The 115343-nt window shown below is 65.6% G+C and carries 84 protein-coding genes and 1 other RNA gene (2 of these 85 running past the window's edge); 44 read left to right on the forward strand and 41 right to left on the reverse strand.

Annotated features, from left to right (window positions below):
• Window positions 1-746 carry the 5' portion of a 3-deoxy-manno-octulosonate cytidylyltransferase gene (gene kdsB / locus RJ527_11165; GenBank protein ID WND74599.1) on the reverse strand. Its footprint begins 70 nt before the window's first position, so only the first 746 of its 816 coding nucleotides appear in the window; its start codon is at window positions 744-746; its stop codon lies off the left edge, out of view.
• Window positions 747-971: 225 nt separating this feature from the next.
• Here kdsB and RJ527_11170 point away from each other — a divergent pair, with 225 nt between their 5' ends.
• The 3 genes from RJ527_11170 (at window position 972) to RJ527_11180 (ending at window position 3655) form a co-directional block, all read left to right on the forward strand.
• Window positions 972-1352, forward strand: coding sequence for a hypothetical protein (locus RJ527_11170; protein WND74600.1), 381 nt, complete (start codon window positions 972-974; stop codon window positions 1350-1352).
• Window positions 1353-1522: 170 nt separating this feature from the next.
• A complete protein-coding gene (locus tag RJ527_11175; protein ID WND74601.1) occupies window positions 1523-2227 on the forward strand; it encodes an SDR family NAD(P)-dependent oxidoreductase in 705 nt (234 codons plus the stop codon).
• Window positions 2228-2236: 9 nt separating this feature from the next.
• Window positions 2237-3655 (forward strand): tetratricopeptide repeat-containing glycosyltransferase family protein, encoded by a 1419-nt coding sequence (locus RJ527_11180; GenBank protein WND74602.1) that lies wholly within the window; start codon window positions 2237-2239, stop codon window positions 3653-3655.
• Here RJ527_11180 and RJ527_11185 read toward each other — a convergent pair.
• Genes RJ527_11185 through znuC form a run of 3 tightly spaced genes read right to left on the reverse strand, consistent with a single transcriptional unit; the run spans window position 3652 to window position 5801 of the window.
• Window positions 3652-4077 carry a Fur family transcriptional regulator gene (locus tag RJ527_11185; protein ID WND74603.1) on the reverse strand — a complete coding sequence of 142 codons (426 nt, stop codon included), beginning with the start codon at window positions 4075-4077 and terminating at the stop codon, window positions 3652-3654. The two genes, RJ527_11180 and RJ527_11185, sit on opposite strands and share 4 nt — an antisense overlap.
• On the reverse strand, window positions 4070-4873 hold the full coding sequence (locus tag RJ527_11190) for a metal ABC transporter permease (GenBank protein ID WND74604.1): 804 nt from the start codon (window positions 4871-4873) through the stop codon (window positions 4070-4072). Before RJ527_11190 ends, RJ527_11185 begins: the two co-directional genes overlap by 8 nt.
• Entirely contained in the window at window positions 4863-5801 is a 939-nt protein-coding gene (znuC, locus tag RJ527_11195) for a zinc ABC transporter ATP-binding protein ZnuC (protein ID WND74605.1), read from the reverse strand. The genes RJ527_11190 and znuC overlap by 11 nt, the downstream gene beginning before the upstream one ends.
• Window positions 5802-5906: 105 nt before the next feature.
• Between znuC and RJ527_11200 the strand changes: the two genes are divergently transcribed.
• Window positions 5907-6863, forward strand: coding sequence for a zinc ABC transporter substrate-binding protein (locus RJ527_11200; GenBank protein ID WND74606.1), 957 nt, complete (start codon window positions 5907-5909; stop codon window positions 6861-6863).
• A 156-nt stretch (window positions 6864-7019) separates the two neighbouring features.
• Entirely contained in the window at window positions 7020-8402 is a 1383-nt protein-coding gene (locus RJ527_11205) for a hypothetical protein (protein ID WND74607.1), read from the forward strand.
• Between the two features lie 6 nt (window positions 8403-8408).
• Here the strand turns inward: RJ527_11205 and RJ527_11210 are convergent, their stop codons facing one another.
• On the reverse strand, window positions 8409-9203 hold the full coding sequence (locus RJ527_11210; protein WND74608.1) for an SDR family NAD(P)-dependent oxidoreductase: 795 nt from the start codon (window positions 9201-9203) through the stop codon (window positions 8409-8411).
• A gap of 57 nt (window positions 9204-9260) precedes the next feature.
• Window positions 9261-10076, reverse strand: a complete 816-nt coding sequence (locus RJ527_11215; GenBank protein ID WND74609.1) for a winged helix-turn-helix domain-containing protein — start codon at window positions 10074-10076, stop codon at window positions 9261-9263.
• A 16-nt stretch (window positions 10077-10092) separates the two neighbouring features.
• Between RJ527_11215 and RJ527_11220 the strand changes: the two genes are divergently transcribed.
• From RJ527_11220 to RJ527_11230, 3 genes are all read left to right on the forward strand, one after another.
• Window positions 10093-11034, forward strand: a complete 942-nt coding sequence (locus RJ527_11220; GenBank protein ID WND74610.1) for an EamA family transporter — start codon at window positions 10093-10095, stop codon at window positions 11032-11034.
• Window positions 11035-11125: 91 nt separating this feature from the next.
• A complete protein-coding gene (locus tag RJ527_11225; protein ID WND74611.1) occupies window positions 11126-11344 on the forward strand; it encodes a DUF1127 domain-containing protein in 219 nt (72 codons plus the stop codon).
• Between the two features lie 76 nt (window positions 11345-11420).
• Window positions 11421-11861 (forward strand): hypothetical protein, encoded by a 441-nt coding sequence (locus RJ527_11230; GenBank protein WND74612.1) that lies wholly within the window; start codon window positions 11421-11423, stop codon window positions 11859-11861.
• Window positions 11862-11867: 6 nt separating this feature from the next.
• Here RJ527_11230 and RJ527_11235 read toward each other — a convergent pair whose 3' ends face one another.
• From RJ527_11235 to RJ527_11245, 3 genes are all read right to left on the reverse strand, one after another.
• Entirely contained in the window at window positions 11868-12719 is an 852-nt protein-coding gene (locus tag RJ527_11235) for a CmcJ/NvfI family oxidoreductase (protein ID WND74613.1), read from the reverse strand.
• Between the two features lie 135 nt (window positions 12720-12854).
• Window positions 12855-16001 carry an efflux RND transporter permease subunit gene (locus tag RJ527_11240; protein WND74614.1) on the reverse strand — a complete coding sequence of 1049 codons (3147 nt, stop codon included), beginning with the start codon at window positions 15999-16001 and terminating at the stop codon, window positions 12855-12857.
• A 1-nt stretch (window position 16002) separates the two neighbouring features.
• A complete protein-coding gene (locus tag RJ527_11245) occupies window positions 16003-17133 on the reverse strand; it encodes an efflux RND transporter periplasmic adaptor subunit (protein ID WND74615.1) in 1131 nt (376 codons plus the stop codon).
• Between the two features lie 204 nt (window positions 17134-17337).
• On the opposite strand from RJ527_11245, the gene RJ527_11250 reads away from it, so the two are divergent.
• The gene (locus RJ527_11250; GenBank protein WND74616.1) at window positions 17338-17625 is read left to right on the forward strand and encodes a putative quinol monooxygenase; all 288 of its coding nucleotides are present in this window, start codon (window positions 17338-17340) and stop codon (window positions 17623-17625) included.
• On the opposite strand, the gene RJ527_11255 is transcribed toward RJ527_11250, so the two are convergent.
• A complete protein-coding gene (locus RJ527_11255; protein WND74617.1) occupies window positions 17622-18071 on the reverse strand; it encodes a GNAT family N-acetyltransferase in 450 nt (149 codons plus the stop codon). The genes RJ527_11250 and RJ527_11255 overlap by 4 nt on opposite strands.
• Before the next feature lie 194 nt (window positions 18072-18265).
• Here RJ527_11255 and RJ527_11260 point away from each other — a divergent pair, with 194 nt between their 5' ends.
• From RJ527_11260 to RJ527_11270, 3 genes are all read left to right on the forward strand, one after another.
• Window positions 18266-18769 carry a hypothetical protein gene (locus tag RJ527_11260; protein WND74618.1) on the forward strand — a complete coding sequence of 168 codons (504 nt, stop codon included), beginning with the start codon at window positions 18266-18268 and terminating at the stop codon, window positions 18767-18769.
• Between the two features lie 73 nt (window positions 18770-18842).
• Window positions 18843-20006, forward strand: a complete 1164-nt coding sequence (locus RJ527_11265; GenBank protein ID WND74619.1) for a M20 family metallopeptidase — start codon at window positions 18843-18845, stop codon at window positions 20004-20006.
• Between the two features lie 2 nt (window positions 20007-20008).
• Window positions 20009-20410, forward strand: coding sequence for a c-type cytochrome (locus RJ527_11270; protein WND74620.1), 402 nt, complete (start codon window positions 20009-20011; stop codon window positions 20408-20410).
• A 10-nt stretch (window positions 20411-20420) separates the two neighbouring features.
• On the opposite strand, the gene RJ527_11275 is transcribed toward RJ527_11270, so the two are convergent.
• The 8 genes from RJ527_11275 to RJ527_11310 all read right to left on the reverse strand — a co-directional run bounded on the left by RJ527_11275 (window position 20421) and on the right by RJ527_11310 (window position 27603).
• Window positions 20421-20768: a helix-turn-helix domain-containing protein gene (locus RJ527_11275; protein ID WND74621.1), complete on the reverse strand. Its 348-nt coding sequence runs from the start codon at window positions 20766-20768 to the stop codon at window positions 20421-20423.
• 361 nt (window positions 20769-21129) lie between these two features.
• A complete protein-coding gene (locus tag RJ527_11280; protein ID WND74622.1) occupies window positions 21130-21942 on the reverse strand; it encodes a citryl-CoA lyase in 813 nt (270 codons plus the stop codon).
• Between the two features lie 4 nt (window positions 21943-21946).
• Window positions 21947-23491: an AMP-binding protein gene (locus tag RJ527_11285; GenBank protein ID WND74623.1), complete on the reverse strand. Its 1545-nt coding sequence runs from the start codon at window positions 23489-23491 to the stop codon at window positions 21947-21949.
• 26 nt (window positions 23492-23517) lie between these two features.
• Entirely contained in the window at window positions 23518-24042 is a 525-nt protein-coding gene (locus RJ527_11290) for a gamma carbonic anhydrase family protein (GenBank protein ID WND74624.1), read from the reverse strand.
• 313 nt (window positions 24043-24355) lie between these two features.
• Entirely contained in the window at window positions 24356-25318 is a 963-nt protein-coding gene (locus tag RJ527_11295) for a phytanoyl-CoA dioxygenase family protein (GenBank protein WND74625.1), read from the reverse strand.
• Between the two features lie 30 nt (window positions 25319-25348).
• On the reverse strand, window positions 25349-26461 hold the full coding sequence (locus tag RJ527_11300; protein WND74626.1) for a serine hydrolase: 1113 nt from the start codon (window positions 26459-26461) through the stop codon (window positions 25349-25351).
• Complete coding sequence (locus tag RJ527_11305; protein ID WND74627.1) at window positions 26458-27150, reverse strand: GntR family transcriptional regulator; 693 nt, start codon at window positions 27148-27150, stop codon at window positions 26458-26460. Before RJ527_11305 ends, RJ527_11300 begins: the two co-directional genes overlap by 4 nt.
• Window positions 27151-27603, reverse strand: a complete 453-nt coding sequence (locus tag RJ527_11310; GenBank protein WND74628.1) for a thioesterase family protein — start codon at window positions 27601-27603, stop codon at window positions 27151-27153.
• Between the two features lie 174 nt (window positions 27604-27777).
• On the opposite strand from RJ527_11310, the gene RJ527_11315 reads away from it, so the two are divergent.
• From RJ527_11315 to RJ527_11325, 3 genes are read left to right on the forward strand one after another with little or no spacing between them, the layout of a single operon-like run.
• Window positions 27778-28842, forward strand: a complete 1065-nt coding sequence (locus tag RJ527_11315; protein WND74629.1) for a TAXI family TRAP transporter solute-binding subunit — start codon at window positions 27778-27780, stop codon at window positions 28840-28842.
• A 39-nt stretch (window positions 28843-28881) separates the two neighbouring features.
• Window positions 28882-30198 (forward strand): amidase, encoded by a 1317-nt coding sequence (locus RJ527_11320; protein ID WND74630.1) that lies wholly within the window; start codon window positions 28882-28884, stop codon window positions 30196-30198.
• Window positions 30189-31445 (forward strand): Zn-dependent hydrolase, encoded by a 1257-nt coding sequence (locus RJ527_11325; protein WND74631.1) that lies wholly within the window; start codon window positions 30189-30191, stop codon window positions 31443-31445. Before RJ527_11320 ends, RJ527_11325 begins: the two co-directional genes overlap by 10 nt.
• Before the next feature lie 42 nt (window positions 31446-31487).
• Here RJ527_11325 and RJ527_11330 read toward each other — a convergent pair whose 3' ends face one another.
• On the reverse strand, window positions 31488-31832 hold the full coding sequence (locus RJ527_11330; protein ID WND74632.1) for a helix-turn-helix transcriptional regulator: 345 nt from the start codon (window positions 31830-31832) through the stop codon (window positions 31488-31490).
• Between the two features lie 449 nt (window positions 31833-32281).
• Here RJ527_11330 and RJ527_11335 point away from each other — a divergent pair, with 449 nt between their 5' ends.
• Complete coding sequence (locus RJ527_11335) at window positions 32282-32572, forward strand: hypothetical protein (protein ID WND74633.1); 291 nt, start codon at window positions 32282-32284, stop codon at window positions 32570-32572.
• Window positions 32573-32602: 30 nt separating this feature from the next.
• On the opposite strand, the gene RJ527_11340 is transcribed toward RJ527_11335, so the two are convergent.
• From RJ527_11340 to RJ527_11355, 4 genes are all read right to left on the reverse strand, one after another.
• Window positions 32603-34090, reverse strand: a complete 1488-nt coding sequence (locus RJ527_11340) for an HlyD family type I secretion periplasmic adaptor subunit (protein WND74634.1) — start codon at window positions 34088-34090, stop codon at window positions 32603-32605.
• A gap of 2 nt (window positions 34091-34092) precedes the next feature.
• Window positions 34093-35898, reverse strand: coding sequence for an ATP-binding cassette domain-containing protein (locus tag RJ527_11345; GenBank protein ID WND74635.1), 1806 nt, complete (start codon window positions 35896-35898; stop codon window positions 34093-34095).
• A 163-nt stretch (window positions 35899-36061) separates the two neighbouring features.
• On the reverse strand, window positions 36062-62221 hold the full coding sequence (locus RJ527_11350) for a LamG-like jellyroll fold domain-containing protein (protein WND74636.1): 26160 nt from the start codon (window positions 62219-62221) through the stop codon (window positions 36062-36064).
• Window positions 62222-62538: 317 nt separating this feature from the next.
• Complete coding sequence (locus RJ527_11355) at window positions 62539-63840, reverse strand: TolC family protein (GenBank protein WND74637.1); 1302 nt, start codon at window positions 63838-63840, stop codon at window positions 62539-62541.
• 331 nt (window positions 63841-64171) lie between these two features.
• Here RJ527_11355 and RJ527_11360 point away from each other — a divergent pair, with 331 nt between their 5' ends.
• Window positions 64172-65329 (forward strand): acyl-CoA dehydrogenase family protein, encoded by a 1158-nt coding sequence (locus tag RJ527_11360; protein ID WND74638.1) that lies wholly within the window; start codon window positions 64172-64174, stop codon window positions 65327-65329.
• Window positions 65330-65372: 43 nt separating this feature from the next.
• Here the strand turns inward: RJ527_11360 and RJ527_11365 are convergent, their stop codons facing one another.
• Window positions 65373-66335 (reverse strand): diguanylate cyclase, encoded by a 963-nt coding sequence (locus RJ527_11365; GenBank protein ID WND74639.1) that lies wholly within the window; start codon window positions 66333-66335, stop codon window positions 65373-65375.
• 75 nt (window positions 66336-66410) lie between these two features.
• Window positions 66411-71324 (reverse strand): PAS-domain containing protein, encoded by a 4914-nt coding sequence (locus tag RJ527_11370; GenBank protein WND74640.1) that lies wholly within the window; start codon window positions 71322-71324, stop codon window positions 66411-66413.
• Window positions 71325-71549: 225 nt separating this feature from the next.
• On the opposite strand from RJ527_11370, the gene RJ527_11375 reads away from it, so the two are divergent.
• The gene (locus tag RJ527_11375; GenBank protein ID WND74641.1) at window positions 71550-71933 is read left to right on the forward strand and encodes a response regulator; all 384 of its coding nucleotides are present in this window, start codon (window positions 71550-71552) and stop codon (window positions 71931-71933) included.
• On the opposite strand, the gene RJ527_11380 is transcribed toward RJ527_11375, so the two are convergent.
• Window positions 71930-73069, reverse strand: coding sequence for an aminotransferase class V-fold PLP-dependent enzyme (locus tag RJ527_11380; GenBank protein ID WND74642.1), 1140 nt, complete (start codon window positions 73067-73069; stop codon window positions 71930-71932). The genes RJ527_11375 and RJ527_11380 overlap by 4 nt on opposite strands.
• A gap of 10 nt (window positions 73070-73079) precedes the next feature.
• Window positions 73080-74039, reverse strand: coding sequence for a DMT family transporter (locus RJ527_11385; protein WND74643.1), 960 nt, complete (start codon window positions 74037-74039; stop codon window positions 73080-73082).
• Between the two features lie 260 nt (window positions 74040-74299).
• Here RJ527_11385 and ykgO point away from each other — a divergent pair, with 260 nt between their 5' ends.
• From ykgO to RJ527_11465, 16 genes are all read left to right on the forward strand, one after another.
• Complete coding sequence (gene ykgO, locus RJ527_11390) at window positions 74300-74425, forward strand: type B 50S ribosomal protein L36 (GenBank protein WND74644.1); 126 nt, start codon at window positions 74300-74302, stop codon at window positions 74423-74425.
• 119 nt (window positions 74426-74544) lie between these two features.
• Window positions 74545-75369, forward strand: coding sequence for a methyltransferase domain-containing protein (locus tag RJ527_11395; GenBank protein WND74645.1), 825 nt, complete (start codon window positions 74545-74547; stop codon window positions 75367-75369).
• A 114-nt stretch (window positions 75370-75483) separates the two neighbouring features.
• Window positions 75484-76314 (forward strand): IclR family transcriptional regulator C-terminal domain-containing protein, encoded by an 831-nt coding sequence (locus RJ527_11400; GenBank protein ID WND74646.1) that lies wholly within the window; start codon window positions 75484-75486, stop codon window positions 76312-76314.
• 239 nt (window positions 76315-76553) lie between these two features.
• The gene (gene gcl, locus RJ527_11405; protein WND74647.1) at window positions 76554-78371 is read left to right on the forward strand and encodes a glyoxylate carboligase; all 1818 of its coding nucleotides are present in this window, start codon (window positions 76554-76556) and stop codon (window positions 78369-78371) included.
• Window positions 78372-78487: 116 nt separating this feature from the next.
• Complete coding sequence (gene hyi, locus RJ527_11410; GenBank protein WND74648.1) at window positions 78488-79282, forward strand: hydroxypyruvate isomerase; 795 nt, start codon at window positions 78488-78490, stop codon at window positions 79280-79282.
• A 120-nt stretch (window positions 79283-79402) separates the two neighbouring features.
• On the forward strand, window positions 79403-80287 hold the full coding sequence (locus RJ527_11415) for a 2-hydroxy-3-oxopropionate reductase (GenBank protein WND74649.1): 885 nt from the start codon (window positions 79403-79405) through the stop codon (window positions 80285-80287).
• A gap of 102 nt (window positions 80288-80389) precedes the next feature.
• Window positions 80390-81877, forward strand: coding sequence for an FAD-linked oxidase C-terminal domain-containing protein (locus RJ527_11420; GenBank protein ID WND74650.1), 1488 nt, complete (start codon window positions 80390-80392; stop codon window positions 81875-81877).
• Between the two features lie 10 nt (window positions 81878-81887).
• Window positions 81888-83114 carry a glycolate oxidase subunit GlcE gene (glcE, locus tag RJ527_11425; GenBank protein ID WND74651.1) on the forward strand — a complete coding sequence of 409 codons (1227 nt, stop codon included), beginning with the start codon at window positions 81888-81890 and terminating at the stop codon, window positions 83112-83114.
• Between the two features lie 19 nt (window positions 83115-83133).
• Entirely contained in the window at window positions 83134-84426 is a 1293-nt protein-coding gene (glcF, locus tag RJ527_11430; GenBank protein WND74652.1) for a glycolate oxidase subunit GlcF, read from the forward strand.
• A 211-nt stretch (window positions 84427-84637) separates the two neighbouring features.
• Window positions 84638-85219 (forward strand): hypothetical protein, encoded by a 582-nt coding sequence (locus RJ527_11435; protein WND74653.1) that lies wholly within the window; start codon window positions 84638-84640, stop codon window positions 85217-85219.
• Window positions 85220-85302: 83 nt separating this feature from the next.
• On the forward strand, window positions 85303-85839 hold the full coding sequence (locus RJ527_11440) for a tetratricopeptide repeat protein (protein WND74654.1): 537 nt from the start codon (window positions 85303-85305) through the stop codon (window positions 85837-85839).
• 1 nt (window position 85840) lies between these two features.
• A complete protein-coding gene (locus RJ527_11445) occupies window positions 85841-87256 on the forward strand; it encodes an FAD-linked oxidase C-terminal domain-containing protein (protein WND74655.1) in 1416 nt (471 codons plus the stop codon).
• 100 nt (window positions 87257-87356) lie between these two features.
• Window positions 87357-88628, forward strand: coding sequence for a glycerate kinase (locus RJ527_11450; protein WND74656.1), 1272 nt, complete (start codon window positions 87357-87359; stop codon window positions 88626-88628).
• Window positions 88629-88700: 72 nt separating this feature from the next.
• Complete coding sequence (locus RJ527_11455) at window positions 88701-91424, forward strand: HAD-IC family P-type ATPase (GenBank protein ID WND74657.1); 2724 nt, start codon at window positions 88701-88703, stop codon at window positions 91422-91424.
• A 107-nt stretch (window positions 91425-91531) separates the two neighbouring features.
• Complete coding sequence (locus tag RJ527_11460; protein WND74658.1) at window positions 91532-95059, forward strand: AsmA family protein; 3528 nt, start codon at window positions 91532-91534, stop codon at window positions 95057-95059.
• A gap of 276 nt (window positions 95060-95335) precedes the next feature.
• A complete protein-coding gene (locus RJ527_11465) occupies window positions 95336-96292 on the forward strand; it encodes a hypothetical protein (protein ID WND74659.1) in 957 nt (318 codons plus the stop codon).
• A 187-nt stretch (window positions 96293-96479) separates the two neighbouring features.
• Here RJ527_11465 and RJ527_11470 read toward each other — a convergent pair whose 3' ends face one another.
• Window positions 96480-96722, reverse strand: coding sequence for a ribbon-helix-helix domain-containing protein (locus RJ527_11470; GenBank protein WND74660.1), 243 nt, complete (start codon window positions 96720-96722; stop codon window positions 96480-96482).
• A gap of 94 nt (window positions 96723-96816) precedes the next feature.
• Between RJ527_11470 and RJ527_11475 the strand changes: the two genes are divergently transcribed.
• Window positions 96817-97452, forward strand: coding sequence for a glutathione S-transferase family protein (locus tag RJ527_11475; GenBank protein WND74661.1), 636 nt, complete (start codon window positions 96817-96819; stop codon window positions 97450-97452).
• Window positions 97453-97557: 105 nt separating this feature from the next.
• Window positions 97558-98043: a VOC family protein gene (locus RJ527_11480; GenBank protein WND74662.1), complete on the forward strand. Its 486-nt coding sequence runs from the start codon at window positions 97558-97560 to the stop codon at window positions 98041-98043.
• Here RJ527_11480 and RJ527_11485 read toward each other — a convergent pair.
• The 10 genes from RJ527_11485 to RJ527_11530 all read right to left on the reverse strand — a co-directional run bounded on the left by RJ527_11485 (window position 98040) and on the right by RJ527_11530 (window position 105993).
• Complete coding sequence (locus RJ527_11485; GenBank protein WND74663.1) at window positions 98040-98456, reverse strand: VOC family protein; 417 nt, start codon at window positions 98454-98456, stop codon at window positions 98040-98042. The genes RJ527_11480 and RJ527_11485 overlap by 4 nt on opposite strands.
• Window positions 98457-98469: 13 nt before the next feature.
• Window positions 98470-99099: an alpha/beta fold hydrolase gene (locus RJ527_11490; GenBank protein WND74664.1), complete on the reverse strand. Its 630-nt coding sequence runs from the start codon at window positions 99097-99099 to the stop codon at window positions 98470-98472.
• Window positions 99096-99542, reverse strand: coding sequence for a GNAT family N-acetyltransferase (locus RJ527_11495; GenBank protein ID WND74665.1), 447 nt, complete (start codon window positions 99540-99542; stop codon window positions 99096-99098). The genes RJ527_11490 and RJ527_11495 overlap by 4 nt, the downstream gene beginning before the upstream one ends.
• Window positions 99539-100279 (reverse strand): SDR family oxidoreductase, encoded by a 741-nt coding sequence (locus RJ527_11500; GenBank protein WND74666.1) that lies wholly within the window; start codon window positions 100277-100279, stop codon window positions 99539-99541. Before RJ527_11500 ends, RJ527_11495 begins: the two co-directional genes overlap by 4 nt.
• The gene (locus RJ527_11505; protein ID WND74667.1) at window positions 100276-100650 is read right to left on the reverse strand and encodes a glyoxalase superfamily protein; all 375 of its coding nucleotides are present in this window, start codon (window positions 100648-100650) and stop codon (window positions 100276-100278) included. Before RJ527_11505 ends, RJ527_11500 begins: the two co-directional genes overlap by 4 nt.
• Window positions 100651-100678: 28 nt before the next feature.
• Window positions 100679-102079, reverse strand: a complete 1401-nt coding sequence (gene fumC / locus RJ527_11510; protein ID WND74668.1) for a class II fumarate hydratase — start codon at window positions 102077-102079, stop codon at window positions 100679-100681.
• 31 nt (window positions 102080-102110) lie between these two features.
• Window positions 102111-103736 (reverse strand): fumarate hydratase, encoded by a 1626-nt coding sequence (locus RJ527_11515; protein WND74669.1) that lies wholly within the window; start codon window positions 103734-103736, stop codon window positions 102111-102113.
• 69 nt (window positions 103737-103805) lie between these two features.
• On the reverse strand, window positions 103806-104297 hold the full coding sequence (locus tag RJ527_11520; GenBank protein ID WND74670.1) for a ClpXP protease specificity-enhancing factor SspB: 492 nt from the start codon (window positions 104295-104297) through the stop codon (window positions 103806-103808).
• A gap of 307 nt (window positions 104298-104604) precedes the next feature.
• Window positions 104605-104958, reverse strand: a transfer-messenger RNA (tmRNA) gene (gene ssrA, locus RJ527_11525).
• Complete coding sequence (locus tag RJ527_11530) at window positions 104938-105993, reverse strand: Ldh family oxidoreductase (GenBank protein WND74671.1); 1056 nt, start codon at window positions 105991-105993, stop codon at window positions 104938-104940. Before RJ527_11530 ends, ssrA begins: the two co-directional genes overlap by 21 nt.
• 142 nt (window positions 105994-106135) lie before the next feature.
• Between RJ527_11530 and RJ527_11535 the strand changes: the two genes are divergently transcribed.
• Window positions 106136-106930: a thymidylate synthase gene (locus RJ527_11535; GenBank protein WND74672.1), complete on the forward strand. Its 795-nt coding sequence runs from the start codon at window positions 106136-106138 to the stop codon at window positions 106928-106930.
• A gap of 12 nt (window positions 106931-106942) precedes the next feature.
• Here RJ527_11535 and RJ527_11540 read toward each other — a convergent pair whose 3' ends face one another.
• Window positions 106943-107467 carry a hypothetical protein gene (locus RJ527_11540; GenBank protein ID WND74673.1) on the reverse strand — a complete coding sequence of 175 codons (525 nt, stop codon included), beginning with the start codon at window positions 107465-107467 and terminating at the stop codon, window positions 106943-106945.
• Between the two features lie 306 nt (window positions 107468-107773).
• Between RJ527_11540 and RJ527_11545 the strand changes: the two genes are divergently transcribed.
• Both RJ527_11545 and RJ527_11550 read left to right on the forward strand, forming a co-directional pair.
• Window positions 107774-108313: a dihydrofolate reductase gene (locus RJ527_11545; protein WND74674.1), complete on the forward strand. Its 540-nt coding sequence runs from the start codon at window positions 107774-107776 to the stop codon at window positions 108311-108313.
• The gene (locus RJ527_11550; protein WND74675.1) at window positions 108310-108747 is read left to right on the forward strand and encodes an SRPBCC family protein; all 438 of its coding nucleotides are present in this window, start codon (window positions 108310-108312) and stop codon (window positions 108745-108747) included. Before RJ527_11545 ends, RJ527_11550 begins: the two co-directional genes overlap by 4 nt.
• Window positions 108748-108804: 57 nt before the next feature.
• Here the strand turns inward: RJ527_11550 and apbC are convergent, their stop codons facing one another.
• Window positions 108805-109959: an iron-sulfur cluster carrier protein ApbC gene (gene apbC / locus RJ527_11555; GenBank protein WND74676.1), complete on the reverse strand. Its 1155-nt coding sequence runs from the start codon at window positions 109957-109959 to the stop codon at window positions 108805-108807.
• Between the two features lie 227 nt (window positions 109960-110186).
• Between apbC and hflK the strand changes: the two genes are divergently transcribed.
• The 4 genes from hflK to RJ527_11575 all read left to right on the forward strand — a co-directional run bounded on the left by hflK (window position 110187) and on the right by RJ527_11575 (window position 114158).
• Window positions 110187-111305 (forward strand): FtsH protease activity modulator HflK, encoded by a 1119-nt coding sequence (gene hflK, locus RJ527_11560; GenBank protein WND74677.1) that lies wholly within the window; start codon window positions 110187-110189, stop codon window positions 111303-111305.
• Window positions 111302-112183 carry a protease modulator HflC gene (locus tag RJ527_11565; protein ID WND74678.1) on the forward strand — a complete coding sequence of 294 codons (882 nt, stop codon included), beginning with the start codon at window positions 111302-111304 and terminating at the stop codon, window positions 112181-112183. Before hflK ends, RJ527_11565 begins: the two co-directional genes overlap by 4 nt.
• Window positions 112184-112225: 42 nt before the next feature.
• On the forward strand, window positions 112226-112411 hold the full coding sequence (locus RJ527_11570) for a DUF2065 domain-containing protein (GenBank protein WND74679.1): 186 nt from the start codon (window positions 112226-112228) through the stop codon (window positions 112409-112411).
• 220 nt (window positions 112412-112631) lie between these two features.
• Window positions 112632-114158: a Do family serine endopeptidase gene (locus RJ527_11575; protein WND74680.1), complete on the forward strand. Its 1527-nt coding sequence runs from the start codon at window positions 112632-112634 to the stop codon at window positions 114156-114158.
• Between the two features lie 54 nt (window positions 114159-114212).
• Here the strand turns inward: RJ527_11575 and serB are convergent, their stop codons facing one another.
• The gene (gene serB, locus RJ527_11580; GenBank protein ID WND74681.1) at window positions 114213-115115 is read right to left on the reverse strand and encodes a phosphoserine phosphatase SerB; all 903 of its coding nucleotides are present in this window, start codon (window positions 115113-115115) and stop codon (window positions 114213-114215) included.
• A 44-nt stretch (window positions 115116-115159) separates the two neighbouring features.
• On the opposite strand from serB, the gene miaA reads away from it, so the two are divergent.
• Window positions 115160-115343, forward strand: partial view of a tRNA (adenosine(37)-N6)-dimethylallyltransferase MiaA gene (gene miaA / locus RJ527_11585; GenBank protein ID WND74682.1) — the 5' end (the start) only. The gene runs 782 nt beyond the window's last position; the window shows 184 of its 966 coding nt (coding positions 1-184); the start codon lies at window positions 115160-115162; the stop codon falls past the right edge of the window.

Raw genomic sequence — 115343 nt, forward strand, 5'->3', positions numbered from 1 at the left:
GCGGCGGCCAGGTCGGCGGGGCTATCGACGGACCAATGGGTGCGCCCGGCATAGTCCACGGGCACGACGCGGATGGGGATGCCGTTCTCCAGGGCGCGCAGCTGCTCCAGGCCTTCGGTCTTTTCCAAAGTGCTTTCCGGCAGATCGACCAGCCCGGCCAGGGTCTCGCGCCGGTAGCCGTAGATTCCGACATGACGGTGGACCGGCGCGGCGGCGGTACGGCGAAAGGGGATGATGGCCTTGGAGAAGTAGAGCGCGTTCGAACGGTTATCCAGGACAACCGTGGTGCCGCTGGCCGGGCTGTCCTTTTTGTGGGCTTCGAGGGCGGTGAGCTGCGCGTCGCTCAGCGCTACCGCCGGCGTGGCGATGCGAACCTCCGGATCGGCAAAGGCGCCGGCAACGGCGGCGATCACCCAGGGCGGGGTCAGCACGGCATCGCCTTGCAGGTTGACGATCACATCCGGCGGGCTGTTCATGGCCTGGGCCGCGGCATGGGCCCGCTCCGTGCCGTTGCGGCAGTCGGCGGGCGTCATCACCGCCTCGGCGCCGAATGCGGCGGCGGCCTCAGCGATGCGCGCGTCGTCGGTGGCGATGCAGACGTTGGTCACGCCCTCGGCCGCACAGGCGAGCGCCCAGACGCGCTGCACCATGGGAACCCCGGCCACGGTGGCCAGCGGCTTGCCGGGAAAGCGGGTCGAGCCCCAACGGGCGGGAATGACGACGACGGTCCTGAGACCCTGGGACATGGGGTTTCTCCTCGGCCTCTTTTCTATGTCAGGCCCTCGCCGCAAACAACAGCGGACAGCATTCATTTCAGCCCGAACGCGAGATGGATAAAATTTGAAGGAAATTTTATTCAAGTAAATATGAAATATATTCAAAAATTATAAACAAATAATATAATTGTTTACCACCTAGACTAAAGTAATAATTAAGCAAGTATTGTACGGTTGCGCAGTTGGGGCGGGGCAATGAGTATTCTGAAAAAACTTGTCGCCGACGTGGCTGCGGAAATCCACGGCGTCCTTTCCGGAAACCGGAAGACCGCCCCGGCCGCCCGTGCGGCCAACAGGGATGAAGACAGGAATTTCGCCCCCGTCACCGCCCGTGGTGACGCGGCAGGCGATACGGCGCTCGCTCTTCGCTCATCCAACGAAGAGCCCCGGCCCGGGGACCGCGGTCTGCTCCCCGGCACCGCCCGCCCCGGGCCGGGAACCTATCCAGCCCCAACGGATTCCGGCGCGGCCCAGGGCATTCTGGGCGATGTCGACTGGGACGTGCTGGCCGGCGGCGACGCCGCCGTGCGCATCCTGGGCGACGACGGGCGCCTGATCGAGCGCGGGCGCGACTGACGCGACGCGTCGGGCGCGTCTTCGGGGTCCGCGCGATTCTGAAATCCCATCCACCAGCGAAATTTCCGGTCACGGCGCCGAACGCATGTGTGATCGGCCCCACGCGGGCTGGACGCTGACCGGCGGCGGGGGGTAAAGGTTGAGGGAAACCGGAAGGGAGGACGGCAGAGATGACGGATGGAAAGCGCGCGCTTATCGTCGGCGCCGGCGCGGGGCTCAGCGCCGCCGTGGCGCGGCAACTGGCGGCGGACGGCTGGCGGGTTTTCCTGAGTGCGCGGAACACGGCCAAGCTGGAAAGTCTCTGCGCCGAAATCGGGGCGACGGCCCATGCCTGCGACGCCACGGACCCGGACCAGGTCGCGGCCCTGTTCGCGGCTCTCGACCAATCCGGCGATGCCCCCGCCTTCGTGCTGTACAACGCCTCGCGCCGCGCCCCCGGCGCCGTCACCGATCTGGACCCGGTCGAGGTCAAGACGGCCATTGAGATTTCCGCCTTCGGCGGCTTCCTGGTCGCCCAGCAGGCGGCGCGTCGCATGCTGCCGGCGGGCGAAGGGGCGATCTTCTTCACCGGGGCGTCCGCCAGCGTGAAGGGCTATCCCCGGTCGTCCAGTTTCGCCATGGGCAAGTTCGCCCTGCGCGGCCTGGCGCAGAGTTTGGCCCGTGAACTGCACCCGCAGGGAATCCACATCGCGCATTTCGTGATCGACGGCGGCATCGCCGCCAAGCACCGGGACGGGCGGCAGAACACGGCGGACCAGCCGGACAAGTGGCTGGAACCCGACGCCATCGCCGAAACCTACATGGCGGTCCTGAAGCAGCATCGCTCCGCCTGGACCTGGGAAGTCGAAATCCGGCCCTGGGTCGAGACCTTCTAGGGCCGCCGGGTGGCCGACATCGCAACCCTGTTCAAGCAGGCCGAGGCCGCCTGGCGCGCGGGCCACGGCGCCGAGGCAAAGGCGGCGGCCGAACAAGTCCTGGCCGACGACCCGGCCCATGCCGGGGCCCTGATGATTCTGACCAACCTGTGTTTCGCCGCCGGCGACGTCGCGGGGGCGCGGCCCCATCTGACGCGTCTGGCGGCCCTCATGCCCGACGAGGTGATGATCCGCAACAACCTGGGCCGCGCTTGCCTTGCCGCGGAAGACCTGGGCGCGGCCGCCGAGGCGTTTGCGGCGGTCCTACAGACCGAGCCCGCCAACGCCCGGGCTCTCGACGGGTTGGGCATCGTGCGTCATCGGCAGGGCGATTATGTGGCGGCGGCGGATCTGCACGGCCGCGCCGTGGCGGCGGACCCGGAGTTCGCCGCGGGCTGGTGTAACCTGGGCATCGCCTGCACGGACCTGGGCCGCTACGCGGACGGGGCGGCGGCCCTCGACCGCGCCCTGGTCCTCGATCCAGAAGACGCGCGGACGCGTTTCAACAGGTCTGTCCTGCATCTGATGGCGGGGGAGACCGCCGCCGGCTGGCCGATGTACGAGGCGCGCCTGGCATTCCAGAACATCGCGAAACTGCGGGGGGCGCGCTGGAACGGCGAACCCCTCGCGGGTGAACGCGTGCTGCTGATCCCTGAACAGGGGTTCGGCGACGTCATTCAGTTCGCGCGCTTCGCCTCCCGGGTGCGGGACCGGGGCGGCGTGCCCGTGCTGGCCGTGCCGGGGCCGCTGACGGCCTTGATGGCGGCCCAGGGCTGGGACATCGACATCGTCGATGCCGCCGCCCCGCCGGAAGCACCCCTGTGGTGCCCGCTGATGAGCCTGGGGGCGGTGCTCGACCTGACGGCCGGCGACATTTCCGGCGCGGCCTATCTGTGCGCGCCGTCCATCGATAACGGGCAGAATGCGGGGCCGCGCGTCGGGCTGGCCTGGGCCGGCAACCCGACCCACCGCCGTGACCGGGCGCGCAGCCTGCGCCTTGCCGAGCTCGCCCCCTTGTTCAATGTCCCGGGCATCCGCTTCGTCAACCTGCAGGTCGGGCTCAGGCCCGACGACGCGGCGGAGATGGCCCGGCGACCGGACCTGTTCGCCGAGACGCCGGGGCTCGGGACCTTTGCGGAAACGGCGGCGGTCGTCGCTGGGCTCGACCTTGTGATCAGCGCCGACACGGCGGTCCTGCATCTGGCGGGGGCGATGGGGCGGCCCGTCTGGGGTTTGTTGCCCTTCGTGCCCGACTGGCGCTGGGGTCTGTCCGGCGAGACGACGCCCTGGTACGACAGCCTGTGTCTTTACCGTCAGCCTGCCTTGGGCGACTGGCGGTCCGTCGCCACGCAGGTTGCGGCGGACCTGGGCCGGCTCGGAAAGGGCTAGGGGGCGGCGGCCCGCGCCGCGCAGTCGGGGCAGCGGCCGGTCATTTCCACCCGCACGTTGTCGACGGCGAAGCCCTGGTCCCGCGCGCGCCCGGCAAGATGGGTTTCACAGGATTCCAGGTGAACCTCCAGGGTGCGTCCGCAATCGGTGCAGATGAGAAATCCGGTCGCGTGGTCATGGGGGCCGTGATCGCAATGGATGAAGGCGTTCAGACTTTCGATGCGGTGGACCAGGCCCCGGTCCATCAGTTTGTCGAGTGCGCGGTAAATGGTCAGGGGTGCCTTCATGCCGGCCTTGCGGATGGCCGGCAGGCCCAGGACGTCATAGGCCGTAAGCGGTTTGTCCGCGCCCTTCAGCGCCGTCAGCACGGCCTGCTGATTGCGGGTCAGGGCCGGGCCGTCGAGATGCACATGGTCAACCATGGTCGAGCGCCTTTCCGTGCCAGGGAATCAATCCGATCAGAAACAGGGCCAGGGCCGCGACGACGATGGTCGGACCCGCCGGGGTGTCGGCGGCGACGGCCGCCCCCAGCCCGCCGGCCACGGCCAGGGCGCCGATACCCGCCGCGATCATCGCCATGGATTCCGGTGTATGGGCAAGCCGCCGCGCGGCGGCGGCGGGGATGATGAGAAGGGCGGTGATCAGCAGGATGCCCACGATCTTCATGGCGATGGCGATGACGCCGGCCAGCAGCAGCATGAAGATCAGACGTTGGCGCGCCGGGTTCATGCCCTCGGCCGCGGCCACGTCGGGGGCCACCGTGGCGGCCAGAAGCGGCCGCCAGATGCGCAGCAGAACGGCCAGGATCACGGCGCCGCCGCCCCAGATCAGGATCAGGTCGTTTGTGCCGACGGCCAGGATGTCGCCGAACAGATAGCCGAACAGATCAAGGCGCAGCCCGGTCATGAACCCCATGACCACCAGACCCACGGCCAGGGCCGAATGGGACAGCAGGCCAAGCAAGGTGTCCGTCGCCAGGCCGCCGCGCCGTTCCAGCGCCAACAGGGCGAGGGCGACCAGCACCGAGACGACGAATACGCCCAGCGTCGCGTCGATGTCGAAGGCGATGGCCGCCGCAGCACCCAGCAGCGCCGAATGGGCCATGGTATCGCCGAAGTAGGCCATGCGCCGCCACACCACGAAGCAGCCCAGAGGGGCCGCCACCAGGGCGACGCCGATGCCGGCCAGGGCCGCGCGCAGAATGAACTCACTGACCATCGGTGGCGCTCGCGGGGTCGATGGGATGGATGTCGTCGGCGTCATGGCCGGAACCGTGATGACCGTGATCGTGTTCGTGCTCATGGTCCAGGCGGCACACGGCGCCGTCGCCGTGGCTATGGGCCGCCGGGTCGCGGCTGGCCAGGGGGATGACCTCGCCGTCCGGGCCGTGGGCATGGTCGTGATGATGCTGGTAGACGGCCAGGGCCTCGACCGCGCGGGGGCCGAACAGGCGGCGGTACTCGGGGTCGGCGGCGACGGACTGCGGCGTTCCGGCGCAGCACACGTGATGGTTCAGGCACAGCACCCGGTCGGTTTCCGCCATCACGAAATGCAGGTCGTGGGAGATCAGCAGAATGCCGCAACCCAGTTCGTCGCGGATGTCGCGGATCAGTTCGTACAACGCCACCTCGCCGGCGAAGTCGACGCCCTGGACCGGCTCGTCCAGGACCAGAAGGTCGGGTCGGCGCAGGATCGCGCGGGCCATCAGGGCGCGCTGGAACTCGCCGCCGGACAGGCGCTGCACCGCCGCGTCGGCGAGATGGCCGACCCCGGCGCGGGTCAGCGCCCGGGCGATGGCGTCGTCGTCCGCCGGCCCGGTCATGGTCATCAGGCGCCTGACGGTGAAGGGCAGGGTATCGTCGATGGTCAGGCGCTGTGGGACATAGCCGACACGCAGGGCCGCCGCGCGCTCGATCCTGCCCGCGTCGGGCCGCAGCAGGCCCAGCACGACCTTGGCCGTGGTCGATTTGCCGCTGCCGTTGGGGCCGATCAGGGTGACGATCTCGCCGGGGTTGAGGGTCAGGTCGACACCCTTGACCAGCCACTCGCCGCCGCGCTTGACGCCGATGCCCGTGGCGCGGAACAGCACGCGGCCGGGTGTACCGGGGGTGATGTCGGGGGCGACGGCGCGGGCGGTTCGGGGCATGGCCAGCAGGTTCCTGTTTACTTGCGCGGGCGGGATCGTGTAAGTCACACCCGGCCACGAACGTTACATTATAACATTTCCGGACGAAAGGCGGAACATAGTCCAATGAGCGCCCCTGTCAATGCCGGCCACGCCCGTCCGCGTGCTGCGTTTGTCCCGCTGATCCTGCTGCTTGCGGTGCTGTGTGCGCCGCGCCCCGCCGGGGCCGACCTGCGGGTCACGGCCTCCATCGCACCGCTGCATTCTCTGGCCGCCCAGGTGATGGCGGGCGCCGGCGCGCCGCGGCTGTTGATTCCGGCCGGCACGTCGCCGCATGGTTTCGCGCTATCCCCGTCGCAGGCCGGCATGCTGGCCGAGGCCGAGGTCGTGTTTTGGATCGGCGGCAGGCTGGAATCCGCCCTGGCCAAGCCGATCGCCACAATCGCCAAGGCGGCCCGGGTGGTCGCCCTGTCGCGTGCATCGGGCCTTGTCCGCCTGCCCGTTCGCCATCTTGGCGGCGACGATCACGATCATGGCCATGACCATGGTCAGGGGGCGAATGCGGACGACCCCCATTATTGGCTTGATCCGGAAAACGCCAAGGCGATGCTTGCCGTCATTGCCGATACCCTGATCGCCGCCGATCCGGCGCGGAAGGATATCTACGCCCGCAACGCCGCCGCCGCGCGGGACCGGATCGATGCCCTGACCGCCGATTTTATGGGGCGTTTGGCGCCGCTCAAGGATCGGCCCTTCATCGTCTTTCACGACGCCTATCAGTATCTGGAGTATCGCTTCGGACTGACGGCCCGGGGCATCCTTGCCGTCGATCCGGATCGCCCGGCGGGGGCCCGCCACATCGCCGAACTGCGGGCGCGCATGGTCAAGTTGAACGCCGCCTGTCTGTTCACGGAGCCGCAGTTTCCGTCGCGTCTCGTCACGGCGTTGATCGAGGGGACTCAGGCGCGGATCGGCGTTCTCGACCCCCTGGGTACTGGTTTCGCGCCCGGCCCGGACCTCTACGGGAACATGATGACGGCCAATCTGCGGGCCTTCGAGGGATGTCTGGGCGCCCGGCCCTAAGCATTTTCGGACCGGAAATGGGTTTGGCGCCGTCGCGGCCTGTTCTATGCTCTCTCTCGGCGCCGTCGGCCCATTCGCAACATCGACAAGGCCGGCACCTTGAACCGGCCATCATACGGCGGCGTCCTTGGGGGCAGCATGTAAGGGTGAGCTGCCATGTCGTCTGGGTATTTGACGCGTGCCGAAGGTCTGTTTCGGATACTTCCCGCCGTTTTGCTGATCGCGGGCGGGCTGTCTCTGTTTGCGCCCGCCGCCGCCGCGGAAGAATTCGCGACGGTGCGCATGCGGCCCCAGGCCATGCCCTTCGTGACGCCCGACAACAAGATCGTGAAGCGGATCGTGAATTTCTTCATGACCGTGACCAAGGAGGCCGTGCGCGAGGTCTGCGCCAATCAGGCCGAGGTCAAAAGCATCTTCCTGGTCAATACCTACAACCGCCAGCTCGCCGATGCGAAATGGCAGTACGACATGATGAACCTGGCGAGCGATCTGTACCGTGCCCTGGAGCCCATGTTCGGGCGCGAGAAGCTGGTTGCCGTGCATCTGTCGCTCGGCCGCACGGAAAGCAGCCGCCCGACCAACCAAATTCAAAAACGCCTGGAACAACTGGAAGACTGCACCACCGTGCGGTCCCTGCCGGGCGACGCGGTCACCGCGCGCTACAGCGACGCCATGGCGGCGCCCGTGCGCTCGCTGGCGACCGACGCGTCGAAGGCGACGGCCCCTGACGCGGCGAAGACATCGGCGGCGTCCGCCGAGGACACCGACAAGCCGTTCGAGACGCATCCGCAGATGCGCGCGGCACCCGAGCCCGAGATCGATCTGACCAAGACCGAGATCAAGGCGCCGCCGCCCAAGGGCAAGCCCGGCGCCTGCAATTTCGAGATTTCCGACCTGTGGCAGCCGGCCTGGGTCGAACTCGACAAGGAAAGGTTCCGGTTCGCCCGGGCCTTCACCGTCGATGCGGACGCCAACGGCAGGGTCGATGACGTGTCCTTCGTGCTCAAGCGCGAGGACGACAGCGAGCTGACGACCACCTATTTGAGCCTGCACAGCACCAGGGGCAACGCCGAGATCCGTCACCTGACCCTGGCCGATCCGTTGATGATCTTCCGACTGTGTCCCGGCAGTCACGATTTTCCCATGCCCGGCGCGGTCATGAAGGAGGCGGCGAAGATCGAGCGGCCCGACCTGGCGGCCGAGGTCATGGCCCGGATCAAGGGTGAGGTTCCGCCGCCTGTCGCCGAACCGGATGCCGTCGATTTCTGGCGTTGGGTCGCGGCCGTCGTCGCCATCACGGCGGTGGTTCTGGCGGTCGCGGTGCTGCTTGTCTTCTATCTGATGATGCGCAGCGACCGGCGCCGCAAACGCGACCGCCGCAAGAAAAGAAGGCGCAAAGGCGATCGCCGCCGCAGGGATGACGGCCCCAAGGGCGCCGAACGGCGCAAGGGTGGGGATCGCCGCGAAGACGAAGACCGCCGCGAGGAAGGGCCCCGCCGGAAACAAACCGACCGGCGCGGCACCACCGCCGACGATTGACGCCCCTTATCCGATTCTCGACGAAATCCCGCCGTCCACGGGCAGCAGCACGCCGGTAATGTATTGCGCTTCGTCGGAGGCCAGGAACAGGGCCGCGTTGGCCACGTCCCAAGCCGTGCCCATGCGGCCGTACAGCGGCACCTGGGCGTCGCGTTCCTCGCGCACGACCTTGCGGTCGACGCCGCGTTCCTGGGCCCGGCGTTCGATCGCCATGGGGGTGTCGATCAGGCCCGGAATGATGACGTTGGCGCGGATGCCGTAAGGCGCGTTCTCCATGGCCAGCATGTGGGTCATGGTGTTGATGGCGCCCTTGGACGTCTTGTAGGCGATGGTGCCGCGCGAACACAGGGATGAGGTCGAGGAAATGTTGATGATCGACCCGGATTTCTTTTCCCGCATCACCGGCAGGACGTGCTTGCAGGTCATGAACATGGCCTTCAGGTTGAGCTCGAACAGCTCGTCCCACATCTCGGCTTCAAGCTCGGTCGTCGGCTTGTCGCCGCGCGACCGGCCGACGTTGTTGTGCAGCACGTCGATGCGGCCATAGCGGTCGGCGCAGGTCGTGGCGATGGCGCGGCAGTCGTCCTCGCGGCGGATATCGGCCCGCAGGGTCGATCCCTTGCCGCCGGCGTCGGTGATCATCTTCAGGGTGTCGGCTGCGCTGGCTTCGTCGTAGTCGACGACCAGGACGGTCGCGCCTTCCTGGGCGAAGCGGAGGGCGGTGGCGCGACCGTTGCCGATGGTCTCGCCGGCCTGCTGCCCGCCACCGACGACGATGGCGATCTTGTCTTTCAGTCTCATGCGTGGATGCTCCCGGGGATGCTTTTTTTGTATACAATGCCGGGAGTATAGACAGCCTTATATCGGGTGGTCGATGGCGAAGGTGTCCTTCAATCCGCGCTGTCCCTCGGGCGTGACCTGGATCACCCGGCTGTCGCGGACGCGGACGACCCAGCCCAGTTCGAACAGCCGGTCGGACAAGCCCTTGCCCAGGGCGCCCGCGATATGGTGGCGCCGCTCGCTCCAATCCAGGCAGGGCCTGCAAAAACAGCGCTTCTGCTGGCTGAGTCGATCCAGGTCGATCCCGAACCCGGCCAGCATGTCGCGGCCTGCCGGCGTGACGACGCCGCCGTCGGCGGCAAGGTCGATGGCCCCCCGGTCGGTCAACGCATCGGCCAGGGATACCCCCAGAACGCCGGCCAGATGGTCGTAGCAACTGCGCGCCATGCGCAGGTCCCTGTCCATGCGGCTTTCCGGGCGGATGCGCCGTGGCGTGTCGACGGCACAGACCACCTGCATGCTTTCCAGCATGGCCGCCACGGTGGGCGACGACAGGCGGAAATAGCGATGACGGCCCTGTTTCTCCATGGTCAGCAGGCCCGCGGCCTGAAGCTTCGCCAGGTGGCTGCTCGCCGTTTGCGGCATGATCCCGGCGCACCAGGCAAGCTCGCCCGCCGTCAGCGCTCGTCCGTCAAGCAACGCCGTCAGCATCTGCGCGCGTGTCAGGTCGCCGACCAGATTGCCGATCTCCGCCAAATTCATTGCGTTCACCGTCGTCATGGGACGATTGTAGCCGCCGCCGGGCCTGACCGCACGCAGACATGCTTCGGTCTCGGCCGAAGTGTTCTCCGGCAGGATTGCCCCGGATGCGTGCCAGACTGCGTCGTCCCGCAACCGTTTCGGATCTCCCATGACAACACCCTCTGTCGCGCCCCTTCCCACTCCTCGCGCATCCCTGGATTTGGCCGTGAACCTGGGCCTGCTGGTCCTTCTGGCGTCCCTGTGGGGGGCGTCCTACAGCTTCATCAAGGTCGGGATCGAGACGATCCCGCCGATCACCCTGATCGCCGGGCGCACGGCCATCGCCGGCATGGTGCTGCTGATGGTCATGCGCGCCCTCGGTCTGCGCATGCCGCGCGACGCGGCGTCCTGGCGGTCGTTCATGGTGCAGGCCTGCCTCAACAGCGTGCTGCCGTTCACGGCCATCGCCTGGGCCGAGCAGACCGTGGACGCATCGTTGGCGACGATCCTCAACTCGACCTCGCCGATCTTCATCTTTCTGCTGGCCATGGTCCTACGGCTGGAGGGGGAGCGGACCTTGCGCAAGTTTCTTGGCGTCGCCTTCGGCTTCGCGGGGATCGTGCTGGTGATCGGCACGGACGCCCTTGAGGGCCTCACGCGTGAGCTGATCTCGCAGCTCGTCATCGTCGGCGCCACGGTGTGCTACGCCGGGGCCGCCGTGTTCGGGCGGCGGTTTTCCGGGATGCATGCCATCGTTCCGGCGGCGGGATCGATGATCGCCGGCGGGGCCGTGCTGATCCCGGCCAGCCTTGTGATCGACCGCCCCTGGACGCTTTCGGTGTCAACGGATTCGATGCTGGCGTTGCTGGGCTTGTCCGTGCTGTCGACGGCGCTCGCTTTCGTCATCTATTTTCGCCTGCTCAAGTCCCTGGGGTCCGTCGGCACGGCGGCGCAGGCCTATCTCAGGGTTCCCATCGGGGTTGCCTTGGGCGCGCTGGTGCTGGGCGAAACGCTGCCGCTCAGCGCCTGGGCGGGCATGGCCTGCGTCATTGCCGGGGTCGCCGCCATGACCTTGCCGGGTTGGCGCGGGGGGCGGCCTTTGTCCTCCTGAACCTTCGGTCGCGGACGAAGCGATCGCGCGTGACCCCGCCGCTGCCCGGCGGCACCATCGGCCGATGATTTTTCAACGAAGGAACCGGCCGATGTTCGATGGAATTCCCGATCCTTGTGATCTTGAACAGGCGCGCCGGGCCGTGCGGCGGCGGCCGTGGCGTATCCGGCTGACCGCCTGGCTGCGCCTCTGCCGGGATAAGGCGCGGCAGAGGCGGGCGCTCGCCCGGTTGGACACGCGCTTACTGACGGACATCGGCATCAGCCCTGCCGAGGCCGCCCGGGAGTGCGCCAAACCGTTCTGGCGATGATGGAGACTTGCGCGGTCCGGCCCGCCCGTCCTCTAATGCCGTCGGGGGCAAGACCGGAATTGAGGAAACATCGACCATGACCGACCATAAAGGCGGCTGCCACTGCGGCAACATCTCCGTCACCTTCACCACGGACAAGGACCCGGCCGAGATCGTGCCGCGCGCCTGTCAGTGCTCGTTCTGCCGCAAGCACGCGACCCGCGCCCTGTCCGACAACGCGGGCCATATCCACCTGCAAGTCAAGGACGCCAACCTTCTTGGCCGGTACCGCTTCGGCCTGAAGGTCGGCGACTATGTGTTCTGCAAATCCTGCGGGGTCTACGTCTCGGCCTATATGGCGGACGGCGTCCCCGGAGAAGAAGGGCGGGCCTGGGCCAACGTCATGGCCAACGCCATGGACGACCGTGACATCTGGGCGCCGACCGAACCCATCGAATACGGCGTCGAGACCGAGGGCGGCAAACGCGAACGCCGGCGCCACAAATGGACGCCGGCGTCGATGACGGTCGAAAACTAGGGCGGCCTAGGGCGCGAAGGAGATCATCGTGCGGACCTCGATGCTTTCCCGGGGCGGCGTCGCCGGATCGGCGTCCGGGTTTTCGAAGCCCGTGTGGGATGTGTAACGGGCGCGGCCGTCCGTGGCGGTGTCGAAGCACTTGAGCAGCAGAACCTCGTCCCCGCCCATGCCGGGATACCAGTACCATTTCTGCCCGTCCGAATGGGCGTTCTGGTAGATCTCGCCGACCCGGTCCTTGTAGACGAGGTCCGTGGCCAGAAAGTCCTCGGTCCGCATGGTGCGGGCGTCGGCCACGGCGATCGGCGTGCGGTCGGCGCTGGCGCCGATCGACCGCCACACGTTGACCATGGCGAAGCGATGGCCCAGGTAACGGTCGGCGGCGGCGGCGTCCATCACGTCGCGCACCCGCTTGGGTCCCGATGTTTCCGTGTAGTCGTTATGGGCGATCAGCACCGGCAGACGCTTGGCCGTGGCGGCGCGCTTGCCGTCGTCCTGGACCCGCACCGTGTGGTCGAAGATATGGACGTCGGACGCGCCGGTCACGCGCTTCAGAAACGCGGTGATTTCCGGGTAGTAAACGGCCTCGATGCGGGCGTCGTCGTAGAAATCGGCCATGGTGGTCGGCATGGTCGCCAGCTCGAAGCCCTGAACGTCCAGGCTGGCCGCCGGCGTCAGCGCGCGGGCGTCGTGCATTTCCACCGCCGTTGCCGTGAAGTCGCCCAGGCGTTCGTTGGGCTGGGCATGGTCGGCCGACATGAAGACCCGTGGCTTGTCGGTCTGCGCGTGGGTCATGAAGGTGATCGGGGCCAGGACCGTGCGGCCGGACTGCGGCCGGGCGTTGGCGGCGGCTTGGGACATGGTCGTCTCCTTAACGGTTCGGTCCCGCGAATCTGCGGCCTTCGTCATTGATTGGCAAGGGGGCAGAAGGAAAGACACTTATTCTTTCTGGGAACAGGAAATAAAAAATATCCCGCCATTAATTCCCAATGATGCCTATTCCGCTGCCTGAGGCTTGGATTCGAGATCGGCTTGGGGGGCTTCGGTCGTATCCACATGTTCGGCCTCGCGCAGTTCGCGGTCGAGCCGCACGCCCGCATGGGCCCGGTTGGACGACAGCGGCGCCAGCAGGGAATAGATCACCGGGATCAGGACCAGGGTGAACACGGTGGCGATGCCGAGCCCGCCGAACACGACCCAGCCGATCGCGACCCGTGCTTCCGATCCGGCGCCGGTCGCCAGGATCAGCGGCAGGGCACCCAACACGGTGGACAGCATGGTCATCATCACCGGGCGCAGGCGGATGGTCGCCGCCTGACGGATGGCCTCGGCCACGGACAGGCCGCGGTCGCGCAACTGGTCGGCGAATTCGACGACCAGAATGCCGTTCTTGGCCATCAGTCCGACCAGCATGACCAGGCCGATCTGGCTGTAGATGTTGATGGTACCGCCGGAAAGTTTAAGCGCGAACACGGCCGCCGCCAGCCCGAAGGGCACGGTCAGCACGATGACCAGGGCGCTGACCACGCTTTCGAATTGCGCCGCCAGGACCAGAAGGACGATCAGCACGGCGAAGGCGAAGGTCAGGGCGACCTCGTTGGTGGTGTCCTGCAAGGTCGCGGCTTCGTTGATGAAGCGCAGCCCGATGCCGGGCGGCAGGGTGTCGTCGGCGATGGCCTGGATGCCGTCGATGGCTTCCTGTAGCGACATGTCGGCGGGAAGAACCGCCTCGACCTCGACGGCGCGCTTCTGGCCCGATCGGTCGAGCTCGGCCGCCGTGCCGACCTCTTCCAGGGTGACGAAGGCGGACAGCGGCACCAGGCGCCCGTCGCCCGTCGGCACGAACAGGTTGAACAGATCGGTCGGATCGTTGATGGCGCCGGCCGCGGATTCCAGCATCACCGGGATCGACCGGTCGTTGACGTTCAACTCCGCGACCTCGAACCCGGCGACCATGGCGCGCAGCGTATCGACGATGCCCTCGACCTGGACGCCCAGATCCTCGGCGCGGCGGCGGTCGACCTTGACCGACAATTGCGGCTGGGTCTGCTGGAATTCGACCTCCGGTTCCTCCAGCCTGGGCATGCGCTCGCGCATGGCGCCCAGGAAATCGAAGGCGGCGGCGGCGATGTCTTTGTAGTTGGAGCCGGTCAGGGTGAACTCGATGCTGCCGCCGGCGCGGCGCAGGTTGAGTGAGTTGGGCGTGCGGACGCGCGCGGTCGCGCCCGGGATCGCCTTCAGGTCCTTGTTCAGGGATTTGGCGATTTCCTGCTGCGTGCGCTTGCGTTGGTCCCAGGGCACCAGGGGGGCGATCAGGTAGACCCGGTTAAGGTCCCAGCGCCCGACGATGGCGAACACGTTTTCCGCCTCGCCGCTGTCGACCAAGGGGCGCAGCAGGGCCTCGGCCTGGACCGACTGGCGGTCCATGTAATCCAGCCCGACGCCGTCCGGCCCCTGCATCATGATGATGATGGCGCCGCGGTCCTCGCGCGGCAGCAATTCGGTCTTGATCGTGGGATAGACCAGCAGCGCCGTCGCCGCGAGCATGGCCGTGCCACCCAGGATCAGGAGGCGCGCGTTGAGGGTGAATTCCAGCATCCTGGCATAGGCCGCATTGATGCGCTGTCCGGCGGCGACCAGGATGGCCGGCGGCTTGGTCGGCCCGGCGTCGCCCCGGTCGGGCAGGCGCGACGCCAGCATGGGCACCAGCGACAGCGCCACGAAGGACGAGATGGCGACGGCCACGGCCAGCGTGAAGCCGAATTCGGTGAACAACTTGCCTGCGGTGGAGGGCAGGAAGGCGATGGGCAGAAACACGGAAATCAGGGTCGCCGTGGTCGCCAGCACGGCGAAGAATACCTGACGGGTGCCGTTGACGGCGGCGGCGTAGGATTTCATACCGAGCACGCGGTGACGCTGAATGTTTTCCAGCACCACGATGGCGTCGTCGACGATCATGCCCGTGGCCAGGACCATGGCCAGCAGGGTCAGGATGTTGATCGAGAACCCCATCAGATAGATCGCCCCCACCGTGCCCATGATGGCGACGGGGATGGCGACCGTGGGGATCAGTGTCGGGCGCAGGCCGCCCATGAACATGAAGATCACCGCGATGACCACGGCGACGGCGATCAACAGGCTGTTGATGACCTCGCGCACGGACGACCGGATGAACCGCGCATCGTCGGAAATCTTGACCAGACGCACGTCCTTCAGGCGCTTGTTCAGGCGCTCGATGCTTTTGTTGACGGCGTCCGAAATGGCGATGGTGTTGGATTGGGCGCGGCGCACGATGCCCAGGCCGACCACCTTGGATCCGTTGAGGACCGAATAGCTTTCGGCCTCGGCCGGGCCGTAGAAGGCCTGCGCGACCTCGCCCAGGCGCACGTCCTTACGCAGTTCCAGATCCTCGACCTTGGCCGGCTCCCACACCGAGGCGTCGGCGCGCACCAGCAGCATCTGGTCGTCGGATTTGAAACTGCCGGCCGGCACGTCGAGACGGGTCGAGCGCAACACCTTGGCGACGTCGTCGATGCTGAGGCCGTAGCGTGCAAGCTTCATCGGATCGACGACGATGCGCAGAACCTGTTCCTGATCGCCGAACAGGTCGACCGAGGCGACCCCGTCGATGGAAAGGAACTCGGGCGAGATATCGTCCTCGGCGATGCGGGTCAGGTCTTCCTGGTTCACCTTGTCGGACACCAGGGCCAGGCGGATGATCGGTTGGGAGTCGGCGTCGGCCTTGACGACGGTGATGTCCTCGACGCCCTCGGGCAATTGCCGCTCGACCCCGGCGACCGCCTCGCGGATGTCGTTGGCGGCGACGTCCAGATTGACGTTGGGCGAGAATTCGGCGCGGACGCGGCCGTTGTTTTCCTCGCTCGCGGCCTCGATGCGCTTGACGCCGGACACGCGGGCGACCGCGCCCTCAAGGACGCTGACCACCTCGGCGTCCATGGTTTCCGGCGAGGCGCCGTCGAAGAACGCACGCACGGTGACGATGGGACGGTCGACGTCGGGCAGTTCGCGCACCTCGACGCCCATGACCGCGGCCAGGCCGGCGATCATGATCAACAGGTTCAGGACGACGACCAACGTGGGGCGGCGGACCGACAGGGACGGAAGGTCGCTGAACCGGGACATGTTACGGGGCCGCCTTTTTCTTGCTCTTGGGGGCGGCGTCGCCGGCGGCGAATTTGTCGAAGGGGATGGCCTGGATGCGCTGGCCGGGGCGCAGGCCCTGGACGCCCTCGACGACGATCAGGTCGTCGGCGTTCAGCGGTCCGTCGACCAGGATGCGGCCATGATCGCGGCGGACGATCTTGACGAAGACCTTTTCCGCGGTCTCGGTCTTGCCGTCCTTCTTGGCGACCCGCCACAGGTAGGCGCCGTCGCGGCTCCACAACACGGCGACCTCGCGGACGGTGGGATAGGGTTTGCCGGTGAAGGCAAGTTCGGTTTCGAACGACGTGCCGGGGCGGATCAGGTCGTCCTCGTTGGGGATCGCCGCCTTGACCCGGAGCGTGCGCGTGATCGGGTCGATGCGGCTGCCCAGTTGGGAAACCTTGCCCGTAAGCCGCTGGTCCGGCGCGGTCCAGGGGCGGACCGTGACCGGGTCGTCGACCTTGACGCGCCCGGCGTATTCCTCGGGCAGTTCGAACTCGACCAGGATTTCCGAGCGGTCGTCCAGGGTGGCGATCTGCGTGTCCGTGGTCACCCGGTCGCCGCGGTCGATGTCGGTCAGCCCGATGATGCCGTCGAAGGGGGCGTAGACGATGCGGTCGTCGAGCGCCTGTTCCGCCTGATCCAGGCGCAGGGCCGCGGCTTCCAGGTCGGTCTGCGCCGTTTCCAGGCGGGCCTGGGACGCGGTGCCCGACGGCGCCAGTTTTTCCAGACGCTGCAACTGACGGGTCGCGTCCTTGACCGCAACCTTGGCCAGGCGCACGGCGATCTGCTGGTGGATGTCTTCCAGGCGCAGCAGAATTTGGCCCTTGTGGACCCGGTCCTGGCTGCGGAACGACACGGCGACGACCTCGCCGGCGGTCTTGGGGTAAAGCGCAGCGGATTTGCGCGCCTCGCCGGTGCCGACGGCGCGGACGATGATCTTGTCCGTGGCGGCGGGCGCCTTTTCGACCAGAACCCGCGTGCCGCCGCCGGCCGCGCGCGGCGCGTCCTTGGGCCGGGCGCCGACCTCGTTGCCGTTCATGGCATACCAACCGGCGCCGAGAAGGACGGCCAGGCCGATGAGGACGGCAAGTTGGGTGCGCAGGTTCATGGTCGATGTCTCAAATGCGGTTCCATGGTGTCGGGCCGAAGGATATCGGCCAATTCCACACAAATTCCTAATGCGCGGAGATTAGCCGGGAATTCATGGGAACTTATCAAGTTTCATGGCGTCGGCGGCTGGAATTTTGTAACAAGATGTCGCGCGCCGGCCCTGGGGGCGGCGCGCGCAACCGGAGCAAAAAGGAATTCCCGCATGTTCGTCGTCACCGTCACCTTCGTCGTAAAACCTGAGCATATCGCGGATTTCTCCCCGGCGATGATCGAGAACGCGCGCGCGTCGGAAGACACCGAACCCGGTTGCCGGCAGTTCGACGTTTGCCGCGATGCGAAGGATCCGGCTGTTACATTTCTTTACGAAGTTTACGACGACGCGGCCGCCTTCGAGGCCCATAAGGCGACCGCCCATTTCAAATCCTTCGACGCCCTGGTCCAACCCTGGCTGGTGTCGAAAGAGGTCAAGACCTGGATTCTCGCGGATTAAAGCGGCAGCTTCATCCCGGCGTGGCTGTGCACGAAGCCGAGGGATTCGTAGAACGCCAAGGCATCCGGGCGTTCCCGGTCCGTGGTCAACTGAACCATCCGGCAGCCTTTCTCCCGGGCCAGTCCGATGGCGTGTTCGAACATCGTCCGGCCGAGGCCGCTGCCGCGGGCCTTGGGCGCAACGCGCACGCCTTCGATCAACGCGCGCCAGCCGCCTTGGTGGGAAATGTTGGGCAGCAGGGTGATTTGCAGACAGCCGACGACGCCGTCGCCCGCGTCCGCAACCAGCAGGCGGGTGTTCGGATCGTCCTGAATCGCCTGGAAGGCATCCCGGTAACAGGCGGGCAGCGGCGTTTCCAGGCGTTCACGGCGCCGGCCGATCGGATCGTCGGCCAGCAGGGCGACGATATGGACGAGGTCGTCCGGGGTGGCGTCTCGGAATTTCATGGCGTCACTTTACCAGATTGAGCCCGGGCCGCCCGTCAAAGCCAAGCGGCATCCGCTGCGCGGGATTTGTTTTTCCAAAGTGCAGACAAATTCATCGTAAATCATCGAATTTCGTTGAACATCAAAATATTCATCGTTAAGCCGATAAGGGATCACGCCTGCCACGGCATGGGTATCGAATATGGGGAGAGGGCATGCCGCCTAATGAACTCGGAAGTGCCGGCGATCAGCCGTCTTCCGATCTTGGGGTTATGCAAAGCCCTAAAATTAAACGTGTTTTTGATTTTTGGACCAGCCTGCGCCGCGACCGGCCGTTTCCGGCATGGACCGACGTCAGATTGATGGATCTCTACGACGTGGCGCCCTTCCTGGCCGTGGTTGACGCGGAACATGAGAATGGCGCTCTGCGCTTCCGTTATCGCTTCTGCGGCACGTCGCTGGTCGAGGCGCGAAGCCGCCTGGTCCCCGCGGATCCCACCGGAAAATGCATCGACGAGGTCGTTTGGCCGTTCGATCCGGCGCCGCTGCTTGCCGCATGCGTCAAGGTCGTGGACCAGCGCAGGCCCGCACTGCTGGCCGTCGGCGATGTCAATGAAAGCGCCTATCACCTGCACGAACGGGGGTTTTTTCCTCTCGGATCGACCGATGGCGCGGTGTCACATATCCTCATCTGCGTCGATGAGGTCCGGGACACGTGACGCCGATGTTTCCAACCGGCCGTGTCGAGGGTTAAATAGGGCTCGGACGTTTCAACGAGGATACGATCGCACCATGACCAACCGCCCCACATCGCCGCCTGCCGCCTCCAACGAACCGACCCTGGACGCCGACGAAATTCTTGTCGGCATTCTCGAATGGGTCGCCATCGAAAGCCCGTCCCATGACGGCGTCGCGGTCAACCGCATGGTCGATCTCGTCGAAAAGGGTCATGCGGCGCTGGGTGCGCGGATCGAGCGCACGCCGGGGCGCGACGGGTTCGGCGACATTCTGGTGACGCGCACGCCCTGGGGCGGTGACGGGCCGGGGATTCTCGTGCTGTCGCACCTGGATACGGTGCACGCCATGGGCACCATCGAGAACGAACTGAAGGTGCGGCGCGAGGGCGACAAGGTCTACGGTCCCGGCATCTACGACATGAAATCCGGCGCCTATATCGCCAATCACGCCTACCGCCACCTGGTTCGCGCGGGCAAGGAAACGCCGCTGCCGATCACCTTCATGTACGTTCCGGAAGAGGAAATCGGCAGCCCCACGTCGCGTCAGATGATCGTCGACCTGGCGAAGAAGAACAAATACGTCCTGGTCACCGAACCGGCGCGCGAAGGCGGCAAGATCGTCACGGCGCGCAACGGGCGTCTGAAATACGACATCACCGTGACCGGGCGCCCGTCCCACGCCGGCGTGCGCCACATGGACGGGCGCAGCGCGATCCGGGAAATGGCCCACCAGATCCTGTTTCTCGAGGGACTGACCGATTACGGCCGTTCCATTACCTGTTCCGTCGGCACGATTGCCGGCGGTACCCTGACCAACGTGGTGCCGGCGAAATGCAGCATCACCGTGGACCTGCGCGTGCCGGACATGGCGGCGGCCGAGGAAATCATGGCCAAGGTCGAAGGCATGGCGCCGGTCGATCCGGACTGTGTTCTGGAGATTACCGGCGGGGTCGACCGTCCGCCTTATGAAAAATTCGAAGGCATCGAAAAGTTGTTCCAGCACGCCAAGGGCCTGGCGGCGGAGATCGGTTTCGACCTCCAGGACCTGAAGACCGGCGGCGGGTCCGACGGTAACTTCACCGGCGCCCTCGGAATCCCCACGCTGGACGGTCTGGGCGCCGACGGCCACGGCGCTCATTCCCATGACGAATTCATCTACTACTCGTCCCTGGTTGAGCGCTGCCGCCTGATGATCCGGTTGTTCGAAACCCTGGAGTAGCCATGTTTCGCCCCGTCGTTCCCCTGGCCACGGTTGTCCTGCTGGCATTGCAGGGACCGGCGGCGGGTGCCGATGCCGCCAACGGCAAGGCGCTGGCGGAAAAGCATTGCGCGCGTTGCCACGTGGTCGGCGCGTTCAATCCGCAAGGCGGGATCGGCTCGACCCCGTCCCTGCAGTGGATCAAGAAACTGCCCGACTGGCGCGATCGGTTTCAGACGTTCTACGTCCGCCGCCCCCACCTGGCCTTCATCAAGGTCAAGGGGCTGGAGCCTCTGACCAAGCTGCCGCCTTACGCCACGCCGATTGAGATCACGACCGGCGACGCCGACGATATCTTCGCCTTTGTCGAATCGATGCCCGTGCCCAAGGGCCATTCGGACATCACCCCGATCGACGGTAAATAGCGAAGGCGGTCTATTCCCAATCCGCCTTGGACAGCGACGCGATCAGGTCGTGCACCGCGCGGCGTTTGCGTGGATTGTCGATGCTGTAATAGGCGGTGACCAGTTCGGTGGTTTCGCTGGACCCCATGACGTCCGAGGAATCGCGCGGGTCTTCGGAGAACACGACGTCCAGATCGAAATTGTCCTGGGTCATCTGGATATCCTGCGGCATGCCGTCGAAGAAATAGGCAACGGGAATATCGAGGATTCGGCTGAGCTGGTACAGCCGGCTGGCGCCGATTCGGTTGGCGCCCCGTTCGTATTTCTGGATTTGCTGGAACGTCAGGCCCAAAGAGTCCCCCAACTCCCCCTGACTCATCCCTTTTCGTTTTCGTTGCTCGCGAACCCGCCCGCCGACATGGATGTCCACGGGATGTGCGACCCCGGGCGGCATGCGGTTCGGGTGCGATTTTTTGGATGCTTTAGGCATATACGGTTTCAACCTCCGTTTTTACTATCCGTTGAATTTTTGGATAATTGGTCTGATTTGTGGAGGATTTCAGGGAGAGCAAACCCTTTGAATCCGTGGGCACGCTAACACACTGCATATCCGCATGTTATCTAGACGAAAGGCCTATAAGCATCACAAAATACACGGAATTATCGGTCCGTGGCGCCTGTCGGCGTTACTATAAATTGTATGTCGAAATCATCCCGGTCCGAGGGGCCGGGGCGGAGACCTAGTCGTCACCGCCGTCGTTGCCGCCGTCGTCCTGGATGCCCACGGGGGCATTCCCCGCGTAGGGAATTTCCTCTTCGACCAGATCCCAGATGGCGCGGGCGGTCGGAACGTCGCGTTCCTCGGCGATATGGGCGACAAGTCCCGCGGCGCGGGCGATCACGGCGAAGCCGCGCATGATTTCCGGCGGGATGCCGATCTCCGACAGCACCGCCGCCGTGCCGCCCGTGGCGTTGATGGTCATGTGTTTGCCGAATGAATCGTCGACAGCCTGACTCAGGACTTCGATGGCGCGGATGTAATCGCCTCTGACGCCGTTCGCCCGGGCGATTTCGAACAGCTTGGGCGTGCGCGGATCGTCCGGTTTGTGCAGGTGATGGCCGAACCCGGGCAGGTGTTTGCGCGTGGCCCGGTGTTCGGCGACGATCCGTTTCGCCGCCGTGTCCAGGGGCTCCGTTCCCTCGACCATTTCACGCAGCAGTTTGGAGCAGTTCTCCATGGTGCCGACGAAGGTCGATCCGACGTTCAGAAGCCCCGCCGCGACGGCGGCCTGGAGGGCTTCGGGCGCCGAATGATAGGTTAGGCGCGTGGCGACGGCGCTGGGCGTCAGGCCGTGTTCCATCAGCGCCAGCAGCACCGCGTCAATGATCGCGATGTCGGCGGGTGTCGCCGGGCGGCCCAGGATGTGGCCGATCATGGCTTCGGTGAAGCTCATCTTGCCCATCATGTCCGTCACCAGATTCTGGTCGCGGTAGTACAGATCCGTCAGCGTATGGGTCGCCAGTTTCTGGGTCGGTTTGATCTTGTCTGCCATGGGTCTAGGCCTCCTGGAACTGGGCTTTGGCTTCGCGGCGGAGCACCTTGCCCACGGGACTGCGCGGCAGTTCGTCGACGAAATGCACGCGCTTCGGCGCCTTCACGGAATCCAGCCGCGATTTGACGTACTGGATGATTTCGTCCTCGCCGGGCGTATGGTCGGCGTGGACCTCGACCGCCGCCTGCACGGCTTCGCCCCATTTATCGTCGGGCAGGCCGAACACGACGCATTCCTTGACCGCCGGGTGCTGGCCCAGCACGGCCTCGACATCGGACGGGAACACGTTGAAGCCGCCGGTGACGATCATGTCGCGGATGCGGTCCTTGATGTAGATGAAGCCGTCTTCCTCGATCTCGGCGACGTCGCCGGTGTACAGCCAGCCGTCTTTGATGGTCTCGGCCGTGGCGTCCGGCATGTCGAGGTAGCCCTTCATGACCAGGTCGGACTTGATGACGATTTCGCCCGCCTGGCCGGTCGGCAGGAAATTACCCTCGGGGTCGACCACGCGCAGGTCGCAGCGATCCGTGGCCCGGCCGCAGGACGCCAGACGATGATCGTTCTCAAGCCAATCCCGCGACCGCATGACGGTGACGATCTGCGGCACCTCGGTCTGGCCGTAGCAGGTTTCCAGCGCGTTGTTGAACATCGGCAGGCCGCGCTTGATTTCGTCCGGGCGCATGGCGGCACCCCCGATGATGACGTGCTTGAGGCTTTTGAAGTCGCGTTTCGTCAGGTCTTCCTCGGCCATCATCATGTAGATCACCGTCGGCGGCAGGAATACGGTGGTCACGCGGTCCTTCTCGATGGCCTCGATGATCGCGGCCGGGCGCGCCGGCTGCGGCATGAAGACCTGCATGCCGCCCTGGGCCAGGATCGGCACCAGCAGGGTGCCCGTGCCGTGGGTCATGGGCGCGGCCAGCAGGTTGCGGTCGTCGCCGTCCAGTTCGAACGCGCGGATCATCAGGTCGATGCAGGTGTGCCACACGCGGTAGGTCTGCTGCACGCCCTTGGGCCGGCCCGACGAGCCGCCGGTGAATTTGATGGCCTGCACGTCGTCGGGCGCGAGGTCGTGACGTTTCGGCGTCCGGCCGGCGAAATCGGCCATCAGGGCCGCCAGGTTCAGGTCGCCGCCGCAGGCATGCTGGCTGCCGCCGGTCGGCCGTCCGCGCACCACCGTGGCGGCGCCGGGATCGAAGCGGTCCATGCAGTCGGCGTCGGCGACGATGATCGACGGCGCCGTGACCTCCGCCATGCGGGTCAGCTCCTCCGCCCCGTTGCGGGGGTTGAGCGGCACCCAGGTCTTGCCGGCGGCGAGCGTGCCCAGGAACGCGGTCAGATGTTCGACCGTGTTGTAGCCGCAGATGCCGACCCGGCTTTGCGGCGTCGGGTCGATGTCCTGAAGGGCGGCGGCCATGGCGTTCACGCGGGCGGCCAGATCGCCGTGGGTCAGGGTCAGGTCGCCGTCCTTGATGGCGATGCGGTCCGGCGCCTTGGCGGCGGCGCGGAGGAAATGGTCGATGGGCAGGTCCATGGCGGGAATCTTCATGCTGGTTTGAGGGGGGTGAGGGCGGATCAATCCTGGGGCGTCATGTCGGTCTTGTAGCGCTTCCAGCGTTCCACGTAGTGGGGCGGGATGAAGGCGAGCATCTCCTTCTGCGCGTCGGACACTTCCTTGACCACCTTGCCGGGAATGCCCATGACCAGGGAATTGTCGGGGATTTCCTTGCCCTCGCCGATCAACGCCTTGCCGCCGATGATACAGTTCCTGCCGATCTTGGCCCCGTTCAGGACCACGGCGCCGATACCGATCATGGTGCCGTCACCGATGGTGCAGCCATGCAGCATGGCCATATGGCCGACCGTGCAATGGTCGCCGATGGTCAGGGGGAAACCGGGGTCTGCGTGGAGGACGCTGCCGTCCTGGATCTGCGTGCCTTCGCCGATGGTGATGACGTCGTTGTCACCGCGCACGGTGGCGCCGAACCAGATGCTGGCGTCCTTTTTCAGGACCACGTTGCCGATCACGGCGGCGTTCGGCGCGATCCAGTAATTGTCGCCGTCAGTCTGGACCTTTAGGTCGCCCAAGGCATACTTCATGTTCGTCTCCCACGCGGTTTTCCTTAGGCTATAGCGCCCAAGCCTGCCCAGGGCAATTGCGTTCCGTCCAGGATGGCGTAATCTGGGGTCTTCCCGAACATCGGAGACCACAGAACCATGCCAGGTACAAAACGCCCGAACCGCAAGCCCAAGAAAAAGCGCACATCCGCTGACAACGATAAAGCCGGGCATCAGCACGGCCCCGGCGTCAGCGCCAGCGCCAAATCCTATGGCGTGCCGAAAGGCGGCCGGTCGATTTCCAGTCCGGCCATGACCCGCGGCGCCGCCAGAGGGGGTTGATCCCGCCGGCTGATTACTCCGCCGCCGGCTTGAGCGCGGCCGCGACGGCCGCCGGCGGTCGGTGGCCGGGGTCACGAGGGGTCGGCGTGCCGGCCTCGCCCGCCTGCTGGGCATAGATCGACGTATAACCCGCGGAAAAGTCCGGCGGCGTGGGGCAGGGCTCCGGGTCCATATGCGCCCATTTGGCCGCCTCGCCGCGCACCAATGCCCGGAAATGCTCCGTATAGGTATCCTTCAGGGCCGTGTAGGGAAAGGCGTCCGCCGAGGCGTAGGAATTGATCAGCAACGGCCGCCCGGACAATGTCTGGGTCGTTGCCTCCGTCGCGTGCACGGCGCGGGCGTGATGAACGGTGATCGATCCTTTGGGGGCTGGGCAATAGACCGCCATGTCGGTCGGTAACTTGGCCACGTCGGCATCGGTCAGGCGTCCGGTCCAGATGCCGTTCGCATCGTAGTGTTCATAGACCGGCCCCCGGTGGCTGCCCGGAATGACGCCGAGCGGCCCGTCCCCCGGGTTGACGTCGGCCAGATAGGTGCCGATGGCCAGCACGGAATGGTTGGTATGGGGATAGAAGGCGATGTCCTGATGCCAGGCGACCTCGTCCTTGCCGTCCGACCATTTGAAATTCAGCTTGGAATGATGAAAGCAGACGTCGGGGCCCAACAGGTCGGCGGCGACGTCGGCGATGACGCCGTTGGCGAACCGCCAATAGGCGGGGTCCATGCCGTCGGGCTTCTTCAGGCGCCGCACCACGGGCTTGGCGGCCGTATGGCTGGGGGCGACGTCCAGCACGTCGTTGGGCTTCGTCAGCGCGCGGGACCGCTCGATCCAATCCGCCGTGACCCGGTTGATCTCGTCGACGACGTCGTCCGGAATCAAGCGTTCGGCGACCAGATAGCCGTCGCGGAAATAGGCCTCGCGCTGGGCCTGGGTCAGAACGCGTGCGGGGTGACGCAGGATGTCTTCGGGGGTCATGTTCGGATGCTCCGGCCAACGGTCAGGCGGTCATTCCATCGCCGCCATGAAGCCCGATATTACCGCGTCGACGGATGGTTGGTCGACCCAGCGCAACACGGCCAGAATGTCCAGGTCCTGGTCGATCCAGATCAGGTTGGTGCCGGCCCCCATGGCGAAGAAGCTGGTTTCCGGTGCTGACGGGTACTGCGCCCGGTCGGTGTTCAGCCACCACAGGTAGCCGTAGACCGGATTGAGCGGACAGGGTGTGCGCAGGGCGGTGACCCAGCCCTCGGGCAGGATGCGGTGGCCGTTCCACACGCCGTCTTCCTTGATCAGCAGGCCGAACCGGGCATGGTCGAGGGATGAAATCTGCATGCCGCCGCCCCAATGGGTGCCGCCGGGCACGGAGATCATCTCGACGCCGTCGATGGTGACCCCGGAATTGCGATAGCCCATCCAGCGCCAATCGTCGGACGCCCCGATGGGGGCCATGATGGAATCGCGGAGGACCTCGGGCAGGGGCCGGCGGAACACATGCAGCAGGGCGAGCGCCAAAACGTTGACCCGCACGTCGTTGTATTCCCAATAGGTGCCGGGGGCGCCCAGGTCGCGTTTCTGGCCCTTTTTCGCTTCGCCGCCGCCATGGCCGAGCGTACGGAAATGGTCGACCTGATCGGGTTTGGAAAACAGGGTGCCCTGCCATTCCGAGGTCTGGGTCAAAAGATGGCGCCAGGTGATCGATGCGTTGTGGTCCGAGGCGAACCAATCACCGTCCACATAGCCCGCGACGGTGTCGTCCAGGTCGGAAATCAGACCCTCGCCGATCGCCAGGCCCGCCAGCACGGCGAGGTAGCTTTTGGCGATGGAAAAGGTCATGTCGGCGCGCGCCGGATCGCCCCATTGCGTCACGATTCGTCCGCCCCGGAGGAACAGGCCCGACGGCCCGCCCCGGGCCGCCACCGTGCCGAGAATCTCGTTCCACGGCGGCGGTTCGTGCTGGGTCAGGGTCGGCAGGAATTCGGCGCGGTCCAGGTCGCGCGGCCAGGACGTCTCGGCGTTCTCGGCGAAGGTCACGGCGTCGGCCAGACGTCCCGGATGCAGGCCGGCCTGTTCCACGGGGATGGTTTCCCATCCCTCGCCGGGTGGTGGAAAGTAGGTCATTCCGATTTGTCCTCTGACAGCCTCACGTCGCGCTGGTCGCCCAGCAGCTTGAGCCGCGCCTTCTCGGCCTTGGCGATGTGCTTGCGGGCCAAGCGTTCGGCCTTTTCCGGTTCGCGCGCGCGGATCGCCTCCATCAGGGCGCGGTGCTCCTCATGCGCCGTGTCCGCCCGGTCGGGGAAGGAATAGGTCGTGCCCTTCAGCAGCGCCAGCGCGTCGGACAGCGCCGCCGCCGATTTCAGGAGGTAGCGGTTGTGCGCGGCCTGGAACAGGGCGTCGTGGAATTTCCGGTTGGCTTCGGCCATCTGGGCGGCGTCGCCCTTACCGGGCCCGGCGGCGTTCAGGCAATCTTCCATATAGGCCAGTTCCGGTTCCGACGCGTGCTGCGCCGCCAAGCGCGCGGCCGCCCCGTCGAGCACCCGGCGCATGGCGTAGAATTCGACGATCTGTTGCTGGTCCAACTCGGCGACGACGACGCCGCGCCAGGGTTCGAACACCAGAAGCCCGTCGGCCTGCAGGCGTCGCAGCGCCTCGCGCACGGGCGTGCGGCTGACATTCAGCCAGGCCGCGACCTCGGTCTCGCGGACCCGTGTGCCTGGGGGATACCGCCCCGCGCGGATGGCGTCGCGCAGGCGCGCGTGGACGAATTCACCCCGCGACAGTTGTTCCATGTTGTCGTCCGTGCCGGTCATTTACGCCCCCGCCGCTTCGCTCAATTGACGTTCCAGTTCGGCCCGCACGTCGGCGGGGATGGGACAGGGTTTACGCGTCCCCAGATCGATGAACACGTTGGTGCTTTCCGCGGTGCCGTGCAGGGTGCCGTCCTTGAACAGGCCGGTGCCGATGGTGATCGACGAATTGCCGATCCGCTTGATGCAGGTGCCGACATCGACGGTGCCGGGGTAATGCATTTCGGCGCGGAAATCGATGGTCACGCGGGCCAGCACGAAATCGATGCCGGGATGGGTGTCCGGCTTCAGGTATTGGGTGACGAAGGCATTACGTCCCGCTTCGACGAAGGCGGCATAGGAGACATTATTCACGTGCCCCATGCTGTCCTGGTCGGAAAACCGGAGTGTGACCGGCGTCCAATGGCGGAACGTTTCCGCGAGGGTCGTGTCGATTGTCGGCGAATGGTCGTTCATTGGCGGATTGCTTCCCCCCATCTTATCTCGGCGCGCCCCTGTTTTTTAGGGGGGCTCTTTGTCGGTATATAATACCAATGTATACAATAATTGTCTTGGCCGTCAGGGGAAAACCAGCTTGTTCTGTTGCTTCGGCGGGTGAAATTGAGGACCATGACGGGGGAGAGGGGGCGCATGAACATTGGAAAGACGAAACGCCTGCGGGTGATCCGTTGCTTGTTTGCCGTGGCTGCGCTGGCGGGGGGGCTTGCCTTCTGGCTGCATCCTGGCCCGGCCGGGGCGCAGAAGATGCTGTTCTTCCGGATCGCCAGCGGCGCCGCCGGCGGCACGTATTTTCCCATGGCGGGCCTGTTGGCTCAGGTGATTTCCAATCCACCGGGGTCCCGGAGCTGCACCAAGGGCGGCAACTGCGGCATGGAAGGGCTGGTCGCCTTCGCGCAATCGACCCATGGGTCGGTCGCCAATGTTTCCGCGCTCGATGCGGATCAGGTCGAATCCGCCTTCGTTCAATCCGATGTGACCTTCTGGGCATATACGGGCACGGGGCCGTTTACCGGCAAGAAGGCGTTCAAGAAGCTCTGTGTGCTGTCCAGCCTCTATCCCGAACACGTCCATGTGGTCGCGGGCAGAGACCGGGGCATCAAATCGGTTTACGACCTGAAGGGAAAGCGCGTGTCCATCGGGTTGCCTGAATCGGGGGTTCTGGTCGGCGCGCGCCTGGTGCTGGGCGCCCATGGCTTGGTGGAAAAGCGCGATTTCATGCCGGAATACGTGAAATCCAAGACCGCCACCGAACTGGTTCGCGACGGTCATCTGGACGCCTTCATCGACGTGTCGGGCTATCCCATTGACGGCGTGTCCGAGATGGCGAACACGACGGGACTGACCCTGGTCCCCGTGCAGGGCAAGGAACGTGACGCCCTGATCGCCGGGGCGCCGTTCTATTCCGCCGATGTCATTCCGGGCAATACCTACAAGGGGAATTCGCGGTCCATGGAGACCGTCAGCGTGTCCGCGCTCTGGCTGTCGCGGACAAACCTGCCGGATGATCTTCATTACGGCGTGGTCAAGGGGCTGTACGGCAACATGCAGGCGCGGCATCTGTTGAACAACGGACATGCCAAGGGAAAGAACCTGACACTGGAAAGCCATCACGCCGGGGTTCCCATTCCCTATTGCCCAGGCGCCGCCCGTTTTTACAAGGAAAAGGGCGTCTACAAGGCGCCGGCCGCCCCCTAGGACCCATCGCCTCACCACCGCCTCATAGGAACAACGACCATGGATATCTGCCGCCTCAGCGCCGAAGCCGCGCTCGCCCGCATGGAAACGGGCGATCTGACCGCCCGCGAACTGGTACAGGCCTGCCTGGACCGCATCGCCGAACGCGAGGACGCCGTCGCCGCCTGGGCGTTCCTGGACCCGAATCTGGCCCTGGCTCAGGCGGATGCCGCCGACCGGCGCCGCCGTGACGGTCAGGCGGGGCCCCTCAACGGCATTCCCGTCGGCATCAAGGACATCATCGACACGGCCGACCAGCCGACGGAGAACGGCTCCCGCCTGTGCGCCGGGCGCCGCCCCGACAAGGACGCGACTCTGGTCGCCCTGCTGCGCGAGGCGGGGGCGGTCATCATGGGCAAATGCGTGACCACGGAGTTCGCCCTGTCGGCCCCCGGAAAGACACGCAATCCCCACGATCCGGCGCGCACGCCGGGGGGCTCGTCCTCGGGCTCGGCCGCCGCCGTCGGCGATTTCATGGTGCCGCTCGCGATCGGCTCGCAGACCGGCGGATCGATGCTGCGCCCGGCGTCGTTCAACGGTGCGTACGGGTTGAAACCCACCTTCGGCACGATTTCCCGCGCCGGCATGTCGCCCCTGTCCCGGCGGCTGGATCATCCGGGCATCTTCGCGCGCACGCCCGAGGATGTGGCCTTGGCCGCCCGCGTGCTGATGCGCCGGGATCCGGCGGACAAGGACATGCGCGGTCATGCCGGGCTGGGCGAGGCGGATCCGCTGACCGCGCCGCCGCGTCTGGCGTTCGTGCGCGGACCGGCCTGGAGCCGCGGCGAGGCGGACATGCAGCACGCGATCGAGGATCTGGCCCGCCGCCTGGGCGATGTCGTGCATGAGGCGGAACTGCCGCCCATCTTCGACGCCGCCCTGGCCTGCCATGGAATGGTGATGAACGGCTCGGTCGTGCAGGCCCTCGGCCCCTATTACGACCGCGACCGCGCGGGTCTGGACCCGATCACCGCCGACCGGATCGAACGCGGCATGACCGTGACGGCTCGGGAATACCTGGATGCCCTCTATCAGGCCGAAGCGATGCAGGACGCGCTGGCGGGGTTTTTCGAGGGCGTCGATGCGATCCTGACCCCGGCGGCCCCCGGTCAGGCGCCCCGCGACCTGAGCCGCACGGGCGATGCATCCTTCAACGGTTATTGGACCCTCATGGGCGCGCCGGCGGCCAGCCTTCCCCTGCTGAAGGGGGCCGACGGCATGCCTATCGGCGTGCAGGTCGTCTGTCCCTGGGGCGAGGACGCCAAGCTGTTGCGCATCTGCCGTTGGCTCGCGGACAAGGCCGGGGAATGGCGGTGACCGCCACCGGCATGACGGCGCCGGTGAACGGCGACCGCCTGTGGCGGTCTCTCATGGACATGGGCGAAATCGGCGCGACGGCCGGTGGCGGGGTCGGGCGCATCGCCCTGACCGATCTGGACAAGGCGGGCCGCGACCTGTTCGTCGACTGGTGCAAGGACGCGGGCCTGGCGGTCCGCGTCGACCGCATGGGCAACATCATCGGCCGTCGTGCCGGCGCGGACGACACGGCACCCCCGGTCGTCACGGGCAGTCATCTCGACAGCCAGCCGCTCGGCGGGAAGTTCGACGGGGCTTACGGGGTGCTGGCCGGGCTTGAGGTCGTGCGCGCCTTGAACGATGCCGGCATCGCCACCCGCGCGCCGCTTGAAATCGTCAACTGGACGGACGAGGAAGGCGTGCGTTTCACCGCCGGGGTTGTCGCGTCGGGGGTTTATGCGGGGCAGTTTGACCTGGATTACGGGCTCAATCTGCCCGACCGCGATGGCACGACCACGCTGGGCCGGGAACTGGCGCGCATCGGCTATGACGGCGACGCCCCTTGCGGCGGCTATCCCATTTCGGCGTTTTTCGAGGCCCATATTGAACAAGGCCCGATTCTGGAACGGGAAGGTGCCGTCATCGGCGCCGTGCTCGGTGCCCAGGGGCGGCGCTGCCACACCGTTACCGTAAGCGGTGAGGAAGGCCACGCCGGGACGCTGCCGATGACCCTGCGCCGCGATGCCCTGGTCGGGACGGCCCGCATGATCGACGGACTGAACCGCCTGGCCTTCGATTTCGATCCCCTGCCGGTCATCACCACGGGCTATTTGCAGGTGCGGCCCAATTCACGCAACACGGTGCCGGGGCGGGTTGTCTTTTCCACCGATATCCGCCATCCGGACAACGCCCTGTTGGCTGAAATCTGCGGCCGCGCGGAGGCATTATGCCACCGCCTCGCCGAGGAGGCCGGGGTGGAGGTGGAGGTCGCGGAGATGTTTGGCCGTGATTCGATCACCTTCGATCCCGACTGTGTCGAGACCGTGCGTGCCGCCGCGAAGCGGCTTGACCTGGTTTGCCGCGACATCCATTCGGGCGCCGGACACGACGCCTGCAACCTGGCGCGCGCCGCGCCGACAGGCATGATCTTCGTGCCTTGCAAGGACGGGATCAGCCATAACGAGCGGGAGGCGGCGACGCCCGGCGATTTGGCGGCGGGATGTCAGGTGCTGCTGGAAGCGATGGTCGACCGGGCCGGAATCGCCTGATCGAAAGACCGGATCAACCGACGCCGAAGGTCAAGGGCGCGGTCAGTCTTCCTCGCCGCCGAGCGAGCGGACAAGATCGACGATCCGGCGCCGGACCTTGGGGTTGCCGACGGCGTAATAGGCACGGACCAATTCCAGGGTCTCGCGGCGCGCCATGGGATCACGCTCCAGCGCATCCTGCGGCAAATCGGACAGACCGATCTGCATCTGTCCCTCGTGGGTGCGTATCTGAGACGGCAGTTCCTCGAAGAAATAGGCGACCGGCACGTCGAGAATGCGCGAGAACATGTATAACCGGCTGGCGCCGATGCGGTTGGCGCCGCGTTCGTACTTCTGAATCTGCTGGAAGGTCAGACCAACCGCGTCGCCGAGCTTTTCCTGGCTCATGCCAAGGAGCGTACGGCGCAGACGCAGGCGTTGGCCGACGTGAATATCAACCGGGTTGGAGACACCTGGGGGAAGCCGCTTTTGTCGGTGGCTTTCATTCTTGCTTGAGGCTCTAGGCATTTGTTTTCCTTTTTGCGCCCCTGGGTTGTACCCGTGCGCGTTATCTTTGCTAGCCCTCCCACCTTGCATAAGATTATACCACATCGGGGGATGGGCCGGAGTGAACTTTCAAGGAGAAATTAGTATTGTATGCATATTATTACAACGTATTTTGCAAATGTCATCGATATGGATTGAGGGAAATCCGCCGCGTTTCATGCGCCCGGTTTCCAGGGCTTCGCGTATAAAATTGGGATATTTATCAATTTTCACAACCCTGTTGACCGTCAAGGACCAGCAAACGACAATCAATTATTCCGTGGGGAGCAACGGAGGCGAGGGGGCGTTTCATGGCCGATGAACATTTGGACGAGCATTTTGTCGAACTCGTCTCCAGCGTGTCGCACGCGAACGGGGTTTTCCGCATTACCCTGGCCCAACAGGTCGAGGCCGGCACCTCTCGGCCGATCACCCGTCTGCTGATTCCGGCCAACCAGCTTCAGGCCGTGTTGCGTGGGGTGGCCGACGGCGCCAACGATATCCGTGAAAAGCTGAAAAGCCAGGCTGCGGATGCGGCCGGCAAGGATGCCGCCGCACCGGCCAAGAAAAAGCCCGCTGGCAAAGCCGCCGCGAAAAAATAGATTAATCGCCGAATCCCGGCCGCAAGGCCCTCAGCGCTCGCCCAGGGCGTCGTCCAGGTTGGCCAACAGCGGATCGACCAGATAGCGCAGCACCGTGCGCGTGCCGGTCTGGATGCTCGCCACCACCTGCATACCGGGAAACAGGTTATAGACCAGGGAGCCGCGGCTGAAATGGTCGCTCTCCGTGGCGATGCGGACCTTGTAGTAGGGGTTGCCGTCGGGGGTTTGCAGGGTATCGGGGCTGACGTGGATCACGGTCCCCTTAAGGGCGCCGAAGCGCATGGCGTCGCCCGACGCCAGCTTGACCATGGCCGCCTGTCCCGGCACGACATAGCCGATGTCCTGGGTCTGCAATTTGGCCTCGATGATCAGCTTGTCGCCCGCGGGTACGATGTCGACCACCGGGTCGCCCGGCCGGATCACACCGCCCACGGTGACCACATGCAGGGTCTTGACCGTGCCGTTCACCGGCGAGCGCACGACCGTGCGCTGCAAGTTGTCGCGGAATTTCTGGATGCGCTGGGTCAGTTCGCGGAAATTCAACTGGGCCTCGTCCAGCAGGCGCTGGGTTTCCTTGTTGAATTCGCTGGTCACGCTTTCCAGCACCGCCTGGGCCTCCTTGCGGGCGGCGTCGGCGCGCAGCAGCGACGCCTCGTCCGTTTCGATCCCGCCGCGCAGCTGTTCGGCCTCTTTCAACAGGTTCAGATGGACAAATCGGTTGGTCAGGTCGCGCTTCAACAGGCCTTCGCTGATTTTCACCTGCTCGTCGACCAGTTTCAGGCTCTTGCCCGCGTTGGCGATGCGGGTCTTGATCTCGTGGATTTCCTGGGTCCGCTGCACGATCGCGGCGTTCTGGCGCTTGAGGTCGCCGAGGTGCTTTTCCAAATCCGCCTGAAAACGCTGACGCGCCGAATTGGCCAGGTCGGGGCGGTCGCGCACCAGTTCCGGGTCCAGGGTGAGGGTACGGTCTCCTTGCAGCAGGGATCGCAGGCGCGCCAGATCGAAGCGCAGCGATACCAGGCGTTCGCCCAGTTCGCCCACGTCGGCGTTGCTCGCCGTCGGTTCCAGCACGACCAGTTCCTGGCCCGCCGTCACCTTGCCGCCCTCGACCACCTTGATGGCGCGCACGATGCCGCCTTCCAAATGCTGGATGGTCTTGACCTGGGTCGAGGGAATGACCTCGCCTAAAGCCATGGAAACGATGTCGATCTCGCTGATCGACGACCAGATGCCGAAGCTGACGACCATCGCCGCGCATAGCCCGAACACGGCATGGGTCTTGAACGGGATCATTTCCGACGGCCGGTAGCCCCCGCCGGCGGGGGCGTCGCCGGGCGATTCCGCGCCGCCCGGCCCACCTGCCCCGTCGGGGGCGGGCTCTTGCGGGGGCGGGGCGCCGTCGGCGGATTTCTTCGCCATGTAGGCGGCTGCCGTCGCCGCTGCCGCTTCGGGCACGGCGCGGGCCTTCTCCATCAGTTCCTTGAGCCGTTCCGTGGCGGCGACGGGATTTCCGGCCATGGTCAGTCTCCGCCCCGTTTGCGGGTGCTCAGCGGGTTGGGCAGGGGCGTGACATCGGCCTGGGCCTCCGCCGCCGCGGCGGGGTCGGGGGCTGCCGCCGGGGCCGGTTGCGCCGGGCCCGCCTGCGCGGGGCGCGGGGCGGCCTGCGGGTCCTGAACACCCGGCACGTGACGCACCGTGGGCACGGGCTTTTGGTTGAGGTCCAACAGATAATGGGCGCCGCGCACGATGTTCTTGTCGTGGGACATGATGATGATGGTGCGGCCCTGCTTGACGAGGGACCCCATGATCTTGTGCACGGCGGCGCAGCCGTCGGCGTCCAGGCTTTCCGTTGGCTCGTCGATCACCGCCAGCGCCCCGTTGGTCGCCAGCGCCCGGGCCAGGCCGAGCCGCCGCCGGGTGCCCTCGGACAGCCGCCAGCCGTTGTCGACCACGGGCGTTTCGAAGCTTTGCGGGCTTTCATCCAGGAACCGGCGCAGGCCGACGGCGTCGATGATGCGGTTGAGGTCCGAGGTTTCGACGTTGGGCGCGTTGACCTTCAGGTTTTCCTCGATGGTGGCGTTCAACAGGGCCGGTTCCTGCGGCATGTAGATGACCTGACGGCGCCACCATTCCAGCGCGACCTGCTTCAGGTCCAGGCCGTCGATCAGGATTTGGCCGCGGTCCGGTTCCAACAGGCCCAGGATGATGCGGCCCAGGGTCGTCTTGCCGCTGCCGTTGTCGCCGACCACCAACAGCACGTCGCCGGGCGCCAGTTTCAGGTTCAGGGATTCGAACAGCGGCATGGGCGCTCCCTTGAACCCGAAGGCAAGGTCGCGCAGCTCGATGGCGCCGGAATACTTGGTGACGGCGGATCCCTTTTCCGGTTCCAGCGGCACGCGGGTCAGTTCGGCGAACATGGCCAGCGCCTGGCGCGCCTTGGCGAAGGCGCTGCCCAGCTGCGACAGCTTGGTGACCGGCTGCAACGCCCGCGCCGACAGGATGTTGGCGCCGATCATCGCGCCTACGTCCATGTTGCCGCTGACGACCAGAAGGGCGCCCGTGGTGATGACGGCGACGCTCATCAGGCCGTTGGCGGTCTGCGTGATGGTCTGGATCATGCCCTGGCGCGACGTCACGTCGCGGCGCAGGCGCTGCGACGAATGCACGTGCTTTTCCCAGGCCCGGCGCAGGAACGATCCCGCGTTGAAGGCGCGCACCAGGTCCTGTTCGCGGGTCGCCGTGCCCAAAAGGGCGCTGCCGACGCCGGTGGCGTTCTGCAATTCGGCGGTCTTTTCCTGCATGGATATGGAACCGTAGACGCCGAACGCGAACACCCCGACCAGAAAGGCCAGCACCACCACCGCCATCAAGGGATGCAGCAGGTAGAGCACGAACACGAAAATCAGCGAGAACGGCACGTCCAGGATGGTCGCGATGTTGGACGATGAATAGGCTTGTTCGACCGACGCCATGCCGTTGACCATTTCGCGCCGGGTTTCCGGCGGAATCTGTTCCAGGTCGCCGGCGCGTGCCTGGGTCAGGATGCCGTAACCGGCGATGGCGAGTTTTTCATCCGGTTCCACATTGACGCCGCGGGCGAGGGAGCCGCGCGCCTGTCGGAACAGGTATTCCAGGGTGATGGCCAGCAGCACGCCCGACGTCAGGGTCGCCAGGGTCGCGTCCACGCCCTGGCTGACGTATCGGTTCAGCACCTGCATGACGAACAGGGGGCTCGCCATGGCCAGGATGTTGATGAACAGGGTCGCGACGATCAATTCCGTCGCGATCGCCGGCCTGGCGAAAACCCGTTTCAACAGTTCCTTCATGCTCGCTCACTCGTCTGCCCGCGAAAACCCCCGGATTTCCGCGCTTTGCCGCACCCGGCGACAGAGGCGCCGCCACCATACCATATCGGCGATAATCGCGGCGATCCCGGCAAAATCATAGAAATTTCAGGTGAACGATTGGTGAATGGCGGCAGGGCGGCGCCTAGGCGACCTGACCGCCGGAGACCATGAAGTCGGTGCTGTCCAGATCGCCGCCGTCGACGTTCTGCAATTCGATTTCCATGTCCGCCTGGGCATCGCCATCAGAATCGATTTCCAGAATCTTGGTCTGATTGTTGAACCGGGCCGAGGTATCGCCGTAGCCGACGAAGTCGTTGGTTTCGTCGCCCAGGAACATGAACATGCCTTGGTTGAACCCGGAGATATCGATCTGGTCCTGACCCCCGGCATTGAAGTCCAGGATGACGTCGCGCAGCAGGCTGCCGAGGCCGCTGTCCGCGGCCGCGCCATAGATGAACACGTCCATGCCCTCGCCGCCTTCGAGAATGTCCGCGCCGCCGCCGCCGGCGATCAGGTCGTCGCCGTCGTTGCCCATGAGGAAGTTGCTGAAATCGTCGCCGGTGATGTCGTCGTTGAAGTGACTGCCTTCGACGTTCTCGATGTTGATGAAGTTGACGGGGTTTTCCGAGCCGCCGTGGCCGTCGTTGCCGATGGTGCCGGCGCCCATGTCGATGACCACGGACTGCGTCCCGTCGAAGAAGGAAATGGTGTCGATGCCGTTGCCGCCGTCGTAGTGGTCGACCCCGACGCCGCCGACCAGCAGGTCGTCGCCGTCGCCGCCGATCAGGGTGTCGGCGCCGTTGTTGCCCAGCAGGATGTCGTCGCCCGAACCGCCGATCATGGTTTGCGGCCCGCCGTTGCCGACGATCATCGTGTTCTCGGTGGCGGCGGAGGCATCCGGGCCGGTCGCGACGGCGAAGCGTTCCAGGCCCGGGGTGTCCTCGTCGAATTCGAATTCGATGTAGTCCAGCGGATTGGTCGCGTGATCGACCACGGTGGTCTTGTGGACATAGCCGCTGCCCATGTCTTCATAGAAGAACATCAGGTCACTGCCCGACCATTCCGCGCCCAGCAGCTCCAGCGGGTCGCGGATGATCAGGGTGTCGATGCCCGGCCCACCCGCGCCGAAGGTGATGGTGTCGCCGGTGGTCACGGCGGCGCTGGCGATGTCCGTCGCGAACGTGCTCGTGGTCGAGGCTAGAATCCAGTCGTTGCCCGTACGGCCAACGTAGGCGTCGTCACTGTCGGGTGAATCTGTCGTCGTAATGATGATGAAGTCGTCGATATCCAGCGTGCCGGTTATGCCGGTCAGGTCGATTTCGATGTCCGCGCCGAGATCCAAGACGCCGTTGTAGTCGACATCGATTCCAAGAATGTTATTTGTTCCCAATGCGCTTTTGACAAGATTCGACACGAAGCTACTCAAAAGTCCGTCGCCAAATCCTTCATACTGGAAGTCGTCACCGTCAGCCACGATGCCTTCAAGGACGATAAAGTCACGATCCGGCGAGGCGTTGTCGGCGTTGAAATCGGCAATCGCATCCGGTGTGCCGTCTGGTGAGTCGGCAGTTGCTGTAAATACGAAGTAATTTGATCCCGCGCCGCCGATATGGGTTTCCTGGACGGCGGAGGCGACGATGGTATCCGTGCCGCCGGTGGTGGCGATGAGGGCGGCGCCGCCGGCGCCGATCACGTCCCCGGCCGCGAGCGGCGCGGTGACGCCCTGAAGCTTGATCAGGGTGCCGTCGTAGCTGGTCGTGCCGGTGCCCCGGCCCTTCACGTAAATCCAGCCGTCCGTAAAGTCGGTGAAGAACACGACGCGGTCCTGGACACCGTCATCGAAGATAATGTTGTCGATGGTGGTTTGCAGCGTGGTGTCGAAGCCGTAGTTCACGGTCATCAATTCCAGGCCATCCAGGCCGCCGAAGCTGATGACGTCGTTGCCGGTGCCGAAGCCGTTGATCGTGTCGACGCCGTCGAACTGGTTCGATTCGTAGGTCCCGAGCGTGTATTCGATGCGGTCGTTTCCGCCGTTGGCCGAGCCGCCAAAGCCGGGGTCGTCGCCGATGTTGAAAATGTCGGCTCCGCCCTCGCCGCGGAAGCGGTTGTTGGCGTCGTTGCCGTTGAAAACGTCGTCGAACTGCGAGCCGCGCACCTGTTCGATGGAGATCAGCGTATCGGTGGCGGCCAAGCCGTCGATCACGGTGGCGTCGAAGGTGTTGCCGCTGGCCGTGTAGGTCACGGTGATGCCGCCCACGTCGTTGCGGTAATCAGCGCGGTCCATGCCGCCGCCGCCATCCAGGGTGTCGTTGCCGCCGCGCCCGATCAGCACGTTGTTGTCGTCGTTGCCGGTCAGGACGTCGTCGTAATCGGAGCCGGCGATCTCGTTGACGCCGCCCATGAATTTGTCGAGGCCGGTGCCGTCAGACTGGCCGGTCAGGTTGCCGCTGTTGCTCGTCAGCCTCCCGAAGCCGGTCACGCCGCCGCCGAAGGTGACGGCATCGTCCAAGGTTACGGTCACGCCGCCGAACGCGTCGCCGTAATCGACCCGCGTCTTGGTGTTGCCGATGATGGTGTCGTCGCCGCCGCCGCCGCGGATCGCGTTGTTTTCGCCGATGATGCTGCCGCCGAACACGGTGAACTGGCCGTTGTCCCAGCCGGTCATGTCGAACTCATCGTCGTAGGCGGTGCCGTTGATCTGGTCGATGCTGCCCAGCGTGTCGATGCCGACCGAGGCGTCGCCCGTGACCGTGTCGCCGGCCACCGAGATCCCGCCGGTGGCGTCGGCGTAGCTGGCGATGTTGCGGTCGGTGCCGGCATTGCCCCGCGTGCCGCCGGTCAGATAGTCGTTTCCGCCGCCGCCGATCAGCACGTTCTTGCCCGCCAGGCCGTCGATGATGTCGTCGCCGTCCGTGCCGTACAGGGTGTCGTCCCCGTTGGTGCCGATGATGACGTCGGTCACGGGGGCGATGTCCAGGGTGATGGTCCGCGTGTCCGTGCCGCCGAAGCCGTCGGAAACGGTGACGGTGAAGGAATCGGTGCCGGAATAGTCGGTATAGGGGCTGTATTCGAAGGTGCCGTCCGGGTTGACCGTGACCGTGCCGTTCGCCGCCGGGGCGGTGAGCGAGAAGGTCAGGGTGTCACCGTCCACATCCGTCGCCGCGATCTGGCCGCGCAGGAGGGTGTCCTCCTGGGCGCTGATCGGCGCGTCAATGCCGCCGAAGATGGCGGGGCCGGTAGCCGTGTAGACGAGCGTTCCCGAGGCCGCGCCGACCAATCCGCCGGCAAGATCGGTGACCGAAACGACCGAAACGCCGTCGATCCCGCCGTTCAGGGGGGCGCTCAAGATCAGGCCGGTGCTGTCCTGCGGGACCGAGTGCTCGGCGCCGTCTTCGATCTCCCACTCCGTGCGGGCGACATCCCAGATGCGGACGTCGGCGATCTCGCCGTTGAAGTAGTGGTTTTCGTTGCTGTCGACCATGGCGCCGATGCGCAGGTCGTTGGCGGGATCATACTCGATCATGCCGGTGACCGGCCGGCTTGCGACTTCCTCGCCGTTGACGAAAACGCGGGCCGTCGTGCCGTCATAGGTCGCGGCGACATGGCTCCATTCGTTCAATTGGATCGCGTTGATGTCAGTATCGACGATCTGGATAACGTCGTTCACGACGAAGGCGAAGCGCACCACGTTGCCGGTCGAAAGGTGCAGGCCATAACCGCTGTGCTCGGTCGGGGTGGTATCTCTCAGATTGCCGACGATGCCGTCCCACAGACTGTTGATCGCGGTCGGATTGATCCAGGCTTCCAGCGTGATGCTGCCGGTGATCTCGAAATTGGGGTGCTGACCGAACGAGATGGCGTCGTCGCCGGGAACGCCTTCCACCCCGTTGAAGCTGACCGCGCCGGACAGCACGCCGGGCCCCAGCAGGGTCGGCGTGTTGTCGGCGAAGGTGGCGCCGTTTTCCAGCGTGCCCAGCGGAAGTTCGGCATTGCCCTGATGGATGCCGTTGTCGAGGATGCCGTCGAGCGGAAGATCGTTGACCAGGGACGACGGGGGGGTGCCGTCGAAGTAGGACTGCCCCATGGATTCCTGGATTTCGGTTTCCGACCGGATGCTGTCGTAGATACGCACCTGGGCCATGCCGCCGCCGAACGGGTTGCTCGACGCTGTTCCGCCGTCGCCGGCGACGGTGCCGAGGCCGAGTGTCGTGGCACTGGGGATCGCGACCGGCGTATTGCCAGTGATCAGGCCCTGGCCGACGCCGTCGACGAAGAATTCGACGTCGCCGTTGGTGCTGTTGTAGGTGACCGCCACGTGGGCCCATTCGCCCGCGGTCAACAGCCCGGCGGCGCCGGTCACGTTGAGCTGAGTATTGTTAACCTGGAAGCCGAGGCCGTTGTCGGCAAGCCTGAGCCCCAGGCCTTGATCGTTGATGAAGTGGCCGACATAGGCGATCGACTGGTTGCCGATCAGGTTGTCCGGCCGGACCCAGGCCTCGACCGTGATCAGGCCCGTACCGTTGACGGCATTGATCTGATCGAAGCTGACCAAGTCGTTACTGCCATCGAGGACGAGATAATCGCCGAAGCGGTCTGACGGCGGCCCGCCCGAGGACAGCGCGTGGCCGTTGCCGGACACGTCGATCAGGCCCGGGTCGAGGTCGATGTCGTCCGATTCCGGGTTGTCCAGGGTGTAGCGGGCTTCCAGGCCGGTCTCGTCCGCAAGGTCGGCGCGCTGGTAATTGTCGGCGATCTCCGCCGCCGTGCGGACGTCCGACCAGATGCGGATGTCGTCGGCGGCCCCCTTGAAGAAGGACGCGCCGTCAAGCGAGCGGCCGAGGGTGAGATCACCCGAGGTCAGGTCGAGCGCAGCGGCCGCGGGGGCGCCGCTGGCCGCGCCGTCCACGAACAGCTGCACGTCCGTGCCGTCGTAGGTGACGGCCACATGGTGCCAGGCCCCGTCGTTGACCAGGTCGGTGCCGGTGGCGGCCGCGCCGGTCAGATAGCCGGCGCCGTCGATGCCGAGTTCGACACCCAGTCCGGCGCCCGTCGTCCCGATGCTGAGGATCGGGATGCCGCCCGTGCCTGAAGGAACCTTGATCCAGGCCTCGACGGTGAAGGGATCGCCCGCCAAGTCCGGCAGCAGGTCACCCGGGGTGACGACCTGCACGAAATCGTTGATGCCGTCGAACTGCACCGCGCGCACGTTGGCACGGGCACCCAGTATCACCGGCGTGTCGTTCACGGGCTGCACGTCGATGGAAATCGTTCGCGTGTCGGTGCCGCCGTTGCCGTCGTCCACGGTGACGGTGAAGCTGTCATAACCCGAGAACTCGGCATCGGGCGTGTAAGTGAAGGTGCCGTCGGGGCTGAGCGCAATGGTTCCGTTCCCGGCATCCGCGTCCAGGGTGAAGGTCAGGCCGTCGCCCTCCGCGTCCTTGGCGGCGAGGCGCGCGGTCAACGGCGTGTCCTCGGTGACGGTCAGGTCTTCGTAAACGTCCACGATCAGCGCCGGCGTGTCGGTGGGGGTGGTTTCGACGACCGCCGGTGCAGTGGCGGTTGCGTCGACGAAGGTCGCCGTATTGCCGGTCTGGCCCAGGTCGGTGACGGTTGGTGTCGCCGCCGTCACCGCATCGGTGACAGTCCCGGGGGTTGTGCCGTCCGCGCCGTGCAGCACGAAATTGGCGATCATGTCCGGGTTCTGTCCCGGGTCGAGCAGCGCGTCCTTGTCGGCCGAGATCTCGGCCGGCGTGCGCGCCGTGTCCCATACCCGCAGGTCGCCGATGACGGCATCGGTGCGGAAATTGGTTGCGATTCCCGTGTCGGAACCGACGGTCAGGGTCGTGGTCGCCACGCCCGAGAATACGAGGCCGCTGACCGCCGTTCCGCCGACATCGACGCCGTCGACCAGCAGGCGGGCGTTGGTGCCGTCCCAGGTCAGGGCGATGTGATAATCGACGCCGGTCTGCACGGTGAAGCCGGTGTTGTGGGACGACGGGCTGACCGGGCCGAAGAACATTTCCAACTGGTTCGAGGCATTGACGTAGGAAACCAGGCGCGCACCGCCGGAATCGGCGACTTCGACGATGTTCTGCTGCGCGCCCAGGGTATTGAAGTTGATATTGTATTCGATCGTCAGCGGGCCGTTCACGGCACCCGGGCCCAGGCTTTCCACGATCTGTGTGTCGCCGGCGAGGTCGAGGCCCTGGCGGGTGGGCAGGGCGATATGGTTGCCGTTGCCGGTCTGGTCCGGGATCGTGCCGTCGGGCAGGACTTGGTCGAAGGAATAGTGCGCGACCAGGCTTTGCGACATGTCGAAGATATCGGCGCTCTGGTAGTTGTCGGCGATCTCCTGGGCCGTGCGCGCCGAGTTCCAGATACGCACGTCGTCGATCTTGCCGTCGAAGAATTGATCGACGCCGTTGTCGTAATGGCCGATCTCGATGGGGTTGGCGTTGACCTGGACGGAGCCGCTGAAGGTGCCGGCGGCGACTTCCGTGCCGTTCAGGTATAGGACCGTGTTGCCGACGCTGTCGACAGATACGGCGGCATGATACCAGGTATCGGCGGCAAGGGGAGTGGCTGTTTGCAGGTCCACGCCATAGGCCGAGCCGTTGCCCATGAAGAATCCGAGCTTGCCCAGATTGTCGATCTGCAGGTCGAAGGTCGCGGAGAAATTGTCGCCCGCGGTCGCCTGCTTCGACAGGATCGGTTTCCAGGTGCCGTTCGCCGGGTTGGCGCTCGTCTGGAACCAGGTCTCAAAGGTGAACTCCGTCCCCAGCGTCGTAAGCGGCGTGGCGACGACATCGTCGACGCCGTCGAACTGCAGGGCATTGCCCGCCTGAACCGCGCCCAGGATTTCCGGTGCGTCGTTGACCGGCGTGATGGTGACGGTCTGGTCGACGGCCAGAGAGGTGCCGCCGTCGCCGTCCGACAAGGTGAAGGACACCGTGCGCGGGGTCGTGCCCGGCTCGATGGACGTGTTCTCGAACGTCACGGTGCGGGCCAGCTGTTCGATCAGGGCCGGCGTGGCGCTGTCGGTCAAGTCGACGGTCAGCGTGCCGCCGGTGCCGTCGATATTGATCGTGCCGATGGTCGTGATGCCGCCGTCGAGCGACACCAGGGAGCCGTTGGTCATGCCGGCGGACAGGGTCACCGTGCCGTCGAAGGCCAGCGTGTCGCCCGGCGCGTATCCGGCGCTCACATCGACGGTCAGGGTGCCGCCGTCGAAATCGGCGCTGTCGCCGTCCGCGATCTGGATCGCCGGGTCGACCAGGACGGCCGCGCCGTCTTCGGTGAACACGGCGGCGGCGCTGACCGTGTTGACGGCCGGCGCGTCGTTGACGTTGAGGACGCTGACGGTGATCTGCTTGGTCGACACGGCACCCAGGCTGTCGATGACCTTGAGTTCGAAGGTGTCGGTGCCGAAGAAGTCGGCGTCGGGGGTGTAGGCCCAAGCCCCATTGCTGTCGACTGTGACCGTGCCGTTGGCGCCTTGGGCTGTGACGCCGTAGGTGAACGCTTCGGCGGCGTTATCCAAGTCCGTGCCGATGATTTGGCCGTGCAGGGTGCTTTCCTCGGCCATCGTGAACAGGTTGTTGTCCGCGAAGGCGGGCGTGCCGCCCGTGAAGGTACCCGTGGCCCCGTTGCCGGTCACGTCGCGGAACTGGTCGGTGGTGCCGTTAAGCACGTCGTCCAGGTGCCAGGCGCCGGTCAGGGTCGGGTCCGTGCCGTCCGGCAGAGTGTTCATGTCGCCGTGGATTTCCTGCGCCGAGCGCGCCACGTTATAGGCGCGGACGTCGAAGATTTCGCCTTCGAACGGCTGGTTGCCGGGCGTATATCCGCCGATCGTCACGGATCCCGTGTTGATGCCACTGATCGTGGTCGCGGCCGTCGCTGCGCTGCTGCCGTCTAGGAACAGTTTAAGATTGCCCGCGCCGTCGTAGACCAAGGCGACGTGATGCCAGAGGCCGTCCACAACGCCAAGAGGCTGGTCCACTGCTGCCGTGTTCGTGTCCGGCGTGAGTACCTGAATTCTGCCGTCGTTGACGACGCGAATTTGCACAATTGCCTCGGCGGGATCGCCGACGGTGATGATCGATTGCGGATTTAGAGTGCTGTCCGTGTTGAACCAGGCCTCGTAGGTGAACGCGCCGTCGCCGGTGGCCAGCGGCGAACTGGACGGCTTGTCGATCGTGCCCACGGTGGCCAGGCCGTTGTTGGCCCCCAGGGTGCCGTCTGCGAAGCTGATGGACGACCCGTCGGCGGCCACGGCGGTGACCGTGCCGGTGACGTTGTTGGAGGCGTTGGAGAAGCCGGAAAGCGTCAGCACATCGCCGACCTGAACGCCGCTGAACACGCCAGGGGTGTTGTTGAAATCCCTGATCGTGTCGTCCGTGCCGTCGACGGTCGCGTTGGTGATGACCAAACCCGTCGTCAGGCCGGCGGCATTGACGTTGACCGACGTCGTGTCGGGCACGTTGACGGCGACGGTGCCGTCGAACGACAGGGCTTGGCCGACCAGCGGCACGGCACTGGGGGCGGCCGGGTCGACGGTGATGGTCAATACCGGCGCCGTTCCGTCGGCAAGTCCCGTCATGTCTTCGGCGACCGGGGTCGCGGTGTTGGTGATCGTCGCGGGCGTCGGCGCGGCGGAAGCGGCACCCAGCGTCGCGTCGCCGCCCACCAGCGCACCCAGGTTGGTCAGGGTGGAGCCGGAAATATTCGACGGATCCATGTCGTAATGAATCTGCAGATTGTCGCCCGAGGTCTGGCCCAGGGCGTCGGCGGCGACCTCGATCGCCGTGCGCGCGTCCGAATAGATGCGGAAATCGCCGATCACGCCGTCCAGTTGGACATCGCCCAGGTAGCGCTGCCCGATGAACAGATCGCTGTTGGTCAGCGCCGGGACTGCGCCGCTGATCGACCCGTTGAGCGCGCCGTCGATGTAAAGCTTGTAGTTGCCCGCGCCGTCGTGGGTATAGGCGATGTGGTGCGGCTGGCCGTCGTTGACCGCGACCGTCGAATCGATATACGCGCCGGAAACCAGGGCCGCGCGAATGCCGCCGGACAGCGGGTTGTCCCCAATGTTGAGGAACATCAGTTGGTTGGTGGAAAGTGAATTCCCCACGCCGGCAAGGAAGGCGGCGGTGTCCGTCGTCTCGATTGTGAATTCGACGGAGAACGCGCCGGTGAAATTGATGCCCGTGGTGTCTGCCTGGACGAAATCGTCGGTGCCGTCGAAATCGAGCGCGGGTTGGACCGGAATGCCGGCGGAGGCATCGGCGGTCGATGAACTCAAGCTGCCCAGGTTGCTGACGGTGCCGTCCGGGGAGATGTTGCCGGCCTCGAAATCGTAGGCGACCAGCAGGTTGCCGTCGGCAAGAGCGCCCGCATCCAGCGTACCCACGGCATCGGCGGCGATCTCCGCGTCGGTGCGCACGTCGTTGTAGACGCGGACGTCGTCGAGCAGGCCGTTGAACGGGCTGGCGCCGTCGATCCCCGACCCCAGGGTCAGAACGCCCGGCGTAAGGTTGGCCGTGCCGTTAACGAACGTTCCGACGGAGATCCCGTCGAGGAACATCTCATAGGTCGTGGTGCCGCTGTCATAGGTTATCGCCAAGTGGTGCGGCGTTCCGTCGTTGACGACAGGCGTCGCGGAGACGGTCCCGACATAGGCCACCCCGGCGTCGATCGTGCCGTTGGCCAGCAGGTTGATATTGAGCCCCGCTCCGGTCGTCCAGGTGTCGCCCAGGCTCATGATGATCGACTGCGTCGACGACGTTGTCGAAATGATCGTTTCGATGGTGTAGGACCCGGTGCCGAGAGCAAGCGCCGGATCGGCCGCGACCAGCTTGTCGTCGATGCCGTCGAACCGCATGCCCTGGCTGGTCTGCACGTCGTTGCCGAGTACCGCGTCGCCATTGCCCGGATCGGCCAGGTTGATCAGCGCGCCGCCGGTGATATTCGTCGGATCAGGCTCGTAGTAGGCAGCCAGCGCCGTGTCGCCCAGATCGACCTGGCCGGCTGCATCGGCTGAGATCTCCGTCGTGTTCCTGACGTCTGTGTAGAACCGGACATCAGAAACCTCGCCGTTGAAGTATCGTTGTCCGTCGCCGAGCTGGCCGATGGTCAGCAGGCCCTCGGTAATGTTCTCGAGCGTTGATCCTGGGTTCGTAAACGAACTGACGGAGGTGCCGTCGATGAACAATTCGTAGAAATTCGTGCCATCGAACGTCAACGCCATATGGTGCGGCTGGCCGTCGTTCAGCGGCGTTGCGTATGACAGGCCACCGACACCCGATAAGCCACCGCCGATGATGCCGTTGTTGATATTGACGTTGACCCCGGCTCCCGCGATGGGGCCATTGCCGAGCGAAATCAGGTTCTGGTCGCCACCTCCTGCGGTGGTCGAGAACACGACTTCGATTGTGTATGCGCTTGATCCGACAGCGAACGCGGCACTGGCTGCCTGCATTGTATCGTCGACGCCGTCAAAGGCGAGGGCCGGTCCGGAGAGCCCGTCGCCCAGGATGCCGTCGGCGGCATCCAGAAGCGAGCCTTTGTTGTCGGCCGTGCCGTCGGCGAAATCGTAATGCACCAGGGGCTGCGTGCCGCTGGTGCCGCCGCCGGCGTCGTCGGCCACCTGTAGGGGCGTGCGGGCTTCGTCGTAGATGCGGAACTCGTCAAGCGTGCCCTTGAGCGGGAAAGTCGGGTGGCCGATGGCGACGCCCGCCGTCGTTCCGCCCAGGTTGCCCACCGGGTCGACGCCGCCGGGCGTGCCGTCGACGGCGACGCCGTTAACGTAGATGGCGATCTCGCCGCTTGCATCGTAGGTGAAGGCGACATGGGCCGGCACGTCCGGCAAAAGGACCCCCGGGCCCGTGCTGAAGGTGGACAACTGGCCGGACCCGCCGCCGTTGCCGACTTCGACGATCAGCGTGCCGTCAGTGTACGTGGTGAATGACCAGCCCTTGTAGTCGCCGTCGAAGTTTTCGGCGATCCGCGTCACGCCGGCCGGCGGGCCGGCCAGGGTGACGACGGCCTCCACGGTGATCGAGGTCGCGTTGGCGATGGCCGGGTCGTTGGGAATCCGGATGTAGTCGCCGCCGCCGTCGAACTGCATGCCCTGGCCGTTGGTGACGACGGCGATTTCCGGGTTGCGGTTGACGGTGACCGTGGCGGCCGTGCTGCCGTAGTCGATGGTGACGGTGTATTCGGGCCCCAGGTTGTGCTGGATGGTGTCGAAGATATTGTCGATGCCGGCTTCCAGAACGCCGCCGTCGCCGCCGATTTCCGCCGTATGGCCGGAATAGGTCAGAATCTGGAACGAGTTGCCGTCGACGATGGGGTCGAAACCCGGGGCGAAATTCAGGTTGATGATGTCACCCGCGGCCGTCAGGTCCATGGTGTCCAGGTGAAGGACGTCGCTGCCGCCGCCGCCGATGTCGATGTCGAGGGAGGTCCCGCTGTCGAACACGACCTCGCCGCCGGTGATGTTCAGGGTCCCGATATTGTCGATCCCGGCCACGTCGATGATGCCGTCGCCGGTGATCTCGGCGCCGTTGGCCAGCTGGATCGTGCCTTCGCCGGTGATGATGCCCGTGTTCCCGATATTGGCGCCGTCCAGGATCAGCGTCGCGCCGGTGCCGACGTTGATGATGCCGCCGTCACTGTCGAGATAACCGGGGGCGGTGATCGTCACCGTGGCGCCCGGGGCAACGTTGAACACGCCGTTCGGCGAATGGATGTTGGTCGCGGCGGCGATGACGGTGCCGGTTCCTTCGATGTTCAGGATGCCGTTGACGGACAGGTTGACCGTGTCGGCGACCGTGTCGCCGTCCAGGGTCAGGGTCTGTCCGTCGTCGATATAGAAGGTCGGTGCGCCCTCGCCGACGATACCGCCGATGGTGGTGGCGCCGCTGAACGTCAGGCCGGGTCCGCTACCCGAAAGGGTAAAACTGGAATCCAGGGTCAGGGCGGCTGTTCCGGCGAAGTCCAGGGTGCCCGATCCGAGCAATATGGTGCCGCCGCCGATGGTGGTTTCGCCGCCGTCGATCGTCAGGGTATTGGCGCCGACGTCGATGGTGCCGTTGGCGGTATCGAGCACATGTCCCGTGTTGGCCATCGTCGCGTCGATGTTGACGAGGATGCTGCCGCCAGCGTTATCGACCGAGGCGCCCAGAACGCGTGCGCCGCCCACCATCGAAAGATCGCCAAACACGATGGAGCCGAAGTTGGTGATCGTACCCGCGGCAACGATCAGGGTCGCGTCATGGGCCGCTGGTCCCACGTTGTCCAGAGAAATGGTGCCGTCGTTGACGAAACCTTGAGCGATGGTCAGCGCGGCATCGCCGCCTGCGTCCGATCCGTTGACGGCCAGTTCGCTGCTGGATTGGATATAGAGCCCGCCGTTGACGGCGTTGCCCGTGCCTTCGATCTCGAACTTCCCGCCGATCTCCAGATCGACGGTCGTATCGAACACGTCACCGCCGGACAGGGTCAGGGTCGCGCCCGCGGCGATCTCGAACACGTAGGGTCCGGCATCGACGGTGGTGACCGTGACGGCATCCGACTGTCCGCCGAACAGGATCTTGGGGTCGGTTGCGACAATGCCTGTGTCGCTTTCCAACGCCAGGATCGCGGCGCCCGTGAATTCAATCTGGCCCGCGACGTTGTCCGTCAGTTCGGTGCCGGAGCCGATGATCGTCGTGCCGCCGTTGATGGTCAGGGTGTTGGTGCCGTTGACCGTGATGGTGCCGGTGGCGGTGTCGAAGACATGCCCCGTGTTCTCGATCATGGCGGGGGCGCTGACCGTGATTTCGCCGCCGCTGTTGTCGATGTCGGCGTCGATGGTCCGGTTGCCGCCGCCGCCCGCGCCGTCAACGATGTTGATGACTCCGCTGTTGGCGAGCACGCCGCCGGTGACCGTCAGCGTCGTATCGACCGGGGAGACGTCACTCGTGTCGAGCAGGATGATCCCGCCGTTGGTCAGGCCGGCGGTGAAGGTCACGCCGGTATTGCCGCCGGCCGCCGATCCGATCAGCAGCGCGCCGTCGTAGGCGCCGTCGCTTTCGATGGACACGGCGCCGTTGACCGTGTTGCCCGTGCCGTGGATTTCCAGGGTGGCGCCGTAACCCTGGGCGTTGTCCGCATTCAGTATGGTCTGGGCGATCTCCAGGGTGCTGCCGTCCTCAAGGATCGCCACGCCTCTGACGGCAAGTGTTCCGGCGCCGTCTAGGCTGCCGCCGGTCAGGGTCAGCGTTCCGCTGGTGTCGACATCGGCGATGCCGGCGACGTCCAGGACGCCCGCGCGAAGTTCCAACGCCGACTTGACCAGCAGGGTGGCCACGCTCTCGGCAGGACCGGAGGTGTCGAAGAAGGTGGCCCCCGCCTCGCCGGCGTTGATGACCGCGATGGTCGTTGCGTCGGGAATGCCCGAGGTCCAGTTGGCGGCGTCGAACCAATCGCCGCTGCCGTTCAACTGATCATGGTCGCTGCGCGTCAACCCGCTTTCCAGGACGACCTGCACCGTCGCGTCCTGGGTGGTGGTGCCGCCGTCGCCGGTATCGACCGTGAAGGTCACCGTGCGGTCGACCGTGGCGGGCGTGGCCGTGTCGTTCTCGAAGGCGATGGCGCGGGCCAGGGCCTGCACCGCCGCGGGCGTGGCATCGGAATCCAGGGCGATCAACAGGTCGCCGGCCGACCCGTCATTCGTGCCGTCGATGGCGCCGATCACGACGCCGTTAAACAGAACGTCGGATCCCGACAGCGTGATGCCGCCCGTTTCCTGAACCAACAGGCTGTCGCCGGCATTCAGGTTGCCCGTAACCGCAGCGCGCAGGGAGCCCGTGTCGAAGTTCGCGGTGTCGACATCCGTGATGGTGATGCTTGCATCGACGATGACGGCGGTCCCGCCTTCCTCGAAGGTCGGCGCCGGATCGCCGCCGGCGGTGATGACGGGGTCGTCGTTCACGTTGTTCACGGTGATCGTCACCGTTGCGGTGCTGGATATTCCGGCGGCGTCGGTGACACGGAAGGTGAAGCTGTCCGTGCCGCTGAATTCGGCATTGGGGACATAGCTGAAATTGCCGTTCGACTGGACCGTGACCGTGCCGTTGGCGGCCTGGCCGCCGCCGGCGACGGCAAAGGTCAGCGTATCGCCCAGGTCGGGATCGCTCGCCGTCAGCGTGCCGGTGATGGTCGTGTCCTCGTCCCCGCTCGCCGTGCCGGCGTCGGCGGTGGGGGCATCGTTCGATCCGGTGATGGTGACGGTCAAGGTCGCCACGTCGGTGCCCGCGTTGATCGCCTGGGCCGAGGTCGTGAAGGCCTGGCCTGCCAGGTTGGCGGTGATCACCACTTCGCCGCCGCCGCCGGCCGATGCCGTGACCTTTCCGGCGATCACGCCGTTGGCGTTCAGCTTGGCGACAATGGCGTCGCGGACCGCGTTCGCGGTCGTCTCGTCGGTCACCGTGTGGGAAATGCGGGTGCCGTTGACGGTAATCTCGAACACGTCGCCGCGTTCGACCGTTCCACCGACGGTATAGGTCGAAACCTGATTGACCCCGGTGGCGTTAGGCGTGGGTGTGTCCAGCGTGATGGTCTGATCGTCCGTCCCGGCGTGGCCGTCGGACACGGTATAGGTCAGGGTGCCGGTGGCCGATTGCCCGGCGGCCAACGCTTCGAACTGGCCGTTGGGGTTGACCGTGTAACTGCCGTCGGCGTTGATCGTAACCTGGGCGACCACCGGATCGCCGTTCGGCAGGGTGAAGTTCACGTTCTGCGCGACACCGACGGTGCTACCGTTGACCTTGATGACGGTCAGGCTGTCGCCCGTGTCGATGTCCGTGTCGTTAGCGAGCAGGCCCGCCGCCGCCGTCTTGCTGATCGCCGTGCTGTCGTCGGCGGTGGTGACGAAGTCGTTCTTGGCATCCGGGTTATCATTGGTGGCCGTGATGTCTATGGTCACCGTCGCCGTGTCGAAGGACGGCGGGTTGGCACCGTTCGACACCGTATAGGTAAAGGTGTCGGCGCCGCTGTAATTGGCGTCGGGCGTGTAGGTGATGCGCCCGTTGGGGACGGTGTTGCTGACGTCCGCCGAGAAGTTGACGGTGCTGGTGGCGGCGCTTGACGCGATCGGTGTGCCGGGCACGGCCGAGGTCAGGGTCAGGCCGCCGCGGCTGCCGACGGCGGTGGCGGTTACAATCCCGGACATCGCGGCGTTGCCGTTAATTTGCGTGGCGAACAGCGCCATGTTGGCGTCGACGCTGATGTCAGCGTCCAGGGTGAAGGTGACGCTGGTGCCGTTGACGGTCAGGGTGACCGTGTCGCCGTCGCTGAATCCGGGGCTGACGATCAGTTCGTCCTGCTCCGCCACGATGGCGACCTTACCGTGGGCCGGTTGGCCGACCGCGGCGATGGTCGCGTTGGTCAGATCTCCGCCGTCGGCGCGTTTGTCGTTGCCCAGCACGTCGAAGGTGACGGCCTGGTCTTCCAGCACCTCGTCGTCGCCGGAAACCGGCCCGCCGTTGGCGGCGTCACCGTCGCCGATCACGTCGTCGCCGGCCACGGGGGCGGAATCGCGGGCTTCCTGCTGGATGCGCAGTTCGGCCTCGTTGCGGGCCTTGAGGATCGCCTGTTCGAACTGGGCCAGGCCCGATGCCGCCTGGAACGCGGCCTGTTGGGCGATGGTCGCCTGGGCGTTCGCCGTGGCGGCGCCGGACAGGGCGTCGGGCACATAGCCTTCGGCGATTTCCGCCAGCAACTGGGCGGCGGCCACCACGTCCGCCGGCACCGATGGGTCCAGAGCGGGGGATAAGCTGCCGAGAGTATTGGCCGTGGCGACGATTGTGGCGGCGCTTTCCGCCGTCAGGGCGCCGTTCGCGTCGAATGCCGGTACCAGACCGTCGGCGGCGGCGCGCGCCGTGCCCGCGGCGGTGCCCGCGGTATTGACGGCGGCCTCGATGGTTTCGGCGATGTCCGAGGCCTGTTCCAGGCCGTTCTTCAATGCCCGCAGCGCGGCTTCCGCGCCGGTGCGGGCGGCGCTGATGGTCGGTGCTTCGCCGGCGACGCCGTCCTGGTTGACGGCGCTGACCGTGACGCGGATGAACGACGCGTTGGGATTGTCGGAAATCAGCAGCAATTCGCCGTCCTGTTGCGCGGCGGAAGCGGTCATGCCGCCGGTCGTGCCGATCTCGGCGACCAGGGCGTCGCGCACGGAGGCAAGCGTGGGGTTGGCGCCGACGGTGATGAATTTCGTGACGTCGGCGGTGCCGTCGTTGTCCGTGTCGAAGACGACGGTCAGGGTGTCGCCGGCTTCGACGGTGCCACCGATGGTGACGGATACGGTCTGGCGGGTCGCGGCGATCGCCGCGTCCAACGCCGTGACCGCGTTGTCGAGCGCCGTTGCCGTGGTGTTGCCGTCGCCGCTCTGTATACCGTCGGCCAACAGGCCTTCGATCGTGGTCTTCGCGGCATTGGCGGCGGCAAGGGCGTTGAGAATCTGGGTCGAGGCGCTTTCGGCCCCGGTCGCGTCACCGTTTTCCGTGACCGTCACGCCGATGCTGCTGCCGGATGTGGTTGCGGCAACGACGAAACCGCCGGACCCGCTGGTCGCCGACGCCTGGGCGACGCCCTGAAGGCCGGCGTGGCTGTTGACCGTGTCGACCAGGGCGTCGCGGATGTCGTCGATGGTGTCGCCGTCCTGGGCCGTGACCTCGACCGTCACGGCGTCGCCGTTGCCGGCGTTGCCCGGCGTCGGGTCGATGGTCAGGGTGAAGACATTATCCGCCGCCGGCGTGCCGGTCAGGGTGACCTGATCGAAGCTGGTGGCGAGTTGCAGCATCTCCGCCGCGTCGGTGATCGCGTCTTCCGCCTTCGTCAGGGCGGCGGTGGAACTGGCCGTGGCCTGGGAGAAGGCGGCTTCGGCGGCTTCGGCGGCGGTGTCGGCGTCTTCGTCGGCGGCCCGGATCGCCGCAGTGTTGGCGGCCGTGATCAGGTCGGCGATTGCGTCGCCGTCCGTGCCGGCAAGGTCGGCCTGGGCCTGGGCGCTGGCGGCGGATTGGGCCGCGGCCGCGGCGTCGCGCACGGCCGATGCGACCGAGGAATTGGTCGCCGTGACCTGGGATTGCGTGTTGGTCAGAAATGCTTGGGCGACGCTACCGGCCCCTTCTTGGGCGACGGCTGCCTGGGCTGCGGTCAGGGCGTTCCCGGCGGTGGTGCCGGCCGCGTTGGCGGCGGCAAGCGCGCTTTGGGCGGCGTCGCTGGCGTCGGCGGCGTTCTGTGCGGCGCGGTCGGCGACGGAGCCGTTGGAAATGGCGTCCAGGCTGAGGGTGTCGTCGCTGTCGTTCGGAATGCTGGTCAGGAACGCACCGGCGGCACCGGCCTGGGTCGCGGTCAGAACCAGGGCCCCCGTGCCGCCCGCGGCGACGGTGACGCCGGCAATGCCGGCATTCTGGATCGCCGTGACCAGGGCGTCGCGCACGGCGCCGGCGTCGTCACCGATGCTGATCAGGCCGTTGGCCGTCGATACGGTGACGGACGTTCCCGCGACCGTGATCGAGAAACTGTCGCCGTCGGCGACCACGGTGGCGCCGTCGACGGTGATCGTGTCCTGCTGCGTCACCTGATCGGCGTTGACTTGGCGCTGCACGCGGGCGGCCTGGTCGTTGGTGCCGTCCGCCGTGTTGGTGGCGGATGCCGTGGTGGTGAAGGCCGTGCCCGGGGTGGCGCCGGTCAGGCGGATGGAATCCGGTGTCGCGCCTTGGCTGACGGTGACCAAGCCGTCAAAGGTGTTTTCGTTGATGAGTTTCTGGATGAAGGCGTCGCGGACTTCGGTCGGGGTGGTCTGCCCATCGACCGTGAAAAACGCCTGGGTCGTGCCCACGGTGATGAAGAACGTGTCCCCGGTTTCGACCGCGCCCGACAGGGTGACGCGGGTCACCTGGGTGGTTTCCAACTGCGCTTCGATGGCATCCAGAAAATCGTCGTTATCCAAGGAAACCCGGCTCAGAACCTCGCTGACCGCGTCACCGACGGCCTTGGCCGTGCGTGCGTGAAGCGCGGCGTCGGCGGCGGCCTGTTTGGCCGTCGCGGCCTGGGTCGCGGCGTCGCCGGCGGCAGTGACCGCGTCGTCGTTGGCGCCCTTGGCCGCGATGGAGGCGGCGGCGGTCTTGGCCGCGGCATCCGCCTTGGCGGCTTCCGATTGGGCCGTGGTGGCGGCGGTCTCGGCATCTGTCGCCGCCTGTGCCGCGAGATCGTCCGCGCCGCGCAGATTGGCGGTGGTCGTCACCGCCTGGGCCGCGTTGTCCTGCGTGCCGCCGCCGTCCGTGGCCGTCGCCGTCGCCGTGAAGGCGACGCCCGCGACATCGGCGGTGATGGCCAACGTTTCGCCGGTATCGCCGGGCGAGGCGGTAACGGCGGCGCCGGCGGCGCTGTCGTTGATCAGCGTGATCAGGGCGTCGCGGACTTGGGTCAGGGTCGATATCGCGCCGCCTTCGGGAATTGTCACGGTGACCGGCGTGCCGTTGACGGTGACCGTATAAGTGTCGCCAGCCTGAACCGTGCCCTGCAGGGTGACCGTATCCAGCTGCGCGACCTGCGTGGCGCCGCCCAGGTTCCCGGTAACCGTCGACGCGGTGGCGCTCTGGTCGTCGTTGGCGCCGTTGTTGGTGGCGGACGCCGTCGCCGTGAACCCGATGCCCGGCATGGCCGCGGTCAGGGTAATGGCGCCGTCGCCGTTGCCGGCGGAAGCGGCCACGGAATCGGTCGCGCCGTTGGCCGGGGTGTTGATCTTGGCGACCAGGGCATCGCGCACATCGGCGATGGTGATGCCGGTCGATGCCGCGGCCGTGTCCGTGCCGACGGTGACCGCGACTACGTCGCCGTCAATCGTGACGCGATAGACGTCGCCGTCCTCGATGGTGCCATCCAGGGTTACCGTATCCGTCTGGGCCACGCCCTCGGCGGTGGCGACGGCGGCCTGGGCCTCGTCGGCGGCGGCCTGGGCGGCGGAACGGGCGGCGGCGGCGCGCGGAATACCGGCCAGCGCCGCGGTTGCCAGGCCGGCTTGGGTTTCCGCCGTCGTGGCGGCGGCATCGGCGGCGGCGGCATCGGCGAGGGCAAGATCGGCGGCGGCCTGAATATCCGAAAGCTCGGCACTGACAGCGGTTCGTCCCGCCGCTTCCACCGCTTCGGCTGCCGCCGTATTGGCGGCCGTCTGTGCGGCCGCGGCTGCATTGGTCGCGGTGGTGAGGGCGGCCTGGGCGGCGGCGAGGTTCACGCCGACGATGGTGGCCCCGGTGTTCGGGTGGGTGCCGCCGTCACGGTAGACTTCGGCCAGATCGGCGGCCGCGTCGGCGGCGGTGGCGGCGTCGCTGGCCGAGGCATAGGCGGCCTGTGCGTCGGCGACCGCATCCAAGGCGTCCCGAAGCGCCGCCTGGGCGCGGTCGTTGGCTTGTTTCACGGCCTGATAGGCGGCAGGGTCGATGGTCTGAGCGGCGGCGGAGGCCGTGAAGTCGGCCTGTGCGTCGTCGGCGGCCGAGCGGGCGGCCGTCAGCGCCGTCTGCGCCTGGCTCAGGCTGGCCGACGCATCGGTCGCGGCCTGTTCCGCCGTGGTCGCGGCGGTGCGTGCGGAAGCCGCGGCCGTGGCGATGGCCTGGATGTCCGACACCCGGGTCTGGGCGGCGGCCTGGGCGGACGTGGCCTCGGCGGAATCGGCGGCGGCCTGGTCGGCGGCGGCCTGGGCATCGGCCTGGGCCTGATCCAATGCCGCCTCGGCGGCCTCGATGCGGGCGGCGTTGAGGCCGGCTTCGTCGGCGGCGGCCACGGCGGCTTGTTTCTGCGCCACCAGCAGGGCGGCGTTGGCGGCGGCCACGGCTTGCAGCGCCGATGCGGCGGCGGCCTTGATCGCGGCGACGGCCGCCAGTTGCGTGGCGTCGGCGGCGTCCTGAATGGTGCTGAGATTGTCCGTGGTCAGAACGCCGTCGTCCAGATCGTCGAGCGCGGCGGCCGCGTCGGCGGCGGTGTCGATGGCGTCGATGACCGCCTGCGCCGTTTCGGCGGAAATCGGCAGATCAAGGTCTTCGGCCGCCTGCAACAGGGCGTCGAGAGCGGCCTGGGCGGCCTCGGCCGCGGCCGCGGCGGCGGCTTGGGCGGCATCCGAATCAGGCGTGGCGCTGGCGGCGGCGGTGGTGGCCAGGACCGCCTGCTGGCTGGCCGTGGTCGCCTGGGCCTTGGCGCTGGCCAGGGCCTCGGCGATTTCGTCGGCCAGGGAGTCGAGGAAGTTGTCGACTCGGGTCTGCGCGGCGCCCTGGGCGTTGATTTCGAAGGCGGCGGCGAAGCTGGCCTGTGACGCGGCCTGGGCAGCCTGCGATGCGGCCTCGGCGGCGGCCTGCGAGGCCGCATCGGCGTTCGCCTGGGCGATGGTGACGTTTTCGTTGGCGGCGTCGGCGGCGGCCTGGGCCTGGGCCAGGGCATCCTCGGCATCGCTCAGCGCCTGTTCGGCCTGGGCGACGGCATTGTCCCAGACCAGTTCGATGGCGCTATCGACGTTGTCGTCTCCGTCGTCCGCCTCGTCCCGTTCGGCCCGCACCTGGGCCAGCGAATTGGTGCGCGAGGTGACCGTGGCTTCGGCGGCGGCCAGGGCCACGTTCGGCGCGACGGCGTCGGCGGTGGCCTGCTCGGCGGTCGCATTGGCGGTTTCGGCGGCGGCGGACGCGCGCGCAGCGGCGGCGGCGGCATCGCGGGCGGCAAGGGCGGCGGTGGCGCGGTCGCCGGAGGCATCCCCCGATGTCCAGGCGGTTACGGCGGCATCCGCATTGGCGGCGACCACGGCGGCGGCTTCGGCTTCGCCGGCGTCTTGCGCCGCGCGGGTGGCGGCGGCCTGGGCCAGATCGGCCTGTGCCTGGGCGTCCGGACCCTTGCCGCGGGCGGCATCCTGAGCGGCGTCGGCGGCGGTTTGCGCCTGGTTGGCGGCGTTGCGCGCGGCTTCGGCGGCCTCGGCGGCAAGCTCGGCCGATCCCGGCACGTTGCTGGCGGCCAAGGCCTTGGCCGTGGCCGTGGCCTGGGCGGCATCCAGGGTCGCCGGATCGTCGTCGGTCTCGAAGGCTTCCGCCTGTTCCTTGAACCGGGTCGCTTCCTCGGTCGCCTGCGCCCGTTCGGCGGCGCGCTGGGCGGCGGCGGCATCGGCTTGTTCCTGGGCGGCCTCGGCGGCGGCCTCGGCGGCGGCCAGGGCCTCGGCGGCGGCCGTTTCCGCCAGTTCGGCGGCGCGATCTTCGGCATCCTGAAGCAGGTAGGAATCGCGCGCTTCGACGGCGAAGGCGGCGGCGTTGTCGGAATCCTGCAATGCCGCACCGGCGGCGGCGGCGGCCGTGGCCGCGGCCTGCGCGGCGCGGTCGGCCTGCGTCGAGGCGTTGGTCGAGGTGCCGTTGACGGTCACCGCGCCGGCGCCGGCGGCGACCTGGATTGCCAGGGCGGCGTTCTGCCCGGCCGAGGTCTTGGCGGCGGCGGCGGCGGCCTGGGCGGTGGCGGCGGCCGTGGCGGCGGCCTGGGCGGCCTGTGATGCGGTCAGCGCGGCGGCGGCGTCGTTGGCCGCTTCGGCGGCGGCGGCCTGGGCGGCTGCCTGCTGGGCGAGGGTTTCCTGCGCGGCGGCGATCGCGGCCTGGGCCTGGGCCGTGGCGGCATTGGCGTCAGCGGCGTCGGCGAAGGAGAGGGCGGAATTGTAGGCGGCCAGATCGGCGGCGGTCTTGGCGGCGGCGGCGGCTTCGGCGGCGGCGGCGGCGGCGGCGGATTCCGCCGTGGCGGCGTTGGCTTCGTCGATCGCGGCCTCGGCCTGGCCCTGGACGCCGCCCAGGGTGGGCTCGAAGTTGATGGCTTCGGCCAGGGCGTCGCGGATCGCTTCCAGGGTGTTCTCGGCGGCGGTGACCGTGACCGTTACCTCGCCTTCATAGTATGTGGAATCGCTCAGCGTGGCGGAAATGTTGATGGTGAAGGTGTCGCCGACCTCGGGCGTGCCGGAAAGGGTGATCGTGGTGACCTCGGCGGTGGATGCGGTCGCCGCGGTCGTTTCAACAGCCACGATGGCGTTGTCGGCATTGCCACCGCCGACGTTCACCGTATTCACGGTGACGGTTAGGCCAAGATTCGGAAGGTTGCCGGTGAGGACGATGCTTTCGGGTGCTGCGCCGGCCGTGGCCGTGACGAGGCCCTGGAAGGCGATGAGCGCCTGCTCCGGGTTGTCCGGTTCCGGATTGATGAAGTCGATGTAGTCGGCGGTCGCCGACGCCTCCACCGACTTGGCCTTGGCTAGGTCGAGGGACTGGCTCGCCTGGGCGGCCAGCTTCTGCGCCGACGCGAAGGCCGCGTCACGGGCCGCGATGGCGGCATCCGACTGCGACGCATAGGACAGATCTTTTGCGGCGGTGACGGCGGCAAGTCGCGTGTCGATGAAATCGCTCAGCGACGTGACCAGGGCGTCGCGCACCTCGGCCTCGGCGGCGGCGATAGCGGCGCGGGCCGCCGGATCATTGGTCGCGCCGGTGCCGAAATCCAAAATCTCCGTGCGCGTGTTGAGATTGGTGTCGCCGGCCAGGAAATCGGCGACGTCGAAGCCGGCAAGCTCGACGGCGGCGTTCAGCAGAGCTTCGAAGGCGTCCAGCGCCGCGGCGTTGGCCGGCTCCTTGTGGCCGGGGGCGGCGATGGTATGCGACTGCGCCTCGGCGGCCGCGGCGGCGGTCTGGGTTGCGAGATCGGTCAGGGCATCGGCCAGATTCGTGAGCCGGATGATCGAAGTGTCGAGGGCGGATTGCGCCTGTCCTTCCGCGGCGGTCTGGCCAATGGCAAGGAAGCCCTCGGCATCCGCTTCGGCCGACTGGGCCTCGGCGAGGCTGTTGATGGCCGCGAGCGATTCCGTCAACGCTGTCTGTGCGGCTGAAAGCAGACTCTCCACATTGGTGCGTGCCGCGTCGGCCAGGGCTCCCGATGCGTCGGCCACCTGATCGGCGCCATTGATGTAGCCGATGTTTCCGGTGGTGACATCGTCAAGGGCATCCAGGTCGAGGGTGTCCGTGGTGTCGTCCGGAGCCGTGATGGTGACCGAATTGACAACCTCCAGCACGCCGCCGGTACGGGTTACCGTAACGGTCACGTCGTACAGGTCATAGGTGTCCGCGTTCTTCACGGCGATCTGGAAGGTGTCCGTCGCCGATTGCCCGTTTTCCAGGTCCGCATAGGAATCGGCGTCGGGCGTGTAGACCAGGTTGCCGTCGGCGTCGAAGGTGACCTCGCCCTTGTCGCCGTCACCGGCGCCCCGCGACTGGGCCTGGGCCGTCTGCGCCGCATCCTGGAAAATTTCAAAAAGATCGACCTGGGCGTCGAGGGTGGCCTGGGCGTTCGCCTGGTTCTGTTGGGCGATGAGCAGGTCCGTCCCTGTCAACCCGACAAGATCGTCGTCGGAAATCAGGGCGTCCCGCGCCACGTCCACGGCTTGCTGGGAGCCTTCGGCGCGCAGGGCGGACAGCGAACCGGTGACGGTCGTCTGATTGGCGCCGGCGCCGGTGGTGATCGTCACCTGATCGGAAACGGTCAAGGTGCCGTCCACATTGGTGATGGTCACGGTGATCGTCTGCAGGTCGAAGCCGCCGGAATTATTGGGCACGGCGACCTTGAAGGTGTCCGTCGTGCTCTGCCCCACCGCGAGGCTTATCAGATCCGCGTTGACCTGATACGTCAGCGGTGCCGCGCCGTTGGCATCGACGTCGCCGACCGCCACATCGCCCTTGTCGCCGTCACTGGCGCCTTTCTGGATGGCCTCGGCGCTTTTCGCGGCGTCCTCGTAGGCATTGGCGGTGGCGCGGTCGACGGCCTCGCTGATCAGCTTGATCAACAGGTCGGCACGCGCCGTCTGCACCGCGGCGGCGGCGGTTTCGGCCTCGGCCTTCTCCGTGTTGGCGGCGGTCTGGGCGGTGGCTGTCGCCGCCTGCTTGGCGGTCAGGTCGGCGGCCGCGCTGCCGTCCTTGTAGCCCTCCGCCGCCTCCTGCAACCGCAGCGAGGCGTCGATGCCAGATTGCGAGGATTCGGAATTGCTGGCGGCTGTAGAGGCCCCACTCTTTGCGCCCTGATAGGCCCCGGAAACCGCCGGGTCGATGTTGGCGGCCTGCTCCTGCTCATAGGATAGGAAGGCGTTCTCGGCGTTCTCGCGGAATTGATCGACCAGGGCGGCCTGCGCCTTGGCTTCGGCGCTGGCGTCCAGCAGTTCCTGCCCGGTCCTGGATTCCAGGGTCAGCGCGGCCGCGGCCACGGAAAGCTCGGTCGCCTGGGCGGCCTGAACCGCGTACCCAACGATGTCGAGCAGCGCCTGCGGCACGCCGGGAACAGCGGCGATCGCCGCCTGCAGATCGTCGATCAGCTGGGTCGCCTGGGCCACGGTGGCCGCGATGGTGCTGGCGTCCACGGCGTCGTCGATGAAGGCGGCGGCGGTGTCGAGGGCCTGGGTCAGGTTGCCGTTGATCTTGTAGTGCGCCAGCGCCGCATTGGCCGCGTCCTCGGCGGCGTTGACCGCCTGGGTGATGGTGGTCGCCAGCGTGTTCGCGGCCGACAAAAGGTTCGCGCCCGGCGTACCATCCAGACCGGCGGCGGCGCGCAAGGCGGCGACTATCGTGGGATCGACCGGGCCGCCGGTGCCCGCCGTGACCAGGGCGGCCTGCGCCGCCTGGATCAGGGTGATGATGGTTTCCGAAAGGGCCTGCGCCGCGTTCAAGGCGCCCAGCGGGCTGGTTACGACACTGATCAACGAGCCGCTGACGGCGTTGGTCTGGGCCTCGCTCAGTCCGGCCTGGGCGGCCAGGGTGGGAAAGCCGGTGGAGAAACTGGTGACGGCGTTGGCGGCCGTGAATTCCGCCGCCGAGGCGATGTTCGATGCCGAGATAAGCTGCGTCAGAGCCTGGTTGATGGCGGTGAAGGTCGCGGTATCGAAAACGGCCTGCTGCAGAACGTCGGGCGGCAGCAGGTTGCGGATCGCGGCGCCGATGCCCGGTTGTTGCAGAAGGGCGAATATCTGGTCGGGCGAGCCGCCGCCGAGAAGGGAGCCCTGCGCCTGGGCCAGCGCCAATTTCACCTGGCTAAGGGTGGTGCCGGTCACCGGGTCAAGGACGAATGCGCCGGCGCCGAACTGCTGTTGCAGGGTCTCGAACACCCCTTCGAGCGTTACCTTGGCGTTTTGAAGCTGGATATTGAACTTGATGGCGTCGACGGCGCCCTGGGCGATCGCCTGTTCCAGTTTCTGCAACTTTTCGGCGGCTTCCTCGCCTTGCTGCGAATTGTTGTCCTGGGGCGTGCCGGACTGTCCGGGGACGGCGTTGTCGCCGGAACTGCCGGGCGGCTGGGGCAGGGAGCGCAGAACATCGGCGTAACGGGCCTGGATTTCCGCCGCCGAGATGACGATGGGCGGCGGCGGCGCAACGTTGAAGGAAGCGATGGAGACCGTGGCGCCGACCTGGTTGAGGACGACCGTCCCGGCGTTGTTGGAGATCACCACTTCGCCGACGAACTGGCCTTCGGGCAGGATCGTGAAGTTGCTTTGCTCGCCCTCGGGCGCGGCCTTGCCGGCCAGCGCCGTGCCGCGGATCCCGATGGTCGCCGTCGGCGTGTTGATGAGCATGTTGTCCGGGCCGGTCTTGGCGATCTGGCCCGAGATGAAGGAGAAAGCCCCCTGGACGATCGAGGCCCCGAAGGTGCCGGACTGGGCCTGCGGATCGTAGACCATCTCGTCCAGAACCATGCGGCCGTTGTCGGCGAGGGAGAAGGTCGATTCGTCGGCGAACTCCATGCCGACGGCGCCCAGCGGGCCGGTTTCGATGACGTCGCCCTGATAGACCGGGTCGCCGACCTTGAGGACGGCCTTGGTGCCGTCCGCGTGAGTCGCCTCGACCTTGCCCGAGACGGTGACGATCTTGCCGATCGGCTCGGCCGCACCCGCGGGGCCCGCCTGGGCTTCGACGCCGGGAGCGGCGGGACCGGCCAGTTTGACCGCAAGGGGGCCGTTGATGACGGCCCCGTCGGGGGTCACCAGATCCGGGGGATCGGCGAACTTGAAGAAGCTTTTGATGAGAACCTTGGAGCCGTCCTTGCCGACCAGCAGCAAATCCGGCCCCTGGCGCACGAACTGGGCCTGGAGAATCCAGCCGCCGTCAGGCACGTGAACCTGTTCGGCCCCCGCCGCATCGAGGACGAACGAATTGGCGCCGCTCCAATCCTGCGGGTCTGCGCCTTTATCGCCCGTGCCGGGAACAAACTGGTTTGTGGCCACCCCTTACGTGCTCGCTCTTCTGTGCGCACGACAACGCCCACCGGCCGCCGCCGAAGCAAACCCTCCTGATTCCCTTGGATTGAGCACTGACTGCATGACCCGCCGGTGCGCGATCTTGGTGTCTCGTTCGCCGGGCCCCAGGACTTTAGGCATACAACCTTACACCAACGTGAACGACCCGCCCACGCCGATACTGTATAGTATGTATAAAATTATCTTAAAATCGATGGAAAAAATGTGACCGTTGACCGCACGGCGGATAAATCGGCGTGAATCCGATATGGCTGAGAAAACGGCGATAAACGGGGGGTTGAAGGCTACTTCGCCTCGACCGCCGAAACCTCCAGGCGGCCCATCGCGTTCAGCAGCCGGAAAGTCGCCTGCACGATCGCGACCTCCGTCAGGACGGAATCGCTCTGCGCGTTGATCAGGCGGGTTTCCCCGGACAACACATCAAGCAGTGAGCGGCGGCCCGCCTCGCGTTCTTCGCGGGCCAGTTCAAGAAACTTGGCGGCGATTTCGACCTGCGCGGTGCGCACGTCGTGATTCTGCCGCGCGGTCTCCAGATCCGCCCAGGCGAGGCGGATGTTCTCCTCGATCGTCCGCTGGGTGTCCGCGGCGCGGTCGATCGCGGCCTTGTAGTCGCTGCTGGAGGCGTTGACCGAATCAAGCGCGGTAAATCCCAGGTTGAAGGGAAAGTTGAGCTCGACCTTGGCGGCCTGCGCGTTGCGCTGGCCGATGGTGCCGTCCAGGTTGCGCTCGTGGCTGGTTTCGACGACCGCGTTCAGTTCGGGAAAGAACAGATCCTGACGGGTCCGTGTAACGCTGTCCTTGGCGATGTCGGAGGCGAGCCGCGCATTGCGCAGCTGAAAGTTTTCCTTGAGTCCGATTTCGATGGCTTCCTCAAGGGTCCGGGGCATCAGGACTTCGGGCACGGGGGGAAGCTTGAATTCATTGACCCCCTTGGGCATGTCACGGTACAGCGCATGATAGCGTGACAGGGCGTTGCGCAGGGTGCCCTCGGCGACCACGCGGCGCGACTGGGCTTCGGCCAGTTCGGTCTTGGCCTGCAGGACGTCGGTCGAAAACCCGGCGCCGCCGGCGACCCGGGCGTCTTCAAGTTCCGTCTGTTTCTTGATGTTGTCTTCCGATTGCCGCGACAGGATCAGGCGCCGGTTCGCGCTGTAGACCTGGATGTAGGCGACAATGCCTTCGAGAACCAGGTCCTGGCGCACCTGGTTCAGATTGATCGCCGCCGATTCCCGATTCTTGCGGGAAATCCCGATGTCCGTGTCGGTCTTGCCGAAATCCCACAGCAACTGAGTGATGCTGAGCGACGTTTCGTTGAACTTTTTGGCGGTGTCCTGGGTGCCGGGATTGGCGCGCTTCTGGAAGCCGTTGTTGAAATCGATTTCCAGTTCGGGGAACCAGGCGCCGCGGGTTTCGCGGATGCGGCTGGTCGCGGCGTCCAGCGAATTCTTGGCGGCGTTGATCCGATCATGGTTCTCGATCAGGTCGAGCAGGGCGTCAGGCAATGACTGTGCCCGCGCGCCGGCACTCCATGCCGACACGCCGAAGATCACCGCAAATGTGAACCCCGCCTTGAGAAGGCTGCGCAACGTCTTTCCCCGAGTGCCTTCGCCGTATTCCGGCATAAAATCGCACACTCGGGGAATAATTGGAACATCTTATCGGGCGGGACGAAGTCTGTTTCTGGCACTGAGGTTGTTTTTTTAATTCATCTAAGCTTTTGAAAAATTTCTAGAAATTTAGACGCGTCCCGCGTGACGTTATTCGCCCCGAAGAGGTCTGGGCTGTCCTGCCGCCACCTCTGCCGGACCTGCGGCCAGCAGCGCGCGATTCGCCATCCCAACATCGGCGCCAAGCGGGTAAGGTCGGGGCAAAGGGACCCTGCGCGTGACCGCGCCAAAGACCGCCGAGGGAGGAATCATGAGCCAAGATCTTTCGAAAACAGAGGACGACCTCGTCGCCGCGGCGGCCGCGTTCGCGGCCCGCGACGTGCGGCCCCATGCGGCCGGGTGGGAAAAGGCGCGGGCATTGCCGGCCGAAATGTTCGAGCGGGCCGCCGCCGCCGGGTTGACGTCGGCGATTTTGCCGCGTGAGGTTGGCGGCGCCGGCGTCGGGATGCTGTGCGCCGCGCGCATGGCCGAGGCTCTGGCGGCGGCCGACTTCGGTTTTGCCTTCGCGCTTAAGGTTCACGCCAACGCGGCCAACGCCGTGGCCCGGCGCGGCACCGACGAACAGCGCCATCGTCTGCTGCCCGGCATGATCGACGGGCGTCGTATCGGCGCGTTCTGCCTGACCGAACCGGCGGTCGGCAGCGATGCGACCGCGATCACCTGCGCCGCGCGACAGGAAACAGGCGGCTGGGCCGTGACCGGCGAAAAGGCCTGGGTGACCAACGGCGTCAACGCGGACGTCATGAGCGTCTATGTCCAGACCGACGCGCAAGCAGGATGGCGTGGCATCGCCAATGTCCTGGTCGAAGGCGACTTTCCCGGCCTGTCCCGCGCCGCCCCCTATGACCTTATGGGCGGGCATGCGGCGGGGCTCTGCGGTCTGACCTTCGAGGACTGCCGGATTCCGGACGCCAATCTGCTGATCGCGCCCGGCGAGGGGTTCAAGGCGGCCATGGCCGGCATCAACATGGCGCGGATGTTCGTCGCCGCGCTTTGTTGCGGAATGCTGGCCGAATGCCTTGACCGGGCCTTGGCCTATGGCGCCGGGCGCATGGCCTTCGGTCGGCCCATCCTGGCCAACCAGGGGTTGCAGTGGGAACTGGCCGACGTGGCCACGGACCTGGAGGCCTGCCGCCGCCTGACCGAGCACGCGGCCCGCACGCTGGACGCCGGCGAGGCCGGAATCACCGAATGCGCCCATGCCAAGAAATTCGCGACCCGCGCCGCGGTGCGGGGCATATCGGCCTGCATGCAGGCGATGGGGGCGGCCGGGCTGCGCGCCGAGGAGCCCTTCGGCCGCCATTTCGCGGCGGCGAAGATGTGCGAATTCCTCGACGGTACGACGGAAATTCAGAACGTGGTGATTTCCCGCAGCCTGCTGCGGCCCCATGGGCTCGACGCGTCCTAGAGCCTATCCTCTTGATACGGAAGCCCGGCCAGACCGTCGGACGTTACATTTCCTCGTAGGCGACGGTTCTGTTGCGGCCGCGGTCCTTCGCTTCGTAAAGCGCCGCGTCGGCCCGCTTCAACGCGGACTCGATTGAATCTTTCGGGTCCTGGACCGTGGTCACGCCGGCGCTGACCGTCACTTTCAGGGGCCCGGAATCGACGGGGATGGTCAGTTCGCCAAGATGTTCCCGCAGTCTTTCGACCGTCAGCCTGGCGCCCTGGGGATCCGTTTCCGGCAGGATCAAGGCGAATTCCTCGCCGCCCATGCGGCCGACGATATCGACGTTGCGCAGGCGGTCGACGCAGGCCTCGGCCAGGGCCCGGAGCACGCTGTCCCCGGCGTCGTGGCCGTAGGTGTCGTTCACGGCCTTGAAGTGGTCGACATCCATCATCACCGCGCCGAAGCAGCGCCCGCTGCGTCGCACGCGGGCGACCTCGGCTTCGCCCAGTTCCATGAACCGCCGCCGGTTCCACACGCCGGTGAGAAAGTCCGTGGTGGCAAGTCGGGTCAGTTCCGCGTTGGCGATCTTAAGGTCCCGGTGGGCCTTCTGTAGGGCGAGGTGATTGCGGATGCGGGCCAGCACGATCAGCGGTGAATAGGGCTTGAGGATGTAGTCGATGGCGCCGAGCAACAATCCTTTTTCCTGGTCATTGTCTTCGGTGCGGCCGGTGACGAAGACGACGGGTATGTCGCGGGTCTGGATGCCCGATTTCAAACGGCGGCAGACTTCGTAACCGTCCATGCCGGGCATGCTGACGTCCAGCAGGATCAGATCGGGAAGGTCGGATTCCGCGAGGGCGATTGCCTGCACGCCGTCCGTCGCGCTGATAATGTCACCTTCCTCGGCCAGGAGGTTGGAGAGAATCATCAGGTTCGTTTCCGCGTCATCGACGATCAGTATCTTCTGGCGCAGCGGCTCCTGGCTGCCGCGGGACAAAATGTCGCTTCTCTCAATTCCCGTCATCGCGCCGTTCTTTCCGCCGTGCCGTCGTTCGCAGTGTTATTGGGCCCTGTGTCACCGTTCCCAGCGTCATCTGGGTTATTCTCCTGCCGGCGGCGGTGATTTATTCTCCGCAGAGTTGCCGCCACCCAACGCTATTGCCAGAGAATCACGAACCTCATCAAGGGCGCTACTCAATTCCTTCAGGCAGGCATCGACTTCCGGTTCGCCGGGTCCGCTGCGCAACTGGTCGTCAAGCGCCTTGGCCGCCTGATACACGCGTTCGGCGCGAATATTGCCGCTGACTCCTTTCAGAGTATGGGTCGTGCGGACCGCCGTTTCCAGGTCGCCGTCGGTCAACAGGGCGGCGATCTTGTCCGCCTGGTCCATGTACTTCGCATGAAAGGCGCCCAACAGGCGGCGCAGGATCACGTCGTTTCCCCGCATCATGGCGCGGGCCTCGGTCAGGTTGATTCCCTTGATCGTGTCGGGCAGGACGTCGGCCGACACAGGCGTGGGCGCGGGCGAATCCGCCGCCGTGATCTTGCTGGCCGGCTTTGCCGGATGCGAACCCGACCGGGCGGCCCAGGTCGCCAGCACCGCATACAGGCGATTCGGGTCGATGGGTTTGGTCACGTGATCATTCATGCCCACGGCAAGGCATTTTTCCCGTTCGGACTGCATGGCATGGGCGGTCATGGCGATGATCGGAAGGTCGTTGTACCGAGAATCGGCACGGATGATTTCCGTCGCCTGGTATCCGTCCATCAGGGGCATCTGCACGTCCATCAGGACGGCGTCGTAAGGGGTTTCGGCAACCATGGCGATGGCAATCTTGCCGTTGCTTGCGATGTCGACCGTCACGCCGGCAAGGCCCAGGAATTCCCGCGCGACCTGCTGATTGATTTCGTTGTCTTCAACCAGCAGGACGCGCAACCCGGCAATGCGCTTGAGCGCATCCGACCGCGCGTCCTTCGGCTTCGGCCGGTGCGTCGGCGCGGCGTCTTCCGTCAGATCGGCGGGCAGGACCGTCACCTCGGCGGTGAACCAGAAGGTGCTGCCTTTGCCCTCGGTGCTGTCGACGCCGATCTCGCCACCCATCATCGTGACAAGACTGTGGCTGATCGCGAGCCCCAGACCAGTGCCGCCGAACTGGCGGGTGGTCGAGATGTCGGCCTGGGTGAACGGCTGGAACAGTTTGCCGATCTGATCGCGCGACATGCCGATGCCCGTGTCCGTGACCTCGAACCGCAGCATCCGCTTTTTCGCCGTGCCGGCGGTGGATGAAGGCACCGGCAGAACATTCACGACGACCTTGCCCTTTTCGGTGAACTTGATGGCATTCGCCGTCAGGTTGATCAGCACCTGACCCAGCCGTAGCGGATCTCCCTTCAGGTTTTTCGGCACGCTGGGGTCAATGTGGAACTGAATGTCGAGCGGCTTGGCGCCGGCCCGCGCCGTCGTCATGGTGGACAGGTTTTCCATGACGTCGTCCAGATTGAACGCCACGGCCTCGATCTCCATCTTGCCGGCTTCGATCTTGGAGAAGTCGAGGATGTCGTCGATCAGGCCGAGAAGCGCATGGGACGACATGTCGACCTTGGTCAGGTAATCCGCCTGCTGCTCGGTCAAGTCGGTCTTCAGGGCCAGACCCGTCAAACCGACGATGGCGTTCAGCGGCGTGCGGATTTCATGGCTCATGTTGGCGAGAAACGAGCTTTTCGCCCTGTTGGCTTCTTCTGCCGCCAGTTTCGCCTCGCGCAGGGCCCGTTCGGCGCGTTTTTGTTGGGTGACGTCCGAATAGGTCGTCACGAAGCCGCTTCGATCCGGCAGAGGGTTGCCGCGAATGTCGATGACCATGCCGCCCGGGCGGGTGCGTTCGAAATGATGGGGCTCGAACTTGCGCGCCAGCTCGATGCGTTCCCGAACCTGCTGCTCGACGTCGCCGGGGCCGTATTCACCGCGCTCGGCGTTGTAGCGGAAAAACTCGCTGAGGTTCGTGCCCGGCGGAAAGCGGTCCTTCGGGAATTTCAGAAGCTCCATGAACTTCGAATTGGCGGTGATGACATTCAGTTTTTCGTCGAACATGGTGATGCCTTGATCCATGGTTTCCAGGGTGGTTTCCAGGATCGCCTTCTGGTGGGCAAGTTCGCGCTCGGCCTCTTTCTGCTCGGTGATGTCGGTCATGGCCGTGCCGAGCCCCATGATGGTGCCCTCGCGGTCACGCACGGGGAATTTCATCAGGCGGTAAATGGTGGGCCGGCCTTCCTTCGTTCTGTGCAGGACGGACTCGGCCTCAAGAATGACGATTTCTCCGCTTTCGATCACCTTGCGCTCAAGCTCGGCGACCTCGTCCGCGCGGCCCTTGGGGATGAGATCGTGGACGGTCTTGCCGATCAGATTGTCGACGGTCGTTTGATGCCATTCGGCGAAGATCGAATTGGCGCTGAGGAAGCGGCCGTCCAGTCCCTTGAGCGCCAGCATGATGGGAACGTTCTCGGTGATTGCGGTCAGGCGCGCCTGTGTTTCCTCGAGAATCATCTGTGCGGTCTTTTGCGCCGTCACGTCGTCGAACACGCCGACCAGATAGCCGTTGTACCATTCGCCGTAACGGGCGTAGACGACGCGCCCGTCGGCCAAGGGAACTTCGCTGCTGAGGTTGCCTTGGCGGACGGCGTTGATCCGCTCGACCACCGATCGGTTGCGATGCGCATCGCCGAAGTCACCGCGCTCGGCCAGGAAGTACGCCGTTTCCCAGGCGCTGGTGCCGACTTGCACCTGATCCGGTTGCAGGCCCCAGACTTCCGAGAACTGGCGGTTGAAGGTGACGTAGTTCATGTTTTCGTCGAACACGCAGAGCCCGCTCGGCATGCTGTCCAACGTCACGCGCAGGATCGCCGATTGCAGGCCGATCTGCTGTTCCGCCGCCTTGCGCTTGGTGATGTCCAGGGTCCAGGCGATCCGCGCGCGGCGCCCCTCGAAATTGATCCGCCGCCAGGTCACCAGAGACCACCATTTGGTTTTGCGGTCCAGGCGATAGCGTTCAGCCTCGAAATGGTCGAGGCGGCCTTCCCGGTCGAATATTTCGCGCGCTTCTTCAAATTTTGCCGGATCGACGAAGGACTGGTCGATGTCGATTTGCAGGACATCATCCAGGTTGTCGGCGCCCAGCATCGCGGCCAATCGCGGATTGCCGAACAGCCGTTCGCCCGTATCCCGGTCGACGATGGTGATGGCGATGGGGCTTTCGTCGAGGATCTGGCGGAATCGCGCTTCGCTTTCGGCAAGACGCTCTTCCGCCTGACGGCGTTCTGAAATGTCGATCGTCGTCGTGATGACGCCGACGACACGCCCGTCGGCGTCCTTGAGCGGAGCCTTGGTGCAGATCGCCTGCCGGGTGTCATTACCCTTCTTCTTCAGTTCGAAGTCGAAGAACGGGATCGGCTGCCCGGTTTCGATGACCTCGCGGTCCAGCTTCGACATCGCGGCCGCGTGTTCGGCGCCGACGATTTCCGATGTCTTGCCTTGGACATCCTGTTCGCTGAGGCCCAGGAATTCCTGATGGTAGCGGTTGGACATCACATAGCGGCCCTGTGTGTCCTTCACGTTGATCAAGGCCGGCACGGCATCGATCACGGCCTGCAGTTCGGCGCGGCGATCGGATAGGATCTGTTCCGCCTGCTTGAATTCGGTGATGTCGGTGTAAACGGCGACGATGTAGCCGCCGGTCCAATTGCCGAAGCGTACGTCGATGACGCGGCCGTCGGTCAAGGTCTGTTCCACGGAACTGTTCCCTTGGCGCAATTGCGCCTCGCGGGCCTTAATCGTTTCCCGGGCGTCTTCCAAATTGGCCAGCGCGTTCTTGTTGACGAGATGCCAGAACGCCTCGGTCCGCGTGACGCCGGGTTTCAGGAAGCCCTCGTCAAAACCGTACATCTCCTCATAGACGCGGTTGTACGCGACGATCCGAAGGTCTTCGTCGAACATGCAAAGCCCGCTGGGAATGTTGTCCAACGTCAGGTGCAATTGCGTTTCCATGGCGTCAGACATCTGTTCGATGCGGCCGGTCAGGGGGTTAAGCAAAAGGAACAGGCCGCTCATGCCCATGATGATGAGGCCGAGGACGCCAAACCCAGCAAAGATGAGATTTTTGTTCAGCTCGCCGAATATTTCGTTGGCGTCCTGACGCAGGATCAGGGCCCAGCCCTTTCCCGTGGCGATATGCGCGTAGGTATGGCGCGCGTCATGGATGAAGCCGGGTTTCGAGCGGTTGGTGCGTAAGATTTCCTTGAACGTCCTGGGGGGGGCCACGGCGTCCGCCGTCACCAGTGTCGCGGCCTCGGTCATTGACAGGATGCTGCGGGCATCGGCGGGACCGAACACCAGGAAGGCGCGCCCCGTTCGGCCGAGCCCCGCATGTCCGGAAAACAGGCGCAGCAACTGGCCCATGGAAAAGGCGATAATGTCGGTGCCGAGACGCCGTCCGTCCTGATCGAAGATCGGCGAACTGACGATCAGGTAGTGACTGCCAAGCAGCGGCATCAAGCCCTTGGTGATCGGGTCGGTGTTATCTTCCCACCCTGAAGGCCAAGCCGCCGGCGGCACTTCGGGGCCGACGGCGTAGACGATCTTCCCCTTCGTATCGACGCGGGTAATCCCGACGATCTCGTCGGATGAATTCATGACCGATGTGAAGACTGGCGCCAACGCGGCCTGGAACTGGCGAATGTCGATGGCGCCGGTGGCCAGGTCACGCATCAGGGACTGAGCCCGTAAACGGCTGGAAACCAGGGAAGCGACGTTTTTTGTGCGGTCGACGATCTGAGTAATGGCATCCGCCTTGGAATCGGCGATCTGGCCCAGATGCGTGACGGAGGCCTCACGCAATTGGCTTTGCATGGGCACCATGATGAACACGGCTGTCAGCGCGGCGATCAGAACCGCCCCGGCCAGGGAATAGCGCAGCACGTTGCGCTGTACCGCCTTGATGGTTCGGATGCGTTGTTGGGGCACGTTACATCCCGTCCCTTGAGTTTTCCTCTGCCCGATGACTCGACGGGTTCCAACCCCCTAGATAAAAGCAGAATTTCGCCAAATATTCGATAGATCAATCAGATAGGATGGAAATGTGGCGGCCGGGGGTGTCATGGACGGATGATATGAATGCGGTTAATCTTCAAGTCCGCTTGGGAACGCCTGTCGCCGCCGGAGCCGCGAAGCAGGTGAGAGGAGACCTACATGGCTGCAATTCTTGTCATCGAAGATGACGAGTTCTTTCAGAGTTTTCTCGAACTCGTGCTGTCGGGTGAGGGACACGACGTGCGTATCGCCGTCGATGGCGAGGCCGGGGTTGCCGCGGCCAGCGCCCTGCCGCCGGATATTATCCTGTGCGACATGAGCATGCCGAAGATGACCGGTTTCGAGGTCATCCGGGCGTTGAAAAAGATCGACGCGGTCAAGGACATTCCGGTCATCGCCTTGTCGGCCCATGATACGGCGGCGGACCATGACGAGGCGTTCACGGCAGGCGCGGCGGCCTATGAAACCAAGCCGATCGAAATGGACCGCCTGATCGACAGCGTCAACAAAGCCCTGGCGGGGCGTTCGCCGGGCGAGGATTAGGGCCAGACGTCCCGCAGCGCCGCGATCAGACGCGCGACGTCTTCTTCCGAAACATGGACATGAGGGGCCAGGCGCAGGCGCCCGCCGCGCAGCGACGCGTGCACGCCCCTGTCCGCCAGCGCCGCGATCATGCCGTCCGGCGGCGGATTGTCCTTGCCCAGCGACGTGATATGGGCGACGCCCCGGCCCAACGGCGGCGTTGAATATCCCATGTCCCGCGCGGCTTCGGTGACGGCGCCGGTGATCGGGGCAAGGGTGTCCTGGACCGCCGCGGGGGTCCAGGCGGCGACCTGAACGAGCGCGGCCTCCGCCATCGGCAGCATGACCGGGTTGTAGGTCTGGCCCACGTCGTAGCGGCGCGCACCCGGCGACATGTCCGGGTCGTAGACCAGCGCCCCTTCGATGCTCGCCCCCGTGGCCGGATGGTTGTAGTCATGATGTTCGAATGCGACCCCCCGCTGATGGGCGGGGGCGGCGTATAGAAACGACATGCCGTGCGGGCAGAACAGCCATTTATAGGCGGCCACGACCAGGAAGTCCGGGCGCACGCGGGCGATGTCGAAGGGCGCTGCGCCGACCCATTGCGTGGCGTCGACGACCAGGGCCGCGCCGAGGTCGCGGCATCTTGCCCCCACGGCCTCCAGGTCGATCCGCGTGCCGTCGATCCAATGGCAGGGCGGCAATGCTGCGATCGCCGTGTCGCCGTCCAGCCGGTCGAGCACGGCCGTGGTCCAGTCGGCGTCGTCCGGTCGCGGCACGGTCACCACACGGGCCCCCGCCTGTTCGGCCTTCTGCATCCACACGAAGACATTGGACGGAAACTGGTCCTCCAGCACCACGATCGTCTGCCCGCGTGCCACGGCAAGGTTCGCGGCCGCCGTGGCCAGGCCGTAACTGGCCGAGGGTTGGATCGCAATGTCGTCGGCGCGGGCGCCGATCAGCCCGGCGACCAGGGCGCGGATATGTTCCGCCTGATCGTGAAGCGCCGCGGAATCCATGGTCCAGGGTTGTACCCGGGTGGCGATCCCGGCATTCCCCGCCGCCTGGGCGGCCTTCAGCAGCGGCGTGCGCGACGCGCAGTTGAACCAGGCGATGCCGGGCGGAATGTCGAACAGGGGGCGTTGGTCGGTCAGCATGGTATTGGCCTCAGTCTCCGGATTCACGGGGCAGGGTGGTGCGTACCCCCGGCGGCCCGGCGACGATCCCCTGGGCGCGGCCCAGCCGGTGTTCCCGGTAGGCGATATAGGCGGTCGAGCCCAAGATCATGGCGCCGCCGATCCACACGAACATGTCGGGCAGTTCGTTGAAAAACACATAACCCAATGCCGTGACCCAGATCAGGCGCACGAAATCGACCGGCCCGACGACATGGGTGTCGGCCATCTTCAGGGCCTGCGCCATGGACAATTGCGCGCCGCCGCCCAGAATGCCGAGGCCGATCAGCAAGGCCCATTGCTCCGGCCCCGGCCAGGACCACACGAAGGTCGCGGGCACCAGGATGATCGGCATCATGACCAGGGACATGTAGACGGTGATGGTGGCGCTGGATTCGGTGGCGCTCAGGCGCTTGATGATGATCATGCAGCCGCCCCAGATGAGCGACGAGATGACGACCAGCATCGGCCCCAGGTCGAGGGGAATGACCCCCGGGCGCAGAATCACCAGCGTGCCGGCGAAGCCCAGCAGGATCGCGGTCCAGCGGCGCAGGCGCACGACCTCGCCCAGGAACAGGACCGCCAGGACCGAGGCGAAGATGGGGGCGGAAAACCCCAGGGCCGTGACCTGGGCCAGGGGGGCGATGGACAGCGCGAAGAAATAGCACAGCATGGCCGCCGAGTTGAGCACGCCGCGCAGGGTCAGCAGGCCCAGGCGTTTGGTCTTCAGCGGCTTCAGGCCGTCTTTCACGAAGAACGGAATGATCGGCAGCATCCCGAACAGCAGGCGGAAAAATGCCGTTTCGAAGGGATGAATGCCGGTCGCCGCGACCTTTTTGATGACCGCGTGCATGCAGGCGAAGCACAGGCTGGCCAGGACCATCCACAAAATCCCCCGAACGGCGTCGGTGCGTCCCTTGGCGGGGACGGGGGGGGCCTGGGTTGAGGTCATGGGCGGGCTTTCGGTCTGAGGGGCCGGCGATCCGCCGCAAGCCGGCCGGAAAGGGCCCGGAAGCGGCTGTTGAACGGCGGATTATTGTATACGCCGCCCATCTATACAGGCTTCCCCAGGGGGGATAAAGCGCCCCCGGCGGGAAAGCGGTCCGGTTGCGGTTGACAGGGGGAGGCGGTTTGGGTAGTTTCCGCCGCTTCCGGCCTGACCGGACCCGAATTCCGCCCTTTCGAGTGGCCCGCATACGGAGCTTGAGACCGATGAAAGTTTTGAATTCCCTGAAGTCCGCCAAGACGCGCGATAAAAATTGCCGCGTCGTGCGCCGCAAGGGCCGAGTTTTCGTCATCAATAAAAAGAATCCGCGTTTCAAAGCCCGCCAAGGATAAGGCAGGCATCGGAGCGCCCATAAAGGTGCTCTTGGATTCCTATCCAGCCGCGCTTACCTGAGCAATCAGGGGCGCGGTTTTTTGTTGCCCGATAAATTAGGAAAAGCTGAATCGCATCCATGACCGCAGACAAAGTCGCCGCCCATTACACCCACGGAACCTTGATGGACGCCATCCTGGCCAAGCTGGCCGAGGCGGGGATCGCCCTGGACGGCCTGACGGCCCAGGATCTGGCGCCGATGGATCATCTGCACGGGCGCGGGCGCGAGGCGACGGACGAGATGATTACACGCCTACGGCCCGTTGCGGGGCAGAAGGTTATCGACATCGGCTGCGGCGTGGGCGGGCCGGCGCGCTATCTGGCCGCCACGGCGGGGGCACGGGTCAGCGGCATCGACCTGACCCCGGAATTCATCGCCGTCGCGGAGCAACTGGCGGCGATGACCGGGCTGTCCGGCCAGACCGAGTTTCGGGTCGGCGACGCGCTTGCCCTGCCGTTCGATGATGCCGCCTTCGATGCCGGCTATACCCAGAACGTGTCCATGAGCGTGCCCGACAAGGCGCGTTTCTTCGCCGAGGCCGCCAGGGTTTTGAAACCCGGGGCGCGTTTCGTCGCGGGCGAAGTCGCCCAGGGCCCCGGTGGCGACGTGATCTACCCCGTGCCCTGGGCCATGACGGCCGACATCAGCCACCTGACGACGCCCGAGGAAACGGCGGCGATTTTGGAAGGTGCGGGGTTCCGGGTCGAGGCGGTGCACGATTCCACGGATCTGGCCCTGGCCTACAACGAAGCGGCCCGCGCACGGGCCCGGGACCAGGGGCCGCCGGTCCTCAGCCCGCTGGTGATCCTGCGCGAGAACGCCTTGGAGCGCATGCGCAATTCCGCCCGCAACGTGGCGCAGGGCCGCGCCGTCCCGGTGGAGTTCGTCTGCATTCGGCCTTGACTTTTCGACCCTGGAACGCAACCTTTTTGGAAATCGTTCCGTATCGTGAAATTTCGCCCTGAAGGGCGCGGACGATGCGGAGCCCACGAACCAAGAAACGCAGGGAAGAAAAACATGGCCGATACCGCCACCCCCCCCCCACGAACCCGGGGCCGCACCCGCACCCGGTCGCGCGAGGATACCGGGGGACAGGTTCAGTCCCTCGCCCGCGCCATTTCCATTCTCAAGGCCCTGGCCCGGTCCGAGGACGGCATGACCTTGACCGACGTGGCGCTGACCGTCGTCCTGCCGCCGTCGACCACGCACCGGCTGCTGACCACCATGCAGCACGACCGCATCGTGCGCTTCGATCAGGCGACGGCGCTGTGGCATGTGGGGGTCGAGGCCTTCGTGATCGGCAACGCCTTCATCCGGTCGCGCGATCTGGTGGTCATGGCGCGCCCCATCATGCGCCGTCTGATGGAGGAAACGGGCGAGACCGTGAAATTGGGGATCCAGGACGACGGCGAGGTCATCTATCTGGCCCAGGTTGAAAGCCGGGAAACCATGCGCGCCTACCGCGCGCCCGGCACCCGCGTGCCCATGCATTGCTCCGGTGTGGGCAAGGTGCTGCTCGCCAATCAGTCCGAGGAAGAGGTCAACCGCATCCTGCAACGCCACGGCCTGTCCAAGGTCACCGACAAGACCCTGGCGACGCCTGTGCGGTTCCGTGACGCGCTTGGCCAGATCCGGCGTCAGGGCTATGCCATCGACGACGAGGAGCATGCCGTTGGCCTGCGCTGCATCGCCGCCGCCGTGTTCAACGAGCACGACGAGCCGATCGCCGCCATCTCCGTCTCCGGCCCCTCGGCGCGCATTTCCGACGAGAAGATCGCCGGTCTGGCCGGCCTGGTGACCCGTGCCGCCAAGAGCATTGCCAGCGAACTCGGCAGCCGCGAGCCCTGACCGGGCGGACACGCCATTCCTTCCTTTAATGAGACTTCGCCGCGGCGCCCGTCGCCGGCGGAATGCGTTTGCGTGCGGTGATGAATCGGCATTTTTCCAAAATTGAATATTAGTTAATTATTTGATTTTAAATATAAAAATGACTCATTCTCGAAATACGGAATAATTTCCAAAATGGTTGCCCAGGGTCCGCCCGACTGTCACCCTTAAGGCTGGTTCTTAGCAGGGAGGTGACGGCCATGGCACGCATGACGGCAGCGGAAGCAGCGGTCCGGGTACTTGAAAAGGAAGGCGTTCACGCCGCCTTCGGGGTGCCCGGTGCGGCCATCAACCCGTTCTACGCGGCGATGAAAAAGCGCGGCTCCATCGACCACGTGCTGGCGCGGCACGTCGAAGGGGCGTCCCACATGGCCGAGGGCTATACCCGGGCCAAGGCGGGCAACATCGGGGTTTGCATCGGCACCTCGGGCCCGGCGGGTACGGACATGATCACCGGCCTCTATTCCGCCCAGGCGGACAGCATCCCGATCCTCTGCATCACCGGACAGGCGCCCCGCGACAAGCTGTACAAGGAAGATTTCCAGGCGGTGGATATCGAATCCATCGCCAAGCCGGTGACCAAGTGGGCGGTCACCGTGCGCGAACCGGCCCTGGTGCCGCGCGTGTTCCAGAAGGCGTTCCACCTGATGCGCTCGTCCCGGCCCGGTCCGGTGCTGATCGACCTGCCGATCGACGTGCAGTTGGCGGAAATCGAATTCGACGCCGACACTTACGAGCCCCTGCCCGTGTTCAAGCCCGAAGCCTCACGCCGCCAGATCGACAAGGCCATGGCCATGCTGGCGGCGGCCGAGCGCCCGGTGATCGTGGCCGGCGGCGGCATCATCAACGCCGACGCCCAGGACCTTTTGGTCGAGTTCGCCGAACTGGCCGGCATTCCGGTGATCCCGACCCTGATGGGTTGGGGCGCCATCGCCGACGACCATCCCCTGATGGCCGGCATGGTCGGGTTGCAGACCGCCCACCGCTACGGCAACAAGTCGTTTTTGCGGTCCGATTTCGTGCTCGGCATCGGCAACCGTTGGGCCAACCGGCATACGGGGTCCGTCGCCGTCTACACCAAGGGCCGCACCTTCGTGCACGTGGATATCGAGCCGACCCAGATCGGCCGGGTGTTCGAACCGGATTACGGCATCGTGTCCGACGCCGGGGCGGCGCTCGCCCTGTTCGTGCAGGCGGCGCGCGAGATGAAGGAAGACGGCAGTCTGCCCGACTGGTCCGGCTGGGCCGGCGAATGCGCCCACCGCAAGGAAGTGATGCAGCGCAAGTCCCACTTCGACCAGGTGCCCTTGAAGCCGCAGCGCGTCTATCAGGAAATGAAGGAGGCCTTCGGCCGCGACGTCTGCTACGTCACCACCATCGGCCTCAGCCAGATCGCCGCCGCGCAGTTCCTCAACGTCTACGGGGCGCGCAACTGGATCAACTGCGGCCAAGCCGGCCCCCTGGGTTGGACCCTGCCGGCCGCGCTGGGTGCCCGCAAGGCCTGCCCGGACAAGGAAATCGTCGCCGTATCCGGCGATTACGACTTCCAGTTCCTGATCGAGGAGCTGGCCGTCGGCGCCCAGTTCAACCTGCCCTACATCCATGTGGTGCTGAACAATTCCTACCTCGGCCTGATCCGCCAGGCGCAGCGCGGATTCGACATGGACTACAACGTCCAATTGTCGTTCGCGAACGTGAACGCACCGGACCTGGGAGATTACGGCGTCGACCATGTCGCCGTGGCCGAAGGGCTCGGCTGCAAGGCGATCCGCGTGCGCAGCCCCAACGAGTTCAAGGAAGCCTTTGCCAAGGCGCAGGCCCTGATGAAGGAACACCAGGTGCCCGTGGTCCTGGAATTCATCCTGGAGCGCGTCACCAACGTGGCCATGGGCATGGAAATCGATGCCGTCAACGAGTTCGAGGAAATCCTTTGCCTGGATCCGACCCTGGATCCGGACGGCCTGCCCGACCCCGAGGCCGCCGCCGCAACGCAGCGGGACATGATTCCCGCCGAATGAGGTCCCTGCGAGGAGGGCGGGAGGCGCCTTTGACCGGAACCCACTTCCGGTTGCTTCCCGCCCGACCTCGCCGCTACCCTCGCCGCCAATGATCACACCATCGCAGGAGACACCCCATGCCCCGTTTCAACGCCAACATCACCATGCTGTTCCAGGACCTGGATTTCATGGATCGGTTCCAGGCGGCCGCCAAGGCTGGGTTCAAGGGCGTGGAATACCTGTTCCCCTACGACTACAAGGCGGCCGACCTGGTCGACGCGCTGACATCCAACGGCCTGACCCAGGTGCTGCACAACCTGCCGGCCGGCGATTGGGCTAAGGGTGAACGGGGTCTCGCCAGCCTGCCCGACCGGAAAAGCGAATTCCAGGACAGCGTCGGCCTCGCCATCGATTACGCGACGGCGCTGGGCTGTCCCCAGGTCAACTGCCTGGCCGGTATTCCCGGCGACGGCGTGGCCCCGGAAAAGGCGTTCGAAACCTTCGTCGAGAACCTGGAATTCGCGGCCCCCCGGTTCGACGACGCCGGCATCAAGCTTCTGGTCGAGGCCATCAACACCCGCGACATTCCGGGATTTTTCCTCAACACCTCGGCCCAGGCCGAAGCGGTGATGGAGGCCGTCGGCCACGACAACCTGTATTTCCAATACGACGCCTATCACATGCAGATCATGGAAGGCGATTTGTGCCGCACGGTCGAACGGCTGTTGCCGCGCATCCCCCACATCCAGATCGCCGACAACCCGGGCCGCCACGAACCGGGCACGGGCGAAATCAACTACCCGCACTTCTTCGCCCACTTGGACGCCATCGGCTACAAAGGCTGGGTCGGCTGTGAATACGTGCCCTTGACCACAACGGTCGAAGGCCTGGGCTGGCTGCGCGCCGCCGAGGCATCAAGCAAGGCCGCCTGATCTTTTCCCGGCTGGCGGAAAAATCCCGGTTGCCCCATTGGTTTTTGCCGCAATCGCGGTAAAACGTCTGCAATCATTCAACTTACGCAAAACCAATCCACCCAGGAGGGGACATCAACCATGGCTACCATCGGATTCATCGGTCTCGGCATCATGGGCGCACCCATGGCGGCCCACCTTCAGAAAGCCGGCCACAAGATCGTGGCGTTGAAGCGCAAAAAGCCCATGCCGAAGGACCTTGCCAAGGGCGGCGCCGTGTTCGCCGCGACGCCCAAGGACGTGGCCGCAAAGGCCGAGGTCATCATCACCATGGTGCCGGACACCCCCCAGGTCGAAGAGGTCCTGTTCGGCAAGGACGGCGTGGCGTCCGCCAATTTGAAGGGCAAGCTGGTCATCGACATGTCCTCGATCGCGCCGCTCGCGACCAAGGAATTCGCCAAGAAGATCAAGAAGGCGGGGGCCGGTTGGGTCGACGCCCCCGTGTCGGGCGGCGAGGTGGGCGCCAAGAACGCGGCCCTGACCATCATGTGCGGCGGATCGAAAAAGGATTTCGACCGGGCCAAACCGCTGTTCGAACTGATGGGCAAGAACATCACCCTGGTCGGCGGCGCCGGCGACGGGCAGACCTGCAAGGTCGCCAACCAGATCATCGTGGCGCTGAACATCGAGGCCGTGTCCGAAGCCCTTCTGTTCGCGTCCAAGGCCGGGGCCGATCCCGCCAAGGTGCGCGAAGCCCTGATGGGCGGTTTCGCCAATTCGAAGATTTTGGAAGTCCATGCGGAGCGCATGATCAAGCGCACCTTCAACCCGGGCTTCCGCATCGAGCTGCACCAGAAGGACCTGAACCTGGCGCTGTCCGGGGCCAAGGACATGGGCATTTCCCTGCCCAACACGGCGACGGCGCAGGAACTGTTCAATTCCTGCACGGCCCACGGCGGCGCCGGCTGGGACCATTCGGCCATGGTGCGGGCACTCGAAATCATGGCCAAACACGAGGTCAAGTAGGCTCCCGTCCGCGGCCCCTGTTGCCGGGGCGGACAAAAGACATACAATGCGGGAAAGCGGCGCCCCGATAGGGGGCCGCCGCCATTGGGAGCACAGCGTCCTATGCAGATGCCGGAACCGGATCAAGGCGTCATCGACCGGCGGGCCGAGATCATCGCCGCCATGCGCGCCATCGTGCCCGGCGAGGGCGTGATTGCCGACGACGCCATGCTCAAGGCCTTCGAATGCGACGGCCTGATGGCCTACCGGCAGTTGCCGCTCATCGTCGTGCTGCCGGAAACCACGGCCCAGGTCTCCGATATCCTGAAATACTGCCATGCCAACGGCGTGAAGATCGTGCCGCGGGGGGCGGGCACGGGGCTGTCCGGTGGCGCCCTGCCGTTGGCCGACGCCATCACCCTGGGATTGTCCAAATTCAACCGGGTGCTCGACATCGACTATGCCAACCGCTGCGCGGTGGTGCAGCCGGGCGTGACCAACCTGGGCGTCACCAAGGCGGTTGAAGGCGATGGCTTCTATTACGCGCCGGACCCGTCGTCGCAGATCGCGTGCTCCATCGGCGGCAACATCGCCGAGAACTCCGGCGGCGTGCACTGCCTGAAATACGGCCTGACGACCAACAACGTGCTGGGCGTGGAAATGGTGCTGATGGACGGCACGGTGCTGCGCCTGGGCGGCAAGCATCTGGACCCGGGGGGCTATGATTTGCTGGGTGTGCTGACGGGCTCCGAAGGGCTGCTCGGCGTCATTACCGAGGTCACCGTGCGCATATTGAAAAAGCCCGAGACGGCGCGCGCCGTGCTGCTTGGTTTCAACTCGTCGGAAGAAGGCGGCGATTGCGTCGCCGCCATCATCAACGCCGGGATCATCCCGGGCGGGATCGAGATGATGGACAAGCCGGCCATCCACGCGACGGAGGAATTCGTCCATGCGGGCTATCCCATGGATGTGGAAGCGCTGTTGATCGTCGAACTGGACGGCCCCAAGGTCGAGGTCGACTACCTGATCGACCGGGTCGGCGAAATCGCCAAGGGGCAGGGGGCGATCTATTCCCGCATCAGCGAGACGGAGGAAGAACGCGCCGCCTTCTGGTCCGGGCGCAAGAACGCCTTTCCGGCGGTCGGGCGTCTGTCGCCGGACTATCTCTGCATGGACGGCACGATCCCCCGGAAAAAGCTCGGCCTGGTCCTGCAACGGATGGCGGAGATGTCCGGCAAATACGGCCTGCGCGTTGCCAACGTGTTCCACGCCGGCGACGGCAACCTGCATCCCCTCATCATGTTCGACGCCAACCAACCGGGCGAACTGGACCGGGCCGAGGAATTCGGCGCGGATATCCTGAAACTTTGTGTCGAGGTCGGCGGCGTGCTGTCCGGCGAACACGGCATCGGCGTGGAAAAGCGCGACCTGATGGGCGAGATGTTCACGGAAGACGACCTGAAGCAGCAGCAGCGGGTCAAATGCGCCTTCGACCCGGACCACCACCTCAACCCGGGCAAGGTCTTTCCCACGCTTCACCGCTGCGCCGAATTGGGCCGCATGCATATCTCGCGGGGCCAGGTGCCGTTCCCCGACATTCCCCGATTCTGATCTCTCCATCATGATCGAAATTCTCAAGCCGGATACCGCCGACCAGGTTCTCGACGCCGTCAAATGGGCGCTCTCGGAAGCAATCCCGCTGGACGTTCGCGGATCGGGCTCGAAATCCGGGTTCGGCCGCCCCGTGCAGGTGGGCCGGGTGCTCGATCTCTCGAACCTGTCCGGCATCAGCGACTACGATCCGGGCGAACTGGTTCTGACCGCCGGGCCCGCGACCTCCATGTTCGAGATCGAAAAGGTCCTGGCCGGGGCCAACCAGGAACTGGCGTTCGAGCCCATGGACTTAGGATCCCTTTACGGCCTGGGTGAGGGGACGGGCACGCTCGGCGGGGTGATCGCCGCCAACCTGTCCGGCCCCCGGCGCATCAAGGCGGGGGCGGCGCGCGACCATTTCCTGGGCTTTCAGGGCGTGTCCGGCCGGGGCGAGGTGTTCAAGTCCGGCGGCAAGGTGATGAAGAACGTCACGGGCTTCGATCTCTCGAAACTGATGGCCGGCTCCTTCGGCACCCTCGCCGTGATGACCCAGGTCTCCGTGAAGGTGCTGCCGCGCCCGGAAAAGACGCGCACGGTCCTGCTCATGGGGGCCGACGACATCCATGCGGTCGCGGCGCTGTGCGATGCCCTGGGCTCCAGCCATGAGGTCGCCGGCGCGGCCCATCTGCCGGCATCCGTCGCCGCGCGCTCCGGCGTCGGCTATGTGTCCGGCGCGGGGGCCGCCGTCACCGCCGTGCGTGTCGAAGGGCCCGGGCCCAGCGTCGAACATCGCTGCAATTCCCTGCGCGACCTGTTCGCTCCCTTCGGCGCGGTCGAGGAACTGCATTCCATGAACTCCGCCGCCTTCTGGCGCGAGGTCCGCGACGCGGCGGCCTTCACCGGCGACTGGCAGGACTACCAGGTCTGGCGCGTCAGCGTGCCGCCCACGGCGGGTCCGACGGTGGGCCAGCACCTGCGCGCGCGCCTGGGCGGCGAGGTCTATTACGACTGGGGCGGGGGGCTGATCTGGTTCGCGCTCGACGCCCGCGCCGACGCCGGGGCGGCGGACATCCGCCGGGTCATCAGGGATTGCGGCGGTCACGCGACCCTGGTCCGGGCATCCGCCGACGTGCGCCAGGCGGTCGCGGTGTTCCAGCCGCAGCCGGGCCCGCTGGCCGATCTTTCAAAACGGGTGAAGGAAGCCTTCGATCCCGAGGGCATCCTCAACCCCGGCCGCATGACAGCGGGCGTATAGGGGCAGGGACGGAAAAGCGATGCAAACCACCTTCACCCTGGCGCAACTGGCCGATCCGCACATCCAGCAGGCCAACGACATCTTGCGCAAATGCGTGCATTGCGGCTTCTGCACGGCGACCTGTCCGACCTATGTTCTGCTGGGCGACGAGTTGGACAGCCCGCGCGGGCGCATTTACCTGATCAAGGGATTGCTGGAAGAGGGCGCCAAGCCGACCGAGCAGCACGTCACGCACATCGACCGCTGCCTGACCTGCCTGTCCTGCATGACGACCTGCCCCGCCAGCGTCGATTACATGCATCTGGTCGATGACGCGCGGGCCAAGATCGAACGGGAATACAAACGCCCCCTGATGGATCGGCTGTTGCGCGGCCTGCTGCCCCTGGTTCTGCCGTATCCCGACCGCTTCCGCGTCATGCTGTTGGGCGCCTGGCTGGCGCGGCCCTTGGCGCGGGTGATGCCGGGGCGGCTCGGCGCCATGCTGGGGCTCACGCCCAAGCGCATCCATCCGCCGACGGACATGGACCGGCCCCAGGTGTTCAAGGCCGAGGGGGTGATGAGAAAGCGCGTGGCGTTGATGACCGGCTGCGCCCAGAAGGTGCTGAACCCGGCCATCAACGAGGCGACCGTGCGGCTTCTCACCCGCCACGGCTGCGAGGTCGTGATCGCCGACGGGCAGGGCTGCTGTGGTGCCCTGGTCCATCACATGGGCAAGGAAGCCCAGAGCCACGCCCAGGCCCAGGCCAATATCGAGGCCTGGGAGAAGGCCGAGGCGGCGCACGGGCAGGTCGACGCCATCGTTATCAACGCGTCGGGCTGCGGCACGACGGTGAAGGATTACGGCTGGATGCTGCGCCGCGACGATGCCTGGGCCGCCCGCGCCAAGGCGATTTCCGGCAAGACCCGCGACGTCACCGAAGTGATGATGGACCTGGGCCTGAACGCGGCCATGATCGACGGGGACAGGCCCGTCGTCGCCTATCATTCCGCCTGTTCCATGCAGCATGGCCAGAAGCTGACCAAGCCGCCCAAGGACCTGCTGGCCCAGGCCGGGTTTGAGGTACGGGAGCCCGCCGAAGGCCATCTGTGCTGCGGTTCCGCCGGCACCTACAACATGATGCAGCCGGAAATCTCGGGCCGCCTCAAGGCGCGCAAGGCCGCCAACATGAAGCGCACGGGCGCCCAGGTCATGGCGACGGGCAACATCGGCTGCATGGTTCAGCTTGAGGACGCCGTCGGCATGCCCGTGGTCCATACGGTGGAACTACTCGACTGGGCGACCGGTGGGCCGAAGCCCGCCGGACTCGAATAAAGCCGCACCGGCGGCTGTCGCGATTCGGCAATATTCCGGTCATCGAATTCAGCCACAATTGTAAGCTTGCGGATCGGCAGGGCCGCGGCGGCGCCTGAGTCGCACTTAGTGCGTTAGTTATATCGCACCATGTGCGGGTTTTATGGTATGCTCGCCGCATCGCCGCCGCGAAACGCGTCGCGGGGCCTGCAACGCAGGAAGGAGCCGTCGCATGACATCGATCACGCGGATCCTGGGGCGGGCGGTGCTTCTCGGAAGCCTCGCCCTGGTCCTCACCCTCCGTCCCGCCGCCGATGCGCGGGCGAATTCCACCCTGGACTGGCTGGCCGGTGAGCCGGTGACGCTCATGGATTTAGGCATCATCCGGCTCAAGCAGGATTTGCTTCAGGTCGGCCAGCGGCTTTTGGAGGTCGGCTTCCTGCCCGTGGCGCCGACCACCGGGGCCTATTTCGATTGGCGGGACAAGAAGATCACCGTGTTCCTGACGGCGCGCGAACGCTTCGCCCAACCGTCCGAAGGCATGTGCCTGGAGCTGTTCGCGCGGGTCGCCAAGGGTCTGGCGTCGCGCAGCCGCGGCCACCAGGGCGATCCGGGCTGGTATCTGGAGGAAATCTTCACCCACGACGGCTGGGGCAACTTCACCCGACCGACGCGAATGCGCGAAGACCTTTTGCAAACCGTGCAGTTGGAGGTCACCCTGCTGCCGCCCCGGCCCATGGGGCCGGAACGCACGCTGCATTGTTCGGGCCGCCTGGACACGGAACCGCACGAGGTTTCGGTCACCATCTCCTGACGGGCTTGTGAGCGGCGGAACCCTTGGCGTTATGCCCGCGAAGGCGTAATCTTTTTGTCATGGTTACGTGGAAACACATCCTCATGGCGGCGCTTCTTGCCGCCGTCCTGGCTGCGCCGCAGGCGCGGGCGGATCAGACCGATCCGGTTCTGGACGCCCTGTTCGCGGCCCTGACGGCGACCAAGAACCCGGAAGAAGCGCATCAGATCGAAACCCGCATCTGGCAGACCTGGGCGGTCAGCGGCCAGGAACTGGTCGACAGCGCCATGGCCCGGGGCGTCATTGCCATGAACAGGGGCGCCCTCGATACCTCGTTGAAATACTTCAACGACGTCATCAGCCTGGCGCCCAAGCATGCCGAAGGCTGGAACAAGCGCGCGACGGTGAATTTCCTCATGGGCAAATATCCGGAATCCGTGCTCGACATTCAGCGCACCCTGGAGCTGGAGCCCCGCCACTTCGGCGCGCTGTCCGGCCTGGGCTTGATCTACGCGGAAATGGGGCGCAAAAAGGCGGCGATCCGCGCCATGGAAAAGGCGTTGGCCATCAACCCGCATATGGACGCCATCCGCGGCCAGTTGCAGGACCTGAAGACCGAAGTATCAGGGAAACCCATTTGACATGACGACACCACGGGCAACGGCGGCGACGCAGCCGTCAGGCGCGGTCGATGCGGGCCTGCTCGATCTGCTGGCGCAGATCGTCGGCGCGGAGAACCTGTCCACCGCCGCCGCCGTGCGCGAACAGCATGGCCGCGACGAATCCTATCATCCCTCGGCCCCGCCCGACGCCGTCGTCTATTGCACGGAAACGGACCAGGTCGCGGCCGTGGTCCGGGCCTGCGCCGAACGCGGCGTGCCGGTCATTCCCTTCGGCACGGGCACCTCGCTGGAAGGCCATGTCGCGGCCTTGTCCGGCGGTATCTGCATCGATCTGTCGCGCATGGACAAAATCCTCACCGTCAATGCCGAGGACATGGACGTCACGGTCCAGGCCGGCGTGCGCCGCAAGGCCCTCAACGACTATCTGCGCGACACGGGTCTGTTCTTTCCCATCGATCCGGGGGCCGATGCGTCGCTTGGCGGCATGACCGCGACACGGGCCAGCGGCACGAATGCCGTCAGGTATGGCACCATGCGGGAAAACGTTCTCAGCCTGACCGTGGTCATGGCCGACGGGCGGGTGATCCGCACGGCACGCCGGGCGCGCAAGTCGTCGGCGGGATACGACCTGACGCGCCTGTTCGTGGGCTCGGAAGGGACGCTTGGCGTGATTACCGAAGTGACCTTGCGCCTTTACGGCATTCCGGAAGCCGTGGTGGCCGCCGTCTGTCCGTTCCCCGACCTGGAAAGCGCCGTGAACACGGTGATCCTGACGATCCAGTCCGGCATCCCCGTGGCCCGCATCGAACTTCTGGACGAAGCGCAGATGGATGCGGTGAACAAATATTCCAAGCTCGATTACGCGGTGAAGCCGACCCTGTTCTTCGAATTCCACGGCAGTGATGCCGGGGTGCGCGAACAGGTCGAAAACGTGAAGGCCATCGCCGCCGACTTCGGCGCCGACGATTTCCAGTGGGCGACCAAGGCAGAGGACCGCAACAAGCTGTGGCAGGCCCGCCACGACGCCTATTATGCGGCCATCGCGCTGCGTCCCGGCTGCCGGGGCATCGCCACCGACGTCTGCGTGCCGATTTCGAAACTGGCGGAATGCATCCTGGAAACCCGCAAGGATATCGACGCGTCGGGCCTGTGCGCGCCCATCGTCGGCCATGTCGGCGACGGCAATTTCCACATCGTGTTCGTGGTCGACCCGGACAACGCGGACGAGATGGCCCGCGCCGAATCGGTCAACGAACGCATGGTCATGCGCGCCATCGCCATGGACGGCACCTGCACGGGCGAACACGGCGTCGGCTACGGCAAGATCGACTTCCTGACCGCCGAACACGGCGAGGCCCTGGTCGCCATGCGCGCCGTCAAACAGGCCCTCGACCCCCAGAACATCATGAACCCGGGCAAGATCGTCCGCGTTTAGGCCCTGGATTTCCCCGCGATGTGGAAAAACCCGGATTGCGGGGCCCCGGGCCTTGGCTTTCGCCCCAGGGTGACGTAACCAGGACCATTATTGGGAGGCTATGATCTTGGACCCGGAAACCCTGCTTCGCGACATGTTCGCCGCCGCCGTTGCGGCGGCCCAACCTGAAAAGCGCATCCCTCATTTCCTGCCGGAGCCGCCCAAGGGCGGGCGCACCTTGGTGATCGGGGCGGGTAAGGCCTCGGCCGCCATGGCCCGGGCGTTCGAGGACCATTGGCCGGGTGACCTGTCGGGCCTGATCGTCACCCGCTACGGCTATGACGTGCCCTGCAAGCGCATCGAAACGGTCGAGGCCGCCCATCCCGTGCCCGATGCCGCGGGCGAGGCGGCGGCCCGGCGCATGTTGGACATGGTCAAGGGACTTAAGGAAGAAGACCTGGTGGTCTGCCTGATTTCCGGCGGCGGCTCGGCGTTGCTGTCCGCCCCGGGCGCCGGTCTGACCTTGGCCGACAAGCAGGCCGTGAACCGCGAACTGCTGCGCTGCGGCGCCACGATCCACGAGATGAACTGCCTGCGCAAACACCTGTCCGCGGTGAAGGGCGGCCGTCTCGCCGCCGCCGCCGCGCCGGCCCGCATCGTCAACCTGCTGATTTCCGACGTGCCGGGGGATGACCCGGCGGTCATCGCCTCGGGTCCGACGGTGCCGGACCCGACCACCTTCGACGACGCGCGGGCCATCGTCGCCAAATACGGCATCAAGCTGCCGGCGGCGGTTCAGGCCCTGCTGGACGCGGGGGCGGAGGAAACGCCCAAGCCCGATGATCCTATCTTCAAGCGGGTGGAAACCCATCTGATCGCCCTGCCGCAGGCCAGTTTGGAAGCCGCCGCCGAGATCGCCCGCGTCGCCGGCGTGACGCCGATCATCCTGGGCGACGCATTGGAAGGCGAGGCGCGGGACCTGGGCGTCGCGCACGCGCAGCTTGCCCGCGATACCTTGGCGGGCAAGGGGCCCGCACAGGGGCCTTGCGTGCTGTTGTCGGGCGGCGAGACCACGGTGACCATCCGCGGCGACGGCGGGCGCGGCGGGCGCAACACGGAATACCTGCTGGGCATGGCGGTGGCGCTCGACGGGGCGGACCATATCCACGCCATCGCCTGCGATACCGACGGGGTGGACGGTTCGGAAGACAACGCGGGCGCGGTGATCGGCCCGGACAGTCTGGCCCGGGCCACGGCGGCGGGCCTGGATGCGCGGGTATTGCTCGACACCAACGACGCCTATGGGTTTTTCCAGGGGATCGGCGACCTTGTCGAATGCGGGCCGACCTTGACCAACGTCAATGACTTCCGGGCGGTATTGGTGCTGCCCTAGACATCGCCGGTTCCACCGTTCGAAACGTTCGGGGGCGGCGTCGGCACGAACAAGGCAGGCGAGACGCCCCCGATGAATAACGGCCCCCTTCCGACGCCCCAGGCTTGGCACACCTTGTCTTGGAACGCGGTTGCCCGCGCGTTGGACAGCGATCCTGAAACCGGGCTGAGTGACCGTGAGGCGGCCGAGCGCCTGCGCCGTTACGGATCGAACGACCTGCCCCGGCCCCGGCCGCCCGGCCTTTTGACGCTGTATCTGCGGCAATTCGTCAATCCGCTGATCTACCTGCTGGCCGCGGCGGCGGTCGTCTCCGTTGCCATCGGCGAGGCCTCGGACGCGCTGTTCATCTTCGCCGTGCTACAGGTTAACGCCCTGATCGGCACCTATCAGGAATACCGCGCGCAAAAAAGCGCGCTCGCCCTCGACAGCCTGATCCGCGACCGGGCAACGGTTCTGCGCGGCGGCGCGGTTCATACGGTGGACGGCCGCGACCTGGTGCCGGGCGATGTGATCCGCCTGGAATCCGGCAGCCATGTTCCGGCCGACCTGCGTTTGGTGCAGGCCGATGCGCTGTTGGTCGATGAATCACTGCTGACCGGCGAATCGCAGGCCGTGGTCAAGGACGCGGCGGCGACCGTGGCGGACCAGGCCATGATCGGCGACCGCGTCACCATGCTGCATGCGGCGACGGTGGTGGTCAGCGGCCGCGCGCTTGGCATCGTCACCGATACCGGAACGCAGACGGCGCTGGGCCGGATCGCGGAACAACTGGTGGGCCGCGACGCGGCGCCGCCGCCGCTGGTCGTGCGCCTGGAACGTTTCACCCGCATGTTGGGGATCGTCGTGGTCGTGGCCATCGCGCTTTTGGCCGTGGCGATGGTGCTCAAGGGGGCGCCGGCGGTCGAAATCTTCCTGGTCGCCGTGGCGCTTGCCGTCGCCGCCCTGCCCGAGGGCCTGCCCGTGGCGATCACCGTGGCGCTGTCCGTCGGCTGCCATCGCATGGCCGAGAAAAACGTGATCGTGCGCTCCTTGCCGGCGGTCGAGGGCTTGGGGGCCTGTACCCTGATCGCCAGCGACAAGACGGGCACCATGACCTGCAACGCCTTGACGGTGAAACGCCTGATGGTGCCGGGCCTGGGTGACTTCCATGTGACCGGCGAGGGTTATAACGACGACGGCGCGGTGACCGCCGCCAGCGGCGCCATGAGCGACGCCGACTGGCACGGCCTGCGCCGTCTGGCCGAGGCGGCGGCGTTGTGTAACGAGGCCGAACTGGTCCGCCGGGACGGCCATTGGCATCATCTCGGCGATACCGTGGACGTGGCCTTTCTGGCGCTGGCGGCCAAGGCCGGGCTGACCCGGCCCGGGCTGCTCGCCCGCTTGCCGCAGGAAGCCGCCATCGCCTACGAGCCGGCGCGGCGTTACGCCGCGTCCTTCCACCGCACGGAGGACGGACTCTGGGCCTATGCCAAAGGAGCGTTCGAGGTCATCTTGCCGTTTTGCCGGGATGCCGATCGGGACGAACTGACGCGCCAAGCCGAAGCCCTGGCGGCCGAGGGCTTTCGCGTATTGGCCGTGGCCGCGGGCCGGGTGGCCGCGCCGGTCGACGATTTGGCCGAGGCGGCGGACCTGGAATTCCTTGGCTTCGTCGGCCTGATCGATCCCCTGCGCCCGGAATCCCGGGGCGCGGTGGATCGCTGCCGCCGGTCGGGCATCGACGTGCGCATGGTCACCGGCGACCATCCGGCAACGGCGCTTGCGATTGCCCGCGACGTCGGCATCGCGATGGCGGGGGAGGGGGCCGTGACCGGTCTGGACCTACAGGCCTTGGCGGACGACCCGGCGGCCTTCGCCCGCGCCGTCGCCGAAGCCCCCGTGTTCGCGCGGGTCGATCCTCTGCAAAAGCTGGAGATCGTCAAGGCGTTGCGGGCCCAGGGGCATTTCGTCGCGGTGACCGGCGACGGCGTGAACGACGCGCCGGCGCTTAACGCCGCCGACATCGGCGTCGCCATGGGCGCCGGCGGCACGGACGTGGCGCGCGACACGGCGGACCTGATCCTGACCGACGACAACTTCGCGTCCATCGTCAACGGGGTGGAGCAAGGCCGCATCGCCTACGATAACGTGCGCAAGGTGGTCTATCTGCTGGTCTCGACGGGGGCGGCCGAGGTCGCGCTGTTCTTTTTCGCCTTCCTGGGCGGGTTGCCGCTGCCGCTTTACGCCGTGCAGTTGCTTTGGCTCAACCTGGTGACCCAGGGCCTGCAGCATACGGCGCTGGCCTTCGAGGGGGCGGAGCCGGGCCTGCTTGATCGCGCCCCCCGACCGCCGAACCAGCCGGTCTTCGATCGGGTGATGATCTCGGAAACGGTCGTCTCGGGCCTGTTCATGGGCGCGGTCGGCTATCTGTTCTTTGCCTGGATGCTGGACCAGGGCTGGGCAGAGCATCAGGCGCGCAACGCGCTTTTGCTGTTGCTGGTTCTGTTCGAGAACGCCCATGTCTTCAATTGCCGGTCGGAATCGCGGTCCATCTTCCGCGTGCCGCTGTCGGCCAACTGGTTGTTGGTCGGCGCGGTCATCGTCAGCCAGGGCGCCCATATTCTGGCCATGCATCTGCCCGGGTTCAGTTCGGTGCTGCGGGTCGAGGCCGTGGACATCGAAACCTGGCTGCTTGTCGCGGTCATCGCGGCCTCGGTGATCCTGACGATGGAGCTGTTCAAAGTCATCCAGAGGATGATCTTCCCGACGCCCGGCGGTGGCGGAAAAATACGGCGAAACGGCAATTTTCCACGAAAATAGGCCCGTTCGGCCTATGGCAATGGTGGATTGTTCGCCCTACACTCTGCACTGAACGGCCCCGCGGGACGGGGTGTGAGTCACCAGCGAACACATATGGGATCCGCCCGTTGAAGAAAATCGCCATCGGTTTTTCGGTCTTTTTCGCGCTCGTCGTCGGCGTGCTGCTGATCGGCCCAAGCCTGATCGATTGGAACAACTATACGGACGATATCGCCGATCAGGTTGAAAAGGTGACCGGGCGTAAGGTCGTCATCGGTGGCCCCGTGTCCGTCCAGGTTCTGCCGCGCCCGCGCCTGCATGTCGCCGACGTTCATCTTGCCAATATCGGGGGCTCCACGGATGCCCGCATGGCGTCCTTCGAATCTCTGGAGGTCCGGGTCGCGGCGATGGCGCTGCTGGGCGGCAAGATGCGGGTCGAAACCGTCAAGCTGGTCCGCCCGACGGTTCTGCTGGAGCGTCTTGCCGATGGTCGCGTGAACTGGGATTTCAGCAAGCCCGTTCCGGCGAAGGACAGCCGCACCCCCCAACCGACCGCGGCCGATAAACCCACCCCTGACGCCGGCGTCGGAACGGCGGGTTCCGGCATTGCCGTGGATAATTTCACGGTCGAGGGCGGGACCATCGTCTACCGCGACCTTCAGCGCGGCCGGGAAGAGGTGATCACCGGGATTGACGCCCGCATCGCCGCCGCCAGCCTGAACGGACCTGTGGAAAGCGACGGCGCGCTGACCCTGGCCGGGCACCGTCTCGCCTATTCTCTGAACGTCGCCGAGATCGTCCAGGGCCGCACGATCCCCTTGGTGTTCAGCCTGAAACTGGGCAGCGACACGGTGATCAAGGTCGATGGCGGCGTCGTGAACGTGCCCGAAAAGCCGAGGTTGCGCGCCAAGGTCACGGGCAGCGGTTCGAACGTCGCCGAAGCCATCGCGGCGACCGGCGGGTTCGCCGACCTGCCCGTCAATCTGGCGAAACCGTTCACCATTTTGGGAAATCTGGATGCCAGTGTCGACGGCGGCCGTGTCGAGGGCTTGGAAATCAAGCTCGACAACATGGAGTTCCATGTATCTGCGGATGTCGCGACCGGCGACAAGACCGTGGCGTCCTTGTCCGTCAAATCGGGCTGGGTCGATCTCGACGCCCTGCTTGCCCCGGCCCCGGCCCCGGCTCCGGTCAAGGCCGACGAGGTCGCCAAGCCGGGCGACCTGAAGAAGACGGCGACGGCGAAACCCGCGGCTCCGGCGAAGCAGGCCAAGCCAGCGGCGGGCTTTGTCCTGCCGAAGGACATTCAGGCCAACTTGTCGGTGCAGATCGATTCCCTGGTGCTGCGCGGCAAGCCGCTGGAAGGAGTGAGCCTGAGCGCCGACCTGGCCAATGGCGAATTGACCCTCAACCAGGCGACGGCGCAGCTGCCCGGCGACGCCGACGTGGGGCTGTTCGGGTTTCTCAGCGCACGCGACGGCAAGCTCCGGTTCGAGGGCCAGATCGAAACCCGGGCCAAGGATTTGGGGCCCGTGCTGGCCTGGGCCGTGCCGGGCGTGGCCGTGCCCGACGCCGCGCTCAAGGATTTCAGTTTCAAGACCCCCTTGGTCATTGATGGAAATTATGCGCAGTTGACGGGCATCGCCGCCACGGCGGGCGGCACCAAGGTGACGGGGGCGGTGACGTTCGCCATGCAGGCGCGGCCGTCGTTCGGCGCCAACCTGGAATTGGACAAGATCAATCTGGATGCCCTGATGGCGCCCGCATCTTCGGCGAAGAGCGGCAGGGACAAGGCCCCCGCCGATACGGCGGTAGGCGGGAGTGCTCCTGCGACGACCGCTGCCACGGCGCCGGCCGTCGATCTGTTCGCGCCACTGAAGCCCCTGACGACCTTCGACGCCAACGTGAAGCTTGCCATCGGGTCGGCGGTGGTGCGCGGCCAGACGGCGCGGAATATTACGCTCGACGCGACCCTGGCGCGCGGCGACCTGACATTGCGCGCCTTGAAGATCGGCAATTTCGCGGGTCTGAGCGCCGGCGTGACCGGCGGGCTTGCCGGGCTCGACGGCATTCCCACGGCCAAGGATCTGAAAATCACCGCCAACACCAAGGATGCAGGGCCCTTGGCCAAGGCGCTGGCCTTGGATCTGCCGGTGTCGCCGGAAGCCCTGGGGGCGGTGTCCGTCAATGCAACGGTATCGGGCAGCCTGTTGTCGCCATCGGTGACCGCCAATCTGGGCGCCATGGGTGGGGCTGTCGGGCTGCGCGGGGCCTTGCCGGTCCTGGCCCTGGCGGGGCAGGACCTGCGGCTGGGCCTGTCCGTCCAGCATGGCGATCTGGCGGGTCTGCTGCGCCGCTTCGGCGTGGATTATCGGCCCCAAGGCAAGGTCGGCGGGTTCGATCTGACGGCCCAGGTCACGGGCAATCCAAAATCCATCCGCGTCGACAATATCGCGGGCAAGGTCGGCCCCGTGACGGCGGCGGGCAGCCTGTCCCTCGCCCTCGAGGGCGCCAAACCCAAGGCGATCGTCAATCTGGCGCTCGGCCCGGTCGACGTCACGCCGTTCCTGCCGGCCAAGCGCGCGGCGAGCCTGCTGGACCGGGGCTGGGGGATCACCCGCGCCCCGGCCGCCTGGGCCGGGCCGGGCGGCGGCAATCCGCTGCTGTCGGCAGCGGCGGTCAGTTCCCGCTGGTCCAAGGCGCCTATAGATCTTGCAGCCTTGAACGCCCTCGATGCGGCGGTCACGGTCACGTCGCCCAAGGTGACGGTCGAGGGGGCCGTTCTGGAAAACGCCGACCTGGGGGCCGCCGTCGATGGCGGTGTGCTGACGGTCGAACGCCTGACCGGCCGGTTGTTCGGCGGCATGCTGACGGCCAAGGCGACGGCCACGGCCGCCGGGCAGATGAGCGCCGCCGGCCAGATCGCCGGCGCGGACCTGAGCAAGGCGGGCCAAGCCCTGGGCAGCGTCGCGGCGGGCAAGATCAACGCCGATTTCGATATTACGGCCCGGGGCCGGTCGGAGGCCCAGATCATTTCTTCCCTTGGCGGCAAACTGAACTTTTCCGGCCGCGATCTGGACGCAGAAGCGCTCAGCGGTTCGGCCGAGGCCGGGTTTGGTCTGGGCGGCGTGGTGCTGGCGCTCAACCAGTTGGGGGGTGTTCTTGGCGGCCCGAAACAGGGCAAGGGCCTTGCCGACGTGGACGCCGCGTTCACGATCTCTGGCGGTGTCGCGACGTCGAATCAATTGAAGGCGGTGACCAACGTGGGCGTCGCCAGCGGTTCCGGCAGCGTCGATCTGGCGGCTTGGACGGTCGATATTTCGGGCGCCATCCAGCCGGCCCCCAATCTGTTGTCGGCGGTGCTGTCGATCACCACGCGCAAGGGCGTGAACGTGCCGTTCACGGTAACCGGGAAGCTGGACGCACCGCGCATCAAGGTCGATACGGCGTCGCTCGGGACCGGCGGGGTTCCCGTGCCGGGTCTCGACAAGCTGTTGAAGAAGAAGGGCGTCGGCGACGTGCTTCAGGGCATCCTGGGCGGCGGCCAACAGCAGCAGCCAGCGCAACCGCAAGCGGAGCAACCAGCGACGCAGACCGAGGAAAAGAAGAAGGTCACGCCACAGGATTTGCTGCGCGGCATCCTCGGAAAGTTTTAGTACGATCTTCGGGATAGCGACATGAATCGGCAGGCCCAATTGTCCCGACTGGTCGACGGCTTGGGTCTGGTTCTCAGCATCGGCGCCGTTTTGGCGCTGTTGTATTATTGGGATCCGACGCGGGTGGCGATCAAGCGTCTAGCCCCGGGCGCCGATGCCCGGTTTGAGGTCATCCCGGCGGACATGGCCGCACTGCCCGTATCGGAATGGCTGACCGTTGGCGATGCCGATGCGGTCCGCCAGCGGCGCGCCCGCCTGACGGCACGGATATTCAAGATGCCCGATCTGCCCCGTGACCTGATGCCGCAGCGGGTGATGCGCGACGTCGAGAAAACCCCTGGGCCGCATCATGAATGTCTGTCACCGACTGGTCCGGCTGTCGTGCGTCTGTTGTCGCGGACCGACACGATCATCATGCGTGCCCTTGCCTGTGAGGCGGCCTATTACAGGGATTGGCGAAATCTTGCCGGGATTGACGAACTGACCGGCTACCTGAGCAAAAATTGGCGGCCCTATTCCATTGCCTATTTTCGGCCGAAAATCTCCAACGGGCGCCTGATCCTTTATCAGCAAGGGCTGGCCGCGACCTATCATGATCAGCACCGGATGATCGAAGCATGGGTTGAAGACGGCTATACCGTTGCCGCGATGAACATGCCGGGGTACGGCGACAATACCTGTTACGACTGGCGGCGATATTGCGGCGGGCCATTGATGGACGCCCGCTTTGCGACGGACTTGGGCGCGGCCTTCCTGCCGCCGGTGATCGCCGTGAATTACGCCCTGGCGCAGCACCCGTTCAACCGGATAGCCATGATCGGTGTTTCGTCGGGGGCTTGGATCACCTTGGTCAGCGCTGCCATTGACCCGCGCATCGATGCCAGTTTTCCCGTGGCCGGGGTGTTGCCGCTTGCCTTGCTTAGGGGCAAGGAGGAAAGTGCGCGGGAAATCGTCGAGGGCTTGGCGGACATTAGCGGGGTGCTTGATCTCGCCGTCATGGGGGCGGATCGCCCGGGACGTCGCCAGGTGCAGATATTCAATCGTTTCGACCGCTGTTGTTTCTATGGCCCGCGTCCGACCTTGTACGCCGGTCTGCTTGCGGAAACCGCCCGGAACCTGGGCGGCCATCATCAGGTGTTGTTTGACGAAACCCATGCCCGGCACAAGATTTCCGGCTGGGCGGTGAAACGCATTATGGAAGCCATCAACGGCGACGGAAAGGTGCAGCCATGAGAAGGGCCGCGCGGATCGGTATCTTCGTTGCGCTTATGGCCCTGGCCGTCGCCGCTGGTTTGTGGTGGGACGGCGGCGCCTGGCAATATGGCGATATGCCGACGCGGGGATTGGTGCGGGTCGCAGGGTTTACCCTTGCGGCGTTGGGTTGTTTCGGGATGTCTGCCTGGCTGCGCTGGCGCCGGCGCTAATTCCGCAGGGTCTGCAACACGAAAACGCGGACAGCGCTGGACAAATTTCCCGTGCGCCCGGCATCGATCTCGGTGACCAGGGCGTTGACGGATACCTCCCGTGCGGCGGCGATCTCCTTGAGGGCCTCCCAGAACACATCCTCCAGGGTCAGGCTGGTGTGATGGCCGGCGACCAGAATCGAGCGCTTGGCCAAGCGGGTGAGATCGCGGCGGGATTGGGAAGACGGGGTCTTGGTCATCGGCGTAACGTGCTTTTCCCTTGCCAGTATGAGCCCCTCGCGGCACTCTTTTCGCGTTAAACACGAAAAAAAGTTTCCCGAGGAGGCCGCTTCAATGTCGGATCTGACGATCTACGGTACCACGATCAGCCCCTTCACCCGAACGGTGCGCATGTGCCTGGAGGAGAAGGAGGAAACCTATCGTATCTACGAATACATGCCCGGCTCCGACGAGCAAAAGCAGGAGCATCCCTTCGGCAAGGTGCCGGCGATCCGCGATGCCGACCTCCACCTGTATGAAACCCTCGCGATCTGCGTCTACATCGACGAGGAATATACCTCGGATCCGCAGCTTCAGCCGCGTGACGCCGTGGAAAAGGCGGACATGTTCCAGCGCATCAGTCTGTACCTGGACGAAGGCTATCCCAATCTGTTCAAGGGTCTGCTCTTTCCGCGCCTGATCGCCCCCATGCAGGGCAAGCGGGCCGACGAAAGCGATGTTCAAGCTTATCTGCCGAAGATCGAAAAGTACCTTTCCGTTGCCGACAAGGAACTGCGCGGTCAGCGGTGGATGGTCGGTGAGGACATGACCCTGGCCGACCTGTTCCTGGCCCCCGCCATCTATTACGTGAAGATGACGCCCGAGGGGCAGAAGCTGCTGTCCGGTCTGGAAAATTTGTCGGCCTGGTATACGAACATGACGACGGTCCAGAGCTTCCGCGATACGGCGCCGAAACTGCCCGGAAAGTAGACGGCCCTCGCCTGCCGATAGATCGGTTGTCATAATTCGATCACTTGAAAGCCTTGTCGGGATGATTTATGTTCCCTTTTTGTTCTTAATCAGGGAAGGATTGTCATGGTCAAACCGATTCCCGACGGCTACACCGCCGTCACGCCCTACATCATCGTCGACGGCGCGGCCCGGGCCATCGAATTTTACAAAAAGGCCTTCGGCGCGGTCGAAGTCATGCGCCTGCCCATGCCGGGGACGGACCGCCTCGGCCATGCGGAGATCACCATCGGCGGCGCGCATATCATGATGTCCGACGCCAGCCCGCAATGGGGCACCAAGGACCCGAAAGCCCTGGGCGGCGTCAGCGGGTCGATCTCCCTTTACGTGAGCGATGCGGATGCGGCCTTCGCCCGCGCCGTGGCGGCCGGCGCCACACCCAAGATGCCCGTGGCGGATATGTTCTGGGGCGACCGTATGGGCAGCGTCGAAGACCCGTTCGGCCATCAGTGGAGCCTGCTGACCCACACCCGCGACCTGACGGAAGCGGAAATCCAGAAAGGCTTCGAGGAAGCCATGGCGGCCGGCGGCATGTGCCCGGAGCAGGATTAGGCGTTCGGAATCACGACCTCGATGGTCACGCCCTCGGGACCGGCGCAGAAAATCTGCTGCGCCGCCCCGTTCGGCAATTCACGCGCCGTGTGGTCGATGCCGTGGGCCGTCAGGCGCGCGATCAGGCCGGCCGCATCCGTGCCCTTGAAGGCCAGATGGTCGACCACGCCGGTGCCCTCTTGGGCGGCATTGCCCTGACCGGCGCCGTGGCCGACGACGTAATTGCGTTCCCGGTCGCCGGGAACCAAATGCACGACGGCGCCCGATCCCTCCGTGCCGTAGAGCCAATATCCGGGAAACGGGAAGTTGGGCCGGTCGCCGACCGTCAGGCCGATGACCTCGACGAAGAAGTCGCGCATGGCGTCCATGTCCCTGGCGCGGATATTGAAGTGGTCGAGGCCGGAAATGGTCATGGCGGGGCTCCCGTCAAAGATTGGCGCAGAACGCCTGGATGGCGTCGAGCGCGGTATCCCAGTTCTGGGCTTCCGTTCTACCCGACGCCTTGCGCGGTTTGAAGCCGTGATCGCCGTCGGCCAGCCATTCCAGCCGGATCGCCTTTGACAGGGGATAGGCGGGGATCTCGTCGGCCGTGCCGAAGGGGTCGCGCGTCCCCTGGCAGATCAGGGTCGGCGTCTTCAGGCTTTCCAGATGCGCCGTGCGCAGCTTTTCCGGCTTGCCTGGCGGGTGGAACGGGTAGCCCAGGCAGACCACGCCGCGCACCGGGTTTCCTTCGGATTCCAGGTCGGCCGCGACCATGGAGGCCATGCGACCGCCCATGGACTTGCCGCCGATGACCAGGTTGCCCGGGCCGATCTCGCCGATCACCTCCCGCCAGCATTCCAGCAGCACCCGGGCCGGATTGGGCGGGCGTTTTTTGCCGTCGTCGCGGCGCTGCGCCATATAGGGAAATTCGAATCGCGCGCAACGCAACCCGCGCGCCGCCAAGCCTTCGGCGAAGGCCTCCATGAACGGACTGTCCATGGGCGCCCCGGCGCCATGGGCCAGGGCGACGGTCAGGGGGGCCGATTTGGGGCCGGTGAAGACGATCTTGGTCATGGGGGCGACAGTTTCTTCCGCAACAGGGCCGCCTGCGCCACGTCCGCATAGCCCAGGCGGGCGTAGAAGGCCCGGGCGTCGGCCCGGGTCAGCGTGGTGTGGAGGGCGACGGAGGTGAGACCCCGTGCCCGCGCCCAGGCTTCCGCCCGGTCCATGAGGGTGCTGCCGATGCCGGCGCCGCGCGCCCGAGTATCGACCACCAGGGACTGGATGACCGCTTCCACGGGCTTTTCCAGGGCCGGGCGGGCGAACACATGCACCAACCCCAACAACAGCCCGCCTTGTTCGGCGACCAGGACCGCATGGTCCGGATTGCCCGCCACGATGCCGAAACGCGCCGTCAGATCGTCCACCGCGATGTCATAGCCCAATTGCGCCATCAGGCTCCGTGCGACGCCCAGGTCGGCGGCGTCCATGGCGCGGATGATGACGCCGCATTTCAAGGCTTGCCGCCCGACACCCGCAGATTGGCGCAGGAAATGTAGGACGCTTCGTCCGACAGCAGGAACAGGATGGCCTGGGCGATCTCCTCCGGCTTGCCGGCGCGGCCGAGCGGCGTGGCCGGTGCCCGCTTGGCGAGGCCGTCGCGGGTCATGTCCGTTTCCGTCAAGCCGGGGGCCACCGTGTTGACGCGGATGCCCTGGCGGACGACCTCCTGGGCAAGCCCGGTCGAGAAGCTGTTCACAGCACCCTTGGATGCGGCATAAAGCACGCCGCCGCCGGGCGCGCCGATGACGGCGGCACCGGAGGAAATATTGACGATGGCGCCGCCCGCCCCACCATTGTCGGTGGACATGCGCTTGATCGCCTGCTGCGCGCAGAGGAACAGGCCCAGCACGTTGACCTCCAGCACCCGGCGGATGTCGTCGGCGGTCAGGTCCTTGACCGGCCCGCGCGGCCCGTGGATGCCGGCGTTGCTGACCAGGCCGGTGACGGTGCCGAGTTCCTTGTCCACGGTCTCGAACAGGCGGATGACATCGGCCTCGACGCTGGTGTCGGCGGCGACGGCGATGGCCTTGCCCCCGGCATCGGTGATTTCCTTGACCACGGCGTCAGCGGCCGTCTTGTCGGAGACATAGTTGACGCAGACCGTGTGCCCGGCCTTGGCGGCGAGGACCGCCGCCGCGCGGCCGATGCCGCGGCTGGCGCCGGTGATGATGGTGATTTTTTCGCTGCTCATTGTGTTTTGGTTTCCTCCCAAAAGCGTAGCCGGTTGGCGAAGGGGTCCGTGACCTCCATCACCATCCCGCCCCAGGGTGCCGGGTTCAGGCCCGGACGGTTGAAGGGGTAATCCTTTCCGGCAAGTGCGCGATGGTAGTCCGCCAGTCCCGTCGTGGCGACGAAGACGGTCGCGCCCGGCGTGCAGTCGCCGTGGTGTTCCGACAGGTGCAATTTCATGCCGCTCCGGGATATCTGTATGTACAGCGGCGTACCGTCCTCGAAGCGATGGCGCCAATCAATTTGAAACCCAAGGAAGTCCCGGTAGAACGCCAGGGCCTTGGGCTCGTCGAAGATGCGCAAGATCGGGACCGCGAAAAGCTGTTCTGTCATGGCAGGTTATCCGGAAGCGCGGCTGGGATCAGTCTTCTCCCAGCATGTCCTTCGGATTGACCAGTTTGTCGAACTCGGCGCCGGTGAGAATGCCGAGCGCTTCCGCGGCCTCGCGCAGGGTCGATCCGTCCTTATGGGCCTTCTTGGCGATCTCGGCCGCCTTGTCGTAGCCGATATGCGGGTTGAGCGCCGTCACCAGCATCAGCGAATTGTTGAGGTGGCGGGTGATGACCTCATGGTTGGGCTCGATGCCTTTCAGGCAGCGCGTGGTGAAGCTCGCCATGGCGTCGGACAAGAGGTGGATGGATTCCAGATGGGTCGCGACGATCACCGGCTTGTAGACGTTCAATTGCAGATGCCCGTGGCTGGACGCGAAGGTGACCGTCACGTGGTTGCCGATGACGCGGGCGGCGACCTGGGTCAGGGCTTCCGCCTGGGTCGGGTTGACCTTGCCCGGCATGATCGACGATCCCGGCTCGTTCGCCGGCAGGATCAGTTCCGCCAGGCCGGAACGCGGGCCCGAGGCGAGCAGCCGGATGTCGTCGGCGATCTTGTGGTTGGTCACGGCGATGGTGTTGAGCTTGCCCGACAGGTTGACCAGGGCGTCATGGGCGGCGAGCGCATAGAACTTGTCGGGGCAGGGCTTGAACGGCAGGCCGGTCAGTTCCGCTGCTTCGGCGCAGAAGGCGGTATCAAATCCCTTGGGCGCGTTGATGCCGGACCCCACGGCCGTGCCGCCCTGGGCCAGTTCGTAGATCTGCGCCAGGGACTTGTGCAGGCGTTCGATGTTCTGGCGGGTCTGATGGGCATAGGCCCCGAATTCGGAGCCGAGACGCAGCGGCGTCGCGTCCTGCAAGTGGGTGCGGCCGATCTTGATGACGTCGTGGAAGGCCTTGGATTTTTCCAGCAGCACCGCTTCCATGCCCTCAAGGGCCGGCAGCAGGCGGTTGTGGCATTCGAGCGCCAGGGCCATGTGCATGGCCGTCGGCATGCTGTCGTTGGACGACTGGGACATGTTGACGTGATCGTTGGGATGCACCGGATCCTTGGATCCCAACGCGCCGCCCAGGATTTCGATGGCCCGGTTGGCGATGACCTCGTTCAGGTTCATGTTGGTCTGGGTGCCGGACCCGGTCTGCCAGACGGGCAGGGGGAAGTGGGCGTCCCACTGGCCGCCCGCGACCTCGCCCGCCGCCTGGTCGATGGCGTCGCCCAGGCGCTTGTCCAGCTTGCCCAGTTTCATGTTGGCCCGCGCGGCGGCCTGTTTCTGCCGCGCGAAGGCGTGGATCAGCGCCGTCGGCATGGTGCCTTCGCCGATGGGGAAGTTTTCCAGGGCGCGCTGGGTCTGCGCCCCCCAATAGCGGTCGGCGGGCACCCGGACCTCGCCGATGGTGTCCTTCTCGATGCGGTGGATTTTGCTTTCGTCCATGGCGACGGGCCTCCCTTGGTGTGCGGGCGGCTCAGGCCGCCTTCGGACGCTTGAATTCGGCGAAAAAGTCGTTGCCCTTGTCGTCGACGACGATGAAGGCGGGGAAGTCCTTGATCTCGATCTTCCAGATCGCTTCCATGCCCAGTTCGGGATATTCGACGACCTCGACCTTGGTGATGCAGTCCTGCGCCAGGCGCGCCGCCGGGCCGCCGATCGAGCCCAGGTAGAACCCGCCGTGCTTGCGGCAGGCGTCCGTCACCTGCTGTGACCGATTGCCCTTGGCCAGCATGATCATGGACCCGCCGGCGGCTTGGAACTGCTCCACATAGGAATCCATGCGGCCCGCCGTCGTCGGCCCGAACGAGCCCGAGGCATAGCCTTCCGGCGTTTTCGCAGGCCCGGCGTAATAGACGCCGTGGTCCTTGAAGTACTGGGGCAGGCCGTCCCCGGCGTCGAGCCGTTCCTTCAGCTTGGCATGGGCGATGTCGCGCGCCACGATCAGGGAGCCGGACAGCATGACCCGGGTCTTTACCGGATGCTTGGAAAGTTCCTTCAGCACCTCGGCCATGGGCCGGTTCAGGTCGATGGCCACGACCTCGCTTTTCAAGTCTTCCTCCGTGACCTCAGGCAGGTACTTGGCGGGGTTGGCTTCCAGTTCCTCCAGGAACACGCCGTCCGAAGTGATCTTGCCTTTGGCCTGGCGGTCGGCGGAGCACGACACGCCGATGCCGACGGGGCAGCTGGCGCCATGGCGCGGCAAGCGGATGACACGCACGTCGTGGCAGAAGTACTTGCCGCCGAACTGGGCGCCGATGCCCATGGCGCGGGTCAGTTCGTGGATTTTTTCTTCCCATTCCAGATCGCGGAACGCCTGGCCGAATTCGCCGCCCTGGGTGGGCAGTTCGTCCAGGTATTTGGTCGAGGCCAGCTTGACGGTCTTCAGCGTCAGTTCCGCCGAGGTGCCGCCGATCACCACCGCCAAGTGATAGGGCGGGCAGGCGGCGGTGCCGAGGGTGCGGATCTTCTCGTCCATGAAATTCATCAGGCCGGTGGGGTTCAGCAGCGCCTTGGTTTCCTGGAACAGGAAGGTCTTGTTGGCCGACCCGCCGCCCTTGGCGATGAACTGGAACTTGTAGGCGTCGCCCGGCTCGGCATAGATGTCGATCTGCGCCGGCAGGTTGTTGCCCGTGTTCTTCTCGGTGAACATGTCCACGGGCGTGACCTGGGAATAGCGCAGGTTGGTTTCCGTGAAGGTCTTCATGACGCCTTCGGCGATCGCCGCCTCGTCGTCGAAGCCGGTGAACACGTTCTGCCCCTTCTTGCCCATGACGATGGCCGTGCCCGTGTCCTGACACATGGGCAGCACCCCGCCGGCGGCGATGTTGGCGTTTTTCAGAAGGTCGAGGGCGACGAAGCGGTCGTTGTCCGACGCTTCCGGGTCGTCGAGAATCTTGCGCAACTGGGCCAGATGGGCCGGGCGCAGCAGGTGGGAAATGTCATGGAACGCCTGCTTGGTCAGCTCGGTGATGGCCTCGGGCTCGACGGTCAAGACCGTGCGGCCGGCCACTTCCTGTGTGCTGACGCCGCCGTCCATGATTTTCTTGTAGGGGGTTTGGTCCGGACCCAGGGGAAACATCGTGTGATGTTCAAAGGTCATCGTCGCAGTCCTCGAAGCTAGAATAGGTTTTGTCTTAAGAAGTCGGTTCGACCCCGGGTATGCAGCGGGCTATTTCTTGCGAAACGTGTCGAGCGCGATCACTTCGCCCATCTTGCCATCGCCGTCATCTTCGGTCGCGTCCGAATTGGAGGCGTCCAGGGAAATTTCCTGTTCCGCATAGATGCCGTCGTCTTCCAACTCGTCGTCGTCTTCGTCCGTCGTGATCATCTTCAGCTGTAGGCCGAAGTTGACGGACGGGTCGGAGAAGGCGGTGATGGCGCGGAACGGCACGCGCAGACGCTCCCCCTTGCCCTTGAAGAACAGGGTGATTTCGAAGGCGTCCTGGTCGACATGCAGGTTGTCGAACTGGTGCTGGATGACGATGGTCATCTCTTCCGGATGCTGGGCGTGCAGGTAAGGCGGCACGACGACGCCGGGGTCTTCCATGCGGAAGGTGATGTAGAAGTGATGTTCGCCCGGCAGACCTTCGCGCGCGGCGTGGGCCAGGGCATTGCGGATCACGGTGCGCAGCGCATCCTCGATCCAGACGTCATATCTCAACGGGCTTTCTTCCATATCCTGGTTTTAGCAGGGAACGGGGCCGGGAGTCTTGGCTTAAGTAGGGGAAATTTCGCTGCCGCCGGGGAGGGCGCGGGATCGGGGCCGGGAAAGAAGTGGGCGGGCTCGAGTTGCCAGGTGCCGCCCGAACCCCCCAGCCGAATCAACCAAGATTCAACGGGGTTCAGGTGGTGCGACGGGATGCCGGAAAAGAAGTGGGCGGCTTCTGTTGCCAGGTGCCGCCCGAACCCCCGGCTGAATCAATCAAGATTCAACGGGGTCAGGTGGTGCGACGGGATGCCGGAAAAGAAGTGGGCGGCTTCTGTTGCCAGGTGCCGCCCGAACCCCGTTGTCGTTATGGCGTGTTAGGCCGCGACAGCAAGTGCTTCCGTGTTGTCGTTGGCACTTATCAAAATGGCCCGATATCGGCGGTACCATGCCGAGCACAAACCTAGCCTTTATTACACGCGTCGATCCTATTTCGCCCCCATCACAAACCGCGTGGCGCGCGCCGATGTCCGTTAAAAAACCTCGAACGCGGCTTGTGGTGGAGGCGCCGGGTACCGCCCCCGGGTCCGCTGTGCTTATTCCGCTAGGCGTTTAGCACCGTAGCCGGCAAGCCGGCACGGCTAATATGGTGCAGTCAGGCGCTTTCCGCAAGGCGGCGGACAATTTTCATTGTCTTGGCCGGCACCGGAACGCCCGATTTCTCCCGCTCCGCCAGAAGCGTCAGTTCGATCTCACCGGGCATGAACACCTTGCCGCCCTCGTGAAACGGCGTCGTCGATTTGATGCGGCCGCGGAAATCGGCCATGCGCGCGTCGTAGTCGGCGGGATTGAGCAGACGCGCCGGGTCGAGGGCCAGGAAGAAGTGGGTCGTGCCCTGGGGCTGGGGATCGTCGGAATTCCACATGTCCTTGGAATCGTCCAGGAACACGCCGCCGGACAACAGCCCGCACAGCACGTCGACCATCAACGCCATGCCGTATCCCTTGTGCCCGCCCATGAACTGGATGAAGCCGTCGAGGCCGGCCTGCGGGTCCGTCGTCGGATTGCCGTCCGCATCAAGCGCCCAGCCGAGCGGCATCGGCTCGCCGGCGTCGCGCAGTTTGCGCATCTTGCCGCGCGCGGCGACGCTCTGCGCCATGTCCAGGATGAAGGGCAGAGGGCCGTTCGCCGGGTCGGCGAGGGACCCGGGCGCGGCGAAGCCGAAGGGGTTGTTGCCGACCTTCATGTCGCGGCCGCCGAAGGGCGCCAGCGCCGGCGAGGCGCCGGTGCCGGACAGCAGGACCAGGCCCGCGGCCACGGCGATGCGGGCATAGCTGGCGGTGCCGCCGAAATGGCTGGACCGGCGCACGGTGACGAAGCTGAGGCCGTTCGCCTTGGCTTTTTCCATGGCCAGGTCCAAGGCCCGCTGGCCCACCACCTGGCCCTGCCCGTCGCCGCCGTCGACCACGGCCAGGGTCGGCGCCTTGTCCTCGACGGTGATCTCGGCCCGCGCCTTGACGGCGCCCGCCTTCAGCCGGTCGACGTACTGGTCGAGGCGGTGAACGCCGTGGGTCGAGACGCCCATCATGTCCATGGTCACCAGATGGTGGGCCGTGGTCTGGGCGTCGCCGGACGTCATGCCGGTCTGTTCAAGGGCGGAGGCGGCAAGCGCCGTCAACTCGCCGGCGGCGATGATTTCTGTGTCTGACATGGAGGGCCTCCCAAGGCGTGGTCGTGTGCGGATTCGGGTTTTCTTTGATCCTGGGCTGGGCCGGGGGCCGCGTCAATCGCCCTGAAGCTTGGGGCTTTCACGACGGCTGTATTTCCGCCGCCGGGATGGGTACCATCGCCCCATGCAGCAGTACCTTGATCTTCTCCGCCGGGTGCGGACCGACGGCATCCTGCGCGGCGACCGCACGGGCACGGGCACGCAAAGCGTGTTCGGCCATCAGATGCGCTTCGACCTGTCGCAGGGCTTTCCCTGCCTGACCACCAAGAAGCTGCACCTGAAATCCATCATCCACGAACTTCTGTGGTTCCTGACCGGCGACACCAACATCAAGTACCTGAACGACCACGGCGTTTCGATCTGGGACGAATGGGCGGACGAAAACGGCGAGTTGGGCCCCGTTTACGGCCATCAATGGCGGTCCTGGCCGGCCCCGGACGGCACGACCATCGACCAGATCGCCAATATCCTGAAATCGATCCGCGAAAACCCCAATTCACGCCGCCACATCGTGTCGGCCTGGAACGTGGCCGAGGTCGATCACATGGCGCTGCCGCCCTGTCACTGTCTGTTTCAGTTCTACGTCGCCGACGGCAAACTGTCTTGCCAGCTCTACCAGCGGTCCTGCGACATCTTCTTAGGGGTGCCCTTCAACATCGCGTCCTATGCGCTTTTGACCATGATGGTGGCCCAGGTTTCGGGCCTGAAGCCCGGCGACTTCGTGCACACCCTGGGTGACGCGCACCTTTACGTGAACCACCTGGACCAGGCCGACGAGCAACTGACCCGTGATCCCCGGCCCCTGCCGACCATGTGGATCAATCCGGCGGTCACGGACTTGTTCGCGTTCACGTTCGAGGATTTTGAGCTGCGCGGTTACGACCCACATCCGCACATCAAGGCGCCGATCGCCGTTTGATCCGCGCTGCGCTCAGCCGCAGGGCCGGTCCGGCATCAGATCGGCGAAGATCAGTTCCCACCGCGCACTCGGCGATGTCAGATCCTGGAATGTCGCGATGCGGTTGACGGTCACGCCGTCGTCGGACAGCGGCAGGCGCAGGACGAATTCCGACGGGCGGTGACGCTGGGGATAATCGATGGTGTACAGGAACACGGTCGGCAGGCGGCGCTGAATGACCGTTTCGAACTGCCGGGTGGCGATGCGCTGGATGTCCTTGTTGGGGGTCTGATCGACCGTCTTGCCGGTCATCTCGAACCCCTTCATGGCCATGTGGTTGGTGCCCCAGAAGCGATAGAAGAAATTATGCCCGCCATCGATGCGGTCGACCACGGTCATGCCCGGCACGATGTGGCAGGGAAGATCGGTCAGCTTGAACTGGCGGGACCAGGCCGGCGCGAAGGCATCGCCGCGCACCCTGTCCCAATACTCCAGGACCGCTTGGCCTTCTCCGAGATCGATGTCGGTGATGTTCAGAACGTCATAACGAATATGCAAGGCACGGCTCCCCAGGGCTGGTTGGATGGCCAGGTTCTCGCCTCGATCGTCAGAGCACGCTGCGGCTTGAAGGTTATTGTTCCGATGCGTGGTGCCCGGTGCCGCTGGGCAATCATAGCAAAGAAAGTGTTAACAGAGCCACGCAAGATGGGTGTGGTTGTGACATCTTTTTTCTGTGCATGATTGTATTCAGGCGTGGGCGACTGCCCATTCGTTGGCGTCGGGCGCCCGTTGGGGGGTAGGCTCGACGCCGGTTTCCCGGTAAACAGGGCGGGCCGCAATCCCTTACCCGGAACCGATCCGCCCATGTCCGATACGCCCATGTCCGATCCGCCGGCTTCTTCCCGCATCACGCTTGTCGTCGCCGTGGCGGAAAACCGCTGCATCGGGCGCGACGGGGACCTGCCCTGGCATATTTCCACGGATCTGAAACGGTTCAAGGCGGTGACCATGGGCCATCCCATGATCATGGGTCGCAAGACCTTCCGGTCCATCGGCCGGGTTCTGCCGGGGCGGCCCAACATCGTCGTTACCCGCGACCGGGATTTTCGCGCCGACGGCGTGGAGGTCGTGCATTCCCTGGATGCGGCGCTCGACGCCGCCCGGGCTCACGGCACCGGCGAGGTCATGGTGATCGGCGGCGCGGAGATCTTCGACCAGGCGTTGCCGTTGGCCGACCGGCTGGACATTTGTCAGGTCCACGCAGAGGTCCCCGGCGACACGTTCTTTCCGGAAATTGATCCAGCGCATTGGCGTGAAACCGCGCGGGCATATCATGAGCCGGAACAACCGGGCGGCCCAGCCTTCAGCTTTGTGGTGTATGATCGGGTCGCGAAGGATTCTTGAAACGGATCACGGAGGACACGCCCATGCCCAAGATTTCCATGAAACAGGACCTCAGCGTCGCCGCTGACCAGGTGTGGAACCTGATCGGGCACTTCAATGCCCTGCCGGACTGGCATCCAGGGGTCGAATCGAGCGAACTGAAGAACGCGGGACAGATGCGCAAGCTGTCGCTGGTGGGCGGCGGCACGATCATCGAGAAGCTGGAAAAGGTCGACAACAAGACGCGCACCTATTCCTACACCATCGAGGACAGCCCGTTGCCGGTGAAGAACTACCGGGCGGAACTGACGGTGCATGACGATGACGGGGGATGTTCCGTCGAATGGTCGTCCGAGTTCGAGGCCGCGGGCGTGCCGGAAAACGACGCCATGAAGGCGATCCAGGACGTCTATCAGGCCGGGTTCGACAACCTGAAGAAGATGTTCGGACAGTAAGGCCTGCGCGCCCGCCGGTTTATTGCCGGCTTACTGCCCGCCGGCTTTATTGCCGGCTTACTGGAAGACGATCTTGGGGCCGGTCTTGGCCTCCGCACCCGTCGCCTTTTCGATGCGCGCCCAGACGTCGCGGGCGATTTCGCGGTATTTCAGCGCGTGTTCGCCCTCGGGCATGGAGACCACGATGGGATGGCCGCCGTCGGCGGTGGTGCGGATGTCGATGTGCAGCGGCACCTCGCCCAGGAAATCCACGCCCAGGCGTTCGGCCTCGCGCCGCGCGCCGCCGTGGCTGAAGATTTCCGACCGTTCGCCGCAGTGCGGGCAGGAAAAATAGCTCATGTTCTCGATGATCCCGAACACGGGCACATCGACCTTGCGGAACATGTTGAGCCCCTTGCGGGCATCCAAAAGGGCGATGTCCTGCGGGGTGGAGACGATGACCGCCCCCGTCAGCGGCACCCGCTGCGCCATGGTCAACTGCGCGTCGCCGGTGCCCGGCGGCATGTCGACCACCAGCACGTCCAACTCGCCCCAATTGACGTCGCGCATCATCTGTTCCAGCGCCGATTGCACCATCGGGCCGCGCCAGATCATCGGCGTTTCCTCGTCCACCAGGAAGCCCATGGACATCACCTTGATGCCGTAGTTTTCCATGGGATCCAGGGTCTTGCCGTCGGCCGAGGCCGGCTGCCCGGTGATGCCCATCATTCTTGGCATGGACGGGCCGTAGATGTCGGCGTCCAGCAGGCCGACGGAATGGCCCTCGGCGGCCAGGCCGAGCGCCAGATTGGCCGCCGTCGTCGATTTTCCGACGCCGCCCTTGCCCGAGGCCACGGCGATGATCGAACGCACGCCGGGCAGCATGTCGGCGCCGGCCTGGGGGGCGGGGTGTCCATGGCCGTGCCCGCCGGGCCGCTGCTGGCCTGACTGTGGCGGCGGCGGGGCGGCGTTGGCGGCGGCTTTTTTCTCGGCCGTCAGCACGGCAGTCACCGTCAGCACGCCGTCCATGGCATGCACGGTCTTTTCCGCCTGTTTGCGGACTTCTTCCATGTCGCCGGCGCGGGCGGGGTCGATCTCGATGGCGAACGCCACGTGACCGTCCTTTTCCTGCAGGCCCTGGATCATCTTGGCCTCGACCAGATTCCGGCCGGTGGCCGGGTCGGTCACGGTGGCCAAGGCCTCCAGGATCGTTTGCGGGTTCAACTGCGCCATCCTTGAAATCTCCGGGTTATAAGACGATATTCGCCCTGCGTCCGGGTTAATGCCCCATCGGCGGGTGTTGATGCAAGTCCGTGCTTCACTAGGCGGACCTGTTACCCGCGGGCGCGGGACGATAAGCAAATGGCGTCTAGGTTGCGGAATGCAAGGCCTGGATGGCAGGAAACGGGGTGCCCAAACGGGTGCCGATAACATTAAGAACAGAGAGGTAATCCCGGAACATGGCCTGGAAACCACAAGGCGGCGGCCCCTGGGGGGGCGGCGGAGGCGGCGGCGGCCCATGGGGCGGCGGTGGCGGCGGACCCCGTGGCGGTGGACCGACCCCGCCCGATATCGAGGAATTGCTCAGGAAAAGCCAGGACAGCATGAAGAAATTCATGCCCGGCGGCGCCGGCGGCGCCAAGGGCGTGGTGATCGGTCTGTTGATCGCCGCGGCGTTGTGGGTGGGGCTGACCGTGCCCTACCGCATCCAGCCCGGCCAACAGGGCGTGGAACTGCTGTTCGGCGAATTCGTCAAGCGCACGGGACCGGGCCTTAACTTCTGGTTCCCGAGCCCGATCGGCGAAGTCATCAAGGTCGATGTTGAAAACACCAACACCATCAACATCGGATTCCGCGGTCCCGGCAATGTCGGCCGAGGCACCGGCGGGCGGGATGTCACGCTGGAAAGCATGATGCTGACCGGCGACCAGAACATCGCCGACATCGACTTCATCGTGCAGTGGCGCATCAAGAACGCCGCCGACTACCTGTTCAACATTCGCGATCCGGAAATCACCATCAAGGTGGCGGCGGAAAGCGCCATGCGCGAGATCGTCGGCCAGTCGACCCTGGAAGAGGCGATCACCAAGAACCGCGCCGGCGTCGAAGCCAAGACCCGCGACCTGTTGCAGCGCATCCTCGACAGCTATGGCGCCGGTATCGCCGTCGCCGAACTGAAGATGCAGAAGGCGGATCCGCCCAAGGAAGTCATCGACGCCTTCAACGACGTGCAGCGTGCCCGCCAGGACCAGGAACGGTCCGTCAACGAAGCCGTTGCCTTCCGCAACGACATCGTGCCGCGGGCCAAGGGTGAGGCGGAGAAACTGATCGCCGAGGCGACGGCCTACAAGGAACGGGTCATCAAGGACGCCCAGGGTGAAGCTGAACGCTTCCTCTCGGTCTACAACGCCTATCTGACCAACAAGGACGTGACCAAGCGGCGGCTGTATCTGGAGCGCATGGAGGAGGTTCTGTCGAAAGCCGACAAAATCATCCTTGATCAAGGGGCCGAGGGTTCCAAGGTCGTGCCGTATCTGCCGCTCAATGAACTGCGCAAATCCAGTGGAGGTGCGAAATGAAACGCCCAGGTCTCTTCATCCTGGCGGTGATCGTCGCCGTTTCCGGGCTCTGCGCTTTCAGCGCCCTGTACACCGTGCGTCAGGACCAGCAGGCTCTGGTCCTGCAGTTCGGTAATCCCGTGCATGTCGAACGGACGCCGGGCCTCAAGGTCAAGCTGCCGTTCGTCCAGAACGTGGAATACTACGACCGGCGTATCCTCGATCTGGATCCGCCGGTGCAGGAAGTCATCCTGGCCGACCAGAAGCGCATCAACGTGGACGCCTTCGCGCGTTACCGCATCGTCGATCCGCTTGAATTCCGTAAACGCGCCGGCACCGACGCCAACTTCCGCCAGGTCTTCGGCGGGCGTCTCAACGCCGGCATCCGCTCGGAAATCGGCAAGATCCTGCTGCCCGACATGTTGACGGATAAGCGTGCCCAGATCATGGACCGCGTCGCCAACCTGATGCGTGCCCAGGCGCCTGAATTCGGGGTCGAGGTCATCGACATCCGCATCGGCCGCACGGACCTGCCCGACGCCACGTCGCAGGCGGTGTTCAACCGCATGCGCTCCGACCGTATCGCCGAGGCCGCGGAACTGCGCGCCAAGGGTGAGGAGCAGAAGACCCGGATTCAGGCAGAAGCCGAACGTGACAAGGTCATCATCCTGGCGGAAGCCCGGCGCAAGTCGGAAATCCTTCGTGGTGAAGGCGATGGCGAACGGACGCGTATCCTCAACGGAGCCTACGGCAAGGATGCGGAGTTCTTCGACTTCTACCGCTCCCTGGATGCCCTGGGCGCCGCCTTGAATGAGGGCACGTCCATGGTTCTCAGCCCCAATTCGGAGTTGTTCCAGTTCTTCAACGCGCTTAAGGACGGCACCACCCGCGCCCGCTGATGCGGGCCCGGGCGCCGTCCGGCAGAGCGGGGCCGGAACCTGATGAATGACTTCTACACGGCGCTGGGGCTCGTCCTGGTCATCGAGGGCGCGATCTACGCACTGTTCCCCGACGGCATGCAGCGGGTGATGTCCCAAATGCAGGAAATGCCGCCGGGGGCCTTGCGTCTGGCGGGATTGGGGGCGGCGGTTGCCGGCGTGATCGTTGTCTGGGCCGTCCGGGGGTAGGGGCGGCCGCGGCCGGAAATTACGTCGGAAGCAGGCCGCGATTGCCCAAAACATACCGGGGCAGGGCCATTCTACGGCCATATTCCCTGACCATATCAGGGGCATTCCAAAGGGCGCCCGGTCCTGGGTTCCCGATTGCACACTGTTTAATCTTTGCGGGGTCCGTGGCATGATCCCAGCCGGCATGATCCCGCATGTGACGGAAGGACTAGGTGTTAAGATGAACCAGATTCGTCTCTCCAGACAGGACGCGCCCATCGTGGCCGCCGACGACCGCTCTCCTCTGCGAATGGCCGGTCTCGGCGCCTTCGCCGCGGCGCTCGCGCTGGCTGCCTTCATGATCATGACGACCGCGGCGCAGGCGCGCCCGGCCCCTGAAAGCTTCGCCGACCTGGCCGAAAAGCTGCTGCCCTCCGTGGTCAACATCTCGACGACCCAGGTCATCGAAAGCCGCGGTTTCGAAATGCCGCAGCTTCCGCCCGGCTCTCCCTTCGAGGACTTCTTCAAGGAATTCTTCGACCGCGGCCAGCCCAATGGCGGCAAGCCCCAGGCCCGCAAGGCCACGTCCCTGGGCTCCGGCTTCATCATCGACGACGCCGGCCATGTGATCACCAACAACCACGTGATTCAGGACGCCGACGAGATCGAGGTCATCCTGCAAGACGACACGCGCCTGAAGGCCACGGTCGTCGGCCGTGACCAGAAGACGGACATCGCGGTGTTGAAGGTCGATCTCAAGGGCCAGAAGTACCATGCCATCTCGTTCGGCGATTCGGAGAAATCCCGCGTCGGCGACTGGGTCGTCGCCATCGGCAATCCGTTCGGCCTGGGCGGCACGGTCACGGCGGGCATCATCTCTGCCCGCGGCCGCGACATTTCCGCCGGCCCCTACGACAACTTCATCCAGACCGACGCCTCCATCAACCGGGGCAACTCGGGCGGTCCGCTGTTCAACCTGGACGGCCAGGTCATCGGCATCAACACGGCCATCTTCTCGCCGTCCGGCGGCAGCGTCGGCATCGGCTTCGCCGTGCCCATGTCCACGGCCAAGCCGGTGATCTCCCAGTTGATCAAGCATGGTCAGGTCAAGCGCGGCTGGCTCGGCGTTCATATCCAGCAGGTCACGCCGGAAGTCGCCGAAAGCCTGGGCCTGAAGGAACCGACCGGGGCCCTCGTCGCCCAGGTGGTCGAGGACGGCCCCGCCGCCAAGGGCAAGATCCAACGCGGCGACGTGATCCTGACCTTCAACAAGCGCAAGGTGCCCGACATGCGCAAGCTGCCGCGCATCGTCGCCGACACGGAAGTGGGCGTCGACGTGCCGGTCGAAGTCTGGCGCGAGAACAAGAAGATCGACCTCAAGGTCAAGGTCGGCGAACTGCAGGAACAGGAACAGCAGGTCGCCGAGCGTACCGACAAGGGGGCCGGCGCCGACGCCAAGCCCCAGGTGGTCGAGGATCTGGGCCTGAGCCTGTCGGTCATCACCGACGACGCGGTGCAGAAATTCAAGCTTGAAGGCGACGCCAAGGGCGTGTTGGTGACCGACGTGCTGAACGCGGGCCCGGCGGCGGAGAAGGGCGTGCGCCCCGGCGATCTGATCGTCGAGGTCGGCCAGGAAGAGGTCGGCACGCCCGACGACGTGGTGCGCAAGGTCAAGGAAGCCCGCGACGCCGGCCGCAAGTCGGTGTTGCTGCTGGTGCAGGGGCAGAACGGCCTGCGCTTCGTGGCCATCCGGCTGGGCAAAAGCTAGGCCCGGGCCGTAATGATCGAATTGGAAACGGCGCCTTCGGGCGCCGTTTTCTGTTTACGCGGATGCCGTGACGAATTGATCTTGGCGGAACCCCTGGGCATACAGCAGCCCCGTCAGGTCGGCGTGATCGAGCTTGACCCTGGCCGCGTCGCGCAGGATCGGCTTGCCCCGGTAGGCGCAGCCAAGCCCCGCCGCCTGGATCATTTCCAGGTCGTTGGCGCCGTCGCCGATCGCCGCGGCATCGGCCAGGCTCAGGCCGTTCTGCATCGCCAGTTTGACCAGGGCGTCGTATTTCGACGTGCGGCCCAGGATCGGCTCCGTGACCCGGCCGGTCAGCTTGCCGCCTTCGATGATGAAGTCGTTGGCCATGTTGATGTGGAAACCGAGCCGCGCCGCGATGCGCGACGTGAAATAGGTGAATCCGCCCGACACCAGCGCCGTCGTCGCCCCCGAGGCCGCCATGGTGCGGACCAGGGTCTCGGCGCCCGGCGACACCTCGATCGCGCCATAGGCGGTCTCCAGGGCCGTCTCCGACAGCCCTTCCAGCATGGCCACCCGTTCGCGCAAGGAGTCCTCGAAATTCAGTTCGCCCCGCATGACGCGGTCGGTGATGGCGGCGATCACGTCGGCCTTGCCGGCGGCTTCGGCGACGTCGGTCAGGGTTTCCGAAGTGACGATGGTCGAATCCATGTCGGCGATCAGCAACTTCTTGCGCCGGCTCTCCGCCGGTTGGGCGATCACGTCGATGGGCGCGCCGTCCAGACTCATGCGCACGGCGGCGTCGGCCTGGTCCGCGGACAGGCCGTCGAAGCCCAGATCGCAGGCCAATCCGTCGGCCAGCCAGTCGGCCCGGCCCGTTTCGGCGCCCAGGGCATTGAGCCGGGCCGCCGCCTCGGCGACAATGCCGGCATCCAGTTCATCGCCCGGGGCGGCGATCAGCGTAACGACGAATTCCATGAAATGTCCGATCCGGCAACGGTTGAGCGACAGCGGGAGGGAAAGTGACCGATTTTCAGGCCCCTGAAAAGCCCCCGCGGGATGAAGAGTCCGCGACATCCGTTTTGATCGTCACCGGGCCGACGGCGGGCGGCAAGTCGGGGCTGGCGCTGGAACTGGCGGACCGTCTGGGCGGTTGGATCATCAATGCCGACAGCATGCAGGTCTACCGCGACCTCCGCGTGCTGA

Source organism: Thalassospiraceae bacterium LMO-SO8 (assembly GCA_031655335.1).
Classification (GTDB): Bacteria; Pseudomonadota; Alphaproteobacteria; order Rhodospirillales; family Casp-alpha2; genus UBA1479.

What these genes read in the sequence shown, in the direction of transcription:
- RJ527_11170 (WND74600.1), top strand. Translation starts at nt 972, where the DNA reads ATGAGTATTCTGAAAAAACTTGTCGCCGACGTGGCTGCGGAAATCCAC.
- RJ527_11175 (WND74601.1), top strand. Translation starts at nt 1,523, where the DNA reads ATGACGGATGGAAAGCGCGCGCTTATCGTCGGCGCCGGCGCGGGGCTC.
- RJ527_11185 (WND74603.1), bottom strand. Translation starts at nt 4,077, where the DNA reads ATGGTTGACCATGTGCATCTCGACGGCCCGGCCCTGACCCGCAATCAG.
- RJ527_11190 (WND74604.1), bottom strand. Translation starts at nt 4,873, where the DNA reads ATGGTCAGTGAGTTCATTCTGCGCGCGGCCCTGGCCGGCATCGGCGTC.
- znuC (WND74605.1), bottom strand. Translation starts at nt 5,801, where the DNA reads ATGCCCCGAACCGCCCGCGCCGTCGCCCCCGACATCACCCCCGGTACA.
- RJ527_11200 (WND74606.1), top strand. Translation starts at nt 5,907, where the DNA reads ATGAGCGCCCCTGTCAATGCCGGCCACGCCCGTCCGCGTGCTGCGTTT.
- RJ527_11205 (WND74607.1), top strand. Translation starts at nt 7,020, where the DNA reads ATGTCGTCTGGGTATTTGACGCGTGCCGAAGGTCTGTTTCGGATACTT.
- RJ527_11210 (WND74608.1), bottom strand. Translation starts at nt 9,203, where the DNA reads ATGAGACTGAAAGACAAGATCGCCATCGTCGTCGGTGGCGGGCAGCAG.
- RJ527_11220 (WND74610.1), top strand. Translation starts at nt 10,093, where the DNA reads ATGACAACACCCTCTGTCGCGCCCCTTCCCACTCCTCGCGCATCCCTG.
- RJ527_11225 (WND74611.1), top strand. Translation starts at nt 11,126, where the DNA reads ATGTTCGATGGAATTCCCGATCCTTGTGATCTTGAACAGGCGCGCCGG.
- RJ527_11230 (WND74612.1), top strand. Translation starts at nt 11,421, where the DNA reads ATGACCGACCATAAAGGCGGCTGCCACTGCGGCAACATCTCCGTCACC.
- RJ527_11235 (WND74613.1), bottom strand. Translation starts at nt 12,719, where the DNA reads ATGTCCCAAGCCGCCGCCAACGCCCGGCCGCAGTCCGGCCGCACGGTC.
- RJ527_11240 (WND74614.1), bottom strand. Translation starts at nt 16,001, where the DNA reads ATGTCCCGGTTCAGCGACCTTCCGTCCCTGTCGGTCCGCCGCCCCACG.
- RJ527_11245 (WND74615.1), bottom strand. Translation starts at nt 17,133, where the DNA reads ATGAACCTGCGCACCCAACTTGCCGTCCTCATCGGCCTGGCCGTCCTT.
- RJ527_11250 (WND74616.1), top strand. Translation starts at nt 17,338, where the DNA reads ATGTTCGTCGTCACCGTCACCTTCGTCGTAAAACCTGAGCATATCGCG.
- RJ527_11255 (WND74617.1), bottom strand. Translation starts at nt 18,071, where the DNA reads ATGAAATTCCGAGACGCCACCCCGGACGACCTCGTCCATATCGTCGCC.
- RJ527_11260 (WND74618.1), top strand. Translation starts at nt 18,266, where the DNA reads ATGCCGCCTAATGAACTCGGAAGTGCCGGCGATCAGCCGTCTTCCGAT.
- RJ527_11265 (WND74619.1), top strand. Translation starts at nt 18,843, where the DNA reads ATGACCAACCGCCCCACATCGCCGCCTGCCGCCTCCAACGAACCGACC.
- RJ527_11270 (WND74620.1), top strand. Translation starts at nt 20,009, where the DNA reads ATGTTTCGCCCCGTCGTTCCCCTGGCCACGGTTGTCCTGCTGGCATTG.
- RJ527_11275 (WND74621.1), bottom strand. Translation starts at nt 20,768, where the DNA reads ATGAGTCAGGGGGAGTTGGGGGACTCTTTGGGCCTGACGTTCCAGCAA.
- RJ527_11280 (WND74622.1), bottom strand. Translation starts at nt 21,942, where the DNA reads ATGGCAGACAAGATCAAACCGACCCAGAAACTGGCGACCCATACGCTG.
- RJ527_11285 (WND74623.1), bottom strand. Translation starts at nt 23,491, where the DNA reads ATGAAGATTCCCGCCATGGACCTGCCCATCGACCATTTCCTCCGCGCC.
- RJ527_11290 (WND74624.1), bottom strand. Translation starts at nt 24,042, where the DNA reads ATGAAGTATGCCTTGGGCGACCTAAAGGTCCAGACTGACGGCGACAAT.
- RJ527_11295 (WND74625.1), bottom strand. Translation starts at nt 25,318, where the DNA reads ATGACCCCCGAAGACATCCTGCGTCACCCCGCACGCGTTCTGACCCAG.
- RJ527_11300 (WND74626.1), bottom strand. Translation starts at nt 26,461, where the DNA reads ATGACCTACTTTCCACCACCCGGCGAGGGATGGGAAACCATCCCCGTG.
- RJ527_11305 (WND74627.1), bottom strand. Translation starts at nt 27,150, where the DNA reads ATGACCGGCACGGACGACAACATGGAACAACTGTCGCGGGGTGAATTC.
- RJ527_11310 (WND74628.1), bottom strand. Translation starts at nt 27,603, where the DNA reads ATGAACGACCATTCGCCGACAATCGACACGACCCTCGCGGAAACGTTC.
- RJ527_11315 (WND74629.1), top strand. Translation starts at nt 27,778, where the DNA reads ATGAACATTGGAAAGACGAAACGCCTGCGGGTGATCCGTTGCTTGTTT.
- RJ527_11320 (WND74630.1), top strand. Translation starts at nt 28,882, where the DNA reads ATGGATATCTGCCGCCTCAGCGCCGAAGCCGCGCTCGCCCGCATGGAA.
- RJ527_11325 (WND74631.1), top strand. Translation starts at nt 30,189, where the DNA reads ATGGCGGTGACCGCCACCGGCATGACGGCGCCGGTGAACGGCGACCGC.
- RJ527_11330 (WND74632.1), bottom strand. Translation starts at nt 31,832, where the DNA reads ATGAGCCAGGAAAAGCTCGGCGACGCGGTTGGTCTGACCTTCCAGCAG.
- RJ527_11335 (WND74633.1), top strand. Translation starts at nt 32,282, where the DNA reads ATGGCCGATGAACATTTGGACGAGCATTTTGTCGAACTCGTCTCCAGC.
- RJ527_11340 (WND74634.1), bottom strand. Translation starts at nt 34,090, where the DNA reads ATGGCCGGAAATCCCGTCGCCGCCACGGAACGGCTCAAGGAACTGATG.
- RJ527_11345 (WND74635.1), bottom strand. Translation starts at nt 35,898, where the DNA reads ATGAAGGAACTGTTGAAACGGGTTTTCGCCAGGCCGGCGATCGCGACG.
- RJ527_11360 (WND74638.1), top strand. Translation starts at nt 64,172, where the DNA reads ATGAGCCAAGATCTTTCGAAAACAGAGGACGACCTCGTCGCCGCGGCG.
- RJ527_11365 (WND74639.1), bottom strand. Translation starts at nt 66,335, where the DNA reads ATGACGGGAATTGAGAGAAGCGACATTTTGTCCCGCGGCAGCCAGGAG.
- RJ527_11375 (WND74641.1), top strand. Translation starts at nt 71,550, where the DNA reads ATGGCTGCAATTCTTGTCATCGAAGATGACGAGTTCTTTCAGAGTTTT.
- RJ527_11380 (WND74642.1), bottom strand. Translation starts at nt 73,069, where the DNA reads ATGCTGACCGACCAACGCCCCCTGTTCGACATTCCGCCCGGCATCGCC.
- RJ527_11385 (WND74643.1), bottom strand. Translation starts at nt 74,039, where the DNA reads ATGACCTCAACCCAGGCCCCCCCCGTCCCCGCCAAGGGACGCACCGAC.
- ykgO (WND74644.1), top strand. Translation starts at nt 74,300, where the DNA reads ATGAAAGTTTTGAATTCCCTGAAGTCCGCCAAGACGCGCGATAAAAAT.
- RJ527_11395 (WND74645.1), top strand. Translation starts at nt 74,545, where the DNA reads ATGACCGCAGACAAAGTCGCCGCCCATTACACCCACGGAACCTTGATG.
- RJ527_11400 (WND74646.1), top strand. Translation starts at nt 75,484, where the DNA reads ATGGCCGATACCGCCACCCCCCCCCCACGAACCCGGGGCCGCACCCGC.
- gcl (WND74647.1), top strand. Translation starts at nt 76,554, where the DNA reads ATGGCACGCATGACGGCAGCGGAAGCAGCGGTCCGGGTACTTGAAAAG.
- hyi (WND74648.1), top strand. Translation starts at nt 78,488, where the DNA reads ATGCCCCGTTTCAACGCCAACATCACCATGCTGTTCCAGGACCTGGAT.
- RJ527_11415 (WND74649.1), top strand. Translation starts at nt 79,403, where the DNA reads ATGGCTACCATCGGATTCATCGGTCTCGGCATCATGGGCGCACCCATG.
- RJ527_11420 (WND74650.1), top strand. Translation starts at nt 80,390, where the DNA reads ATGCAGATGCCGGAACCGGATCAAGGCGTCATCGACCGGCGGGCCGAG.
- glcE (WND74651.1), top strand. Translation starts at nt 81,888, where the DNA reads ATGATCGAAATTCTCAAGCCGGATACCGCCGACCAGGTTCTCGACGCC.
- glcF (WND74652.1), top strand. Translation starts at nt 83,134, where the DNA reads ATGCAAACCACCTTCACCCTGGCGCAACTGGCCGATCCGCACATCCAG.
- RJ527_11435 (WND74653.1), top strand. Translation starts at nt 84,638, where the DNA reads ATGACATCGATCACGCGGATCCTGGGGCGGGCGGTGCTTCTCGGAAGC.
- RJ527_11440 (WND74654.1), top strand. Translation starts at nt 85,303, where the DNA reads ATGGCGGCGCTTCTTGCCGCCGTCCTGGCTGCGCCGCAGGCGCGGGCG.
- RJ527_11445 (WND74655.1), top strand. Translation starts at nt 85,841, where the DNA reads ATGACGACACCACGGGCAACGGCGGCGACGCAGCCGTCAGGCGCGGTC.
- RJ527_11450 (WND74656.1), top strand. Translation starts at nt 87,357, where the DNA reads ATGATCTTGGACCCGGAAACCCTGCTTCGCGACATGTTCGCCGCCGCC.
- RJ527_11455 (WND74657.1), top strand. Translation starts at nt 88,701, where the DNA reads ATGAATAACGGCCCCCTTCCGACGCCCCAGGCTTGGCACACCTTGTCT.
- RJ527_11465 (WND74659.1), top strand. Translation starts at nt 95,336, where the DNA reads ATGCCCGATCTGCCCCGTGACCTGATGCCGCAGCGGGTGATGCGCGAC.
- RJ527_11470 (WND74660.1), bottom strand. Translation starts at nt 96,722, where the DNA reads ATGACCAAGACCCCGTCTTCCCAATCCCGCCGCGATCTCACCCGCTTG.
- RJ527_11475 (WND74661.1), top strand. Translation starts at nt 96,817, where the DNA reads ATGTCGGATCTGACGATCTACGGTACCACGATCAGCCCCTTCACCCGA.
- RJ527_11480 (WND74662.1), top strand. Translation starts at nt 97,558, where the DNA reads ATGGTCAAACCGATTCCCGACGGCTACACCGCCGTCACGCCCTACATC.
- RJ527_11485 (WND74663.1), bottom strand. Translation starts at nt 98,456, where the DNA reads ATGACCATTTCCGGCCTCGACCACTTCAATATCCGCGCCAGGGACATG.
- RJ527_11490 (WND74664.1), bottom strand. Translation starts at nt 99,099, where the DNA reads ATGACCAAGATCGTCTTCACCGGCCCCAAATCGGCCCCCCTGACCGTC.
- RJ527_11500 (WND74666.1), bottom strand. Translation starts at nt 100,279, where the DNA reads ATGAGCAGCGAAAAAATCACCATCATCACCGGCGCCAGCCGCGGCATC.
- RJ527_11505 (WND74667.1), bottom strand. Translation starts at nt 100,650, where the DNA reads ATGACAGAACAGCTTTTCGCGGTCCCGATCTTGCGCATCTTCGACGAG.
- fumC (WND74668.1), bottom strand. Translation starts at nt 102,079, where the DNA reads ATGGACGAAAGCAAAATCCACCGCATCGAGAAGGACACCATCGGCGAG.
- RJ527_11515 (WND74669.1), bottom strand. Translation starts at nt 103,736, where the DNA reads ATGACCTTTGAACATCACACGATGTTTCCCCTGGGTCCGGACCAAACC.
- RJ527_11530 (WND74671.1), bottom strand. Translation starts at nt 105,993, where the DNA reads ATGTCAGACACAGAAATCATCGCCGCCGGCGAGTTGACGGCGCTTGCC.
- RJ527_11535 (WND74672.1), top strand. Translation starts at nt 106,136, where the DNA reads ATGCAGCAGTACCTTGATCTTCTCCGCCGGGTGCGGACCGACGGCATC.
- RJ527_11545 (WND74674.1), top strand. Translation starts at nt 107,774, where the DNA reads ATGTCCGATACGCCCATGTCCGATCCGCCGGCTTCTTCCCGCATCACG.
- apbC (WND74676.1), bottom strand. Translation starts at nt 109,959, where the DNA reads ATGGCGCAGTTGAACCCGCAAACGATCCTGGAGGCCTTGGCCACCGTG.
- hflK (WND74677.1), top strand. Translation starts at nt 110,187, where the DNA reads ATGGCCTGGAAACCACAAGGCGGCGGCCCCTGGGGGGGCGGCGGAGGC.
- RJ527_11565 (WND74678.1), top strand. Translation starts at nt 111,302, where the DNA reads ATGAAACGCCCAGGTCTCTTCATCCTGGCGGTGATCGTCGCCGTTTCC.
- RJ527_11570 (WND74679.1), top strand. Translation starts at nt 112,226, where the DNA reads ATGAATGACTTCTACACGGCGCTGGGGCTCGTCCTGGTCATCGAGGGC.
- RJ527_11575 (WND74680.1), top strand. Translation starts at nt 112,632, where the DNA reads ATGAACCAGATTCGTCTCTCCAGACAGGACGCGCCCATCGTGGCCGCC.
- serB (WND74681.1), bottom strand. Translation starts at nt 115,115, where the DNA reads ATGGAATTCGTCGTTACGCTGATCGCCGCCCCGGGCGATGAACTGGAT.